Origin of the sequence: Sorangium sp. So ce590, from assembly GCF_051521365.1 — a bacterium.
GTDB lineage: Bacteria > Myxococcota_A > Polyangia > Polyangiales > Polyangiaceae > Sorangium.
In genome coordinates, this window is the sequence record NZ_CP150346.1 from 1,441,789 (window position 1) to 1,557,131 (window position 115,343).

A 115,343-nucleotide genomic window follows, 5' to 3' on the forward strand; every position below is an offset into this window, starting at 1 on the left:
GCAAGGCGGCCGTCGACCCACCGAGTCTCGACATGAGCGGGAACGACTCGGGAACGACGTTGAGTGGAGAACCATGAAAAGAATTTCGATGTTCACAAGGATCATGACGCTCGGCGGGCTCGGACTCGTCGTCGCCGCATGCGCCGTGGATCGCGCCGGGGAAGGCCCCGCCGACTCCAGCGCTGCGGAGGAGAGCTCCGCGATGGTCGCACCTCAAAAGGCCGGCGCAAAGGAGCAGCTCGATATCGCCCTGGAGGAGAGCGGTCTGACAGAAGCAGAGTTGATTGATTACGCGATTCAGGCCGAGGCAGAGCGTTCGTGCGACGACGCGCGCTTGATCGTCGAGGAGATCCACAGCGACGGAACGCAGCGCGTCCGAAAGGCGCTTCCTCTCGAAGAGGCGGCCATCGGGGCGAGCGCCTCGGCCGGCCCCTGTCCGGCGACATGCACCATCTGCGGTGGAGATTGCTTGTTCGGGGGAGTCGTGAAGAAAGCGGGGAAAGTGGCCTGGGACGGAGCGTCGTGCTGGTGCCAGGGCACCATCTATCCCTGGGATTACTGGAACTCGTGCGCGCCGTCGTGCCCCTAGTCTGACCGCCCCCCCCGGCTCACACGTAGTCCGGGCGGTGAACGCTCACGGACCGTGCATCAGGCTCACCAGCGAGAACGCGGAGCTGCTGCCGATTTCCGCGAGGCCGGCCTCTTCCGACTGTGCCAGGCCGGATAGGTGAGCAGCACACCGCTCATCGTGCTGCGCAGCGCCGAGCGCAAGCCTTGTGTCATGCTGCGCGCCGGGCAACGAGCGGAGCGCGCCGGCGCCGAGCAACGCTGGCCGAGGTGAGCAAGACTTGCGTTCGCGCTGCGGCGCGGTGAGCAACGATTGCGTGATCGGCGCTGCGCCCGCGCGCTGCCCCGGCGCCGCGACCTGGCCCGCGAGTTGCCAAATGGATGGCGAGGGTGGCGAGGGCGGCGACGAGGGCGAGGGTGGCGAGGGGTGGCGAGGATGGCGAGGGGTGGCGGCTTGCAGCTCAACATTTCACAGCGAGACAGCGCAATGCAACTTCAACGTGGCTCTTCGATGACAAGGAATATCGGGGACGCGCCGCGCGCGGCCCAGCCGGACGCCGCGGGCGTCCTCTCGGCCCCCGCACAGCGGACGGGGCGATCGCGCCTGCGCCGGGCCACGGTGGCCCTCGCGGCGACGTTCGCGGTGGGCTGCGCGGACACGGCCGAGCCGCTCCAGGCCGAGCCGGTCGCCGCTGAATCGGCGCGTCTCATGGCCTCTCCGCCGTCGCCGGTCGCGCTGTGGCACCTGGATGAGGATTGCTCGAGCACGACCGTGATCGACGATTCGGGCAACGGCGCCCACGGCGTGAGGCACAACGGGGTGGGGTGCGGTGCAGGCCGCGTCGATCGGGCCGCCGCCTTCGACGGCGCCGACGATCGCATCGAGATCCCGGACCGCCCAGCCTTCCACTTCACGACGCAGATGACCGCTGCAGCGTGGGTGAAACCGTCGAGCTCCTCGGGACTCCGGACCATCGTGAACAAGTGGTATTCGATGGATTCGTACGCGCTGTTCCTGCAGGACGGTCAGTTCGGGTTCAGCATCGCTCTCCCCGGCAATGGCTGGGGGACCACGGTCACCGTCGCCGCCCCGGCGAGCCCGGGCGTGTGGTCGCATGTCGCGGGGGTCTACGACGGGACGCGCGTCTCGCTCTACGTGAACGGCGCCCTCGTCGCGTCGACCGCCGTCTCGGCAGAGCCCCGCGCGCTGCAGGACTCCACGCGGCCCATCGTCATCGGCAATCACCCCTCCTGGAACGCGTACGCAGGGACGATCGACGAGGTGCGCCTCTACGATGTCGCGCTGACCGCCGCGCAGGTCAAGGCGCTCACCAGGGACATCTACCATGTCGCGACCACCGGGCTCGACACGAACCCAGGCACGCTGGCCAGGCCCTTCAAGACGCTCGTGAAAGCGGGGCAGATGGCGCAGGCCGGCGACACGGTCTATGTCCGCGGCGGCACCTATACCACGGACAGCACGAGCCCGGTGAAGCTCGACCACCTCGGCACCGAGGAAGAGCACATCGTCTTCCAGCCCTATCCCGGCGAATCGGTCGTGCTCGACGGCAGCCTGGGAGGAGGCAGCAACGAGAACATCCTGCAGATCCGAGGAGCGTATTACGACATCCTCGGATTCGAGATGCGCGACGCGAAAGGCGTCGCGATCAGCCTCTGGAAGTGGGACGGGTCGAGCAGCGGCCGGCATATCCGTATCGCAGGGAACACGATCCACGGCTCGTTCAAGGGCGCCGTCTATCCCGGTCACGAGTCGACCCATATGCGGTTCGAGAACAACGTCGTCTACGACAACGTGAAGATCAACGCAGACAAGCGCCTGTTCTGTCACGAGGGCGGGTGGCCGTCGGCGGTGAACCTGACGCGGGGCGACGACGTGGTCGTGGGCAACACCATCTACGAGAACTTCGGGGAGGGGATCGGCGCCTACGGGACGAACCACCACGTCGCCGACAACGTGCTCCACGACAACTACAGCGTCGATCTCTACCTGAACAACCTCGCCGACTCCACGATCGAGCGCAACTTCATCTACTCGCTGAGCAAGCCGGCGTTCCACCGGCCCTACTGCCCGGACGGCGTGAGCTGCCCCGATCGACCCGCCGGCGACACGGCTTGCTCGTGGGCCGGGGACCTGCGGATCCCTGCCGCGGCGGTGGGGATCGCGCTCGCGAACGAGGACCCGGGCGACGTCCTGCTGGACAACAACCGCGTCCGGAACAACATCGTCGTCGGTCCCGGCCCCTCATCCATCCCCCGCCGCACAGTCCTCCAGCTGAGCGCGTGGGGCGGCACGGGGCCGAGCGATATGGGTCGAACCAGGATCGAGAACAACACGGTGGTTGGCTCGGGAGACGCGGAGCTGTTCGGCATCCGGGGCCCCGCGCCCTCCGCCGAGGGCGGGCGAGCCCAGGTCGTCAACAACATCTTCTACCAGCTGAGCAGCGACAGGCCGCTGACGAGGTTCAGTCACACCGTCAGGATCGACTTCGCCAGCAACAACTGGTTCGGCGGCAACGGGAGCTCCTCGCCGGGAGGTTCTGGGCAGAGCGCGAGCGACGTGGTCGGAGATCCGCTGCTCGTCAACGAGAACGGCATCGATCCCGCCGGCTTCCGGCTGCTGGGCGATTCACCCGACAGGAACCGGGGGACGCTGCTCGTCGATGTCCAGGGGGACTTCTTCGGCACCCCACGCCCTCAGGAGAGCGCCCACGACATCGGCGCCCACGAGGTCGTCGCCGGCTCCCTGGACGAGGAAGAAGCCCTGTCCGGCCGGCCGAGCGCTCGATGAGTGGACCGGATGCCGGCGAGGCGCGCTGGGTGACCGGCGCTCTCAGGACGGACGCTTCGCCGGCCGCGCCGCGAGGCCGTACTGCTTCAGCTTGAACACGAACGTGCGCGTCGGCATCCCGATGAGCTCCGCTGCGCGCGTCTGCACCCCGCCCGTCGCCTCGAGCGCCTCCTGCATCCGCCGGCGCTCCAGCTCCTTCAGCTCCTCGGCGATCGGCCGGAATCGCGGCGGCGCCCCCGGCGGCGAGGAGGGCGTGCCCCCACCGGCCGCCGCGCCCCCGTCCGCCGCCGCGCCCCCGCCCGCCGCCGCGCCCCCACCGGCCGGCGCCGCGGCCCCTCGCCCCACGATGCGGTCCGGCAGATTCCACAGCTCGACGACCTCGCTCTCCGCCGTCGCCGCCGCGAACTCCATCGCATTCTTCAGCTCGCGCACGTTGCCAGGGAACGCATAAGCGGCGAGGGTCGACTGCGCGGCCTCCGAGAGCTCGACCGGCGCCTTGCCGCCCCGGGCGCGCGCCTCGGCCAGGAAGAGGCGCGCCAGGATCGGCACCTCGCGCGGCCGGTGCCGGAGCGGCGGCAGCTCGACCACCGCCGTGCTCAGCCGGAAGAGCAGGTCCTCCCGGAAGCGGCCCGCGCGGCTCTCGGCCTCGAGGTTGCGGTTCGTCGCCGCCACGATGCGGAAGTCGACCTCGCGCTCGCGCACGTCGCCGAGGCGCGTGATCCGCTTCGCCTCGAGCGCGCGCAGCAGCTTGGCCTGCGCGCCGAGCGGCAGCTCGCCGATCTCGTCGAGGAACACCGTGCCGCCGTGCGCGCGCTCGAGCAGGCCCGGCTTCGGCGCCCGCGCGTCCGAGAACGCGCCCCGCTCGTACCCGAACAGCTCGCTCTCGACGAGCGTCTCCGGGAGGGCCGCACAGTTGAGGGGGATCAGCGGCTTGCTCGCCCGCGCCGACCACTGGTGCAGCGCCGCCGCGGCGTTCTCCTTGCCGGTCCCGGTCTCGCCCAGGACGAGCACCGAGAGCTCGCTCGCGGCGAGCCGGCGGACGAGCTCGAATACGCGGATCATCGCCGGATCCGCGAGCACGACCTCGAGCTCGCCGACGCGGTGCCGGACGGCGGTGTCCGCGGCGACGGCCACCGTACCCGGCCCCGCGATCGAGGCCGCGGCGGCGGCGCCGGAGACGAGCGTCTCGGCATCGCCGCCGTCGGCCGGGTACGCAGCGACCCCGCCCCGGGTCCCGGGCGCGAGCGGCGCGAGCACCTCCAGCAGCTCGAGCGTCGCCGCGCGCGCCGCCTCGGCCCCGAGCTCGGGCATCAGGACGACGAGCTGCGCGCCGCCGTCCCAGGCGAGGACGTCGATGAGCCGCAGCGCCGCCGCCGCCGCGGCCCCCGCGACCGCCTTGTCCCGGACGCCGCCGGTCGACACGACGGCCACCGCGAGCGGCCTGCCGTAATCGCCCGCGCGCTCGATCTCTTCCTCGAGGCGCCGGCGCCAGCGGCCCGCATCGACGAGGGCGCGGTCCGGCGCCCGGGGCTCGCGCCGGAGGATCAGCACGGCGTCGCCGATCGTGACGACGTCGCCGGACGAGAGGAGGCGCGATCCCTCCAGGCGCTCGCCGTTGACGAGCGTTCCATTGTGGCTCTTCAGGTCGATGACCTGCACCTCGCCGCCCGTGACGAGGAACTTCGCGTGCCGCCGGGACGCCGCCGCGGCGGTGACGCAGATCGCCGCGTCGGAGGAGCGCCCGACGAACAGCACCCCCTCCCTCGGCAGCGGGCACCGCCGCGACGAGGATCCGTCGATCACCAGGAGATAGGCGTCGGCGTCCAGGTCACCGCCGGAGAGCTCGCTCTGTTGGAGGCTCTCGGTCTTCGCGCTCGAGGTCGACTTCCTCACCGTATCTCCTCATTCACGATGATACCTCGGCCCGGAGAACAGCGCTTCGACGCGGCTCGGCCACGAAGATGCGCGGAGCGAGAGAACGACGCCTACGTCATCGGCCGCAGCCTGCTCGGCATCGGCAGTGGCCGCCGGGTCCTGGGCGTCGTGGGAAAGGCTCGGGTAAAGACGAGCTCCCTCCCCGGGGGCCGGGCGGCTCGGCGACCCCTCTCACGACGTCGACGCGCTACCCTGCGCGGCGCGGCCCGCCGCGAGCGCCATCCCCGGCGCCCCTGTCCTCCCCGCCGCGAGCGCCTCCTTCCCCGCGCGCCCCATCCGCCGGATCGCCGCTTCCCGCCGCAGCGCCTCGCCCTTGCCGGCCGCCGTCTCCACGTGGACCACCGCGAGCGGCCCCCGGCCGCGCGTGTACCGCGCCCCGCGCCCCGCCGCGTGCTGCGCGAAGCGCGCCTCCACGTCGCGGGCGATGCCCGTGTAGAGCGACCCGTCGCCGCAGCGCAGGATGTACACGTGCCAGGCCTCGGTCACTCCTTCGGCCCCTCGTTGTAGCCGCGCGGCCGGTACTTCGGGTCGACGCCGCCGTGCTTCGCGCCGTTGTCGAGCGTGTCGATCGCGAGGTACGCGAGCCACGTCCCGGGGTGCTCCTCGGCGAGCTGCCGGAGCTCCGCCTCGTACGCCGTGAGCCGCTGCTCGTCGTGCAGGCACTGCAGCGCGAGCGCGATCAGGCTCAGCTCGTTCGGGCCGAGCTCCATGCCGCGCCGGTAGTGCGGGAAGGCCTCGTCGGGGCGGTGCATGCGGCAGAGCGTGTCGCCCGTGTACACGTGGGCCATCGGCCAGCTCGGGGCGAGCTCCACCGCGATCTTGCTCTCGGCGAGCCGGGCCGGCAGGTCGCTGCGGGCGCCCTTCATGACCGAGTAGTTGAGGTGCGCCTTGGCGCTGTTCGGGACGGCCTCCTTTGTCGCCGCCCAGAAGTCGAGGTCGTTGCGGTAGTCCATCGCGTGCCGGTAGGCCTGCGCGCACTGGAAGCCGAAGAAGAGCACGAACAGCGCCGGCGTCACCCACGCCCGCCACGACCAGCGGGCGCGCGGCGCGAGCGTCGAGCCCGCGAGGGCCTCGTGGAGCCACGAGAACGCGACGGCGAGGACCAGCGACGAGCCGATGGCCGGGAAGTACCAGAAGCGCTCCGCGCGCACCGTCGGCAGGACGACCGGGATGTTCGAGTGCGGGAAGTAGCTGACCACGATCCAGGTCAGCCCGATCGCCACGAGGCACAGCCCCGCGTAGCCGCGGCGCAGCGGCACCCAGACGCTCCGGTCCGCGGTCGCGGGGCAGGGCAGGGGGCGCGTGCCCTCGACGAGCAGCCCGAGCCCGAGGAGCAGCGCGGGAAGGAACGGCAGCGGCCAGAGCACGAGCGGCAGCGCCCGGAGCAGCGGGACGCGCCCCGCCGGGCGGAGCACCTGCCAGTCGTACACGGCGAGCGCCGCCGCCCCGATCGCGAGCAGCGCCCCCGCGAGGAGCAGCGACCACCGCCGCGACGTCGCCTGGCCGCCGTCGACGAGGAAGGCGGCGCGCACCGAGCGCCGCTCGCGCCGCTCGAGGTGCTCGCGGCGGAGGGCCGCGATCCAGAGCGCGAGCGAGCCGAGCGGGGGCAGCGCCATCATCGCGGCGCCGGCGACGCTGCCGAAGAAGACCAGCCGGTCGGGCGTCGGCTCCTGCGGGTACGAGTAGTCGCCGCTGAGCGTCCACGGGAACACGAGCTGGGTGAGGCCGCGCCAGTAGACGCGCAGGGCGCCGGCGATCCGGTGCGGGGCGTCCGCGGTGCTGAGCGGGTTGTTGAGCGGATCGCGCGGCAGGGGCGCCTGGTGGAACCAGACGAGCAGCTCGTGCAGCGCGCGCTCCACGAGCGGCGTGCCTTCCGCGAGCGGCGTCGTGAGCTCGGCCGGCAGGGGCGACGGGAACCAGCGCCGCCGGAGCTCGACGTACAGCACGAACGCCGCGCCCGCGGCGAGCAGCGCGAGCAGCGACCGGACGAGCCGCGCCGGCCGCGTGGGGTGCGTGAGGGGCGCCGCGATCAGCGCGGCGAACGGGATCAGCGGCACGCAGACGAGCGCGCTCTCCTTGGAGAAGAGGCCGAGGAGCACCGCCGCGAACACGCCGAACGGCATCGCCCACGCGGGCAGCGTCAGGGCGGCGAGGGCGGCGATCGCGCCCAGGCCCCCGAGCACGTCGGCGATGCCCACGATGCCGCTGACCGCCTCGGTGAGCACCGCGCAGCCGACGAAGATGAGCCCGGTGAGGTAGGCGAGCCCGCGCTTGCGCGTGAGCCAGAACGTGACGCACGTGAGCAGCGCGCCGTTCGCTGCGTGGAAGAGGACGTTGTAGAAGTGATGGAAGAACGGCTGCTTCGTGACGGCCCAGACGGTGCGCCAGAGGAGGTTCGGCAGCGGGCGGTAGGAGCCGACGCTCCGGTCGGGCGGCAGCCCCCAGAAATCGCGGTGGATCGCGTCGATGAAGCGGAGCCCGCCCTTCGCGTTCACATACGGGTTGGCGAGGAGCGCCTCCTGCTCGTCGAAGATGTAGTTCGTCGACGGAGCGCGCGTGAAGAGGATGACGGCGATCACCGCGAGCGGCGCGACCGCCGACAGGAAGGTCGGGTCGAGCGCGAGGAAGTAGTCGCGCACCCGCCGGGCGACCCGCCCGAGGAAGGTGGTCGGCTCGGCCGGCGGCTGCGCGGACGACGGCGGCGCGGACGACGGCGGCGGCCCGAACGGCGGCGCCAGCGCGTCGGCGAGCGCGCCGGAGGTGGGCTCCGGCGCGGCCTGCTCGCCGGCGGCGTACGGGGGCGGGTAGGTCACGCCGCGCCCCTTCAGCCCTTGCCGTCCGGCGGAGCGCCGGGCGCGCCCTCCGGCTCGGGGATGGACCAGATGTCGCCCCAGAGCGGCTGGCCGCCGTCGATGCCGTAGACCGCGCCGGTGATGAAGTCGTTCTGGTCGGTCGCGAGGAAGACGATGAGCCGCGAGACCTCCTCCGGGGCGGCGAGGCGCTTGAGCGGGGTGGCGCGCCGCGCGAGCTCGAGGAGCTCGTCGCCGTACTGCGACGTGCCGCTCGACCGGATGTTGCTGCCGGGGGCGACGGCGTTGACGCGGATGCCGAGCGCCGCCCACTCGACGGCGAGCGAGCGCGTCAGGTTCTCGACGCCGGCGCGCGCGGCGCCGGTGTGGGCCATGCCCGGGAAGCCGCGGCTCACCGACGCGGTGACGTTCACGACGCGGCCGCGCTGGGCCGGGATCATCGCCCGCCTGGCGACCTCGCGGGTCATGAAGAAGGTGCCGTTCAGGTTGTTGCGGACGACCGCCTCCCAGCCCTTCGGGGTCATGTCGATGGCCGGGCTCGGGAACTGGCCTCCGGCGTTGTTCACGAGGACGTCGACGCGGCCGAAGCGCTCCAGGACCTGGCCGACGAAGGCGGCGATCTGCTCCGGCTCGCGGATATCGCACGGCGCGGCGAGCACGCCGTCGCCGGGGACGCCGTCGCCTTCGAGCGTCTTCGCCGCTGCGTCGAGCTTGTCGCGCTTGCGGCCGCAGATCGCGACCTTCGCGCCGAGGTGAGCGAGCTCGCGCGCGCACGCGAGGCCGATCCCGCTGCCCCCACCGGTGACGATCGCTACCTGGTTTCCGAAGAGTCCTGGGGCGAAGATCGAGCGCACCTGGGTCACGCCCCGCGTTTACAACGGGTCAGCTGGCGGCGCCACAAGCTGGGCGGTCCCGGGGTGTACCCGGCGTTCCAGGCAGAACGGCCGTCGTTCGGGGGCGCTGGCCCGCCCGGCCCCGGCGGCCGGCGCGGACTTCGCCGTGGCTCAGCGGTCGCCCAGCGCGTCTGCCAGGGTCGTAGCGGTCAGCACGCGGTCGAACCACCGATCCAGCTGCGGGATGTCGGCGCTGTTCACGCGTGCGACGATGTCCTCCGGCAGCGCGCCGAACCGCGCGCCGAGCAGCTTGAGCAGCGTGTGCTGCAGCCCTTCGCGCCGCCCCGCTTGCAGCCCTTCGCGCCGCCCCGCTTGCAGCCCCTCGCGCCGCCCCGCTTGCAGCCCTTCGCGCCGCCCCTCTTGCAGCCCTTCGCGCCGCCCGTGCTCCACCAGCTTGTCGGCCACCGACACGACCTCCTCCTTTCCTTCGTCTCCCACCGCAGCCAGGAGCCGCTGCAGGACCTCCGCCGGCTCATCGCGCTCGTTCGTCGCCAGAATATAGCGCCAGAGCGCACGAAGCGCCTCCGCCCCGTTCGGCGCTCTCCGCGTCTCCCGTACGAGGTCCAGCCATCGACGCAGCTGCTCGAGCAGCAGCTCCGGCTCTCGCGCATGCCGCAGGCACCAGAGCGCGAGCCGTGCGAACGCGCTCATCGCGCGCGCCCGCAGCGCGTCGTCCTCCACGAGGCTGATGTCGTCCAGCACGAACCGTAGCCGCAGCACATGCTCGCCCGCGGCAGTCCGAGCCGCGTCGTCGAGATCGAGCAGATCCTCGAACGCCGTCTTCGCCGTCCACCCGGTTTCACTGTGGTGCAACACCACGGGCACGATCGCCGGCAATCGCCTCGCGGCAGGGTGGGCGGCCAGGTGCTGCTCCCAGATGCGGACCATGTAGCGCAGCAGCCGGAACGCCATCAGCGCTTCCACCGTGCTCTGGTGCTCGAACAGGAGATAGAGAAGCGCGCTGGCCTCGCCCAGCGAGGCCGAGAAGAGCAGGTCGCTCTGCCGCTCCTTCAACGCTTCATCCACGAAGCTCCCCGGCGCGAGCTTCAACGAGTTCCAGTCGATCCGCGCGGCCAGGGCGGGCGGCAGCACCTCCCGCAGCTCACCCGCCGCGTGCTCCACGTTGGAAAAGGCGGTCTTGAACAGCGCGTCGTGGACGTTGGGCTGCATCGGTCGGCCCTCATCCTGCCTCACCATCGGGCCGCCCGCAGCGCCTTTTGCGCGGCGTATTTTCGAACGAATTGGCTTACTTGCGCGCAATCACGACGTCCCTGCCCACCTCGGAGGCGCCCTCGTCCTCCCGGCGCCGAACGTCCGAACGGCGCGGCGCGCTCGACTCGATCAGAGCGCCCTGCGCATCACCTGGCGCATCACCACGTCCTGGAGCAGCTCGGGGAGGGCGCGCTTCAGCCGCCAGACCCAGCGGCCATCGCGGTGAGGCACGGCGTAGAGGCGGCCGGCGTCGACCGCTTCGACCGCGCGCCGCGCCACGTAGTCGGCCTGGAGCCCCTCGCGCCCCATGAGCTTCTCGGCGGTCGCCTTCATGGGCCCGTCGAGGCCGCGCCCGCTCGAGGCGATCTGCGTCCTGAAGAAGGTCGGGCACAGGACGGTGACCCCGACGCCGTGGGGGGCGAGCTCGAGCCTCAGCGTCTCCGACAGGGCGACGACGCCGGCCTTTGTCACGCAGTAGGGTGCGATGCCCGGCACGGAGATGAAGCCGGCGGCGGACGCGACGTTCAGGAAGTGCCCGCTCCGCTGCTCCTTGAAGCGCGGCGCGAACGCGTGGCAACCGTGGATGACGCCCCAGAGATTGACGCCCATGACCCACGCCCAGTCCGCGAGCGGGATCTCGCCGACCTGCCCGCCGGCGCAGACGCCCGCGTTGTTCACCACGAGATCGACGCCGCCGAGCGCGCGATCGGCCTCGCCCACGAGCGCCGCGACGTCCTCGCTGCGGCTCACGTCGCAGCGCACCGCGTGCGCCTCGCCGCCGGCGCCGGCGACGAGGCGCGCCGTTTCCCGGGTGCCTTCCTCGTTGAGGTCGGCGAGGAGCAGCTTCGCCCGACGGCCCGCGAGCTCGAGGGCCAGCGCGCGGCCGAGGCCCGAGGCGGCGCCGGTGATGACGGCGCGGGGGTGCTTGGGGAGGGGCATGACGAAGGCGCATATCATGAAGGCTGTCCCGCGTGGCGTCCGCCCCCCACGCGCGAGCCGCGCCCGTCGCGCTGCGACATGAGGATCATGCGCTCTCAGGGCTCCCCCTCACGCTTTGGACACAAAGCAAGGCGCCAAGCACACCAGAGCAAGACCGTGCTCCCCTGGCGTTCTTGGCGCCTTGTCGATTCGACCCGCGGATCGCGTCAGGCGCTGCCGCGCGCTCCTCCCTGGCCCGCGCGCGCGCCGCCGCTCAGCCGCTGCCCGAGGAGCTGCTTCGCGCGCTCCGCGAGCCGCAGGTGCTCCTGCCGCACCTCGCTGATGAACGAGGCGAGCTCCTGATCTCCCTGCTTCTGCGCGTCCTGAACGTACTCTGAACAGGTCTCCGCGCCCTGGAGAGCATGGTAGAGCACGCTGACCAGGTTGTAGTCCTTGTCAGGGACAACACTGCTCTCGCTGCGGCCTTCCTGTAGCCCGGAGCCCTGCTGTCCCTGCGCGCCCATCCTCTGCTTCTGCTCGTTCGCCATTCCAAACCTCCTCGATTTTTCTCAGCGCGGCCGGGGCAATGCAAGCGGGAGGCCGCCCAGCGGAGAGCCCGCGACGACGAGGACTCCTCGCTGCCGGCGCGGTCGCTCCGCTCCGCGCGTCGCGTCCTGCCGCAGCAGGCGGACGCTCGCGCAAGATTGCACCACCTGAGCGCGTCGCGCCCCTCACGTCCAGGAGCCTGCGGGCGCGCTCGACGCCGCCCGCGCCGACGCGCCGCGACGGGCTCTGCTCAGCTCGCTCGACGCGCGCCTCGAGGTCATCCGGTGAGGGTCGCGTCTGCCCAGATGGCAACGGAGGCTGATCGGATTACATCGGATTCCGTCATGACGGGTGATGTGGTGATCGGCCCCACGCCCGCGAGATGTCGAGCCGATCCAGGCCGGCGCGAGCTGATACGCTGCTGCAGCTCGCGCACGAGCGCCTTCCTGTCCTGTCCAGCCCTCGCCCGATCCTGCCATGCAATCACGGTCCCACGGCGTGTCTCTGTCCATCCGAACCCTCTGTCGTACGCGCGCGGCGCGCGCGGCCCTCGCGACGCTCGCGCTCGCGCTCGCCGCGTGCGGCACCGACGTCCCCGCGCCGAGCCAGCCGCGGGACACCGGCGTCCATCCGCGGCTCCTCGCGCGGCCCGAGCACCGCGACCTGCTGCGCTCGCGCGTCGATCGCGAGCCCTACGCCTCGATCCTCGCCACCCTGAAGCGCCGCGCCGAGCGGCCGTACACGGAGGACCCGGACCCGGAGTCCTGGGACCCCAGGACGAACGGCGACAACGCCTCGACGGCGCAGGCGAACGCCCTCCTCGCCTGGGTCTTCGAGGACCAGGCGGCGGCCGGGAAGGCGCGCGAGTTCCTGCGCCGGCTCGAGCCCGATTGGGACACGAACTCGGTCCTCGATATCAACATCCGGATGGCGAAGACCCTGATGGGGTACACGAACGCGTGGGACCTCCTGAGCGCCACACCGTGGCTCCCAGACGAAGAGTCCGCCGAGGCAGAGCGCAAGATCACCGAGATCACCGGCCAGCTCTTCGCCAAGTACGTCGAGCACGATTTCTATCGGAATCTCCTGCTGCTCCCCGCGCAGAACAACCACCCGATCCGGACCGCCGACGCGATCGGCTACGTGGCGCTCGCGTTCCCCGGGCACCCGTCGGCCGCGACCTGGTGGAACTGGTCGATCTCGGAGCTCGCCTACCTCTGGGGCCCGGACGGCCAGTACGTACAGCCCGACGGCGGCGCCTCCGAAGGCCCGTACTATGCCAGCTTCGCCTGGGGACCCACCGCGGCGTTCTTCATCGCCCTCGACAACGCCCTCGAGGGGCCCGTGGCCTTCGCGCGCGACTGCCGCACCCGCTCCGACGAGGACCCGTGGGCCGGACACGGCTGCGTCGACGGCGAGCAAGCCACGCTCGAGCTCCCGTTGCGCGGCGGGCTCTTCACGAAGTCCGTCGACTGGTCGCTCTCGCTGCGCCTGCCCTGGGGCAGCCGCCCCCCGGCCGACGACGGCGTCTTCACCCCGTTCAACGGGAGCCCGCTGCTCACCTCCTTCGGAGGCAGCGGGGTGTATCGCTGGGACTGGGAGCAGAACCGCGACAGCCCCCAGGATATGGAGTTTGGCAGCGACCTCATCGCCCATCACCTGGTTTACCTCGACGACGCGGCGGCCGCCGAGGAGCCGCCCTTCCTGACGCGCTTCATGCCCGACGCGGGCAATGCGGTGTTCCGCTCGGACTGGGGCGAGGAGGCGCGCTGGCTCCTGCTCCTCGCGGAGCACGGCTCGGCGCGCAAGGCGATCCACGACCACGTGGACGGCACGTCCTTCTCGCTCGCCGCCTACGGAGAGTACCTGTTGATCGACCCCGGCTACTACAAGCCCGATTCGCTCGACAACGCGAAGACAAGCCAGTCGCCGTCGCACAACGTCATCCTCATCGAGGGCCGATCCGCGCCCGACAAGGGGGTCTTCAACAACTTCGGCGACGCGGACGCCTGGATCCGGAACACCCACGACGGCGCCGCCGTCGAGTACGCGGAGGCGCACCAGGACTACCAGGACACGCACGTCGAGCGGTCCGTGGCCTTCATCGACGGCCGCTACTTCGTGGTGGGCGACCGCCTGGCGACGTCGCACCCGGCGGCGCGCGCGCACGCGTGGCGGCTGCACGGCTACGCGGGGCTCACCTCCGGGGGCAGCTTCGAGCGCCTCCCCGACGGCGCGCGCTGGGAGCGGGCGCGGGCGGGCGTCGAGGTGCGCGTGCGGTCGACCGCGCCGGGGCTGGCCGTCGTGGAGCCGCCGTACACGCCGCTCACCGTGCCCCACGTCCACGAGTTCGAGAAGGACCGCAAGGCCGCCGACCACGCCGTCATCGACGCCACGGTCGAGGCCGAGGCGCCGGGGTTCCTGGCGGTGCTCCTGCCCTACAAGGTCGGCGCGGACAGCGGCCCCGACGCGCCCCTCCGGGCGGCGCCGATCGCGCCGGGGCCCGGCATCGTCGCCTGGCAGATCGAGAGCGACGGCGGGACCGACGTCGCGATCCTCCGGGGCGCGGGGGCCCCGGAGGAGCTCACGCTCCCCGGCGGGCAGGTCCTCGAGACCGACGCGGAGCTCGTGGTGCTGCGGATCCAGGGCGAGCGGCCGTTCGCGCTGATGGCCCGGGGCACGCGGGTGCTCCTCGACGGAGCCCCGCGTGTGACCGCGCCCGACGCGACCGGCGTCGCCGTGGAGGAGTGAGGTGCCGATGGCCGCCCTGTCGCGCACGCCCCGCACGCTGCCGCGCCTCCGCGCGCTGCTCGTCGCCGCCGCCGCGAGCGCCGCCGCGGCTGCCGGCTGCTCGAGCGACCCGGGCGATCCGGGCGCGGCGTGCACGCCGACCTCGCCGTCGGCAGAGGACGCGTTCGCGCGCGAGCGCGCCCCCGGCTCCGAGAGCATCGCGCTGGCGCGCGCCGTCGCCGACCGCTGGATCGCCGAGCACCCGGCGGAGTCGCTCCTGTGGGACTGGGGCGAGGGCACCGTCATGCTCTCGCTTGTCGAGCTCTACCGCGTCACGCAGCACGCCCCGTACCGGGACTACTACCGGCGCTACATCGACCGGCACATCGAGTACGGCTACGAGATCACGACCAGCGACCGCTGCCCGCCGGCCACCGCCGCGCTCGCGCTCCACGCGGAGTCGTGCGCTGCGTCCTACGAGAAGATCGTCACCGACGTGCTCCGCTACCTCTACGAGGAAGCGCGCCGGACGGAGCAGGGCGGCATCAGCCACCTCGGCGTGTCGCCGCTGTTCGAGCCCACGCTCTGGGTCGACTCGCTGTTCATGTTCGGCAACGTGCTCATCCGCGCCGGCGACGCGCGGGCGCTCGACGAATTCTCGAATCAATTCGATATTTTCGCATCGCTCCTCCAGGACGGGCCGGGGCTCTTCAGGCACGCGTACAACTGGGCGACGCCGCAGGACCCGGACGTGTACTGGGCGCGCGGCAACGCCTGGGTCACGGCGGCCGGCTACGAGTACCTCCGCGTGCGCGCGGCGCGGGGCGAGCGCGACGAGTCCGTGGCCGCGTCGCTCGATCGGCAGGTCGCGGCGGTCCTCGCCGCGCAGGACCCGGGGACCGGCCTGTGGTGGACGATCCTGGACCGCCCCGGCGAGATCTACCTGGAGACGAGCGCGACGGCCCTCTTCGCCGCCGGGCTCGCCCGCGGGCTCCGCCACGGCTTCCTCGACGACGCGGTGCGCCCCGCGATCGACAGCGCCATGGCGGGCGTGCGCTCGCGCATCCAGGAGGACGCGTCAGGGCGCCCGGTCGTCACCGGGATCTCCGGCCCCACGACGGTCGGCAGGCTCGACGACTACGCGGAGGTCGAGCTCGGCGACGACATCTCGTACGGCGTCGGGGCCGTCGTGCTCGCGCTGGTCGAGACGTCGGGGCTGTAACGCCGCGTTCTGCCGGTCTTCCGGCCACGTCGCTCCCCCGCTGCGTCCGTGCGCTCCGGTTGCTTCGCTGCCGCTCGTCGCCTACGCCTCACCGCACCGACTGGCCTTCACGGCACGATGGTGGGAGCAACAAGCGCGGCGCGCCCTGGGACCTCAGGCCCGCGCCGGGCGAACCCAGGGCGAACCCAGAGATCGCGCGCGCCGCGGCCACCGCCGAGGACGGCGCGCCGATCGCGGCCGAGAACCCTCATGTCTCCACTCGTGAAGCTCGAGGCGATCACCAAGATCTACTGGATGGGCGAGGTGGAGGTGCAAGCGCTCCGCGGCGTCTCCCTGGAGCTCTCCCGGGGCGAGATGATCGCGATCATGGGCGCCTCGGGGTCGGGCAAATCGACGGCCCTGAACGTCATCGGCACGCTCGACCGCCCCACCGCCGGCCGGTACCTCCTCGACGACGAGCCCGTCGGGGAGCTCGACGAGGTCGAGCTCGCGCGGCTCCGCAACCGCAATATCGGGTTCGTCTTCCAGTCGTTCAACCTCCTGCCGCGCGACAGCGCCCTCGCGAACGTCGAGCTGCCCATGGTCTACGCCGGCGTCCGTCCGGCCGAGCGCCGGGCGCGGGCCGAGCGCGCCCTCGCGCGCGTCGCGCTCGAGGATCGGGCGCGCCACCTGCCGAACCAGCTGTCCGGCGGCCAGCAGCAGCGCGTCGCCATCGCCCGCGCCATCGTCAACGAGCCGCCGCTGCTCCTCGCGGACGAACCGACGGGCGCGCTCGACTCCGCCACGAGCCGGCAGGTCATGGAGCTCTTCTGCGCCCTGCACGCCCAGGGCATGACCGTCATCGTCGTCACCCACGACCCCTCGATCGCCGACTACGCCACCCGCGTCGTCACCTTCCGGGACGGCGCCATCGTCGAGGACACCGGCCCGCGCGGCCGGCGCGCGGACGTCCCAGCGCCGCCTCCTGGACGAGCGTCGTCGGTTCCTGGACCAGGGTCGTCGGTTCCTGGACCGTCGTCGCCGCCTCCTGGAGGCGCCTCGTGAGCGCCCGGCGGCGGCGGTGGCGCCTCTGGCCGTGGCTCGCCGGCGCCCTGGCGCTCGCCGGAACGGGCGCCGCCGTCGTCGCGATGACCCGCGGCGGCCCCCCGCACATCGACCCCGCGCTCGTCGTGACCGCCAGGCGCGGCGACCTCGCCGTCGAGATCCTCGAGACAGGGCGCATCGAGGCCCGCGAGAAGGTCGAGGTCAAATCCAAGGTCGCGGGCCAGGTCGCCGAGGTGCTCGCCGACGAGGGCGCCCGGGTCGCCAAGGACCAGCTCCTGCTCGTGCTCGACCCGATCGACAGCGAGCGCGAGGTCGCCCGCGCCGAGGCCGAGCTCGCCCAGGCCCGGGCCGCCGCGGGCTACGCGAAGCGCGTCGTCGCGCGGCGGACCGCCGGCGTCGAGGGCAGCGTCATCGCCTCGGAGGAGCTCGACACGGCCAGGCACGAGCTCGCCGAGAAGACCATCGCCGTCCGGCTCGCCGAGGTCGCGCTGAGCGCCGCGAAGGACCGGCTCCGGTACACGAAGATCTACTCGCCCCTCGACGGCACGGTGATCCAGCGCAACATCGAGCCCGGCGAGGTCGTCACGCCGGGGGTGGAGTCGACCTTCAACGGCAAGGCGCTGCTCACCGTGGCCGACCTCTCGACGCTCGTGGTCAAGGTGGACCTCAACCAGATCGACGTGGCCAAGGTCGCGCTCGGCCAGCCCGCGACCCTGACGCTCGACGCCCTGCCCGGCAAGACGTACGCGGCCAGGGTCACAAAGATCGCGCCCGCCTCGGTGAAGCTCGAGGGGCGCGAGGTCGACGTCTTCCCTGTCGAGGCCGAGCTCTCCCACGTCGACGGCCTCATCAGGCCCGGCATGACCGCCGACGTGCGCATCCGGCTCGACAGCAGGCCGGGCGTGGTCTCCCTGCCGATCGAGGCCGTCTCCGACGAGGGCGGCAAGCAGCTCGTGACGCGCGTCGTCGACGGGCCCGACGGCGAGCAGACCACCGAGCAGGTCGAGGTCGCGCTCGGCGCGCGAAACGACCGCGAGGTCGAGATCGTGAACGGCGTCCCGGAGGGGGCCCGCGTGCTCATCAACCCGCCCTCGGCGGCCGAGAACGAGACAAAGATGTGAGGTGGGCCGTCTACCTCGCGATCGCCGCGAAGGCGCTCTCGGCGCACAAGCTGCGGTCGCTCCTTACCGTTCTCAGCATCACCCTTGGCGCCTTCGCCATCGTCCTCATGACCTCGCTCGCCGAGGGCGGCCTGCTCACGCTGAGCCGCGGCATCGAGCAGCTCGGCGGGGCACGGCTCCTCCTCGTCGCCCCGAAGGAGCCGGCGCGCGCCGAGCGGAAGAAGACGATGTACGTCACCGGCTTCACCCGCAAGGACCGCGACCGGCTCGCGCGCGGCGTCCCCCACGTCGCCGAGCACGCCATGTACGCCATGCTCGGCTCGCGCGACGTGACCTCCGACGAGGGCATCGAGGACCGCACCGATCTCGTCGCGGCCGACAGCGGCTTCCTCGACGCCTTCCGGATGCCGGTCGCCCGCGGCCGCGCGTTCTCCGACGAGGAGGACCGCCGCCGCGCCCCGGTCTGCGTCGCCGGCTCGAAGCTCGCCGCGCGGCTCTGGCGGGGCGACCCGATCGGCCGGTGGGTCACGGTCGGGTCCCTGCGCTGCCGCATCATCGGCGTGCTGGCCGCGAGCGAGCGGGTGGGCGTCAGCTTCGGCTTCAGCTGGGACGACCTGCTCGTCGCGCCGATCGACACCGCGGCGGACGTCGAGAAGGACGTGAGCACCTCGGCGCTCCTCGTCATCAAGACCGATGATGTCCGCAACAACGACCCGGTGAAGCGCATCGTCAACGCGCTCCTCATCGACCGCCACCACGGGGTCGACGACTTCACCCTCCTCGATTTCAGCACCATCATGGAGAAATTCGAGGCGATGTTCGCCACGATGAAGGCGATCGTCGGCCTCATCGCGGGCGTCGCGCTGCTCATCGGCGGCGTGGGCGTGATGAACATGATGCTCGTCAGCGTCTCCGAGCGCGTCCGCGAGATCGGCATCCGCAAGGCGCTCGGGGCGGCGCCGCGCGACATCAGCGCGCAGTTCCTGTGCGAGGCGGCGCTGCTCTCCGGCTGCGGCGGCCTGCTCGGGGTCGCCGGCGGCGCGCTCGCGGCCGAGCTCGCCTCGTCGGTCATCCGCCGCTTCACGCCGGGCTGGGTCGGCGCGGTCTCGACGTCGGCGGTGATCGCGGCGCTGCTCGTCTCCTCCGGGGTGGGCGTGGTCTTCGGGTGGTTGCCGGCGCGGCGCGCGGGCCGGCTCGACCCGGTGGCGGCGATGCGGCGATGAGGCTCGGCGACCTCCTCCACTCGACGCGCGCCGTCGTGGCCGACCGCACCCGCGCCGCGCTCACGCTGCTCGGCATCATCATCGGCACCGGCTCGATCGTGCTGCTCGCCTCGCTCCTCGCGGGCGGCGAGGAGGCGCTCCTCCGGGCGAGCCAGCAGGCCGTGGAGGCCGACCTCATCCAGGTCCACGCCGCCGAGGTGAGCGTCAAGGATCGGCGGCGCACCCGGCGCGATCTCTCGCGGGACGACGCCCGCGCGCTCGCCGCGTCGCGCGCCCTCGGCGGCGCCTCTGCCCTGAGCGAGTCGGTGCGCGCGACCGAGGCCCGCGTCGGCCCCAAGAAGAAGCGCGTCACCCTCGTCAGCGCGGCGCCGGCGGCGCCCGCGCTCTACGACCTCGACCTCGCGGCGGGCCGGTTCCTCGTCGAGGCGGATCTCGCGGCGCGGCGGCGCGTGTGCGTCGTCGGCCACGAGGTCTGGGCCGAGCTCTTCGGCGGCCCTCCCGCGCGGGCGGCGCAGGCGGAGCCGCTCCACATGGCGGCCGACGGCCACCTGTGGACGGTCGTCGGCGTGCTCAAGGACCGGCCGATCCTCGGCTCCACGGACGACACGAACATCTGGAACCGCAAGGTCCTCGTCCCGGAGACGACCTTCGACGCGCTGTACTCGCCGGCGCACCACACAGATCGCATCTACGTGCGGCAAGATCCGCTCGCGGCCGTCCAGTTGCCGCTCGCCGCGCTCCGCGGCGTCATCGACGCGACGCTCCTGCGCCGCCATCACGGGGTCAAGAACTTCAGGATCGAGGACAAGGGCAGCCACGCTCAGGAGCTGCTCGTCCTCGACATCATCAAGATGCTGCTGCTCAGCACCGGCGTCGTCGCCCTGGTGGTCGGGGGCATCAACATCATGAACATCATGCTCGTGACCGTGACCGAGCGGACGCGGGAGATCGGCGTTCGCCGCGCGGTCGGCGCCTCGCCCCGCGCGATCCTGCTGCAGTTCCTGTGCGAGGCGGCGGCCGTCTCGCTGCTCGGGGGCGTGCTCGGCGTGCTCTCGGGCGTGGCGCTGTCGTGGCTCGCCGGCGCGGTGCTCGCGCAGATGGTCGGCCGCTGGGCCTTCCATGTGGAGGTCTGGTCGATCGTCCTCGGCCTCGGCCTCTCGGTCACGATCGGCGTGGTGTTCGGCTTCTACCCGGCCTGGCGCGCCGCGCGGCTCGATCCGATCGAGGCGCTCCGCGCCGAGTAGCGCCCGCTTTCGGCGCCGCCCGCGACGGCGCGCCGCGGGCGGCCCCTTACGTCGCGGCGGCGGTCTCCGGCGTCTCGGTCTTGGCGGGGCTCTCCTCGTGATCTCGCCTCGCGTGCGGGAAGCGGTCCATGCGGCTCAGCACGGGGAAGCCGAGCGCCCACAGCGCCGCGACCACGAGGGTGGCGCTGCCGCCGAGGAGGATGGCGGGGAGCAGGCCGAGCCAGCCGGCGGTGAGGCCGGACTCGAACTCTCCGAGCTCGTTGGAGGCGCCGATGAACACCGCGTTGACCGCGCTCACCCGCCCGCGGATCGCGTCCGGCGTCTCGAACTGCACGAGGATGTGGCGGATATAGACGCTCACCATGTCGCCTGCGCCGACGAGGAACAGGGCGATGAGCGCGACGGTGAGGCTCCGCGTCTGCCCGAGGCCGATCGTGGCGAGCCCGAACACCGCGACGCCGCCGAACATCCAGCGGCCGACGTGTCGCGTGATCGGCCGGAAGGCGAGGACGCCCGCGGTGAGCGCGGCGCCCACGGCCGGCGCCGTGCGGAGCATGCCGAGGCCGGTCGGGCCGGCCTGGAGCACGTCGCGCGCGTACGCTGGCAGGAGCGCGACCGCGCCGCCGAACAGCACCGCGAACAGATCGAGCGATATCGCGCCGAGCACCACCGGCCTCGACCACACGAAGCGCAGCCCCTCCAGCACCGCGCTGAGCGACGCCGGCTCGGACCGCCTGGCCTGCTGGGTCGCCCGCACGAGGCCCATGAGGACGAGAGAGACGAGGAGCAGCGCCGCGACGATCACGTACACGATCGTCGACCCGGCGAGGTAGAGGAGCCCGCCCAGCGTCGGCCCGATGATGACCGCGACGTGGAAGCTCGACGAGCTGAGCGCGACCGCCTTGCTGAAGCTCTCGGCCGGCACCAGGTTCATCAGGATCGCCTGCTGGGCCGGCATCATGAAGGCGCGCGCGCTGCCGAACAGCACGAGCACCGCGAACACGGGCCACACCGCCTTCAGGCCCGACACGGTGAACGCGAGCAGCAGCAGCGAGCAGAGCAGCTCCGCGCCGAGGCCGACCGTGATGATGCGGCGCCGGTCGAACCGGTCCGCCGCCTGCCCGGAGGGGAGGATCAGGGCGAAGAACGGCGCGAACTGGGCGAGGCCGATGAGGCCGAGATCGAAGACGTCGCCGGTCAGCGCGTAGACCTGCCAGCCGATCGCGACGCTCTGCATCTGCACCGCGACCGCGGAGAGCAGCCTCGCCGCGAGGTAGAGCGCGAAGCTCCGGTGGCGCAGCACGCCGAGCCCGGTCATGTGGTTTGAAGACATTCGACGCCGCCGGCGATCCTCGATGGGCAGTGTGGACTCACGCTCACGCTCGATGAGCAACAGCGCATGTCGCGACCGAGCCCGGGAGCCGCGCCACCGACATCAACACGCGCCGCTGAAGCAACGCCCGCGCCACGGGGCCCGTGGAGCTCGCGCGAGCGCGATCAGGCCGCGATCCATGCGAGGACCCGCGGCCGCTGCTGCGTTGGCAGCAGCCGGTGTTGCTCGGCTGCGTCTCCACGAGCAGCACCCCAGGCGAGCGGCGCTCACCCGCGGAGCCGGGCGGGGGCGAGCTCTTCATCCCTGGGCGAGCCGGGCGAGCGCCTCGCCGGTGAGACGGTAGACGGTCCAGTCGTCCATGGGTTTGGCGCCGAGCTTGCGGTAGAAGCCGATGGCGGGCTCGTTCCAGTCGAGCACGGACCACTCGAACCGCCCGCAGCCGCGCTCGACCGCGAGCCTCGCCAGGTGCACGAGGAGGGCCTTGCCGTGGCCTCCTCCGCGGTGCTCGGGGAGCACGAAGAGGTCTTCGAGGTAGATCCCCGGCTTGCCGACGAAGGTGGAGAAGCTCTGGAAGAAGAGGGCGAATCCGACCGCGACCCCCTCCGCCTCGGCCAGGACGACCTCCGCGGCGGGCCTCGGGCCGAAGAGGTGCGCTTCGAGCTCTTTTTCGTCGAAGACGACCTCGTGCGCGAGCCGCTCGACCTCGGCGAGCATCCGGATGAGGCGGGCGATGGTGGGGATATCGGCGGCGGTGGCGGGGCGGATCATGGCGTCTCTTCGGCGCGTCATACCGCATCGACCTGCCGGAGCGGAAGGCGTGCACGCGACCTGCCGCGGATCTGACGCGCCCGCCCGGCGGGGCGAGCGCGAGAGCGGCAGCGCGGCTTGCCGCTCGCCGCGCGCCCGTCCTAGGCTCTCCCGCACCTTGATGACCACGACACCGCCCCCCGCCGCCGGCCCGCGCTGGCTCTACCTGCACGGCTTCGCCTCGGGCCCGGGCTCGACCAAGGGCGTCCGGATCGCCGCGCACTTCGAGCGGCGCGGGGTCGTCGTCGAGCGGCTCGACCTGCGGGTACCGTCGTTCGAGCGCCTGCGCCTCGGCGCGATGATCGACGCCGTGAAGCAGGCGCTCGGCGGAGAGCGCGAGCGGGCCGTGGTGATGGGCTCGAGCCTCGGGGGCCTCACCGCGTGCCGCGTCGCCGAGGAGGACGCGCGGGTGTGCGCGCTTGTGCTGCTCGCGCCGGCGTTCCGGATCATGGAGCGATGGCGGCAGCGGCTCGGCGAGGAGGGCTTTCAGGCGTGGAAGGAGCGGGGGTGGCTCGAGGTCGACGATTACGCCGAGAAGCGGCGAGCCCGGGTGGACTTCGGCTTCGCCCTCGACGCGGCCGAGGTGGATGACCGCTCGGGCGGCTGGCCCGACGTGCGGATACCGACGCTGATCGTCCACGGCCGGAACGACGAGGTGGTGGACATCGAGCTCTCGCGGACCTTCGCGGCAGGGAAGCGGCATGTCCGGCTCATCGAGGTGGACGATGGCCACGAGCTCGTGGCGTCGATTCCGCGCATCATTCGCGAGACCGACGATTTCCTGCGCCACTTTCTCGGCAGCTGACGAGCGCGCCTCGCGCGCTTCGTTCCGGCCGGAGGCTGCCTGGACCGCGTTTCCTGAACACCCGCTCAGTGATGCGCGCCAGCTGGCCGTCCCCTCATCAAGCGAGTCGCATTTTATGCGAGAAGGGCACAGCTATCAAGAGTGAAGCGCTTCGCCTATCGCTCGTGTGCATCCGGCTGTGGATTGGCCGCGGCCGAGCGATCGGAGGAGCGAATGGAGACAGCGCAGGACCTCGGGCGGACCGCGTCCGTCAACGGCATCGACATGTATTACGAGCTTCGCGGCGAGGGGCCGCCGCTCGTGCTGCTTCACGGCTTCACCGGGGCGGGCGGCGACTGGGCGCACGTGTTCGATCTCGTGGAGCTGGGGCGCGATCACCGGGTCATCGTCCCCGACCTGCGGGGGCACGGCCGGTCGACCAACCCGGCTGGAACCATCACCCTTCGCCAGTGTGCCCTCGACGTCTTCGCCCTCCTCGACCACCTGGGGGTGAAGGCGTTCCGGGCCATCGGCCTCAGCTTCGGCGCCAAGTCGCTCCTGCACCTGGCCACGCAGCAGCCGGAGCGCGTCGAGTCGATGGTCCTCGTGTCCGCGACTCCGTACTTCCCCGAGCAGGCCAGGGCGATCATGCGGCAGGTCTCCGACGAGGGCCGATCGGAGGCGGAATGGGAGGAGATGCGGGCCCGCCACAAGCTCGGCGAGGCGCAGATCCGGGCGCTGTGGCGTCAGCCGCGGCGCTTCGCCGACAGCCACGACGACATGAGCTTCACGCCCCCTCACCTGTCGACCATCACCGCGCGGACGATGATCGTGAGCGGCGACCGCGATCCCCTCTATCCGGCCGAGATCGCCCTGGAAATGTACCGCGCCATCCCGCGCTCCTGCCTGTGGCTCGTGCCGAACGGCGGACACGGGCCCATCTTCGGCGAGTGGAAGCAGCCGTTCGCCCGCGCGGCGCTGGCCTTCCTGCGCGGCGAGCAGGCGGCTCTCCACGGCTAGGTGGAGAGGAATTCCTCGCTGCGTTTGCCCGCTTGGCGTGGCCCTGATTCAGCGAAGCGGGTCGGCGAGGCCCACGCCGATGGCGCCGGCGGCCATGCCCAGGCCTGCGCCCGCGGCGATCAGCGCGCCGTCGGGGTGACCCGAGGCCCAGAGGGCGAGGGCGACCAGGCCGGCGAGGGTGCCTCCCAGCGGGAAGTTGGCGCGCCGGTAGCGGGTGGGGCCCAGCGGGGCGTTCCAGAACCGCTTCCGTGGGTTGGCGTGCAGGCCGCGGGTGACGACGACGCCGAGGGCCAGCCCGGCGACCAGCGCGCCCAGCGCGATGAGGTTCGTGATGTCCATGGCCGGCCAGTGTGGCACGGCGAGCTATCGGCGCGGAACGCGCGTCTGCCTCGAGCCTGACGCGCACAGCGCCCTTCACGTGACGCAACGTTCACACTCTGCCCCCAGAGCTGGCTGAGCGGCGAGCGCCGCGCCTGGCGCGGGCTTTGCTGAACCATGGTTTTGATGAACGCGATGAATGATAGATCGGCTGGTGACACGATGGGTCCGCGGTTGCAATGGAGTGCCTCGGTGCTGGGGGCCGCGCTCGGAGCGGCTGCCTTGACGGGCTGCGCGACGTCCGACGAGGACGCGCGGTTGCAAGGGCCGCAGAACGCGCTGGCGGAGCAGAGCTTCGCGAATCTGTGGCTCGTGGATGGTTGTATCGGCGGGGGGAAGGTGAATTTCTGCAGCACGGAGTCGGTAGAGGAGGTGCTGGAGCTGGCGATCGATGAACCGTCGGTGTTGCGCTTTGCAGAGGAAGGAGAAGCGCCGGAGGGCCTGTATTGGGATACGGCGCACCTGGTGGTGCAGGGGTTGGCGGCGGGCACCGCGAACGTGCGCGTGAAGGCCCGCTTCAGCGATGCGGAGCGCGAGACGGAGCTGAAGGTGGAGGTGGTCGCGGTGGATGCGATCGAGGTGCGATCGAGCTGCGCGGAAGCGCAGGCGCCGCTACGGGTGTCGCCGGGCAAGACGCTGAGGTTCGATGCGGTGCCGCAAGGCGGGGGCAAGCCGCTGGATGGTCTGTTGCCGGGCCTGGTGCAGGGCGATGGCGTGACGTGTTCGGTGGGCGGCTCGGGCTCGCGTCTGAATTGCTCGTGGACGGCGCCGCTCGAGGGGGGCGCGGTCGAGCTCGTGTCTGGCGTGCTTCCCGGCTTTCGCGGCCGCATTCAGAGCTACGGCGCGAGCGATGTCACCGCGGTGCACGCGTTCACGCAGCGCATCTGGCCGAGCACGGTGGGCCCTGGCTGGACGGTGCGCCTGCCCACCGCCACGGCCTTGAAGGAGGGGGTGCCCTGTGAGTCGTTGCCGGTGCACGCGGTGACGGCCACGCCTTCCATCTGTACGGGCCCAGAGGGAGAGCTCGCCTGGGACGCGAGCGTCGACCACGAGATCCCGGTCAAGGTTCTCCAGACCGGAACCTGCAAACTGCAGCTCGGCGCGGTCGGCGCCGCGACGCTGCCCAGCACGGCGGAGTTCGCGATGCGCGTCGTGACCCAGGCCACCGTGGACCACCTGGCCCGTCCGGAGACGCCGTGCGCGGTGGAAGGCGCAACCGCATGCAATACCTTCAGCGGTTCCATGCGCTGCGAGGACGGCCGCTGGCATGATCTGACCACGTGCGACCCTGGCGTTTGCGAGTTCGTGCGACAGGGCGAAGCGGGATGCGCGAGCGCGGAAGGCTGCGCGGTTTGTCGGCCGTAGCGACACGAGAACATCAGACCTCCTCGACCATCGTCTTGCTCACCTGCTCGAGCGAATCGCCCATCGCCTCCACCCCGACGAGCGCCGCGTCGTCCAGGCTCGCCTCCGCGGCCTGCGCGGCGCTCACCGCCGTGTAGGCCCGCGTCAGCGCGGCGACGTGATCGGCGATCCGCGCGTCCACCTTGCCGATCACCGCCTCGGCCGGCGTCCCCGCGGCCCCCTCGCCGGCCGGCGGAGGCTCCCCCGGGCTCGCCTCTCGCTCCTTCGCGGCGCGGCCCACCGCGAGCGTGCGCTCGAGCCTCGCCCGCGCCTCGGCGAGGCGCAGCAGCGACGCCCAGGTCGCCCGGGCCTGGCGCGCCGCCCTGCCATCGAGCAGCTCCTCGTCCGCGACCGTCCGGCGGAGCTCCGCGCCCTCGCGGAGCGACGCGCGCGCGGGGCCCGTGATCTCGCCGGCGGCGCCGTCGAGGGCGTGGGCCACCGGGTCGTCGGCGTCGATGAGGAAGGGGAGCGCGACGAGCACCGCGGACACCACGAGCGCGACCCCGCGGAGCGCGAGCGACCCCGCGCCGAAGGCGGCGGTGAGCGAGCCGGCCAGGGCGCCGCCGGAGAGCGCGGTCCCGACGTGCAGCAGGCGGGCGCGCCTGCCCCGCACCCGGACCGAGCGCTCCGCAAAGCAAAGGCCGGCGAGCGCGGCGCCGGCCGCCGCCGGGGACGTCGCGCCGAGGACGCCGAACGCCAGCGCCCCGAGCGCGCCCCCGGCGACGGCGAGCGAGGCGAGCGCCCCGCTCGCCGCGACGGCGAGGAGGACGGCGGCGGCCACGAGCAGCAGCGAGCCCGGGACAGGGCCGAGCCGGAGCGCGAGCGAGGCGAGCCCGAGCGAGAGCGCGGCGGCGGCGACGAAGGCGACCTTGCGGAGCATCGTCAGCGCCTCGACAGGTTGGAGATGTCCTTCTCGACCGCGCGCTTGGCCGCCGCCTTCCCGGCGGTGCTCGCGGGTGGGGCGGAGAGGAACTCCTTCTGCGTTGCCTTGTACTCCATCAGCTGCTTCCGGAGCGGGGCCGCCGCGGCCGCCGGCGCGGCGGCGGCGACGGCGCTGAGCTCGTTCATGCTCTCATCGATGAGGCGCTGGGCCCGCCCGACGTCGCCCTGCTGGTAGGCGTCGGCGGCCTCGAGCTGACGGCGCGAGGCGACGACGCTCATGGCGTCGGCGAGGACCGCGAGGTCCTTGCCCGCCTCGACGGCCTCGGCGGAGGTCGAGCCGGTCAGGGGGAGCCCGGCGATCCGGGCCTGTACGGCGTCGCCGCCGACCCGGCTCCAGCTCACCTGCGCCTCCACGGCCCGGGTCACGTCGCTGTCGAGCGAGGCCGCGAGCTCGAGGATCACGCGACGCTCGTCGCCGGAGAAGAGCGAGCCGAGCGCGAGCTCGACCTCGGCGCCGGAGGCGAGGGGCCTCGCGTCGGCGCCGGAGGCGCGGACGAGGCGGACGCCGGCCGGGAGCTTCACGCGGGCCGACGCGCTCTCGATCGTCGTGGCGGCCGTCTCCTTGAGCTCGCGCTGGAGGAAGGTGGCGAGGGCCGAGGCGTCCTTGACGAAGGCGAAGTTGCCGCGGCCCGCCTGGGCGACCGCGCCCATGTACGCCTCGTCGAAATCGAGGCCGATCCCCATGGACGAGGTGGTGATCCCGCGCCCGGCGCTCTCCCGGGCGACCTGCTCGCTCTGGGCTCGCGTGCCGTCGAGGCCATCGCTCGCCAGGATCACGCGGCGCACGCGGCCCTTGCCGGCGTCGGCGAGGGCGAGCACGCCCTTGGCGAGCGCGGGCGCGATGTTGGTTCCGCCGCTCGACTCGAGCTCCAGGACCCGGGCGATCAGGTCGGCCCGGACGCGGCCGGCGCGGGCGAGCGGCTGGAGGAGCTCGCTGTCGCTCGAGTAGCGGACGAAGGCGATCTCGTCGTCGTCGCGCAGGTCGCGGAGGAGCTGGACGGCCGATCGCTTGGCCTGATCGAGCTTCTCGCCGGCCATGGATCCCGAGGTGTCGAGGACGATCACGATCGAGAGCGGCGCGCGCTCCCTGGCCTGCTCGACGGGGTCGGCCTCGACGATCAGCTCGGCGAACACGCGCTGTTCGCCGCCGCTGAGCACCCTAGTGTGGCTGAGGGCGAAGGTGCCGTGAGCGCCGGGCCCCGAGAAGGAGGCGCTGTTCGATCCGCTCGAGGCGACCGCGGTGAACGCGCTCGAGGGGCCCGGGTCAGAGGCGGCGGATCGGGCGAGGACGAGGCTACCGGCGGCGAGGACGACGGCGCTGGCGGCGAGTCCGTGGCGGACGCGGGCCGTGCGAAACCAGGTGCGAATGGACATGGGCTTTCTCCCGGGGCTCCGGACGGACGAAGTCCACGCGCCCGGGGACGGGTGGGCGCCGCTTCGTCAACGTCGAGTGGACCCGTCGACGTGTCAGGTCGCGGATGGATCTGGAAATGTGACCGAGGTCCTCCGGCGACCTCGCGTCCCGCGCGCTAGCGCGCGGCGCAGCGGGCCGCGACGTGGCGGCCGTTCGGGTCCTGGCCGGGAAACAGGGGGCCCACGTCGGAGAGCTCGAAGGCGACCGACGTCGGCTCGATCGCCGTGATGGTGAGCCTGCCGAAGCCCGCGCCGACGCCCCCGGTGACGCCCCCGGTGCCGCCGCAATGCGCGCTGGATGACGTCTCGAAGATCCTGAAATCGTCGCTCGCCGTATCCACCTCGCCGACGGCGAGCATCGACGCGGGCATGCTGAGCTCCAGAGCCCACCAGTCGCTGCAGGGCGAGAACGCGGGGCGCGCTTCGGGATCGCGGCAGGACAGGGGCAGGCTGGCGATGCGGAAGGTCACGGTCGCGTCGCCATAGACGACCGCGCTCACCTGCGTCGCGGGGCTGCCGGAGGTCGTCGGCGAAGGGGCGGTCGTCGGCGAAGGGGCGGTCGTCGGCGAAGGGGCGGCGGAGGAGGTGGTCGTCGAGCCCGGGCCGCCCGGGCCGCCCGCGCCGCCCGCGCCGCCCGCGCCGCCCCCGCCGCCGTCCATGATCACCGTGCCGCCGCACGCGGCTTGAACGAGCAGGGCGAGCGAGCCCACCGCCCTGGAGATGTGTCGAGGTGAGAGCGTCATCGTCGCATCGTATCGCGCTCCGCCGAGGCTCGTGGACACAGGTCGCTGCGCCACGAGCTCGTGTGCTACCATCGCCCACAGCAGATTCGGGTGGCGGCTGCCCCCGTGCCAGAGCGCGCTGCGCGGAGCTCTCATGAATGCACCCGTCGTCGAAGGAGAGGTGATCGCCGGCAAGTACCGGGTCGATCGCGTCCTGGGCCGCGGCGGCATGGGGATTGTGGTCGCGGCGAGCCACCTGTTCTTGCCGCAGCGGGTCGCGATCAAGCTCCTCCTGAGCGACGAGGACGGGAGCCCGGCGCTCGCGCAGCGGTTTCTCCGCGAGGCGCGCGCGGTGGTTCGCCTCAAGGGCGAGCACGTCGTGCGGGTGCTCGATGTCGGCGAGCTCGACTCGGGTGTCCCGTACATCGTGATGGAGTATCTGGACGGCGAAGATCTCTCCGAGGTGCTCCGCGAGCGCGGGCCGCTCAGCACCCTGGACGCGGCCGACTACGTCCTGCAGGTCTGCGTGGCGATGGCCGAGGCGCACAACGCGGGCATCGTGCACCGCGATCTCAAGCCGGCGAACCTCTTCCTCACGACGACGCCTGGCGGGGCGAAGCTCATCAAGGTGCTCGACTTCGGGATCTCGAAGGAGCTGCCGGGCGGCAGCGAGAGCGGCGGCGCGTCGCTGACGCAGACGCGGGAGATGCTCGGCTCGCCCATCTACATGTCGCCCGAGCAGATGCGCTCGTCGCGCTCGGTCGACGCCCGCTCCGACATCTGGGCGCTCGGCGCGATCCTCTACCGGCTGCTCACGGGGCGGCCGCCGTTCGAGGCCTCGGCGCTCGCCGAGCTCGTCCTGCAGGTCGCGAGCGCGGACCCGGTCCGGCCCACCGAGCTCCGGAGCGACATCCCCCCGGCGCTCGAGGCCGCGATCCTCCGCTGCCTCGAGAAGGATCCCGCGCAGCGGTGGCCCACCGTGGCCGATCTGGCGCACGCGCTCGCTCCCTTCGCGCCCGCGGGCGCGATGGAGCGCGCGGAGTGCGCTGCGCGGATCCTCGGCGCGCCGCCGACGCCTCGGCCCAGCGCGCCCGCGGCGGGCCCCGAGCTGGACACCCTGTCGAGCGCCGAGCCGGGGCCGATGGAGACCTTGCCGCCCACGACGCGGGGGCTCGCGCGGACCTCCGCGATGCCAGCGCGGCGCCGGACCTTGATGGTGGCGCTCGGAGCGGCCGCGATGGCCTCGCTCGCGCTGGCGGCCGCGATCGCGCTGCGCCGCGGAGCGCCGGTGGACGAGGCGCGGCTGTCGAGCGCGGCGATCGCGCAGGACGATGGGGCGCCGCAGCGTGCGCAGCCAGGCGTGGCCGGCGACCCGGCGGGCCCGCTCATCGCGTCGGAGCCGCCGGCGACGGCGCGCGAGCCGGCGCCGGCCGCGCCGCCGCAGCCGTCGGCCGCTCCGGTCGATGCGGAGGAGCGCCCCGCGAAGGCGCCGCCGCGCCGGCGGCCGGCGGCGGTGCCGAGCTCGCCGCCGCCGGCCGCGCCGCCGAGAACGCCGCCGCCCGTCGAGCCCACGAACCCCTTCGCGATTCCTCTCAAATGAGATAGGCATGACCGGTCTTCGACCGGCGGCACCCTCTCCAGACGAGGTATCGATGCGCTTACGCATGCCGGCGATGCGGCCCGCGGCCGCGATCGTCCTCCTGACGCTGACCACGGCCCGCGGAGCGGCAGCGCAGCAGGCCGCGCCCCCTGCTGCGCCCGCCGCGGCGCCGCTCGCCGAGGTGCTGACCGGCGCGGCCAAGGCCGATTACGAGCTGGGGAAGAGCCTCTTCGGCAATGGCGACTTCGCCAACGCGTTCACCAAGTTCGAGCACGCCTACGCGCTCTCGAAGGACGTGCGCCTCCTCTGGAACATGGCCGTCTGCAAGAACAGGATGCACCGGTACAGCCACGTGCTCACGCTCGTCGAGCGGCTGAGGCGGGAGGACCGCGGCGCTTTGACCCCGCAGGACTGGGCGACGATCGACGCCCTCGAGCGGGGCGCCAGAACCCTTGTCGGGCACCTGGACATCGCGGTGAGCGAGGCGGGCGCGGAGGTGACGATCGACGACGCGGCGGCCGGGAAGACGCCGCTCTCGGGCAAGGTGATCGTCGACTCCGGGACACGGCGCATCCGCGTCGACAAGCCGGGCTTCAAGGAGCATGTCCGGGTGGAGCGCGTGGCGCCCGGCGCCGAGGTGGTGGTGCAGATCCAGCTGGAGCCGCGGGTCCACGCCGGCAAGCTCTCCGTGATCGCGCCGCCGGGCGCCCGCATCGCGCTCGACGGCGAGCTCCTGGGGCAGGAGCGGTGGGACGGCACCGTGCCGAGCGGCCGCCATGCGCTGCGGGTCACGGCGCCGGGGATGATACCGTATGAGTCGGAGATCGTGATCCAGGACGACGAGCTGAGCCGGCTCCGCGTCGGCCTGACGCCGGTCGCGAGTGGTCCGCGGACGTGGGTGTGGCTCACGGGCGGCGCCCTCGTCGTCGCGGCGGGCGTCGTCGTCGTCGGCGGCGTCCTCCTGCTCCAGCCCTCGCCGGCCCCGCCGATCGAGGGCACCCTCGGCCCCACGCGCCCCACCGCGTTCGGAGGCCGGTGGTGAGGGCGCCCGGCTGGCCCACGGCGGCCACGGCGGCGCTCGCGGTGACCCAGGCGGCGTGCTCGGCGCCCGTCACGGGGGAGCTCATCGTCGCCATCCAGACCGACATGGCCGTTCCCAAGGACCTCGAACACTTCGAGCTACTGGTCCTGTCCGACGGCAAGCCGGTCCCCCCCCTCTCCAACGCTCGCTTCCTGCTCGGCCCGGAGGGCGTCAGTCTGCCCGCGACACAGGGGCTGACGGTCTCCGAGGATCCCGGCCGGGAGATCAGCATCCGCGTGCGGGCGATCCTGCCCGGTCAGCGCCGCGTGGAGCACGCGGTGATCACGACCGTCCCCGAGCACCGGGTGGCGACGCTCTGGGTGCCGCTCCATTTCCTGTGCAGCGAGGACGAGGCCAGTCCACCCGGCGCTCCGGACAGGTGTCCGGAAGGCCAGACGTGCTTTGCCGGCGAGTGTAGGGACCACCGCGTGAGCTCGGCGCACCTGCCCGACTACGTGGAACAGGATGTCCTGCACCGCGCCTGCTTCGACGCGGCGAGCTGCTTCCGCGACGTGGTCCCGGCCGCGGGCCTCGATCCTGTGGCATGCACCATCGCGGCGAGCGGCGACGTGAACGTCGCGATCGCGACCGAGGGAGACGGCGCCTGCGGCGCTTGGGGGTGCTTCGTGCCGCTCGACGCGGAGAGCGACCTCGGCTGGCGCAGGAGCGGCGATCGGATCGAGCTCCCGAAGGCGCTCTGTTTGCCGGACGAGCCCGGGCGGCTCGCCGGGTTCGGCGTTGTCACGTCTCCCGTCACCGCGGCCTGCCCGCTCAAGCGGATCGGCGACCCGATCTGCAGTGTCGACGAGCGCCGGCCGGTCGTCCTGGCGGCGCGGCAGCGCAGCCCGGGGTCGCTCGCGCTGAGCGACAAGGCCGTGTTCTGGACCGAGCAGGGCTCGCTCGACGGCCCCGCCGACGGCGCCGTGAAGCGGGTCCCGCTCGGGGGCGGCGCGCCGGTGACGCTCGCGCAGCGGCAGGCGGTGCCGCGTCAGGTCGCGCTCGACCCCGCGGGCCGCCGCGTCCTCTGGACGAACCGCGGCGCCGGCGGGGCGATGACGGCGCTGATGGAGCGGAGCCTCGAGGTCGACGACACCGCCCCCCTGCTCGACGCGCAGCGCCTCGAGCCGCTGGGGCCTTCAGGCGCCCTGGAGGGGCTCGCGGCGCGCGGCGCGTACCTGTTCTGGACGCAGCTCCGCGGGGCTGCGGCGCCCGGCCACAAGGCGCTCGGCCGCGTGGGCCGCGCGGCGCTGGATAGGCCGATGGAGGAGATGTGGCACGCCGACGCCGTCTCCGCCTACCACGTCGCGGCGGCGAACAGCGTCGTGTGCTGGACCGACCTCGGTGAGGACGACGGAACGGACGCAAGCGGCTCGGTCTCTTGCCTGAAGACCGGCGCCACGGTGCCCGTGGAGGTGGGCAGCCGGCAGCGGAAGCCCCACAGCATCGCGCTCGACGCCAAGGACCCGACGGAGGTGTTCTGGGTGAGCTTCGGAGGGGAGGTCGTGCGGGGCGCGGTGAATGGCAACAGCCCCGAGGTGATTTTTCAAGACCACGAGAACGAGGGCTTGTACGGCATCGCGCTCGATGAGCGCTGGGTATACTGGACCCACCGGCTCAGGGGCACCGTGAGCCGGCTGCCCCGGGACGCCGCGCCGGTCGGCGCGGGGGGCGGGGAGTCGCCGCTCACGCTCGCCGAGGGGCAGCGCAGCCCGGGGGCGATCGCGGTCGATGCCAGCGCTGTCTACTGGATCAACGAGGGCTCGCCGAAGCAGGCCAACGGCGCCGTCGTGAGGTACGCAAAGCCGCTGCCGCCGCGATGAACAGCGCGGCAGCAGGGCCGCCGCCCGGCGCCGCCGCGCCGGCGGCCGTGCAGCTGCAGCCTCGTTCCTCGTCGGCCACGGGGCCTGAGCCCCCGCTGCCCGCGCTGTCCGTGGGCCCCGCGCCTCCCCCGGACGACGACGACGCCTCCGGCGGGGTGTGGAGGCAGACTCCGGCGAAGCACACGCCATCGCCTTCGCACAGCGCCCCCTTCGCCTTCGCCTCGGGCACGCACGCGCCGGTCGCCTCGTCGCAGACGCCGTCGGTGTGGCACTCGTCCGTGGCCTCGCAGGTGATCGCCTCGACGACGCAGGCTCCCCCCCGGCAGGAGCTGATGGTGCAGAGACCCCGTCCCTCGCAGGCCGCGGTGTCGTCGGGCGTGCTGACGCACTCGCCCCCGCTGCAGGCGTCGCGCGTGCAGTCGTTCCCGTCGTCGCAGGTCGCGGCGTCGTCGGCCTCGCCCGCGCAGGTGCCCGCGTCGCAGGCGTCGTCGCTCGTGCAGTCGTTGCCGTCGTCGCAGGCGCGACCCGTCACGGGCGAGCACGTGCCGTCGGCGCTCGCGCCGGCCGCCTCGGCGCAGGCGTCGCAGGCGCCCTCGCACGCCGTGTCGCAGCAGACACCGTCCACGCAGAACCCGGTCTGGCACTCGCAGCCGGCCCCGCACGCCTCGCCGGCCTGGCCGAGGACGTACCGCTCGGACGTCGCGTGTACCTTCTGTGTATCGCCAGAATCCCGGTATTCCCCGCCCGTGATCAGGACCGAGCCGTCATCGAGGAGCGTCGCCGTGTGGAACGAGCGAGCCGCGATGAGCGGCCGCGCGCCGGTCCATCCCCTCGTGACCGGGTCGTAGAGCCACGTGTCGGCGAAGCTGATCCTGTTCAGCCGCCCGCCTGCGACGAGCACGCAGCCGTTCGGGAGCCGCGTCGCCGAGTGCCGGAATCGCTTGGAGTTCTCGAAGCTCCCGGCCTCGCTGAAGGCCCCCGGGCCCGGCGCTCCCGGCGTGTAGATCTCTGCCCCGGAGGAATGCCCGACCAGGAGGACGTCCCCGTCCTGGAGCAGCGTCGCCGTGTGCTGGTAGCGCTCGCTGCGCATCATCGGCCCCGGTGCCCAGGTGTTGGTCGCCGGATCGTACAGCTCGGTGCTCCGGAGCCCGAGCTGGTTGTTGTGGCCGCCGGTGACAAGGATCTCGCCCGTCGCGAGCCGCGTGGCCGCGTGCATGGTGCGGGCGATCTCGAGGTCAGGACCCCTCGTCATCGTATCGGTGCTCTCGAAGAAGCGGAAGACGTAGGGCAGCGGTGCGTAGTCGTTCAGATTGGACGTGCCCCCGACGATCAGGACATCTCCGGCGGTGATCGCGTGCTCTGCCGGGAGCACGGTCATCGTTTGCTGGTAGAGCGGCGCGAGCACGCCCATGGCGGGCGGGGATTCCGGCCCCCACGTGTTGTCTTCCGGATCGTACAGCTCGTACGTGGAGCCCATGGGACCGCTGTCCCCGCCCACGGCGAGGAGGCGCCCGTCGTGGAGCGCGGCGAGCGCGTGCTCGGCGCGCGGCGTCTTCATCTGGTTGCCCGGCTCCGCGGGGGGCGACCACGTACCGTCGGTCGGATCGTAGATCTCCACCGTGCGGAGCTCGGCGGACTCCTGGTTGAACCCACCCGCCACGAGCAGGCGGGTCCCGAGCTCCGCCATCGCGTGACGGCGGCGGCCGACCCCCATGCTCCCCGCGGGCACCCACACCGGATCGACGAGCACCAGCTCGCCCTCCGCGTCGACGAACAGCTCGATCCGCGCCCCGCGCGCCGCGAGCCGCGCGTCGACCTCGCGCCCGCCGGCCGCGTACGCCGCCGGCGCCGTCACGCGGAGCCGCAGCACCCCCGCCGCGTCGGCGATCTCGATCGCCCCGTCCCGCGCCGCCAGCGCGCCGCCCTCGACCTCCCACGCGGCCACGGGCGCGTCGCGCCGCACCGCCTCCGCGTCGAGCAGCAGCCACTCCTCGACCCCGTCCGGCGTCGCCGTCCAGAACGAGGACCCGCCCGCGCGCCGGTAGACCACCGCGCGCTCCGCGAGCATCGCCTCGCCTCCGGCCCCCACCTCGCGGACCCGGAGCGTCGCGCCCCCCGCGAACTCGAAGACGATCGCCTCGCTCCCTTCACCGGGCAGGCTCACCGCGAGGCCGCCGTGGCGCGCGGCCGCGGCGCGCTCGAGCCCGCCGCCTCTCCGGAGGAACCCCGGACCCACGCTCAGGACGGCCGCGACCTGGTCGGGAAAGGCGCTGCGCAGCACCTCGTCAGGCGGCGGATCGGACGCGGCGCACCCGGCGAGCGTCTGGAGCGCGGCGAAGAGCGCGGAGGCAGCGAGCGGGAAATGTAGGCCAGGGCGAGGGTAGATCATGGCGAATTGGAGGAGAGCGTATGCGAGCGCACTCCCGGCGGCCTAGCTCCTCGTTCGTCGAAGGGCGAATTGGGGCAGGGAAGCGCTCAGGGTCGCTCGGGTTGCTCGCCGCCGGCGCGCTCGATGCCGACGCGCAGCACGACCTCGCCGGCGTTCAGGTCGACGCCGAGCAGCGCGGCGTCGCCCGTGGCGAGCAGGAAGCGGAGCGCGCGCGGGGCGATCCGGAGCGGCGGCGACAGGCGCAGCGCGTCGCTCTCCTCCTCCACCCACGCGATCCGGCAGGCGTCGCCGGCGTCCAGCGCGAGCACGAGGTGAGACGCCGAGAAGGCGTGCAGCACGGCGCGCCCGGGCAGCGGGATCCGCCGGGGGGGCGCGCCCGCCTCGCCGCGGCGGACGATCGCGCGCCCGCCCGCCTCGAGGTGATCGCGCCCCACGGCCCGCGCCGAGGGCGGCGCGCCGAGCCCGAGGTGCGCGAGCGCCTCGAACGCCTCGCGCTCCTCGGGCGTGGGGCCGAGCGGCTCGCCCAGGGCCGGCGCCGCGGCCGGCGCGGACCAGGTCGCGGTGATGGCGCGCGCCGCGGCCGTCTGCTCGGGGGTCGCGGCGGGGTGCACGGCCACGACGTTCCCCCGCGCGTCGAGCTCCTGCACGCCGCCGCCCTTGCCCACGAGCAACCGGCTGCCCCGGACCGCAAGGACGGCGTCGCCAAGGAGCTTGCCGAGGACGGTGCGCGCGCCGCCTTCGAGGCGCACGATGTCCTGGAAATCCATCGCAATCACCGCGTCGCCGGCGGCCACCGGGCGGCGCAGGTGCAGCGTGCTCGAGGCGCCGACCAGCGCGGTGTGCTCCGGCGGGACGAACGGCGCCGGGAAGAGCCGCTCGCGGAGCAGATCCGCGTCCTCGCCGGACGCGAGTCGCCGTACCGCGTCGATGATCGCCTCGCGGAGCTTCCCGTCGAGCGGATCGAGCCGGGCGCGGGCGCCCGGGGGGAGCGGCCCGGCATCCAGGAAATCGCGCCCAGCGCCCGCGAGCGCCTGGTCGCTCGGCTGGGACTGGAGCGCGCGCTGGAGACCCTCGCCGCGGAAGCGGCCGAGCAGGAGCCGTGGGAGGAGCTCGTAATCGGGCCGGCGCGCGAACGGCCCCGACCCAGCCCCGTACCATTCCAGGAGCCCTCTGGCCTTGCGCATGTTCGCGCCGGCCCGATCGATCCACGCCGCCGCCTCCAGGATGTGCCAGGGGTCCAGGAGGCGATCTGCCGAGGCGCACCAGGGGCCCTTGAGGTTCGGCGGGATCGCCTTGCGCCATTCACGCCGCGCGCGCTCGCCCTCCTCGCTGCTCCAGCGCGTCACGTCCTCGAGCGGCTCCGGTACGCCGTGCGCGGCGAGCCACTCGAGCAACGCGCGCGGAACGCTCAGCTCGGCCCAGCCGCACCACTGCTTCCAGTCGAGCCCGCGCCAGTAGATCGAACGGTTCTCCGGGTAGAGGTCCACCCGGCCCACCGGCCCGCCCTCCGCCGCGAGCACGATCCCGAGTTGCGGCAGCCCGCGCGGCGCGCGGCCGAGCTCGTCGAAGTAAGGCTTGTCCTCACAGATCTCGAGCGCCGGTCCAAGGGCCTTCAGCGCCGTCCGGCCGAGCTCGGCGAAGACGCGGTCGCCGCCGTCGACAATCTTGCCCCGGACCGCCGCCGTCAACGCGCTCTGCAGGTCCTCGTTCCGCGGAGGGTGACCGTACGGGTACGGATTGATGAAGCGCACGGCAGATCCAGTAGCACTCGTCAGGCTCTTCGTGTCAGCGTCGGCGACGGCCACCTGCCGGCCTGGGGCGCGCCTGGACCCAGGAACCGCGGTGCACGTACGGTGTCGTCCCGCCGGTCCAGTCCGGCGCCATCATGCCAGGCCCCCACGGGTGGCCGCCTGGACCGGGCTCGGTGATTCCGCGATACGTGTCGTCCGGGATTCGGGAGCGCGCGCCGTGCGTGATGGCGCGGGTCTCCGAGGCGACCTCCCTCGCCACGCTCGACCCCCCGCCCTGCGCCGGGGTCAAGCTGTTGCACGCATAGATATCGACGCGCCGCCTTCGCCCTCGCTTCTGGCCGCGGAATCCCGCCGACGTGAGCTGCTGCCCGAGCTGGCGGCCGTCGATGTATCCATTGCCCCACTCCACCAGGTTGGGCGCGCCGTGCGTCGATACGATGACGTGATCCTCTCGCGCCAGGCTGCCCGGCGTGAGCTGATCGTACCGGAGCACGCGAGCGCCAGGGTTCTGCGCCTGGATCATGGCGACATGCTGCTGGATGGTCGCGTCGTGCGGCGCGCCCACGACGATCGTCGTGAGCCCGGAAGGATCGATGAAGATCGTGACGTTCGGAACGAACCCGATCTCCTGCAGCGAGCCCAGCAGGCCGATCGGGTCGGGGGTCAGGAAGACGTGCGTCGTCGGGTCGTAAAAGCGGTGGCGGTTGTAGTGCAGACCGGTCACCGCGTCGGCGCGCTGCCCGGCGAAGCGGAGCGCGCCCGGATCGCCCGCCGCGCGCGCGACGCGGCCGAAGGCGCCGAGATCGATCTCCGACGCGCGCCCGTCGCGGTGCAGGTAGAGCCAGGGCGTGGAGGCCGCGTCGGTCACGACCATCCGCCAGTCCTTGCCGTCGCGCGCCTCGAGGAGCGGCGTGAAGCCGTCGTCGTCGAAGACGCGCTGGATCGACGGCCCCCTCGTCGGGCGCTCCTCGACGAGGCTCTCGCCGTCCCAGCCGAACCAGGTGCTCTCGCCGTTGCCGTGCGCCTGCGCGACGCAGCGGCCGAGGGGGTCGTACAGGTAACGGACGGCGAGGCCGTCGCCGCGGACCGCCGCGACGAGGCGGTCGCGCTCGTCGTACGTGTAGCGCCAGGTTTGCAGCGGCCCCTGGCCGACGCGGGCCGCGAGGCGGCCGCGGGCGTCCCACTGGATCTCGGCGCTGCCCGCGCGCAGGGGGCGGCCGTCCCCGCCGATCGACCATGTGGGGCCGCGCGACGGGATCGGCGTTCCCTGGGGCGCGTACGTGAACTGCTCGTCGGCGCCGAGGCCGTGGAGGCGGAGCGGCCTGCCCTCGACGTCGAGGTCGTACTGGCGCGCGCCGCGCTCGCTGTCCGTGATCGCCGCGACCGGGCCCACCCGGCTCCACGTCCACGCGCGCGCCCGGACCGGCTCTCCCCGCTCATCCAGGATGGCGACGCTCTCCGGCAGGCCCTGGACGTCGCGCGACCAGACGAGCGCGCGCGTCCCGTCGAGCCGCCTTCGCCGCGACTCGCCGCGCGCGTCCCGCGTGAAGGCGAGCCCGTCCGCCTCGGTGGCGGCGACCTCGAGCGACGCCGGCGCGCCATCTTCCTCGCGCCGGCGCACCTCGACGGACCACCCCGTCGCATAACGACGGTCGAGCACGCGGCCCGCGTCGTCGAAGCGGCGGGAGACGGCGAACGCGAACCCGGCTGCCTCCTGGACCTCCCGGACGACCCGGCCGTCGTCGTCGCGCTCGAACGTGATCATCACCTCCGCGTTCCGCGCGCGCGTGAGGTGGCCGAGCGCGTCGTACTGGAGCTCTTCCACGAGCCCGCCCGAGGTCTCGAGCCGCGTGACGCGCCCGGCCCCGTCGCGCTCGTAGCGCACCCATGCATCGTCGGCATGGGTCGTCCGGGCGAGGTGGTTCGAGCCGTCGTACTCGTAGGTCGTGGTGACGCCGCCGAACGAGGTCTCGCGGGAGAGGTTGCCGCTGCCGTCGTACTCGCGTGCATGGCGCTCGCCCGCGGCGTTCTCGATCCAGCGGAGCCGGAGCAGAGCATCGTAGCCGAGCCGGAATCGCCTGCCGTCCGGGCGCACCACCTCCACGAGCGCGCCGGCGACATAGCGGTACCTCGTGATCCCGCTCGCGTCGGAGCGCGCGGTGACGCGGCGGCTGGCATCGATCTCCAGCTCCAGGACGTTGCCGTTCGGCTCCTCCAGGCGCACCAGCGCGAAGCGCGAGTCGTACGCGAATCGATAGACTCCGCCCTTCGGGGTGCGCGCCTCGACGGGGCACCCGAACAGATCGAAGACGTACTCGTGGACGTCGCCGGCCGGCGTCTCGACCCGCTGCGGGTTGCCGTGCGCGTCGTAGTCGTACGTGAGCTCGGCGCCGTCCGGCCCGGTGGACGCCCGCACGAGGCCGTGCTCGTCCCACTCGAGGGCGTGCTCGCGGCCGCGCCAGTCGACGCTCCCGGTCGGGGTGCCCCTCCGGTACGTGGTGCGGGTCTTCTTCCCGTCGGGCCGCGTGCGGACGATGGCCTGCGCCTCCTCGTCGACCGCGTCTCGCCAGGTCGCGCCGTCGGGCTCGGTGACGCTCGCGAGGTGCCCCGCGGCGCTGTACGACCACCGCGTGGTCCGCCCGCCGCCGTCACGCATCGAGAGCAGCCTGCCGACCGTGTCGTACGTGTACGTGCGCGCGTGGCCGCGCGGATCGACATAGGCGGTCACGAGGCCGAGCGCGTTGCCCGTGTACGTGTGGGTCGCGCCCCCGCCGTCGATCACCACGGTCCTGCCCCGGGCGGAGTCGTACGACAGCCGGGCGTGGTGGATGCCCCGGGCGCCCGGGAGGCGGGGCGCGCCGAGCTCCGCGAGCACGTCGCGGCCGGCGATCTCGCCCCACGTCTCGACGCACCGTTTGACGCCGTCGATCGCCTCGTACCTGAAGTGGAAGGCGAGCCCGTCGGGCAAGATCTCCCGGATCAGGTAGTGCTCCTCGTCGTATTCGTACCGGATCTCGGCGCCGCCCCCGTCGATGACCCGCACGAGATCGCCCGCGCCGTCGAGCTCGTAGGTCACCGCGCGGCGGGTGTGCGGGGTGCCCTGCTCGTCGGTCGCGGTCACCTCCCACCAGGCGAAGAGCCCCTGGCGCTCGAGCCGGGCGCGCCGCCCGACGGCATCGACGATGCCCGTGAGCTCGTCGCCTCGCCATTCCATGGTGGCCTTGTTGCCGAACGCGTCGCGGATCTCGGCGAGCGCGAAGCGCTCCTCCGGGGCGGCGCGGCGCAGCACCCGCACGAGCCCGTCGTCCTCCTCCACGAGGAGATCCTCTCCGATGACGGCGACGCGGACCCCGAACGGCAGGAGCAGGACGTGATCCTGCGCGGGCCAGGAGAGCGCCTGGGTACGACCGCCCGGCGCGGTGAGCTCGAGCTCATCGCCGCGGCGCCGGGCGCTCCAGGCGAGATCGTGCGACCACCCCCACCCCATGCCGCAGCGGTGCCGCACCGCCGCGGTCGAGTAGCTTCGCTCCAGGGTCACGACCAGGGGCCCCGGCAGCTCGAGGTCCGCGACAGGGTTCGTGTACATGGCCCCCGTCACGACGTCGACCGGGTGCCCCGCGGAGGCCTGGCCGTCCGCCGCCGGCGGCGCGGGTGGGCTCGGCGGGCCCGCGCCCTGGCCGCTGCCCCCGCCGCCGCCGCCGCCGTTGCTCGGGCCCTGGGGGCCGCCGCCGCCCGGACCGCCGGCGCTGCCCCCGCCGCCGCCGCCGCCCCCGCCGCCGCCCGCGGCGTTGCTCGCGCTCGCCCCGGCGCCGACGGTGATGCTCTTGTTCATCTGGCCCATGCTGCCCGTGATGCCGGCCATGCCGAGCTCGATGAGGACGTTGGGCGCGCCCAGCCAGGGAAAGCACGGCCCCCCCGTGTTGAGGCTGACGACCTCTCTGAGCGTGCCTGACTCGTTGCCGTGACAGGCCTTCATGCAGCCGCCGACCGTGAGGATCTTCGCCCCTTCGATCTTGGTCCGCATGCACGGATCGATGATCCCCTCGGCCACGGAGCCCACCGTCGGGTACGGGATCGGCAGCGGGCTCGGCGCCGCAGGCGTCAGGCACACGCTGACGGCCATGCCGGTCATCTGGTGACCCGACTTCTCCGTGATCGTGTCCATGTGAAGGGCGGTGACCTTGGCCATGGCGCTCTCGAGCGTCGCACGAGGGGTGCACCGGCCACAACTCGGATGTCGGCGCCACGCGCGCGCGGGCCCGATGCGAGGCGGGTACGCCCGCGGTATCTCTCGCTCCGGCGGTCAGGCGCTCCGGCGCGACATCACACTCGGCTCCTCAGCTGGTCAGCCCCGTCAGGGGCCCGGTGCAATACTTCGGGTCGCCGAACGACTCCGTATCGACGCCCATCGCCTGGAGCAGCGAGACGAGCAGGTTGTTGTGCCCGACCTGCTTCGTCTGCGAGACGAAGCGGCCTGTCTTGAAATGGCCACCTGCGTCTCCGGCGAGCACATAAGGGATGTTCTGGCGCAGGTGATTGCCGTCGGCGTGCTCGTTCGTCCAGAAGATCACCGTGTTGTCGAAGACCGAGCCGTCTCCTTCCGGCATGCTCTTCAGCTTCGCGATCAGGTAAGCGAGCTGATCGGCGTAGAAGCGGCTGATCTTCGTGAGGCGCTGGCGGTTTGCCGGGTCGGCGTAGCCGTTGTGCGCCATCGGGTGGTGGCCCTCGGTGATGTCGGGGCCGAGGAAGCTCAGCACCTTGGTCGTCGCGGAGTTCGTGAACTGGAGGCTCGCGACCCGCGTCAGATCGCAGGCGAGGGCCATGGCCATGAGATCCAGCTGGAGCCTCGTGAGCTCGGGCATGCTGGCGACCTTGTCCGGGTTGATGTCCGGCGTCAGCACCGGCTCCGCGCAGGCCGCGGAGGTCGGCGCCACGCCGCGGTCGAGGCGCGACGCGATGTCCTCCACCGACGCGAGGTGCCCCGCGAGCTTCTCCTGATCCGCGGCGCCGAGTCGCCGCTGCAGCCGCTTGTAGTCGGCCGCCACCTTGTCGAGCACCGCCCTGCGCTGATCGGTCTTCTTCGTCGCCGCCTCGGGCGTGATGGACAGGTCGGAGAAGAGGCGGTCGAACGCGGCATAGGGGCTGTTCTCCGGCGGCAGCGGCTGCGCCGGGCCCCGGTAGGCGATGCGCGCGCCCACGTTCGCCCCGTACACGAGCACGCCGAGCTCCAGCGACAGGAACTTGGTCCTCGTGCCGATGTGGTTCGCGATCTCCTGGTCGACCGAGATGCCGTCGGCCCAGCCGCACGACAGCCCGGCGTCGCCGGGGAAGTCGCCCTCCTGCATCGCGCGCGCGGTCAGGCACTGCCCCGTGCCCTTCTGGTGCGCGTCGCCCGGCCCCACCAGCGCCGACAGCGCGCTCACGTTGCCGAGGACCAGCAGATCCTCGTTGTGGTCCTTGAGCGGCGCCAGGATGGGCGACAGCTCCTCGCCGTTCTGGAGCTGCGTCGACGACGGCCAGAAGTCCGGCGGAACGGTGCCGTTCGGCGTGTAGATGACGACGAAGCGCTTCGGGAACTCGGCCCCGAGCGCGGCCCGCCCGGTCTGCTCCGACGCCGGGGCGAGCCGCTTCGAGCAGCCCATCACCTCGAGGAACGGCAGCGCGAGCGCCGCGCCGCCGAGGCCCCGGAGCGCGGCGCGGCGGCTGAGTCGGAACGGCTTCATCACGGCTCTCCTTCTGCGGCGCCTGCTGTGGCGCCTGCTGCGTCGATCAAGCGCCGGTAGCGGAACGCGTCGGTCTGGGTGAGCGCCACGAGCAGCGCCCGGATGTTGTACCCGGACGCCTCGAACGCCTGCGTCGCCTGCGCGAGGCTGCAGCTGTCCTCGCTCTGCTCGGCGCGGCCGTAGCCGAAGCGGAACCACTGCTTGACCACGCACGCGCGCACCTGCTCGCTCTGCGCGAGCCGGTGCGCGAGCTCGACCGCCCCGTCGAACGGGCCGTCGATGTCGGTCTGCGTGAGCTCGCCGCTCGCGTCGACGGGGATGCCGTTCTCGGCGTCGCGCCAGCGGCCGAGCGCGTCGTAGTGCTCGAAGCCGAACCCGATCGGGTCGAGCAGCGTGTGGCAGCTCCTGCACCCCGGATCCGAGACGTGCTCGGAGAACTGCTCGCGGGTCGTCTTCGTCGGGTCGACCATGGGCGGCTCCGGGACCACGTCCGGCGGCGGCGGCGGGATCTGGCAGAGCAGGCTCTGGCGCACGAACCGGCCGCGGTGGACCGGCGACGACCGGTTCGGCTTCGCGTACAGCGAGAGCAGCCCGGCCTGCGTCACGAAGCCGGCGCGCTGCGACGGATCGAGCTCGACCCGCTCGAACGCGTCGCCCTTCGGGCCGCCTTCGACGCCGTAAAACTCGGCGAGCTCCCGGTTCATCATCGAGTAAGGCGCCGTGAACAGCGCGCTCACGCTCGCGTCCTGCTCGAAGATCGCGTGGTCCAGGAACGCCTCGGTCTCGGCCTGGAAGAGCGGCAGGAGCTCGTCGCGGTACTCGGGGTAGAGCTCCGGGTCCTTCCCGCCCGCGGCGATCTCGTCGATCTTCGCGAGCCCGAGCCACTGGCGATGGAAGCCCTTCACGGCCTCGCGCGCCCGCGGGTCCTCCAGCATGCGCCGCGCCTGCGCCTCGATCTCCGCCGCGGTGCCGAGCGCCCCCCGCTCGGCGGCCGCGAAGAGCGCCTCGTCGGGCATCGTGCCCCAGAGCAGGTACGAGAGCCGCGAGGCGACCTCGTGGGACGTGAGCGGCGCGACGTCGCCCTCCACCGGATCCGGCATGCCGAGCTCGACGCGGTAGAGGAAGTGCGGCGACTGGAGCATCGCCTGGAGGAGGAGCGCGAGGCCGGTCGACGCGTCGTCGGGCGTGTCCCCGAGGGCGATCCCGCGCCGGAAGAGCGCCACGAAATCGGCGATCTCGTCCTCGGCGAGGGGCCGGCGGAACGCCCGCTTGCCGAACGACGCGACGAGCGCCGCGATCTCGCCGCGGCACGCCTCGCCGCCCGCGGCCTCCCGGCACGTGGGCGCCTCGCCGAGCAGCTTGCCCGCCGCGCGCGCCGCGATGCCCTCGGCCGCGGCCATGTACTGCTCGGCGAGCAGCGGGCTCACCACGAGCGCCGCCGCCTGGTTGTTGAAGCCGAGCGACTCCTCTTCAGGCACGAAGCCCCGCGCAGGGCGGCTGTCGTCGCCGAGGAGATCGGAGATCGTGTTGTCGTACTCCACGCGTGTCATCCGGCGGAGCGGGGACTCGCCGGGCTCGATCGCGGTGCACAGCGGGGCCGTCGCCTCGCCGTCCTCGTCGTTCCCGGGCAGATCGCCGAACTGCCCTGTGCAGGAGGCGAGGAGGAGCAGGCCGATGGGCCAGCGGAGACTTCGTGGTTCAGCCATGATGCCTCGTCAGCGAGCGCAAGCAGGGTCCGGGGGCGGGATCGCGCGCCGCCGTGCAGCGCGCGCGGCGCGCGCCCTCTCGCCATCCGCCTGGGAGCGTATTGCAATCGTCTGCTCCGGGATAGGAGCCGCGCGAGGAGAGGGCGAATCAAGTGGGAGCACGGGGCCGATGCGATCCTCCCCTGCGCGCTCGCCTTACCGCGGACGCCGCCTGCCGCGCACACCCCGGATGACCGCGGGGGGCCATCGACTCGGTCTTTCGAAAGCGGCGCTCGACCCGCGACGTGCGGAGCGACTATGCTCGCGCGCAATGCAAAGGCGAACGCTCGCCTGTCCTGTGTTCTCTGTGGTATCGCGGCGCCGCGCGCGCCGCTCCCGGGCGGCCGCGCTGCTCGGCGCGGCGCTCGCCGCGCTCGCCGCGTCCTCTTCCGCGCTCGCCGCCGAGGGCGCGCCGGCGCTCCGCCCCGAGGCCGCGGAGCGCGATGGCGGGGACGACCCACCCGCCGTGGGAACCGAGCTCTTCAGCGCGGGGTTCGATCTCGAGATCGCGGGTCGTACGCTGTCGTATAGCGACCTGCTCTCCGGGAACCTCCGCACCTACGAGGTGCTCGGCGTGCCCATGCCGTCCCTCCGGGCCGAGCTGTACCCGCTCGCGCGCAGCGCCTTGCCGGTGCTCCGCGACCTCGGGATCGCGCTCTCGTACGCCCGCGCCATCGGCCTCGACTCGGAGGGCGCCGCGGGAGCGGGCGTATCGACCTCCTGGAGCCGGCTCCACGCCGGCCTCAGGGGCCGTTACCGCCCGGCTGGGCGCACCGGGCCGGTCCTCTTCGCCGGCGGCGGGCTCTGCTGGACCGACTTTGATGTCGAGTTGACGGGCGACCCGTCGCGCGACGCCGCGTCGGTGTCTTACCTCGCGCTGCGCCTGGGCGTGGACGGGCGCTTTCCTGTCGGCCCTGTCGCGCTGGAGGCGGGCGGAGGCTACCAGGCGCCGCTCTCGATGGGGGCGCTCGCGTCGCATTTCCGCGAGCCGAGCGCCGGCGGCGTCGACCTCCGCGTCGCGGTCGCCGTCCCGTTCGCGCCGGGGCTCGAGGCGCGCGCCGGAGCGTCGTATACGCGCTTCTTCTATGACTTCGACTCCGAGCCTGGGGACCCGTACATCGCCGGTGGAGCGCTCGATCAGCTCTTCGGCGCGCACCTGGGGGTGGCTTACCATGGGTACTGAGGTGCGCGGATCGCGCGCGGCGCGCGGCGTGTCCGGCCTCCGTCGCGGCTTCTGGACGGCGGCCGCGCTCGCCGCGCCGGCCTTGCCGCTGCTCGCGGGGTGTCCCGGGACGATCGACGACAGGCAGCGGTTCAACGGGCCCGACGACCGCCCGCCGTCCGATTGCGCCGACGTGCCGTCGGTGTTCGCCGAGCGCTGCGGCGGCGCGAGCTGCCACGGGCCGGGCGAGCCCGCGGCCGCCCTCGACCTCGTCACGCTCGGCGTCGGCGCCCGCGTCGCCGGGCGCCCGGCCCAGAGCTGCGCGGGGGTGCTCGCCGACCCCGACCGGCCGGAGGAGAGCGTGCTCTACGTGAAGCTCACCGACGCGCCCTCGTGCGGCGCGCGCATGCCGCTCGGCGCCGCCCCGTACTCGTCCGGGGAGCTCGCGTGCGTGGCCGCGTGGATCGCGGAGCTCGCGCCGGCCACGTGCAGCGGCCCCGACTGCGGCTGTCCCGGGTGCGTGTGCGCGCCCGGCGCGCAGGAGGCGTGCTACACGGGCCCCGAGGCGACGCGCGGCGTCGGGCGCTGCGCGGCCGGCACGCGCGCCTGCAACGCCGAGGGCACGTCGTGGGGCCCGTGCACGGGCGAGGTCCTGCCCGCGTTCGACGCGTGCGACACGCCCGACGACGAGGACTGCGACGGCGTCGTGCCCGCCTGCGAGGAGGTGTGGAGCCGCGGCTTCGGCGACGCGAACGGCCAGTACGCCCGCTCCGTCGCCGTCGACGCCGACGGGAACGTGATCGTGGCCGGCCAGCTGGAGGGGACCGTCGACTTCGGCGGCGGCCCGCTCACGGCCACGGGCGCCGACGCCTTCGTGGCGAAGTTCGACAGGTTCGGCACGCACCTCTGGAGCAAGCGCTTCGCGGGCGACGGCAACCAGTTCGCGATGGCGCTCGCGGTCGACCCGGTCGGCGACGTCCTCGTGGCGGGCCGCGCGTTCGGCAGCGTCAATTTCGGCGGCGGCGTGCTCGTGTCGCACGGCCGTGAGGACGTGTTCGTCGCCAAGCTCGACGCTTCCGGCGAGCACGTCTGGAGCAGGCTCTTCGGCGGATCCGGCGCGGATCGCTGCGATCGCATCGCCGTCGACCCGGCGGGCAACGTCCTCGTGGCCGGCGGCTTCCACGACGCCGTCGATTTCGGCGGCGGCGTGCTCACGAGCGCGGGCCTGCGCGACGCCTTCGTGCTGCGGCTCGCCTCGGAGGACGGCCGCACGCTCCTCGCCGTGCGCGCCGGCGACAAGGGCGACGACCTCGCCCACGGGGTCGCGGCCGACGCTGCCGGCAACCTGCTCGTCGCGGGGCATTTCTCCGGATCCATCGACCTCGGCGGCGCGCCGCTCGCGAGCGCGGGGCTCACCGACGTCTTCCTGGCCAAGCTCTCCCCCTCGGGCGACCCCGTCTGGAGCGCCCGGTTCGGCGGCGCCGGGGCCGACGAGGCCCACGACCTCGCGGTGCACGAGGCGACGGGCGACGTGGTGCTCACGGGCACGTTCGCGTCGACCATCGACTTCGGCGCCGGCCCCCTGACGAGCGCCGGCGGGCAGGACCTGTTCGTCGCCCGGCTCTCGGGCGCCGGCGCGCACGTCCTGAGCCGGCGCTTCGGCGACGCGGAGGACCAGCTGTTCACCGACTTCGAGACGGGCGCGCGCGCGAGCGCCGCGGTGGACGCCGCCGGCAACCTCGTGCTCGCGGGGCCGCTCTTCGGCGCGGCGGATTTCGGCGGCGGGCTGCTGACGAGCCGCGGCAAGACCGATGTCTACCTGGTCAAGCTCGGCCCCTCGGGCGATCACCTGTTCAGCGCGTTGTTCGGCGACGCCCAGACGCAGGTCGCCCTGGACGTCACAGCGGGCTCGGGAACGAGCGTGCTGCTCGCCGGCCGCTTCTACGGCGGCATCAACTTCGGCCAAGGGACGCTCTCGGGCGCGGGCCAGGGAGATGCGTTCCTGGCGAAGCTTTCTCTGTAGCTCCCCATTGTAAATGTACAGACGCGCTGTCCACTGAGCTGTTCACCGAGGCGGCCCCATCCGTGTGCCAATTTGCCTCGCCTGGGGCAGGGTGGATGTTCGCTTGTTGCCGGCGCGGGTCCGCTGCTTTCATTCCGGCCTCGTTTCCAGCCTCTCCGTGGCGGCATGTTCTCTGCTCAACGTGGCTCGACCGCGCGGCGAGGCCGCGCACCCCCATTCACCGGAGGACTCCTGTCGCGCCGGTAGGCGAGCCCGAAGGAGCAGAGGTATGCGCATCCTGCTTATCACAAAGATCTTCCCGAACGCGATGAACCCGGGCCAGGCGCCGTTCAACCGGCGGCAGTTCGCCGCGCTGTCGCGCCATTGCGACATCGACGTCTTCGCGACCATCCCCTGGTTTCCGGGGGCCTCGCGGTTCTCCAAGTGGTCAATCGCGGACGAGGCGCCTCGCGAGGAGGTGATCGAGGGATTGCCTGTGCGTCACCCGCGGTTCCTGTATCTGCCCAAGGTCGCGCCGTATCTCAATGGCCCCCTCTATGCCGCCTCGATGCTCCTGGAGCTCGCGCGGAGCCATCCGGCGCCGGACGTCATCGTCGGCTCGTTCGCGTATCCGGACGGCTTCGCCGCGGTGTGCCTGGCGGAGCTGCTCGGCGTCCCGGCGGTCGTCAAGGTGCACGGCTCGGACATCGACGTGCTCTCCCGGCAGCCGGCGGTGAGGCCAGCGCTGGCGTGGGGGCTCCGGCGCGCCACGCGCGTCGTCGCCGTGAGCCAGCAGCTCGCGGAGGGGGTCCACGCCCTCGGCGTGCCGCGCGACCGCATCGATGTCGTCATGAACGGCGTCGATCGCGCCATGTTCCGGCCGCGGGACCGGGGCGAGGCCCGCGCCGCCCTGGGCCGCTCCGCGGAGCGCCGGACGCTGCTCTACGTCGGCCACCTGCTCCGCGACAAGGGGGCGCTCGACGCGATCGCCGCCTTCGAGCGGATCGCCGCGGCGCACCCGGACATCGACCTCGTGATGGTCGGGAGCGGCGCCGACGAGCAGGCTTGCCGCGCGGCGGCGGAGCGGCTCGGCAGCCGCGTCCTCTTGACGGGTCGCCTGCCGCACGACCAGGTGGCGCGCTGGGTCGCCGCCTGCGATGCGCTCGTCCTGCCGAGCCATCATGAGGGCACGCCCAACGTCGTGATCGAGTCGCTCGCGTCCGGCCGCCGCGTCGTCGCGACGCGGGTCGGGGGCATCCCCGACGTGCTGAGCTGCCCCGAGCTCGGCGAGCTCGTCTCGCCCGGTGATCTGCATGCGCTGTCTCAGGCCCTGGTGCGCGCGGCGTACGCGCCGTACGAGCCCGAGCGGATCGTGGCGCTCGCCGGGTGCAAGGGGTGGGACGAGAGCGCCCGCGCCTTTTACAACTCGATCCTGGCGGCGCGGGGCGAGCGGCCGTTGCCGGCGCCGGCGATCGACAAGCGCCCTGTGCTCCAGCTGGATGGGCAGTCCACCTCATCGACGCGATGGCCGCCGCCGGCCTCGTGGCGCTTCCCGGACAGGGCGCAGCTCGAGGCGAGCCGGTCCTGAAGCACCTCGCGGCTCCGTATCTCGCCTCGGGCCGCCGAGGCCGCTCCGCCCTCGTCGGCGCGATCAGGTCGATGGGCAGCTGGGAGCACCCCTTCGTTTTCCTGCCGGGCACCCGATGCACTGGTCCGGTTCTTGGACGCCCTCAGCCGACAGCCGATGCTGGCGATCCGTTGCTCACATGAGCGAGCGGCCTGCGCCGAACCGGGAGCGAGGTAGCGATGAAGAACGAGCTGATCATGCCGACGCGCGTCGTCCGGGACTATCTCTCCAGCTCGCTGGTCTGGGGGGATTTCGTGGCTCAGGGCGGCTTCGTCTCCGGGGACATCGTCGTGGTGGACCCATTCAAGGCGGGCACCACGTGGACACAGCGTATCCTCCAGCAGATCCTCGACAACGGAGAGGAGCGGGAGCAGGGGCTGTCGGACACCTCCCCCTGGCTCGACTCCAGCTTCGGCGATCACGCCGCGATGCTGGCGGTGCTACAGCGGCAGCGCGAGCGCGGGCAGCGGCGGGTGATCAAGTCGCACCTGCCCGCGGACGCCGTGCCCATCGCCCCGCAGGCGCGCTACCTGTTCGTCGGCAGGAACGGCAAGGACCTCGGGATCAGCTTCCACAACTACCTGAAGCAGTTCTCTTCGGCGACCATGGCCACCATCAACCGCATCCACGCGGAGTGGTCCGGCGACCGGACGCCGCTCGTGATCCCCGAGAGCATGCGGGGGTTCTTCGATCGGTGGCTGGACACCGACGGGTACGGCTGTTGTAACCTGTTCGACGTGGTGAGGTCGTGGTGGGCGTTCAGGGGCGAGCCGAACGTGCTCCTCATCCATTACGGCCGGCTGAAGGAGGACCTCCGCGGCCAGATCGCGCGGATGGCGGAGTTCATCGGTGTCGAGCCGGCGCGGCTGCGGATGGATCGGATCGTGGAGCAGTGCTCCTTCGGCTACATGCGCAGCCGGGCCGAGCAGATGGCGCCGTTTGGCGGCGCGCATATGGTCGATCCCAAGGCGTTCTTCCACAAGGGTCCGACCCGCGACCACCGCTCCGAGCTCACCCCGGAGCAGATCGAGCGCTTCGATCGCATGGCCCTGAAGACGCTCGGGAAGGAGTGCGCCCGCTGGCTGGAGACCGGCGACGAGCGGGCCGGGATGGCGGCCGTCGCCTGACCCGGCGAGGTCTGTGGACATGGGCCGCGGGAGCGGCGAGCGCCGGCGGCGCCGGTAATGGACATCAGGGGCGAGGTGCAGCTACATGGCGGCAGCGTACCTGATCGCAACGCTCGGCGTGTGCATCGGCGTCACGGCTGGGCTCCTCGGGGCCGGCCCCTCGATCCTCACCGTGCTGCTCTTGACGCGCGTGGCCGGGCTCGAGCTCGACCGCGCCATCGCGACCTCGCTCCTCGTCGTCGCGCTGATGAGCGCCATCGCCGTCATCCCCTACGCCAGGGCGGGTGCCGTCGCCTGGCGCGCAGCGCTCGGCGTCGGTTTGGCCTCGATGACCGGCGCCTTCCTCGGCGGGCGCATCTCGGCGCTGATCCCGCAGGAGGTCCTGCTGATGATCTTCCTCCTCGCCACGGTGGTGGCGGCGGTGGCGATGCTCGGCAAGCGCCCTCCGCTGCCGCTGGACCCCGGCGGATCGCGCCCGCGCGGGCAGTCGATGGCGGTGCTGGCGACGGGGGGGCTCCTGGTCGGCGGCTTGACCGGCCTGGTCGGCCTCGGCGGCGGGTTCGCGATCGTTCCCCTCCTGGTCGTGGTTGTCCGCACCCCCATGCGCGCCGCGATCGGCACCTCAATCCTGGTGATAGCGATGAATACGCTGGCCGGTCTGGCGGGCCACCTCCCCCACCCGTCGATCGAATGGCGGATCGCCACCTACCTCGCCGTCGCCGAGTGCGCCGGGAGCGTGGCCGGCGCCCGGCTCTCCACGCGCGTCAGCGCGGAGGCGCTGCGCCGCGCGTTCGGCGGCATCATGCTCGCGGCAGCCGCGTTCATGCTCGGCCGGCTCGTGCTCCGCTAGGGCGGCGTGGCGGCGCTAGGGCGGCGTGCCGGCGCGCATGCAGCTCCGTGCCACGCTGGGTGTTCAGTTCCGTGGCAAGGGGCACGCACCGCGCCGGCAGCGTCATCCAGCGCGGGCGAGCGCTTGCCCCTGGGCCGCTTCCAGGAGGATTCGCGCCACCTCGGGGCGGCTGAACTCGGGCGGAGGCAGGTTCCCTGCCCGCAGCATCTCGCGCACCTGGGTCCCGGAGAGGGCGATGCGCGTCGCCGGACCCCCCGGCGCGGTCTTCTCGGTCGCCATCCCGCCGACGGTCGTCGACCAGAAGGCCTCCTCGAACCGGAGCGGCTCGACGCCGAGCTCGCTCGGGAGGAAGTCGTCGAACGCCCGCTGCGCGTCGTACGGGCCGTAAAACCGCCCGACGCCGGCGTGGTCGCGCCCGACGATGAAGTGGGAGCAGCCGTAGTTCTTGCGCACGATCGCGTGAAAGAGGGCCTCGCGCGGGCCTGCGTAGCGCATGGCGGCGGGGTAGAGCGCGAGGACGACCCGGTCCTCGGGGTAGTACCGCTCAAGCAGGACCTCGTAGCAGCGCATCCGGACGTCCGCCGGGACGTCGCCGGCCTTGGTCGCCCCGACGAGCGGGTGGAGCAGGAGCCCGTCCGTGATCTCGAGCGCGCACTTGGTGAGGTACTCGTGCGCCCGGTGGATCGGGTTGCGCGTCTGGAACCCCACCACCCTGCGCCAGCCTCGCGCCTCGAAGGCGGCCCTCGTCGCGGCCGGATCGCGCGGGTACTGCGGGAACAGGGGCACCACGGAACGATCGACCAGCCGGACCTCGCCGCCGAGGTACACGTCGCCCGACGATCTCAGGTACGAGACCCCCGGGTGGCTCGCGTCGGTCGTCCCGTAGACATGGCGCGCCTCGAGATCCTTGTCCGGTGCCCAGCGATCGCCGAGCTCGAGCACGCCGACGACGCGCCCGTCCGGCGACGCGAGCGCCACCTCGGCGCCGACGGAGAGGCCGGCGGCGGCCTCCCTCGACACCGCGAGCGTGATCGGGATCGACCAGACGGCGCCGCTCTCGAGCCGCCGGTCGCGGACCACGCGCAGGTAGTCCCGCTGGGTCATGAAGCCCTTGAGGGGGGAGTAGGCGCCGTTCCCGATGAGCTCCAGATCGCTCGCTCCCCGCGCGTCGAGGGCCACCCGGGGCAGGCCGGCCGCGCGCTCGCGGAGCTGCTGCGCGGCCTCGTCGCGGGCGATCCGATCGACGAGCTCGCCGCCGTGCGGCGGCACGAGGCCGCCGGCACGGGCCGGGGCGCCGCGTTCGCGGGTATCTCCGTCGCGCGTCGGCTCGGCGGGCCAGTCGCGCGGGCGGAGGTACCCGAGCACCTCGAGCCCGGCGATGATCTTGGCGAGGCTCTCGCGGGGCGACTCCCGATCGGTGTGCACGACCACCTCGGGGGACAGCGGCGGCTCGTACGGGTCATCGACGCCGGTGAACCCCTTGATCTCGCCGGCGAGGGCGCGCGCGTAGAGCCCCTTGGCGTCCCGGCGCGCGAGCACGTCGATCGGGCATTCGCAGTACACCTCGCAGAAGCGCCCGATCGCGCGCCGCTGCTCGTCGCGGATCGCGCGATAGGGGCTGATGGCCGCGGTGATCGCGCACCCGCCGGAGCGGGCCACGAGCTTGGCGACGAAGCCGATCCTCCGGATGTTCGTGTCCCGGTCCTCGCGCGAGAACCCGAGCCCCTTCGAGAGGTGCATCCGGACGACGTCGCCGTCGAGCGATTCGACGTGCACGCCCCGCTGCGATAGCTCGGCGGCCAGCATGGAAGCCAGCGTCGACTTGCCGGACCCGGAGAGCCCGGTGAACCACACGATGAATCCCTCGACCGAGGCCATGCGGTGCTTCCCTCCTGGCGCTCGATCCCGGCGCCGATGCCTCTCTGGCTCCAGAGCTCAAGCATGCGGCATGCCGCCCCTTCCGAGCGCGCGGGCCCACCGATGCGGCCGGCGTGCGAGAGGGGGAGTCCCCGTCGACACTCCAGGTCCTCCGCCGGTGCGACCCTCACGATATTTCCGCGAGCGGCGCCGCGGGGCGTGGGCAGGACCGGGGTGCCCGCGGGCGCGTGTGCAGCTCCGTGGCGCGCCTCACGCCACGGGCACGGCCTTCTCCGGCCGCAGGCGCAGGGTGGGGCCGGGATCCGGGGGCGGGGGCTCGCCGCGCGGCATCGCCGCGCGCGCTGCCCAGAAGCTCCTCGCGTCCTCCGGCGTCCAGGGCGGCGCCGGGGCGCATGCGTCGAGCGTGGTGAGCAGCTCGCGCGCGCTCTGGTAACGATCGCTGGGCCGCTTGGCGAGGCACCGCATCACCACCTCTTCCAGCTCCGACGACAGCGGCCACGGCGAGCGGAGCGACGGCGGGATCGGCGGCATCGTCAGGTGGGAGTAGACGAGCTTGCCGAAGCTCCGGCCCTCGAACGGGGCCACCCCCGTCAGCAGGTAATAGAGCGTGACCCCGAGCGAGTAGATGTCGCTGCGAGCGTCGACCGTGCCGGCCGAGATCATCTCCGGTGACATGTAGGTCGGCGTTCCCTTGATCACGCCGACGTCCGTCATGCTCGCGTCCCCTTGCAGGGTCACCTGCTTCGCGATCCCGAAGTCGAGCACCTTGAGCACGTCCTGCTCGTCGCCGACGCGCGTGATGTAGAGGTTGTGAGGCTTGATGTCGCGGTGGATGACGCCCGCGTCGTGCGCCTCCGCCAGCGAGAGGCAGGCCTGCCGCGCGAAGTGCACGACGCGCGAGGCGGGCATCGGGCCGTGATCGCGCACCAGGGTGGCCAGGTCGGCGCCGGCCAGGTGCTCCATCGCGATGTAGAAGATGCCGTCGCTGCTCGCCCCGAAATCGAAGATCCGGATCGTGTGCGGCGACGTGAGCCGGCTCGTCGCGCGCGCCTCGCGCTCGAAGCTGCGCACGTCGCTCTCGGATTTGCTCTCGCTGCGGAGCAGCTTCAGCGCCACGTCGCGGCGGAGCGACTCGTCCCAGGCGAGCCACACCTCGTTCTGCCCGCCCCGGCCGACCGGCGCCACGAGCCGGTAGCGGCCGAGCTTGCGGGCCTCGTAGACCTGCTGGCGCGCCGACCAGAGGCCGTGGCTCGCCGCCGACACGAGGATCGCGGTGGCGAACACGAAGATGTAGTTGCAGGCGAAGATCACGAGCGACCGCGGCGACGTCCACTGCGCCGCGAGCGCCGGGTCGAGGGACGCCCCGGCGCCCATGATGATCGGGAAGCTCAGCGCCACCGGGAGCGTCATCCGGAGCGAGCGCGTGAAGTGCGTGGGCAGGATCGTCGCGTCGACGAGCATCACGATCGAGAGCCCGTGCATGTAGTTCCAGGTGAGATCCCCGAGCTCCAGGGCCATCACCGAGATCAGCCCCGCCGTGCTCCAGACCGCGAACACGTGCGCCGCGTCGAGGAGCTCGGCCGAGGTCTGCTGGCGCCGGGCGAGGAGGTAGAGCCAGAGCAGGATGATCTCGCCGAACAGCCGGTAGAGCAGCAGCCGGGCGATGGAGGCGCTCGGAAACACCGCCAGCACGACGAACACGTCGAGCGCCGCGAACGTGGGCCAGGCCACGAGGGCCGTGGGGAGGCCCCGCGCCATCGCGCGGCGCTCCTCCGTCGAGGTGGCGCCGCGAGACCCCAGGGATCCCATCGGATGAGAGCTGCTCGAGGCGGTCATGGTGCGGCGCGGCCCAGGGTGCTGGCCCCATTGGAGCTCTGCGCTGGCGGGGAGTCAAAGCGCACGTCGCGCGGTCACGCGGGATGGCGCGGGATCTCGTGGGTCCGTGGGATCGCCCGGAGGGAGGGCTGCTACAGTGCCGCGCGATGCCGGAGCGATGCCCTTGGGTGACCGCGGATCCAGAGTACGCCGCCTATCACGACGAGCAGTGGGGCGTGCCGCTGCACGACGACCACGCCCTCTTCGAGATGCTGATCCTCGAGGGCGCGCAGGCGGGGCTCAGCTGGCTCACCGTGCTGCGCAAGCGGGCGGCATACCGCGAGGCGTTCGCGGGCTTCGACCCGGCCCGCGTGGCGCGCTTCACGCCCGCGCGCGTCGAGAAGCTCCTCGCGAACCCCGGCATCGTGCGCAACCGGCTCAAGGTCGCGTCGGCCGTCACCAACGCGCAGCGCTTCCTGGAGGTGCAGCGCGAGCACGGCAGCTTCGACGCGTACCTCTGGGGTTTCGTCGGCGGGGCGCCCGTTGTAAACGCGTTCCGCGCCCTCCCGGAGGTCCCCGCGAAGACGGCGATCTCGGATGCGCTCAGCAAGGATCTCGCGCGCCGCGGTTTCAAGTTCGTCGGCTCGACCATCTGCTATGCGCTCATGCAGGCGACCGGGATGGTCAACGACCACCTCGTGAGCTGCTTTCGGTACGAGCAGGTGAAGGAAATCGCCGGCGCCCGGGGGGCCAGAGGGAAACGGAAATGAAGCAGACGACCGCGCTCGTGATCATCGATGTGCAGAATGGCGTCCTCGACGGGGAGGCGCCCGTGCAGGGGGCGAGCGGGCTGCTCGCGCGCATCGGAGGGCTCCTCTCGCGCGCCCGCGCTCGCGGCGTGCCGGTGATCTTCGTGCAGGACGACGAGGTGGGGGAGGTGGGCTCCGCCGCGTGGGAGATCCACCCGTCGATCGCGCCGGCGGACGGCGAGGCGCGGGTCCGCAAGCTCGCCTGCGACGCGTTCTTCGAGACCGAGCTCGCCGGGCGCCTCGAGCGGCTCGGGGTCGAGCACCTCGTCGTCGCGGGCTGCAAGACGGAGTTCTGCGTGGACACGACCTGCCGGCGCGCGGTGACCCTCGGCTTCGGCGTGACGCTCGCCGCCGACGCGCACGGCACCTCGGACAGCCCGGCGCTCACGGCGGCGGCGATCGTCGCGCACCACAACCGGCTGCTGGACGGCTTCGGCGTCATGATGGACGGGCGCCCGCGCGAGATCCGCGCCGTGCCGAGCGCGCAGATCGAGCTCTGATCGGCCCGTGGCGAGGATCGGCTACTACGTCCACGGCCGCGGGCGCGGGCACGCGAGCCGCGCGCTCGCGATCGCGGGGGCCCTCCGCGAGCGCGGCCACGAGCTCAGGATCTACGGCGGCGGCCAGGCGGCGGATCTGCTCGGCGCCCTGCCGGAGCACCGCCTCGTCCGGCCCATCTACCCCGGCCTCGGGGGCGTGCTCGAGCTCCCGCGCCGCCTCGCCAAGGAGATCGTCGAGCAGGCGGGCTTCCGGCCCGACGCCATCCTGAGCGACGGGGACGTGCCCTCGCTGCTCGCCGCCCGCGCGCTCGGGATCCCCGCCGTCGCGCTCGGCCACGACCTCCTCTTCTCGCGCTGCCGCCTCCCCGAGGAGCTGCCGCGCCTGCGGAGGCTCGCGTGCCGCCGCACGACGTGGGCCGTCACCCGGCGGACCTACGCGGTCGCCGTCCACTTCCTGCCCGCCGAGCCGGCCGCGCCGCGCACGATCGTCGCGCGCCCGGCGCCGCGGCGGCCGCCCGCGGGCTCGGGGCAGGGGATCGCGCCCGGCGCGGTCGTCTGCTACTTCCGCGATCGCAACGCGCGCGCGGCGATCGAGCTCGTCGCGGCGGGCGGGCGGCGCGTCGTCGCGTTCGGCGACCCGGACCTGCGCGTGCCCGGCGTGCAGGCGATGCCGTTCGACAGCCGCGATTTCCTCGCCCACCTCGCCGCCGCCTCCGCCGTCGTGGCCTCGGCCGGGAGCAACCTGCTCGCCGAGTGCGTCCTCGCCGGCAAGCCCGTGCTGGCCCTCCACGCCGAGCACGATCACGAGCAGGCGCTCAACGCGAGCCTGGCCGCGCGCGCCGGGGTCGCCGTCGCGCGCTCGTTCGCGTCGCTCTCGTCGCGCTGCGTGGCGCGCTTCTTCGAGCGCGTCCGCGCAGGCGACTTCGCGCGCGTCGACCTCGCGGGCACGCTCCCGGATGCGCCATCGGCCGTGCTCGCCCTGCTTGATGAGGCGCGCAGAATCGCCTAGGTGCATCGTCGCGTTCGCACTTGCGCGACGACGACAGGTGTGAAATCGGCACAGGGTTTGCTAAACGTCCCCGCCGACCCGGACTTACGAGGGCGAGGAATGGCTGCTGTGGCCAGCATGCTGTGGCCAGCGGCAGGCTGCGCTCGCGGGCGCGGAACGACACGGCTGCCAGAGGCACGACATGAACGTCATATCGATCGTTGCGCCGCGCGCACCGGTCGTTGACGGCGGTCTGCGCCGCTTCTCGAAGGAGCAACGAAGATGACCATGGATGCAATACGGCCGCTCGGTGAGCACCGGATCGATCGCGCACAGCACGAGGCGATCGCGTCGGTGCGCCACACTTCATCGACCGGATCGGCGCGGGGAGGGCATTCCCTCGTCAGGGCGCAGGCGGCGCTTCCCGAAAATCCCTTCGCTGCCCTCTCCGGAGCCAACGGGCGACCGCTCAAGGTCGCCATCCTCAGCGACTTCACGCGCATTCCTTACGCGAACGGGGCCGTCTTCCAGACGCGGGCCCTGTATCGCGCGCTCAACACCTGTGGTCACCAGGCAACACTGATCGGACCGCGGGATCCGGACGCCTCGGCCGACGAGATGCCGCCCGGCACCATCGCCCTGCCCAGCCTGCCGCTGCGCACCTATCCGGGGGTGCACCTGCCGATGCCCCTGGAGTCCTTCGTGTTCGATCCGATGCGGTGGGATTTCGACATCTGCTTCGCCCAGACCACGACGCTCCTCGTCGAGTTCGGCATCTGGCTCCGCAAGATGCGCGGCATCCCGCTGCTCTGCGTGAACACGACGCACCTCGCGGCCGCGTACGACGTCCTCCTGCCGGAGCGCGTGTCCCGGATCGGCGCGGTCCACACCGTGCTCCACAAGACGCTGCGCGCCCCGATGGAGCGGCTCTTCGTGGACCTGTACAACCAGGGCGACGGGCTCGTCGTGCTGAGCGAGGGGCTGCGCGACTACTGGCGCGAACGCGGGGTGACTGTGCCCATCCACGTCATCCCGCGGATGGTCCCGGAGGACGTGTTCGATCGCCCGCTCGGCCCCGACCCGTACGCGCCGATGCTCGAGGAGCGCGGGCTGGACGCGCGCGGCCCGCGCTTCGTCTGCGCCGGGCGCCACACGCGCGAGAAGTCGCAGCACCGGCTGATCCGCATCTTCGCCGAGCACATCGCGCCGCACCACCCGCAGGCGACGCTCACGCTCGTCGGCGACGGGCCCGACAGCGCGGCGTACGCGGCGCTGGCGCGCGAGCTCGGCGTCGCCCGGCGGGTGATCATGACGGGCGAGGTGCCGTACAGCCGCATCTCGGACTATTACCGGCACGCGACGGCGTTCCTTCACGCGTCGCTGAGCGAGACGTTCGGCAACGTGCTCAGCGAGGCCCTCTGGTGCGGCACCCCGACGGTCGCGTTCGCCGACGGCATGGGCGTGAGCTCGCAGATCCAGAGCGGCTACAACGGCCTGCTGCTCGAGCCGGGCCGCGGGACGCTCCCCGAGGACAAGGCGAACGCCGCGTTCGGCAACGCCGCGCTCGCGCTCGCGCGCGACCCGCAGGCCGCCGCGCGGCTCGGGAGCGCGGCCGCGCAGCGCGCGCGCGAGCGCTCCTCGCCGCTCGTGGTCCAGAGGATGATCGCGAACGCCTTCGTCAACGCGCGTGAGCACGCTGCTGGGTCCGGCCTCCGGCCGCTCGTCGACGGGCCGAAGGCGCTCCAGTGGCTGGAGACTTTCCGTCACTTCCGCTCCTGGTTGGGCTTCACCGGCGGTCTGTTCGCCTTCGGTCACCTGCGCCCGGCCGCGGCGCCGCGGCCGAAGGGCATCCAGCCGTCGTTCTGCGCATGAGGTCCGTCTAGCCATTGACCACCATGCGCGCCTGGCGCGCATGGTAGACCTGCCCGGCGTCGCCCTCCGCGCGGCGCCGGCTCGAGGTGTCTTTCGCAATGCTCCTCAGGATGATCGGGGCGCTCGTCGACTTCAGCGGGCGCCGACCCTGGCTCGTGATCGGACTCGCGATCGCCGCCATGGCAGGGCTATGGGGGTACGCTTCGCAGCTCGAGCTGCGCACGGAGCTCCGGGAGCTCTTGCCGAGCGACAGCCCGGCGTTCATGGCGTACGAGCGCCAGGCCAAGCGCGTGGACGGCGGCGCGCAGCTCATCGTGATCGCCGAGTCGCCGGAGCGCGGCGCGAACGAGCGGTTCATCGACGCGCTCTCGGAGCAGCTGGAAGAGCCGCTCCGGCGGCGCGCGGCCTGCCTCGCGGCGTGCGCCGACGACGCGTGCCGCGCGGCGTGCGGGCCCGCGTCGCTCATCCGCTACGTCGAGACCGGCACGAAGGAGGTGCGCCGCTTCTTCGACGAGAACAAGTGGCTCTACGCCGGCGTCCGGGAGCTCGAGCAGGCGGACGAGGCGATCGAGCTCGAGATCGCGCTGCGGAGCGGCCTCATCGACGACCTGGACGCGGGCGAGAGCGGCGGCGCGAGCGGGGGCCAGGCGGCGGGCGCGCCGGCCGAGAAGGGCACGGCGCTCGACGAGACCTGGGCGGAGCTCGAGCGGCGGCTGAAGAAGATCGACGAGTTCCCGAGCGGCTACTTCGCCACGCCCGACGGCCGCATGGTCGGGATCCGCATCGTCTCGCGGAGCGCCGGGATGGGCGATCGCAGCGCGGCCCAGCTCCTCGACGACGTGACCGCGCTCGTCGGGCGCCTCGACCCGGCGAAGTTCCACCCGGCCATGCAGGTCGGGTACGCGGGCGACATCCCGAACGCGATCGCCGAGCAGCGGTCGCTCGTGAGCGAGGCGGTGTGGGCCACCGCGCTCGCGCTCGTGCTGATCCTCGGCGGCGTGGTGATCTACTACCGCTCGCCCTGGTCGCTGCTCGTGATCTTCCTGCCCACGGCGTTCGGCGCCAGCGCCGGGTACGCGTTCGCGACGGCGACCTACGGCTACGTCAACACGGTCGGCGCGTTCCTCGGGGCGATCATCGTCGGCAACGGCGTCAACTACCCGATCGTGCTCCTGTCCAGGTACCGCGATTTCCGCGCGCGCGGCATGGCCGCGGACGAGGCGCGGCGCGAGGCGGTCGTCAACGCGTTCCGGGCCGAGCTCGTCGGGGCGTGCGTGGCGGCGATCGCGTACGGGTCGCTCACGATCACGCACTTCCGCGGGTTCAGCCAGTTCGGCACGATCGGCTTCGTCGGCATGCTCATGGTGTGGGCCTCCATCGTGCCGCTCGTGCCCGCGACGCTGGTCGCCATCGAGCGCATCCAGGCGAGGCTCCCGCGCTGGCTGCGCGATCCGCCGCCGCGCGTCTCGGAGGAGGGCACCGCCGGGCCCGGGGCGCGGGCGCTCGCCCGCGTGACGAAGCGGTGGCCGGTCGTGCTCCTCGCCATGGCGCCGATCACCCTGCTCCTCGCGGCGTGGAAGCTCCCCGAGTACGTGAGGGACCCGTGGGAGTACAACTTCGCGCGCCTCGGCTCGAAGAGCTCGCGCGAGAAGGGCGCGGGGAGCTGGTCGCGCAAGGCGTCCGAGGTCTTCGGCGGCAAGATGAACGTCGCGGGCGCGATGATGCTGGCCGACAGCCCCGAGCAGGTGCCGGCCATCAAGGCGCAGATCCTGGTGAACGACGCGAAGGACCCGCAAGGGAAGCTCGTGGCCGACGTCGCGACCATCGCGGACGCCCTCCCCGGCTCGCCCGAGGAGCAGCGCCGCAAGATCGAGATCCTGGGGCGGATCCGCGACCGGCTGACCCCGCGCGTGCTGAAGGCGCTGACCCCGGAGGAGCGGGAGCGCGCCCTGCTCATGAAGCCGCCGGAGACCTTGCGCGTGATCACGCCCCAGGATCTGCCCGACCTCATCCGGCGCAGGTTCGAGGAGAACAACGGGGTCGTGGGCACGGTGTTCTACGTGAAGTACAAGAACGAGGTCTCGTTCTCGAACGGCAAGAACCTCCTCCGCATGGCGAACACGACCGGCAACGTGGTCCTCCCCGACGGGACGCAGGTCGTGACGGCGAGCAGGCCGACGGTCTTCGCCGAGATGATCCGGTCGATGGAGCGCGACGGCCCGCTGGCGACGGCGGCGTCGTTCCTGGCCGTCACGGTCGTGGTGGTGCTCGCGACAGGCAGCCTGATGGGGGCGTTCTCGGTCCTGTCGTCCCTCGTGCTCGGCGTGCTCGCGACGGCGGTGGCGATGGCCATGCTCGACGTGAAGATCAACTTCCTGAACTTCATCGCCCTCCCGATCACGTTCGGCATCGGCGCCGAGTACCCGTTCAACGTCTTCGACCGCGCGCGGCTGCTCGGCGGCGACGTGGCGCTCGCGGTGAAGCGCTCGGCCGGGCCGGTGGCGCTCTGCAGCTACACGACCGTGCTCGGCTACGGCTCGCTCGTCTTCGCCGACAACCAGGCGCTGAACTCGTTCGGCTGGGTCGCGGTGAGCGGCGAGATCGCGTGCGTGGCGAGCGCGCTCCTGTTCCTGCCGGCGCTGCTCCATGTCATGAACCGCGCGGGGAAGATGCGGGGCGCGTGGCGGGGCGGCCTCCTCTTCCGCGGGAGCCACCACTCATGAAGATCCTCGACGTCGCGGAGTTCTTCTCGTCGCGCGGGGGCGGCGTGCGGTCGTACCTCGAGGAGCTCGTGCGCCAGGGCAGCCGGCGCGGCCACGAGGTCGTCGTCGTGGCGCCCGGGCCGCGCGACGAGGTGGTGCCGCTCGAGCAGGGCCGCATCGTGCGGGTGGCCGGCCCGCCGATGCCGTACGACCCGACCTACCACGCCCTCCTCCGGCTCGGCGCGGTCCGCGCGATCATCCGCCGCGAGGCCCCCGACGTGCTGCAGGCGAGCGCGCCGTACACGGCCGCGCTCGTCGCGGCGACCGAGCGCTCGGTCCCGCTCCGCACGTTCGTGTACCACTCCGACCAGATCAGCACGTACGCCGCGCCGCTGCTCGACCGGGTGCGCCCGCGCGCGGTCGCCCGCGCGCTGGAGGGCGCGCTGTTCGCCTGGCCGCGGGCCCTGTCGCGGCGGTTCGACGCGACGATCGCCCCGGGGACGTTCATCGCCGAGCAGCTCCGCGCGCACGGCTGCGAGCGCGTCCACCGCGTCACCTTCGGCGTGAGGCGCGAGTCGTTCGACCCCTCGCGCGCGGACCCCTCGCTGCGGCGGAGCCTGCTCGGCCGGTTCGCGGACGACCCGTCGGCGACGCTGCTGCTCGTCGCGTGCCGGCTCGCGGTCGAGAAGCGGGTCGCGCTCGTGATCGACGCCGCGCGGGAGCTCGCGGCGCGGCGCCCGGTGGCGCTCGTGGTGCTGGGCGACGGGCCGGAGCGGGCGCGCCTCGAGCGGCGCGCGGCCGGCCTGCCGCAGGTGAGCTTCCTCGGCTTCGCGAAGGACCGCGCCACCTACGCGGCGCTGCTCGCCAGCGCCGACGTGTTCGTCCACGGGGGGGCCGCCGAGACGTTCGGCTTCGTGCTGGGCGAGGCGCTCTGCTCGGGCCTGCCGCTCGTCGTCCCCGCGGCCGGCGCCGCGACGGATTTCGTGAGCCCCGGCGCCGCCGAGGCGTACCCGCCGCGCGCCTCGGCCGCCGAGGTCGCGGCCGCGATCGAGCGCGTGCTGCAGCGCCCCCGGGGCGAGCGCGCCGCGGCGGCCCGGGCCGCGGGCGAGCGGCTGCCCGCGAGCGACGACCACTTCGACGCGCTCTTCGCGCTCTACGCGGACCTGCTCGGCCGCGGCCGCGGGACGAGCGCCGGCGACGGGCCGCCGCGTGACGCCTGAGCGCCCGAGCGCCTGGCACGTTGCGATGGATCCCCCGACCGTGCGCCCGTTCCTGCTGATCTCGCCCTATTTCGCGCCGCAGACGAGCGTGGGCGCGTTCCGCTGGGTGAAGCTGGCGCGGCACCTGCCGCGCCACGGCTTCCGTCCCGTCGTCCTGTCCGCGACCTTCCCCGGAGATGCGCGCGACGACGGGCTCCTCGCGGCGCTGCCGCCCGAGGTGGAGGTCGCCGATGCGTACCTCGACCCGGCCGTCCTCGCCGCCGAGGCGGCGTTCGCCGCCCTGCGCGCGCGCGTCCCGCGCCGGGCGCGACCCGGGGGCCCGCTCGTGGGGCTCCGCCCGTTCCGGGCGCTCACCGATCGCTGCATCCTGCACGCGCCCCACGCCGCGCGCGTCGCCGTCTCGCTCGCCCGTCGCGCCGGCGCGCAGGCCGTCGTGGTGAGCGCCGGCCCGTTCTCGGCCTGCCCGGTGGGCCTCCACGTGAAGCGCGCGCTCGGCGTCCCGCTCGTGCTCGACCTGCGCGACCCGTGGTCGCTGCACGAGAGCGGCCATGGCCCCCCGTCCGGCCTGGCCGAGCGGGCGCGGCGCGCCCTCGTGCCGCGCATCGAGCGCCGCTGGCTCGCGGGCGCCGACCACGTGATCCTCAACACGAGGAGCGCTCTCGAGGCTTATCGCGCGCGGTTCCCCGAGCTCGCGACGAAGTCGTCCTTCGTGCGCAACCACTTCGATCTCGCGCTGTACGCGCCGGCCTCTGCGCCGGAGCCGCCGCGCAGCTTCGTCATCCTCCACCTCGGCACGCTGCGGGAGGAGACCTCGGCCGACGCGATCGGGGCCGCGCTGCGGCGGCTGATCGACCGCGAGCGGCTCGCGCCCGGCGACCTCGTCCTGCGGCAGATCGGCCGCACGTCCGCCTACGATCGCGACCGCTTCGAGCGGCTCGGGCTCACCCCGTACATCGAGATGCTGCCGCCGATCCCGCAGCGCGACGTGATGGGCGAGCTGCGGCGGGCGCACGTGCTGCTCACCGTGGTGGCCCCCCGCGTCGTGCTGCGGATCGCCGCGAAGACCTACGACTACGCCGCGTCGGGCATGCCGATCGTCAGCGCCGCGGCGAGCCCCGAGGTCGACGAGCTGCTCGCGCACCGGGACGACAACGCCCGCGTCTCGCCGGCCGACGTCGAGGGCCTCGCCGCGGCGCTCGCGCGCCACCTCGCGCGCTTCCGGGAGACGGGCGCCCTGCCGGTCCCTGCGCCGCCGCCCCGCGAGCTCTCGTCCGAGGCCGCCGCCGCCCGGATCGCCGCGGTCCTGGACAGCGTCATCGCCGCGTCGCCCGACGTCGCCCGTCGTGCCTGCCGGTCTCCATCCGATCGGTAGGCCCTCGGAGGACCTCCCGCGCAATCGGCGACGGGCCTGGGCCACCGGCACTAGACTGTCGGGTCGCGCCGCCATCGCGGCGCGACCCCCCTTGATCGGAGCCATGCATGCGCTTCCTCCACCCCGAGCGTGACGAGAGCCTGGAGCTTGCCCTCGAAGACGTGTTCCTGACCCCCGGCTACTTCGCCGGCGGCTCCCGCCTCGAGACCGACCTGCGCCCGACGGACTTCCCCGGCGGCTCGCACCCCATCGTCTCGGCGAACATGAACGCCGTCACCGGCAAGCGGATGGCCGAGACGATGGCCCGCTTCGGCGGCCTCGGCGTGCTCCCGCAGGACATGGATCTCGACACGGTCGAGCGCATCGTCCGCCACATCAAGCGCGCCGATCCGCGGTACGACACGCCCCTCTCGGTCTCGCCGCGGGCGACGCTCCGCGACGTGCACGGCATCATCCGGAAGCGGTCGCACGACCTGGTGGTCGTTGTCGACGACGAGCGCCGCCCCATCGGCATCGTCACCCACGCCGACCTGCGCAACCGCGACCAGTACACGCCTGCGTCCGCGCTCATGTCGTCGCGCCTCATCACCATCCAGGCGGGCACGCCGAACCGGACCGCGTTCCTGCTGATGGAGGACGCGCGCGTGAAGGCGGTGCCCGTGCTCGACCAGGAGGGGCGGCTCCACGGCGTGCTGACCCGCGACGACGCCGTGCGCCTCGAGCTGCTCAGGCCGACGCTCGACGACCGCGGCGACCTCATGGTCGCCGCGGCGATCGGCATCTCCGCGCAGGCGGCCCAGGGCGCCGCGCGCCTGATCGAGATCGGCGTCTCCGCGATCGTGCTCGACACGGCGCACGGCCACCAGCGGCGGATGATCGAGGCGGTCCGCGCGGTGCGGCGGGCGACGGGCGACGCCGTCCCGCTCGTGGCCGGCAACGTCTGCACGGCGGAGGGCACGCGCGACCTCATCGACGCGGGCGCCGACATCGTGAAGGTGAACGTCGGCCCCGGCGCCATGTGCACGACGCGCATGCAGACCGGCGCCGGCCGGCCGACGTTCTCCTCGGTGCGCGTGTGCGCCCGCGAGGCCAGCCGCCACGGCAAGCGCGTCTGGGCCGACGGCGGCGTCCGTCACCCGCGCGACGTCGCGCTCTACCTCGCCGCCGGCGCCTCGCGCGTCATGGTCGGGACGACCCTCGCCGGCACCTACGAGAGCCCGGGCGACGTGATGGAGGACCGCGATGGGCTGCTTTACAAGGAGAACTACGGCATGGCGAGCGCCCGCGCGGTCAGCGAGCGCACCGCCGATCTCGACCCGTTCGAGCGCGCCAAGAAGGTCTTCTTCCGCGAGGGCATCTCGACGTCGCGCATCTACATCCACGACGGCCGCGAGAGCGTCGGCGCCATCCTGATCGAGATGATCACCGGCGTGCAGTCGGCGTGCACCTACGCCGGCGCCGCGAACCTCGACGAGCTCCACGACAAGGCCGTCATCGGGGTGCAGACGCTGTCCGGCTACGGCGAGGGCAAGCCGCACGGCCTCGAGCGGCGCTGAGCGCGCAGCGCGGCGCGCGCCGTCATGTCCGTCCGTGCGCGCCGCGCTGCGTCCGTGCGCGCCGCGCTGCGTCCGTGCGCGCCGCGCTGCGTTTCACGCGCGCACGGCCGCGGCGTGGATGACGGAAGCGTGACGTGACATCCGGTCGGGCAACGACGAATCTCCGGCTGCTTACCGTCGAGGTCCTCTATGCCGAGCGCCGCTGCCCCGAGTTTTTCAGCCTCCCGCCGCGCCATTCGCCGGTTTGTCGCCCACACCTGGCTGTCCGTATTCGGCTGGCGTGTGGAGGGCGTGGCGGATCTCCCGCCGAAGGCGGTGCTGATCGCCGCGCCCCACACGTCGAACTGGGATTTCCCGTTCACGCTCGCGGTGAGCTACGCGCTCGGCCTCGAGTTCTCCTGGCTCGGCAAGCACACCCTCTTCGAGGCGCCCTACGGCTTCTTCTTCCGGTGGCTCGGCGGTGTCCCCGTCGACCGCCGCGACCGCAACAACCTCGTCGCGGCCGTGGCCGACGTGCTGAAGCAGAGCGACGAGCTCACGCTGATCATCGCGCCCGAGGGCACGCGCTCGCGCACGAAGCGCTGGAAGACGGGCTTCTATTACGTGGCGCTCGGCGCCGGCGTCCCGATCCTCCTCGGATACCTCGATTTCTCCAAGAAGCGCGGCGGGATCCTCCACGTATTCCACCCGACGGGCGACATCGACGCCGATATGGCGACGATTCGCCGCTACTACGATGGCATTGAAGGCAAGCACCCGAGCCGGATGAGCGAGATCACGCTCGGCTCGAGGAATGTGCCGTCGAACGGGGTCGTGCAGCACCCGTGAGCGCGGGTCGGCGGCGCGCGATCCACCCGCGCGTCGCCGGGGGCGCTCGTCAGCGCGGGGACGGCATGCGCACCGACGAGGCGGGTCCCGCCGTGATCCTCGTCGTCAGCACGCCCGCGAGCGCCCATTCGAACGCCGAGCGATCGGTGTAGATGTTGAAGCGACCGCCCGTGGCGAGGTTGGCGACGGTGACGCCCATGGCGACGAGCCCCGGCTTCACGAGGATATGGACCTCCTTCAGCTTGCCGGGGTTCCGCAGGTGCCACGCCGTGAGCTTGGCCCGGACGTCGCTGTCATAGCCGGTGCCGAGCTCGAAATCGTCGAACACGATCGGATGCAGGCCCGAGTCGATGAGGGCCTCCACGTGCCGGACCGCGGGCTCGATGAGCTCGAGCGTCGCGTACCCCTCGAAGCGCCGCGTCACGACGTCGAACGCGGGCGTGCGGACGTCCAGGATCCCCCTCGAGGTCGCCCAGCGGTCGCCCCGCGCTCCGAGCCGTGTGTGTGCCAAATCCATCTCGATTTCGAGACTTTAGTCTATGGCCGGCGCTTCGCCATGCGATCCGTCCACCTTGCTCGCCGACCCGGGGACACCTTGTCGCGCGTGCCGCGCTCGCCGGCGATGCGCCGCCTGCCTGGCGGCCGGGGGGTGCTGTCATTTGCCCAGAGAGGTTCCCCATGAAGGCGGGAAGGCGGGAAGATCATTCAGGTTTTCTTCCCGCCTTCCCGCCTTCATGTTCAACTGACTGCACCACCCGGCCGGGCCCCGCCGCGGTCCTGCGGGCGCCGCGCTGTTGTCCTGCGGGCGCCGTGCTGTTAACGAGGCGCGCGGGGCGGCGGAGCGGCCGGCTTGCCCAGCGCGTCAGGCCGCCGTCCTGCGTCGGCGAGCGCCGTCGGCGCCGTCGAAAGCGGCTATGATGCCGCGGCAGTTTTGGCCGCCGGCCGGTGCCGGCGGCTCGCGAGGCGTCTTGGCCCGCAGCAGAGGGACGAAGGAGGAGCTACCGAGATGAGAGGACATGTTTCCAAGGTGCTGCGGCTCGCTGTCGTGGCGTTTGCGTGCGCGATGATGGCGGGTTGCGGCGGCCCGCTGCGCTACACGCCGCAGGGCATGGGGAAGGCGCCGGGCGCCGACGCCGTGATCGTGGCCGACGTCAACTTCGACGCGGCGATGACCCGCCTCGACATCACCGCGAAGAACCTCCCGCCGCCCGAGCGCCTCGACTCGAGCAGCTCCGCCTACGTCGTCTGGGCCCGCCCGGACAGCAAAACGCCCTGGCAGCGGGTCGGCGCGCTCAACTTCGACGCCGATGCCCGCACGGGCAAGCTCAAGGACGTGAGCGTGCCGCTCACCCGGTTCGAGCTCGTCATCAGCCTCGAGCAGAACGTCAGTGCCGGGTCGCCGTCCTCGGAGCTCGTCTTCCAGCAGGACGTCGAATACTGACGAGGCTGCCCCGCCGCTGAACGGGCGGGGCTCGGCGGATGCCTGGCGAGGGACCGGCGGGTACCTGGCGAGGGACCGGCGGGTACCTGGCGAGGGACCGGCGGGTACCTGGCGAGGTACCGGCGGGTACCTGGCGAGGGACCGGTGGGTACCTGGCGAGGCACCGGTGGGTACCTGGCGAGGCACCGGTGGGTACCTGGCGAGGTACCGGCGGATGCCTGGCGAGGGACCGGCGGGTACCTGGCGAGGCACCGGTGGGTACCTCGCGAGGCATCGCCGGATACCCCGCGCGGCGGAGCATGAACCTCGGTCTAGGTCGACGGACGGCAGCGCCGGGATCGAAGGTAGGCGGATTCACCAGTCGCTGCGGTGCCAGGTCGGGGCAGCGGGGCTGCCTGGGCGAGCGCGCGCCGCCGTCAGATCGGCTCGGGCGCCGGCGGCTCGGGCCTCGGTGCCTCGGGCTTCTTCCCCTTGCGCGCCTGCTTGGTTATCGCCCGGAAGTCGTCCAGGACCGCGCGGAAGCTCGCGTTCTGGCGGGCGATCGTGCGCGCCAGGTCGGGCGCGACGAGGCCCGGCCCGATGAGGTCTCGGCGGTGGCGAGGGCGTCGTCGTCGAGGTGGCGCGCCAGGTCCTCGAGCGCGTCGGCGACCTTCTGCTCGGCCAGGGCGCGGTTCAGGCGCCGCTCGAGCAGCACCACCTCGAACCGCTCGGAGGCATTCCTGTCTTTCTGCTCGCCGAGCCCGTGGAACGACCTGGCGAGCGCGCTCTCCTTGGTCATCCTCGGGATGCCTGCGGAAGTCCAGGAACGTCTCTAGCCAGCCATGCTTGCCCTCGCCGAAGACGGCAAAGTCGTCCCAGCCCTCCGCCCCGCGGATTATGCCGAGGGTAGCGATGGCGACGATGTCCAGCAGCTCGTGAGTCGACTGTCGACGTCTACTCGGCACGCACTATGTTCACGAGTGCGTGCGGCTGCTTTCAGGGCAAAATCCGGTCATGCGATAGGGGGGATCATGGCGAAGAAGTGCGTTGTCCGACATCCGTGGTACCTTGCGTTGTCGCTTGCGGCGTTGCCTGCAACCGCACATGCAGAAATCCGGGAGGATGAGCCGACGATGGAGATCATGGTCGCCGGGGAGACCATGGACGCTGTTTCGAGCTCGAGCACGACCGCATCTCTTGAGCGAGACAGCGATGCTTGGAAGGTGACAAAGTGCGCAGCGGCCATCACAGTCGTGGTTGTCAGCGTGGCGGTTCCTGCGGCGAAGGTCGTGAAGCTCCGCAAGTTCGTGATCGCCGTCGGTGGGGTGCGCGAGGCAGCCAGATTGCTGGTTGGCGCGACCACCTTCGCAGAGAAGGCACGCGTAATCGGTGGCGCGATCGGTGCCGGGGCAGCAGAAGTCCTGAGCATCGACGCCATCATCACCAACTGTTAGGAGGCGAAGTTGAACGTCGTCATCGTATACGCTGCCACGCTGCTGACAGGTATCGCAGCCGTTGCGGTCGCGGTGTCTCACTACGTTGTCGTGGCGTGGCGCAATCGGAAGGCCGATGGGCGTGCTCTCGCCGGGGCCCTCGAAGCTCGTCGACAAGGTGTCATGGCGCCGCTGCCCGATAGCAGCCGGGGCTTGGATCTCGGGCTGCTGTTGAGCGCATTTGGGTTTGCATTCGCCTGTGACGCACTGGTGTCCGCGACGGGCGGAGTGTTCACCCTGCGAGGCGTCGGGGGTCGCTCCGTGGCTGCTGCGATAGTGGCAGTGGGAGTACACTACGTGCTCGCCCGGATCGGACGCGTACAAAGGCGTCCGGCCTGGTCTCGCTCACAATGGCTGTGCTGGTTCGTTGCCGCAGCCTTGGGACTGCTCGGCGGGGCCGCCGCGATGGCATCGCCTCACGTGATGGCAGCCGAGTAAATCGCTCAGCAAGAAGAGGGGCCGGTTGCGCGGTGCTCGCCCGATGCGGGAAAGGCACCGCCTTGGCTCGCTGGGCATTCCGGCCTTCTCCCAGTGTAGATGACCATCACGAACCGCCGGTTCCGGACGCGATCTCGCCGCCGGCTGACGAGATCGCGCCCGAGCTCCGGCTCGTCACCGCCGCGGGGGCGGCGTGGACGCGCGCCGCTTCCCGGTCACCTGCCGCGCGAGACGCGCGTGGTGACCGCCCCCGAGGCCGAGCGGACCGTGCGTCGTCCCGTGCCCATGCGCGCGGCGGGCCGACGCCGCCCCGCGTCCACCATCGTCGACCGCGGCGAGAGCCGCAAGGGGCATACCCATGGCGATCGGCGGGCGGCTACGGCGGGTCGGAGGCGTTCGCGGGCGAGCCAGCGGCAGCCAAAGTCGTCCGCTGAGCCGGCCGGCGCGGCAGCCAGTCGTTTCGCGCGTCCTTCCCGATGAAACGAGCTGGACCGGTGCCATGATCCCGAGGATCGGGTAAGGTCACGAGCGTGCGCCCTCGATCCCGACGCTCGACGCAGCCGCCTTCCTCGGCACGCCTCGCGAGCGCTCCGTCTCGTGGGAGGATGGCCAACCTTTGCCCCGCCGAGGCCTTCATCTGGTCGAGCAAGGCGACCGACGAGGCCTTCACCAAGGGAGGGGTCGAGATCCGCTGCCGCCCGCGAGTGACGCACCATGGGGGCGCAACGATGACGGCGGTGGGGCCATGACCGACGGATATCTCGCTCCGAGTACAAGGTGCGGCTTCCCGGGCCGTAGGGGCAGTGGGCAATGACGACTACCACGTTCTCGGCAACGGATTCGGCGCTCGGGTACCTCTACCAGGTGCGCGTGGGGCTCCTGTGGTCGCTGCGCCGAGCAAAGGCGGGCGATGGCTTCCTCGTGTCCCTCGAGACGCTCGACGACGTCTCGTTCGAGACGAAGGGCGGCGCGCCACTGGAGCTACTCCAGACGAAGCACCACCTGAATCGCGAAGCGTCCCTGACCAACGCGAGCGCCGACCTCTGGAAGTCGATGCGGGTTTGGTTCGAGGGACACGCATCGGAGCAGATCCCTGCGGGGACCGAACTGCATCTCCTTACCACCGGCACTGCACCGAAGGGCTCGGCCGCGGCCTACCTCCGCGTCGAGGGCCGCGACGTGGGTAAGGCGCTGGCGCTCATGGAGTCCACGGCGCGCTCGTCTGAGAGCAGCTCGAACGCGCCCGCATACAGGGCCTTCCTCGCTGTGACGCCCGCGGAGCGTCGGGGCATCCTGGACCGCGTTATCGTGCTCGATCGGGCACCCGACGTACTCGCCATCGAAGACGATCTCAAGAAGGAGGTTTTCTGGTCGGCCCAGCCCAAGCACCTGGATGTTTTCTTGAAGCGACTGGAAGGCTGGTGGTTTCGACGCGTGGTCAAGCAACTCGCGTCGGCGGGGGACGTCACATGCATTCTCAGCGACGAGATAGAAGCGGAGATGTCGGACCTGCGCGAGCAGTTCAAGCAGGATGCGCTTCCGATCGACGAAGATCTACTGGCGTTCGAACTCGACGAGTACACGTGTGCGTCGCACGCGGGGGCGACCTTCGTTCGTCAGCTCGAGATCGTCGAGGCAGGCAAGAGGCGAATCGCCGCCTCCATTCGGGATTATTATCGAGCATTCGAGCAGCGCTCGCGCTGGCTGCGCGATGACCTTCTGCATATTGGTGACCTGTCTCGCTATGAGCGAAGGCTCGTGGACGAGTGGGAGCTGGTCTTCGAAGCGATGAAGGACGACGTCGACGCCACCGCCGCCGAGAGTGCGAAGTGCAAGGCTGCCCGAGAGGTCTTGAAATGGGCTGAGCGGGCGACGATTGCAATCCGGCCGGGCGTCACGGAGCCGTTTGTTGTTCGCGGTTCGCTCCACATGCTCGCGGACGAGCCCAGGGTTGGATGGCACCCGGACTTCCGAGACCGTCTTGCGTCACTTTTCGCCACCGAGGGAGGTGAGGCAGGATGATGATGTCCTGGAGCGTGAGATCGCCGGAGGAACGCAGCTTGCTCAATCCGAGCTTCTGCGCTGCGCTCCTGTGGCATTCGGCGTCAGGGTATGCGTCCGAGCGCGATTCGGCGCTGCCGATCGATCTCTCGTTCCTCGTGCTTCCGCTCGTGCTCCATCGTGAAACTCGCGAGATGCTCCCTCGCTCCACGACCACATCTCTCGCTGCGTGGCTCACTGAAGCGCCGCTGGTCCGTGTACGAATCGGAGAGCGAGCTGCTTCCCTCGGTCCGTTCACCAAGGAGGCGATGCTCTTCGGCGGCATGCACGGCTTCCTTGCGTTGGGAGTCGACGGGGTCCGCGCGAACAGCACCTTTAAGAAGCACGTCACGACCGCGCTCAAGGCATCGAGCGACGAGGTTCGGACGTGCGCCAAGCGCGCAGAGTTCCTCGGAAAGTGGTTTGAGAAGGCCGGACGATCCGAAACCGTGATGGCTCTTCTGGGAGTGCGTCCATGAGCATCCAGCTGCTCGACATCGTTCTTTACAGCCATGACGGACGCCAACGTGTCCTTCCGCTCAATGCGGGCCGTGTCAACGTCGTAACTGGCGCGTCGAAGACCGGCAAGTCGGCCCTCATCGACATCGTCGACTACTGCTTTGGGAGCAGCGTTTGTCGCGTTCCTCACGGGCCGATCCAGCAGCGTGTTGCGTGGTTCGGGGTTCGCCTCCAGCTTTCTATGGGGCAAGCGTTCATCGCCCGTCGGTGCCCCGCGAAGGGAGCATCGAGCGAGGACTTCTTCGTACAGACGGGAAGTACCGTCGAGCTGCCGGCAAGCGACGAGCTTCGCCAGACGACGAACGCGAAGGGCGCCATCGCCCTACTCACGTCATGGGTCGGCATTCGGGACAATCTGCACGAGACGCCCCCCGGTCAGAAGAGGCCGTCGCTGTCGGCGACGGTTCGCCACGCCCTGGCGCTCTGTTTCCAGCGACAGGACGAGATCATCAGGCGCCAGCAGTTGTTCCACGGAGCCGACGACACGTTCTTCGCTCAGGCGCTCAAGGACACGATTCCGTATCTCTTGGGCGCCGTCGAGGATGACCACGTTCGGAAGCAGGAGGAGCTGCGCCGTCTCCGTGACCAGCTCCGCTTCATCGAACGACGTCTTGCCGAAATCGCAGCGCTGCGCGGCGATGGCGTGAGCAAGGGTGATGGGCTCATCGCACAGGCCAGGGACGCTGGACTCACGAGCGCCGTGCCCACGTCGTGGGAAGGGACCGTGGCGGCGCTCCGTCTGGTCGCTCAGACGCCGCTCGCGAACGTCGACGTAACTGTGCCGGAGGGCTCCGAGCATCGCCGGCTGTCGACCGAGCGGGCCGAGTTGCTTGAAGCACAGCGCCGGATCCGAGCCGAAATCGATGCGGCACGTTCCTTCGCTAAGGACGAGAAGGGATTCTCTCGCGAGGCGGACGAGCAGCGAGCACGCCTGGCGACGATTGGCATCTTCGATGGAGCAACGCCGGGGCACTCGTGTCCGTTGTGCTCGCAGGATCTTCCCGCCGAACGCACGCCTCCTTCGGTTGCGAGCATCCGAGGAGCGCTAGCCGAGGTCTCCGTGAGACTGGAATCAGTGGCGCGCGTGGAACCTCAAATCGAGCACGCCATCGGTGAGCTGGAGAAACGCCTTCAGAGCGTTCAGCAATCGCTCATGAAGAACCGTGCCCAGATGGAGGCGGTTCGCGTCGCCAACGCAGGCGTGTCCGAAGCTCAGACGGACACCGCCCGCAAGGCACATGTCCTCGGTCGGATCAGCCTTTACCTCGAGAGCATGCCGGACGTCCCCGACACGAAGGGACTCGAGGAGCAGGCGGAGACGCTGCGGGCGAAGTGCCAGCTGCTGGAGGAGGAGCTCAGCGATGAGCGCATACGAGAGCGGCTCGCGTCGATAACGTTCCTGCTGGGCGAGCGGATGACCAAGTGGGCTCGCGAGCTCTTCCTCGAGCACTCGTCGTCGCCTCTGAGGCTTGACCTCAAGAAGCTCACCGTGGTCGCAGACACTCTCGACGGTGCTGTTCCCATGGAGCGCATGGGCAGCGGCGAAAACTGGGTTGGGTATCACCTGATCGCCCATCTGGCCCTGCACCAGTGGTTCACCCAGCGCTCCAGGCCTGTGCCGCACTTCCTGTTCCTCGATCAGCCTTCGCAGGTCTACTTTCCTCCGGAGAAGGACGTCGAGGGATCCATGGCGCTCGTCTCCGAAGATGATCGCCTGGCAGTCTCGAGGATGTTCCGGCTGGTGTTCGATGCCGTCGCGGAAGTCGCGCCAGGGCTCCAAGTGATCATCACCGAGCACGCTGACCTTGGAGAAGAGTGGTACCGGAAGGCGGTCGTGCAGCGTTGGCGTGGGGGGGAGAAGCTCGTCCCCGAGGACTGGCCGCGCGCCGAGGAGGTGGGATGACCTCCTTCGTCCCGCGCTTCACGATCACCAACCACATCACGGGCGCCCTCACGACGATCGAGCGCGCCCGCGGTTTCCTCGAGGCGGTCACGCTCTCCGAGGATTGGGTGCGGTGAATGAGCCAGTGCGCGCTCCTGCTCGAGGCGCACCACACGACGCACATCGAGGGCACACAGCTCAGCATCGAGCAGGCCGAGCAGCTCTGGGCGGGAAAGGCCGTCAGCGGCGCAGACGCGGACGACGCGCGGCAGCTGCTGATCGTGCACATCCACCCGTTCGTTGACGGCAACGGGCGCACCTCGCGGCTGCTCTCGACGCTCTGCCTTTACCGTGGGGCTACGACTTCAAGCGACTCTTCACGAACAGCGAGTACTACGACTGCGACCGTGCAGCGTTTTACGCGGCCTTGCAGGGAGTCCGCCAGGCGGACCTGGATCTCACCGGCTGGCTCGAGTATCTCGTGACCGGCCTCTCGACGCAGCTCCAGCAGGTGAAGTCCAAGGGCGAGCAGGCGATCCGCGCCGACGTCGTCGCGACGGCCAAGAAGCTCAACCCTCGCCAAGCGAGCCTCGTCGCGGCCTTTCTCGGGGAGGGGAAGCTCTCCCTGGCGGCCTGCGAGAAGCTACTGCCCGACGTCGCGCGCCGCACCCTCCAGCGAGACCTCAAGGCCCTCATGGAGGCAGGCCTCATTGCCGACGTCGGCCGGGGACCGACCGATCCGACGCGGCACTACAGATGGCTCGGCGGGGAGCTGTGACGAGCTGTGACACGGAGCTCTGACACGGAGCTGCGACGAGCTGTGACATGGATCTGAGCCACGTCGGTAGGTCCGAGGAGACCCTGTTCGTCGTGCGGCGCGGGAGGGCGATGTTTGAGCCCGGTTGCCCTCGCTCCTCCGGCTCTGCTGGAGGAGCGAGGGCGGGGCCACCTGGACGAGTCCGCGGCGCCGTCAGATCGGCTCGGGCGCCGGCGGCTCGGGCCTCGGCGCCTCGGGCTTCTTCCCCTTGCGCGCCTGCTTGGTCATCGCCCGGAAGTCGTCCAGGACCGGCGCCAGGATGGCGCGGAAGCTCGCGTTCTGGCGGGCGATCGTGCGCGCCAGGTCGAGCGCGGCGAGGCCTGGACCGATGACCATCTCGCCGGTGGCGAGGGCGTCGTCGTCGAGGTGGCGCGCCAGGTCCTCGAGCGCGTCGGCGACCTTCTGCTCGGCCACGGCGCGCTTCATGCGCCGCTCGAGCAGCTCCACCTCGAACCGCTCTGGATCATCGCCGTCGTCCTGGTCCCCGAGCACGTGGAACGATCTCGCAAGCGCGCTGTCCTTGCCGTCCTTGGGTCGCAAGAGCGCGAACAGCTTGGCGAGCGGAGGCCCCAGCACGCCGAGGCTACGGCCGACGCTGCGCGTGCGCCGGCCCTCCTCGAGCCGCTCGAGACCAGGCCAGAGCGCCTTGATGGCCTCGATGTGCTGGAGCGTCTTCTCGACGCGTTCCTCGATCTGAACAGCCGAGAGCTGATCGACGTCCGTGGGGTCTTGCACAGGTTGCTTGGGCATGAACCGACCTCCTGGATAACGGCGCGCGCCGGAAGCGGCGCGCGCGGGTCCGGGGAAGTTACGTGGAGGTCGCTGCCGGAGGCAATCCGCTCGACGCGACGAAAATGTGCTCGACGGGCGCCCGGCTCGCGCGGGGGTCTCCGGTATCTACGCGCTCCGCACCTTGGGGATCGTCAAGCAGACCGGATCGGCGTCTTCCTCGAACGCGTCGTACTCGCGCGGATCGCTCTTGTGCTGGAGCTGCATGTGCACCGCGCGCGCCACCTCTTGCACGCGCGCGGGCGGCGCCTCGGCGCCATCCCACGCCTCGCAGAGCGCGCGCAAGGTCTCAAGACGTTGGATCAGCGTAGCAAAATAGGCGCGCCCTTCGGCGTGCTTGCTACGCGCGGTCCGGAACAGAGCCAGCAGGTTGTCGAGGTGACCCAGCGCCGGAAGCCGGAGATCCGCGGGTGAGATCTTCGCGACCATCCTGGGTGACCCGAGATACTGGCACCACCCGCTGGCCACGCCGAAGCTAAACGGGTGCGGTCGCGCCGCCAGCTCCGCTTCGGTCGGCGGCGGGCGGGGGTCTGGGTCCTCGGGCTCGGGCGGCACCTCCGGCGGGGGTTCCAGCTCGTCCCAGCCTTCGGGCGGCTCGGGAAAGCCGAACGCGGCGAGCAGGCTCCGCGTGGCTTGCTGGATCGCGACCGGGACCTCGGGCGACGGCGTCCAGGTCTCGCACAGGGCGCGGAGCGTCCGCGCGTGGCGCGGCGAGCGCCACACCTTCGTGCATGTCGGCACCGGACGGCATACGACCGCTTCAGCGTATCCTGCTGGACGACGGTGCGGTGGACTCAACGCACGCTCGCCGCCCTGGCCGCGCGCCGGGGTGTGAATGTCCGCACGGTCTCACAGGCATGTCGCGAGCTCGGTGGCTGGCGTCTTCTCGATTCCATATCAGTCTAGTGCGCTGAGGATCGAGCCCGCGCGCGTGTCCGTCAGGCCTGGATCGATCCTTGAGTGACATCGCCGCTCCCGCGAACCGCGGAGGAGATCGAGGTGCCAGTGCCAGAGGACCTCTTCAGAAGCGCTCCGTTCATGAGGTTCCTGTCGTCGCTCGTCCTCGCCGCTGCCATGACCGCGGCCGGCTGCGATCGTCCCCGGGATCCGTCGGGTCCGGAGGCCGGCGGCGGCGGGAACGGCGAGGGCGGCGGGGACAGCGGGAACGGCGGGAACGGCGGGAACGGCGGGAACGGCGGGAACGGCGGGGACAGCGGGAACGGTGGCAACGGCGGGAACGGCGAGGGCGGAGGGGCCGGGGCGCCGTGCAGCGTGGCCGCGGAATGTCCCGGGACCGACAGCGCGTGTCAGCGACGCACCTGCGAGGGCGGCCTGTGCGGCCTCGACCCCGCGCCGCAGGGGAAGCCCGTGGCCGAGCAGGTCCCGGGCGACTGCAAGAAGCGCGTTTGCGACGGGCGAGGCGCCGTGATCGAGCTCGAGGACGAGCAGGACGCCTTCTCCGATGGAGACCCGTGCTCGGCCGACGTCTGCATCGGCGGCGCGCCGGAGAACCCGCCGGCGCCGGCCACCACGGTGTGCGGAGGGCTCGATCCGTCCGGAGGGCGCTATTGCGACGGAAACGGCGCGTGCGTCGAGTGCCTCGCCGCGGGCGATTGCCTGAGCAACCTCTGTGTCGGGAACAGGTGCGTGGCGCCCGATTGCGGCGATGGCGTGATGAACGGGGCGGAGACCGACGTCGATTGCGGGGGCTCCGCCTGCACGCCGTGCGCCGACGTGGCGGCGTGCCTCGCCGACGCGGACTGCCGGAGCGGGATCTGCAGGGACGGGAGGTGCGGCGCGTCCTCGTGCACCGACGGCGCGACGAACGGGGCGGAGACGGACGTCGACTGCGGCGGGCCGGCGTGCTCGCCGTGCGCCACCGGCAAGGCGTGCGCGGCGGACGGCGATTGCCTGGGCGGCCGGTGCTCGGGGACGACGTGCCTGCCGTCGTGCACCGACGTCGCCCGGAACGGCGACGAGACGGACATCGATTGCGGCGGGCCGTCGTGCGTCGGGTGCGCCGCCGGCATGCGCTGCGCGGCCGGGCGCGATTGCCTGAGCCATGTCTGCGGCGCGGAGGGGACGTGCGCGGCGCCCGCGTGCGGCGACGGGGTCGTCAACGCGGCCAGCGAGGGCTGCGACGACGGCAACGCGAGCAACACCGACGCGTGCCTCGCGACGTGCGAGGCGGCCGCATGCGGCGACGGGTTTTTGCAGGCCGGGGTCGAGGCGTGCGACGACGGCAATGCGAGCAACACCGACGCGTGCACGACCCGCTGCGCGCGGGCCGCGTGCGGCGACGGGTTCGTGCGCACCGGCGTCGAGGCGTGCGACGACGGCAACCAGAACGCCGGAGACGGGTGCAGCCCCGGGTGCCTCATCGAGGGCTGCGGCGACGGCGTGATCCGGTCCGGCGAGGAGTGCGACGACGGCGACGCCGACAGCGCCGACGGCTGCCCCATCACGTGCCGCGCCGCGCGGTGCGGCGATGGGTTCGTGCGGGCCGGCGTCGAGGGGTGCGACGACGCCAACAGGGCGAGCGGCGACGGCTGCAGCGCGGCCTGCGTCGTGGAGGCGAGGTACACGTGCCGGGGCACGCCGAGCGTGTGCACCTATGCCACGGAGCGCGACTGCGGCGACGCGGAGGACGACGACCTCGACGGCGAGACGGACTGCGCCGACCCGGACTGCGCGCTCGGCTGCGACGCGGCCGTGGGCGGCTGCTCGCCGGGGCAGGTGCTGTGGGTGCAGTCGTCCACGGACGTGCCCAAGCCCATCAACGATCGCGCGGTCGCCGCCAGCGTCCTCTCGGTCGGCGCGAGCGGCGCGATCCGGCGTGTGACGCTCGAGGTCGACATCACGCATTCGTTCGACGGAGACGTCGATATTTCGCTCACCTCTCCGGCGGGCACGACGGTCGATGTCTCGAGCGACAACGGGGGTTCCGGCGACAACTACCGCGGGACCGTGTTCGACATGGGCTGCGCGATCCCGGTCGCGGCGGGCAGTGCGCCCTTCCGCGGGTGCTTCCGCCCGGAGGCGTCGTTCGCGGCGTTCCTGTCCGGATCGGCGAACGGCACGTGGACGCTCCGGGTCGGGGACGACGCCGGGACCGACTCGGGCACGCTGAGCGCGTGGTCCCTCGCCCTCTGCATCGACAGGTGACCGCGCGGCGGCGCCCGCATCGACCGGTGACCGTGCCGCGGCGTGCGCCTGGTCGCGCCCGTCCGGTCAGGTCCGGCGCGCTCGGGGGGTCGGGTCTCCCGTACCGCCGGCTCCCGATCCATGCCAGGGTGCGCGCGTGCCCTGGGTTCGCGCATCGCTTCGAGGTCAATCCGTCTATGCCCGCGCTGATGCCGCGGGGGCTCTCCTCGCGGAGGAGGGGGGCGGTGTCGAGATCCGCTACAAGCCGCACGACGGCCGCAAGTACAAGGCGCGCCCGGAGAACCTGACCATCGCCGACCCGAAGGTGCTGCCTGACGACACCTGCGGCCCGGCCGAGCCGGTCGTGAAGGCGCGTGCCGGCGAGCAGCCCGAGGGGGGCGCGGGCGCTCCGGCGCCGGCCGCCGGGGCGGCGCGCGGGCAGCGCAAGGCCTCGGCGCGGGGGGCGACCGCCGCGGCGCCTGTCCCGGAAGGGGCCGTCATCGCCTACGCCGACGGCGCGTGCTCGGGGAACCCGGGGCCCGCGGGGCTCGGCGTGGTGATCATCGACGGCGGCCGGCGGATCGAGCGCAGCGAGTTCCTCGGCACCGCGACAAACAACATCGCGGAGCTGACGGCCATCCTCCGGTCGCTCGAGGAGGTGGACGAGCCGGAGCGGCCCATCGTCATCCACACCGACAGCCAGTACTCGATCGGCGTGCTCCAGAAGGGGTGGAAGGCGAAGGCGAACGCCGAGCTCATCGCCTCGCTGCGCGGCGTGCTCGCGCAGCGGCCGCGCGCGCGCCTCGTGTACGTGCCCGGGCACGCGGGCGTGCTGCTCAACGAGCGCGCCGACGCGCTCGCGCGCGAAGCCGTCCGCGAGCGCGCGTCCCGGAGGACCGTGTATCCCGGCTCCAGCTGATCCCGCAGGTTGAATCAAGCATCAGGGTAGGCTCGCGGAGAGCCTCCTCTCCGCGAGCCGCGCGGCTCAGGAGAAGCCGTCGATGGCCGCGTTCAGCGTGGCGCTGGGCCGCAGCACGGCGGACGTCTTCTGATCGTCGAAGTGGTAGTAGCCGCCGAGGTCGACGGGTTTACCCTGCGCGCCGATCAGCTCGCCGTCGATCTTGGACTCGTTGTCCTTCAGGGTCTTGGCGAGCTCGCCGAACCTGGCCGCCAGCTCCTTGTCCTCGGTCTGCTTGGCGATGGACTGCGCCCAGTAGAGCGCGAGGTAGAAGTGGCTGCCGCGGTTGTCGATCTCGCCGACCTTGCGCGCCGGGCTCTTGTTGTTCTCGAGGAACAGGCCGATCGCCGTGTCCAGCGCCTTGGCGAGCACCTTGGCCCTGGCGTTGTCGGTCTTGTTGGCGAGGTCCTCGATCGAGACCTGCAGCGCCAGGAACTCACCGAGCGAGTCCCAGCGCAGGTAGTTCTCTTTCTGCAGCTGCTGGACGTGCTTCGGCGCCGAGCCGCCGGCGCCGGTCTCGTAGAGGCCGCCACCGGCCAGCAGCGGCACGATGGAGAGCATCTTGGCGCTGGTGCCCAGCTCCAGGATCGGGAACAGGTCCGTCAGGTAGTCGCGCAGCACGTTGCCGGTGACGCTGATGGTGTCCTTGCCCTCCTTCATGCGGCCGAGCGTGAGCTTCATCGCCTCCACCGGGCTCTTGATCGGGAGCTCCAGGCCCCTGGTGTCGTGCTCGGGTAGGTAGGCCTTGACCTTGGCGATCAGGTTCTTGTCGTGGGCGCGGTTCTCGTCGAGCCAGAACACCGCCGGGGCGCCCGTGGCGCGCGCGCGGGAGACGGCCAGCTTGACCCAATCCTTGATCGCGATGTCCTTCGTCTGGCAAGCGCGGAAGAGGTCGCCAGCTTCGACCTTCTGCTCCAGCAGGGCATTGCCGGAGGCGTCGACGACGCGCACCGTGCCGCTCTCGGCGATCTTGAAGGTCTTGTCGTGTGAGCCGTACTCCTCCGCCGCCTGCGCCATGAGCCCCACGTTCGGCGAGCTGCCCATCGTGCGCGGGTCGAACGCCCCGTGCTGCTTGTGGAACTCGATCGTGGCCTGGTAGATGCCGGCGTAGGAGCGATCGGGGATCGTGAACTTCGTGTCGTAGAGCTTGCCATCCGTGCCGTACATCTTGCCGCTGGAGCGGATGGCCGCCGGCATCGAGGCGTCGACGATCACGTCCGAGGGCACGTGCAGGTTGGTGATGCCGCGGTCGGAATCGACCATGGCCAGCGTCGGGCGTTGCTCGTAGACGGCCTTGATGTCCGCCTCGATCTTCGCCCTCTCGTCGGCCGGCAAGCTCTGGATCTTGTTGTACAGGTCGCCGATGCCGTTGTTCGGGTCGAAGCCGACCTTGGCCAGCGTGGCCGCGTGCTTGTCGAGCGCCTCGGCATAAAACACGCTGACGGCGTGCCCGAAGAGGATCGGGTCGCTGATCTTCATCATCGTGGCCTTGAGATGCAGGGAGAACAGCACACCCTGCTTCTTCGCGTCCGCCACCTGCTCGGCGTAGAACGCGCGCAGGGCCTTGGCGCTCATCACGCTGGCGTCGACGACCTCACCCGCCTGCACCTTGACGCTCGGCTTGAGCACGGTCGTCTTGCCGCCGGCGACGAGCTCGATCTTGAGCTCCTGCGCCTTGTCCACCACGACCGACTTTTCGCTGCCGTAGAAGTCGCCGCCCGACATGTGCGCGACGTGGCTCTTCGAGTCACGGCTCCACGCGCCCATCGAGTGCGGGTGCTTCCTCGCGTAGTCCTTGACGGCGGGCGAGGCGCGGCGATCGCTGTTGCCCTCGCGCAGGACGGGGTTCACGGCGCTGCCGAGCACCTTGGCGTAACGTGCCTTGAGCGCCTTCTCCTCCTCCGTCTTCGGCTCGGAGGGATAGTCCGGCACGGCGTAGCCCTGCTGCTGCAGCTCCTTGATGGCGGCCACGAGTTGCGGGATGGAGGCGCTGATGTTGGGTAGCTTGATGATGTTGGCGTTCGGCGTCTTGGCCAGCTCGCCGAGCTCTGCCAGGTGGTCGCCGACCTTCTGGCTGTCCGTCAGGCGCTCCGGGAAGTTGGCGAGGATGCGGCCCGCCAGGGAGATGTCGCGCGTCTCGACTCGGACCCCGGCGGCTTTCGTGAACGCCTCGACGATCGGGAGGAGAGAATAGGTGGCCAAGGCCGGCGCCTCGTCCGTCTTCGTATAAATGATGGTAGAATTTTGCGTTTCCACTGTTTCCTCGAGGGTTGAAAGGGCCGGGACTGTCGGGAAGGTTTTGTCCGGCGCCAAGGGCCCATCGCACCGGCAGAATGCCTGGCATCGAAATTTGCGCAAGCCCCTGGCTCCGGGCCGGAATCTTCGGGTCCGACGGGTTCAACAGGCTCATGTCAGAGCACTATCCGATAGACCTCCACGGTCCCGTCCGGGAGCCAGCTGCCGAGCTGGTTGAACGCCTCCTCGCCCGCGTACGCCTCGTACCAGGCGATCTCGCGCTTGCCGCCGTACGCCTTCTCGACCGCGGCGTCGAAGACGCGCTGGCTCGCGCGCCAGATGTCCGGCCCGGTCCCGTCTCCCTGCGATGAACGGGACGACGGGGTTGTCCGGCACGACCCGGCGGGACAGCGGCGGCGCGGCGCAGGGGGCGGCGAGACGCGTCGCGTCATTCCGGGCCGCGCTGGCCAGGAAACGCGTGGAACCGGCTGGGGCCCAATGGTAGAGGCGCTCGATGCGCGCACCGCTTCGCCTCGCCCTCGCCGGGCTCATCGCCGCCGCCGCCCTCGCCTCGCCGCTCGCCCACGCGGTCGTGAGCGAGCGGATCGTCGCGGTCATCGGCGATCGCGCGATCCTGCTCTCGGACCTGCGGCAGCGGGCTCGCCCCTTCCTCCTGCAGATCCAGGCACGGGTCCAGCCGGGCGCGCAGCAGGCGGCGGCCGAGTCGCAGGTCTTTCGCGAGCTCATCCAGAAGATGGTGGAAGAGGAGCTCGAGAGCCAGGCCGCCGAGAAGGCCAATATCCGCGTGACCTCCGAGGAGATCGAGAACGCCTTCCGGAACATCGCCGCCGCGGAGGAGACGACGGTCGAGGAGCTGTTCCGGATGGCGCGGGCGAGCTCCGGGCTCACCGAGCAGGAGTACCGCGACGAGATCCGCCGGCAGATCCTCGAGGGGAAGATGCTGCAGCTCCGGGTGAAGGGCCGGGTGCGCCTCACCGAGCAGGACGTGCAGTCCGCCTACGATCGGCTCGTGCGCGAGGAGCGCCGGCGGCGCGAGTACCACCCGGCGTGGATCGTCCTGCGCGTCCTGCCCGGCTCGAGCGCCGAGGCGCTCGAGGAGCGCCGCGCGCTCGCCACGGCGCTCGCGGAGCGCGCGCGGCGGGGCGAGGACTTCGCGGCGCTCGCGCGGCAGTTCTCGGACGACAGCGCGACCCGCGAGGAGGGCGGCGACCTCGGGGTCCGCGCGCCGCAGGGGACGCAGGCCGCGACGACCGGCCAGCGCCAGGTGATGGCCCCGGAGCTCGAGACCGCGCTGATGGCGATCGAGCCGGACGGCGTGACCGGGCCGATGCGCGCGGGCGACGCGTTCGTGATCATGAAGCTCCTGAGCCGCCAGCCGTCGCGCTTCACGACGCTCGAGGCCGCCCGCCCGGAGATCCTCCAGCGGCTGCAGGCGGAGGTCCTGCAGAAGGCCAAGGTGAAGTGGATCGAGGAGCTGAAGCGCGGGACGCACGTGGAGGTCCGGCTCTGACGCGCAAGGGGGCAGGGGGCGCGGGCCGCCGCGGCGACGTGGTCGTCCCCGAGTGCACCGCGTGCGGCACCTGCTGCTTCTCGAGCCTGCCCGAGTACATCCGGGTGTTCGGCTGCGACCACGACCGCATGGACGATCGCGCGCGGGGGCTCACGCACTTCATCGGCAACCGCTGCTACATGCGCGTCGAGGACGGCCACTGCGCCGCGCTCAGGCTCGACGCGGAGCTCGGGCGGTTCTTGTGCTCGATCTACGAGATGCGGCCCGACTGCTGCCGCGCGCTCGAGCGCGGCAGCGGCGCGTGCCTCGGCGAGCTGCACGAGAAGCGGGAGCGGCCGCTGATCGCGCTCGACGCGCTCCGCCGCCGGGTCGTCGGCGAGGGCGGCGCGGGGCAGGGTGGCGGCGCCGCGTAGGCGCGGTCGGCCTCGTCGTCAGGGCGAGGCGTCCCTGTCCTCCACCGGCGGCGCGCCCGCGTCGAGCTCGCGGCGGTCGATCCGCATGCTCACGTCGAGCGTGACCGTCTGCCGGGCGGAGACGGTGATCGTGCGCTTCTCCTCGGGCGCGTTCGGGTGCCGGAACGTGACGTAGTGCCGCCCCGCCGCGAGCGGGATCGGCCGCGCCATCGGCGTCACGTCGACGAGCTCGCCGTCGATGACGATCTCCGCCCACGGCCTGGCGAGCACCTTCAGGTAGCCGCGTTCCTCCGAGCTCGCGCCGGACTGCCTGGCCTCGGCGCTGGGCGGACCGACCGCGGCGTGCTCGCGGAAGCCGAGCTCGATGAGCGCGCCGCCCGCGACGACAAGCGCGAAGATGCCGCAAAGCCGGGCCACGTCGGGCGCGAGCGACGGCGCGCGGCGCCGCTCGGCCGCCGGGCGGACGGACGACGCGGGCGTCGGCGGCAGCTCGTCCCCGCCGAGCTTCGCCGCCGCGAGCGCCCTCGCGATGGGCGCGCGCGGCTGCGGGTGACCGCGCTCGGCGAGCTCCTCGGCCAGCGCGTCCGCGACGGCGCGGCCGTTCTCGTAGCGCTGCTCCGGCTCCTTCTCGAGGCACCGGAGCACCACCCGCTCCAGGCCGCGCGACACGTCGGGCACGAGCCCTCGCAGCGGCTGCGGCGGCGCGCTGCGGATTCGGTGCGCGACGGCCCGGCCCTCGGCCCACCGGTCGTCCTCGCGCGGCGCGTGCGACGCGCGGGGCGCTCCGGGCGCGCCCGGCGCCTGATTCGCGTCCGCCGGCTCGGCCTTCGGCGCGTCGAACGGGCGCACGCCGGCGAGCATCTCGAACAGCACCACGCCGAGCGTGAACACGTCGGCCTGCGGCCCGGTCTCCGCCCCGAGGATCTGCTCCGGCGCCATGTAGTCGGGCCGCGCGAACGTGTCGCTGCCCTCGAACGGCTCGGGCAGCGACGGCAGCCGGCCGTCGTGGGCCGCGGCGAACTCCAGGATCTTCACGCCGCCCGACGGCGAGATGATGACGCGCTCGGGGCGCAGCTCGCGGTGCACCACGCCCCGCTCGTGCGCGTGCCCGAGGCCGCGCGCGATCTCCAGCGCGATGGCCGCCGCGGCGCCCTCGTCGAGGCGGCCGGCGCGCGCGCACAGCGCGGCGAGCGTCGGCCCCGAGAGCGGCTCGAGCACGAGCCAGATCCGGTCCTCGTCGCGGTGGAAGTCGTGGATGTCGATGATGTTCGGGTGCCGGATGCGCGCGAGGATCTTCGCCTCGCGCTCGAGGCCGGCCGCGAACGCGCTCGCGGCAGACACCGTGGGCTTCAGCGTCTTGATGAGCGCCGCCCGGCCGAGCTCCGCGTGCTCGGCCCGGTACGTGACCGTGAGCGCTCGCGCCGAGACGGCCTCGCGCAGGATGTACGGGCCGAGCTGCCTCTCCGACGTGACCACTTACCGCTGTCGGACGCGGAGCGTGCGCCCCGTCATCGCCGCGGGCTGCGGGAGGCCGAGGATCTCGAGCATCGTCGGCGCCACGTCGCAGATCCGACCGCCCGACCGGAGCACGACGCCGGGATCGTTCTTGTTCAGGTAGTAGAGCGGCACCGGGTTCAGCGTGTGGGCGGTGTGGGGGTTGCCGTGCTCGTCCTTCATCTGCTCGCAGTTGCCGTGGTCCGCGGTGATCATCAGCGCGCCGCCGGCCTCGCGCACGGCGTCCGCGATGTCCCCGAGCCCCTTGTCGACCGCCTCGACGGCGTGGATGGCGGCCTCGAGGATGCCCGTGTGCCCGACCATGTCCGGGTTCGCGAAGTTCACCAGGATGAAGTCGTACTTCCCGCTCTTGATCGCGGCCACGACCTCGCTCGCGACGCCCGCCGCGCTCATCTCGGGCTTCTGGTCGTAGGTGGCGACGTCGCGCGGCGAGGGCACGAGCTTCCTGTCCTCGCCCGGGAACGTCGCCTCGCGCCCGCCGTTGAAGAAGTACGTGACGTGCGCGTACTTCTCGGTCTCCGCGCACCGCAGCTGCGTGAGCCCGGCGCGGGAGATCACCTCGGGGAACGACTCGGTCACCTCGTCCTTGCGGAACGCGACCGGCAGGTTCAGCGTCGCGTCGTACTCGGTCATGCAGCTGTAGCAGTGCTCCTGGAAGGCGTAGACCGGCTTGCCGCGGTCGGTGAGGAGCTCCTCGACCTCGGGCGGCAGGTTCCGCCGCGTGAGCATCGCCGAGAGCTCGCGCATGCGGTCGGGCCTGAAGTTGACGGAGAAGCCGACCTCCTCGCCCCACCACTCCCAGCGCGGCTCCTTCGAGGCGAAGTCGGCCATGAAGTCCCCCTTGATGCCGCTATAGTCGCCGATGCGGACGGGCTCGACGAACTCGTCAGTCTTCCCGAGCGCGTACGACTGCTGGATCGCGTCGAACGCGGAGTCGGCCCGCGGCGCCTCGCCGCGCACGATCGCCGTGTAGGCCTTCATCACGCGGTCCCAGCGCTTGTCGCGGTCCATGGCGTAGTACCGGCCCGACACGGTGCCGATGACGCCGACGCCCTCGAGCGCCTCCTGGATCTTCTCGACGTAGCCCCACGCGCTCTTCGGCGGCGTGTCGCGCCCGTCGAGGAAGGCGTGCAGGACGACGGGCACCTCGTGGAACTTCGCGAGCTTGAACAGCGCGAAGAAGTGATCGAGCGACGAGTGCACGCCGCCGTCCGAGACGAGGCCGAACAGGTGCAGCCGGCACTTGCGGTCCTGCGCGATGCGGAACGTCCGGTCGATGACCTCGTTCGAGCCGAGCTTGTCCTCGGCGATCGCGACGTCGATGCGCGAGATGTCCATCAGCGCGATCCTCCCCGCGCCGAAGTTCAGGTGGCCGACCTCGCTGTTGCCCATCTGCCCCACCGGCAGGCCGACGTCGGGGCCGCTCGTCCCGATCAGCGTCTTCTGCGCGTCGCGCTGGATTGCGTCGAGGTGCGGCATCTTCGCGAGTGCGATCGCGTTCTGGTCCTGCTCTTCGCGCTCGCCGAATCCGTCGAGGATGCAGAGGACGAGCGGGCGGGGGCGTTGACTGGGAGAAGGTGCGGCTTCGCTCATGGCGGCGGAATCTACAACGAAGCCGCGGCGATCGGGGGGGGCTGCTCGGGGAATTTCGACCCGCCCCGGGCGCCTCCCGGCCGAGGCCCCGGGCGCGCCGGCGGCGGGCGGGGCAGGGGGGGCGGCCGGATGTGGCGGGGGCCGCAGGTGGCGGCAGCGCAGGCAGCCCAGGCGGCCGGCGGAGGCGGCGGGCGGCCCAGGTGGCGGCAGCGCAGGCGGCCCAGGCGCCGGGCGGCACAGGTGGCGGCAGCGCAGGCGGCCAGCCGCTGCGCGCGGCGTGCGTGCTAAGTTCCGACCATGTCTGACTCCGGTCGTCGCGCCACGTACCAGGACGTCCTCGACACCCCGCCGAACCAGGTGGCGGAGATCCTGAACGGCGTGCTCCACGCGACGCCGCGGCCGTCGCTGTCCTGCCGCAACGTCACGTCGGTCCTGGCAGGCGAGCTCTACCTTCCCTTTCGCCGGGGCATCAAGGGGCCTGGCCGGTGGGCGTTGCTTGTCGAGCCCGAGCTGCACCTCGGCGCCGATCCGGACATCGTGAACCCCGACATCGCCGCGTGGCGCCGCGACCGGATGCCGCAGATCCCGATGCGGAACGCGGCCATCTTCCTCGCGCCCGACTGGGTGTGCGAGGTGATCTCGCCGTCCACCGAGGCGCTCGATCGCGGCGACAAGATGGAGATCTACGCGCGCGAGCTCGTGACGCACTACTGGCTCATCGACCCGCGGCTCCGGCGCCTCGAGGCCTATCGCATCGACGGCGGGCGGTTCGCGCGCGCGGGCGCGTGGGAGGGCGACGTCACCGTGCGCGTGGCGCCGTTCGACGCGGTGGAGATCGAGCTCGGCGTCCTCTGGCAGGAGTAGCGCCCGGAACGGCGCCGCAGCAGCGCCGGGCGCGTCGCGTGCCGCAACCGGCAGCCCGGGATCGATAAGCTGCCTCCGGGCCAACGTTGGCCCCGAGAACGGCAACGCCGCGCCCGGAGCCGGGCCAACGTTGGCCCCGAGAACGGCAACGTCGCGCCCGGAGCCGGGTCAACGTTGGCCTGTGCCGCGGAGCTCCTGCGCTGCGTCGCCTCGGCGCGGGCCTCGCGCCGGCGCCGCGGCCGGAGCGCGGCCTCGCGGGGCAGAGCGCGCCGTCCGGAGAGGTGGAGCGCCTTCCGGGGGACGGCGAGCCCGGCGAGCGGAGCACGAGCGCGGCAACCCGCGGGGAGCGCCGCGCGGGATCTCGCGCGCGGCGCTCCGGAGGGCGATGGCCGAGCCCGCGCGGCTGCCCTGGGATCGGCCGGTGCGCGCCGTCGGGATCGGGGAGCTGCCGGAGAGCCTCGTGAAGGGCGTGCCGCCGGTGGACGGACCGCCGTTAGAGCGGGCGATGGTCGAGTTCCAGATCGGCTCGGGCTCGCTGCTGGTGCGGGACGCGGAGGGGGCGTTCTCGTTCGTCCACCGGTCGGTGCTGGAGTGGCTCGTGGCCGAAGCCGCGGATGACAAGAAGGTAAGAGTGTGGGAGGTCGAGAGTGGATGGTCCCTTTGCGTCCTCGAGGGCCATGGTAATGCAGTGATGAGCGTTGCGTTCAACCCTGGTGGCCAGACGCTGGCCTCCGGATCGGGTGACAGCACCGTGAGGTTGTGGGAAGTCCGAAGCGGTCGAGCTACCGGTTCGGCGGCGACATCGCCGGCTCCTTCTGGCACGTGATCGGCCTCTGCCGCTTCGAGCCCGGCGAGCTCGATCCCTACCTGCCGAGCCCCCTCCGCCTCCCCGACGGCGAGCCCCTCATCGCGCTCCCGCTCGCCGGTGCGCCGCCCGCGAACGGAGCGGCACCGGCGGAAGACACCTGAGCCGCGCCGATCGGCCGACTTGGGAGCCGCCGTGTTCCGTCGCACGCGCCGCAGACCGCGCGCATGTCCGGGTCGTGCGCATGCTCTCTGGAAGCAACGTCGCTCCTCGTGAGCGGCGCAGGCACCTACTCCTGCGGCTCGCCGCGGCGCAGCTTCTTCGCGATCAACTCCCGCACTTCGGGCGGAATCGCGCGCAGGATCTCCTCGGGCGTGAGCCCCTCGAAGCGCTGCTCGGGCGTGAGCCCCTCGATGCGCTGCTCGGGCGTCAGCTTCGCGAGCAGCTTCTCTGGCGGCAGCTGCGCGACCATCTGCTCCAGCACCTCTTCGTAGCTCTGACGAGCCAGCTCGTAGTCCTTCATGGCCATGGTGCCCCGCTGCCTCCGGAACTGTTCGACCTGCTGGTACAGGGCATTATACACCTGGGTTTCCTCCGGATCCAGCGGCATGATCTGCCCCGCTCCCTTCAGGTACGCCCGGGAAAATGTGTAAAGCAGATGCTCCGTGGGGCTTTGCCGGCAGGCCTCGCGTGTCTCCACGCCGTGGAGCAGCAAGCCGTTGAGCTCGCCCCGCCAGAGACCCCTTCCCACCGGCGCGAAGGTTCCGCGGTGGCGCTCGACCTGCCTGGCGAAACCCGCGGGAATGCGGTCGGCGATGACCATGAGGCACAGCTCGTCCGGGTCGAGCAGCTTGTTGTGCCGCATGTACAGGGCGCCGTAGGCGAGCAGGGTCAGCACGTCCTCGGGCTCCAGGTCGTCTGTGGGGCCTTTGTGCTCGATGAGCGTGTGATGCCGCAGGTGACCGAAGATGCTGTGGAGCTTGCGCGCGTTCCCGGCAGGTTGGTCGACCAGACGCAGGACAACGATGTCCACCCGGAGGGGCATGCGGTTCAGCAAGAGCTCGGGAGAGAGCCGCCAGCCGCTGGGCAGGTAAAACTCGAGCAGGGCGACCAGCATGGGGTGCCAGGCAGTGACGCTCTCGAGCGGAGGTGCTTCGGGCTCGTCCATGACGCAATGTGCCTGTAGTTCGTAGCAGCGTCCGAGGCCAGGAGAAATCATGATGATCCTGCTCAAGGTGCATGAAAAATAGTGTATCGATTTGCGCACGACGGCGAGATGTAGAACGTAATGAGTGTGCTGGTGCGGGGGATACGCATCCCGCGCGACAGGTGATTGCGCGTCAGTGCGCAGCCGCCAGCGGCACGCTCAGCGCGAAGCCACGCTCGGCGCCCTGCGCGAGCACCTGAAGCGCGACCGCCGCCGGCCTTGAGCGGAGGACCGAGCAGAGGCGTCGGGCTCGCCTTCGTGGTCGCCCGGCCAGCCGAAGGCGCCGCGCTCCATCGTCGGTGGCCGTCGTGATGTGTGTCGACCGGCGTTGGCATCCGAGAACGGCAACGTGGGCCTCGCGTCGGGCCAACGTGAACCGATCCGCTTTGCTGGAATGTGCGGAGGCACCGATCCGAGCCGCCGCTCTCTCCACTCTCCCGTCACACATCGCCTATCCCATCCTCGGGACATCCGACCTGAATGGGCCCCTTGTCGGATTTGTCGCCCAGGCAGCAGCAGGAACGACCGTCCGCCGAGCACAGGCGGGGCGTGCGGCTTGCATCAACGTCGATGACGTACGGACATGTCCGGCGCTCATGGTGGGCAGCCATCACACGGGGGATCTGACATGAAGCGAATCAATATCGTCGGCATCGTTGCCGCGCCGCTCGCGTGCATCGCGATCGCGCCGCTCGCCTCGGCTGAAACCACGACGCCTATGGAGGAGCTCGTCCTCGTCGAGGAGACACGAGCTCCCGTCGCCGCGGATACATCCAACGATCGTGCCTCGCGCCAGTGGCACTGGTACGGCGGGTGGCATGGTCGCTGGCACGGCGGCTGGCATGGTGGCTGGCACGGCGGGTGGCACGGCGGCTGGCACGGTGGCTGGCACGGCGGGTGGCACGGCGGGTGGCACGGCGGCTGGCACGGCGGCTGGCATGGTGGCTGGCACGGCGGGTGGCATGGTGGTTGGCACGGCGGCTGGCATGGTGGCTGGCACGGTGGTTGGCGCCGCTGACGTTGCCGGCGGCGGTCCGATGTGGCGCCTCGCACCCTGGATGCGGGAGCCCGCGGTGAGCAGGGCGGAGCGCTGAGGGCACCGGCGTCCAGGCGCCGGCGCCACGGGCAGGGAAGCTGGCCTCAGGCCTGCTTCCCCGCTCGTTTTGTCTCTCAGGCTCGCAAGAGCTCGTCCACGGGCACGAACGGAGGAAACTGCATGGGAGGGAAACCGAACCGCCGCGGCCGCGCCGCAGCCCTGGTCGCCGCCGCGGGCCACCTCGGACTCGTCACGATGGGGGCCCTCCAGATCCACCCGCAGGGCGACGGCTGGCCCTCCCGGGCGATCGCCTATTACGGCGCGCTCTCCGGGGCCGAGAGCGGATATGCCTTCTTTGCTCCCAGCGTCACCCCGCTGCCCAGGGCCAATTTCCACGTCTCGGATGCCACCGGCGCGACAACCACCGATGCGCTCGAATCCGGAGCCAACCGCGAGACGGAAATTCGAATCCTGAACATCATCACGCCTTTTTTGAGAAATGAGGATCCGGCAATCCAGCGCTCGATCGCCGCGTCCTGGGCAGGCAAGGTGCTCGCGAGGCACCCCGGTGCCCAGAGCGTCGCCGTCCGGCTGGAAACCTGCGACCTGCCGTCGATGTGGGAGTACCGAGAGGGGAAGGCGCCCCGCTGGAACCTGCACTACGAGGCGAAGTTCATGCCCCGGTCCAGGCCGCGAACCCCTCGGGATGCGAACGGAGGTGTGCTGTGAACGGCCACGCGATCGGCCTCCACGCGTCGGCGACAGGCCGGGGCCTCGCGCGCGTCCTCGGCTCGATCGAGCGCTTCGCGTTCGCTCCCGCCTCGGCGGCGCCCCTCGCGGCCCTCCGCGTCGGGCTCGCGGCCGTGCTCCTGCTCCAGGCGGCGCTCGTCGCGCCTGCGCTCTTCGAGCTCCTCGGTCGGTCCGGGATCCTTCAGGAGCCTCTGCGCGACCTGTTCGCGAGGACCGAGCTGCCCAGCATCGGCTGGCCCGTGGCGCTCCTCGCCCCGCTCGGGATCGGAGAAGACACCGTCATCCTGGGCACAGGTTTGATTTACGTGCTCGCCCTCGCCGCGCTCCTCGTCGGGTGGTGGACCAGGACAGCAGCGGTGGTCGCGTGGCTCACCCACCTGATGCTGATGATGACGGCGAACTCCACCGTCTACGGCGCAGACAGCTTTGCCAACATCTTTCTCTTCTATCTCGTCTGGATGCCCTCGGCGGCCGCCTTTTCCCTGGATCGCCGGTACGGGCGCGTCGAGGGGGCGCCCACGCCAGGGGCCCGGCTCGGGCTGCGCGTGGTGCAGCTGCACCTCTGCATCGCCTACCTCACCGGCGGGCTGGGAAAGGCGGCAGGTGAGCAGTGGTGGAACGGAGAGGCGATCTGGCGATCTGTCATGCTGCCGGAGTACCGCCAGCTCGACTTCTCCTGGCTGGCCAGCCATCCCTGGCTCGCGGCGGCCATGGGGTGGACGGTGCTGCTCGTGGAGATCGGCTATGCATTCCTGATCTGGCCGCGCCGCACGCGGCGGGCATGGGTCGTCGCCACCGTGGCGATGCACGTCGGGATCGCCCTGTTCATGGGCCTCCTCGTGTTCGGGGCGATCATGATCGTGTTCACCATCGCCGCGTTCGCCGTGCCGTGCGAGCCTCCCGGAGCGACGGCTGCGGCAGGCGCGGCGCCGGGTCAGGACGCTGACGCCGCCGCGGGCCGGGTCGGCTGAGCGCCGCCGCGGGCCGGGTCGGCGCTCCCTTTTTGTGCGACGCCTGAGCGACGGCCATCGCTACCGCGGTCCTCCCGAGGCCGGGCTTGCAGGCCGGAGCCTCGCCGTCGAGAATCCCGCCATGATCAAGCAGGCAGCGCCGGCAAGCGCAGCGGCCCGCCCAGGGCGCCCGCAGCTCGACGCGCTCACCGGGCTCCGCTTCCTCGCGGCGCTGCACGTGGTCACGTTCCACTTCGGCGTGTCGGCTGCCGCCTCCTCCGGCTCCGCGGTGGTCGAGAGCGTCGCGCGCATGGGCTTCATCGGCGTGGGCCTCTTCTTCGTCCTCTCCGGCTTCGTGCTCGCATACAACTACGCTGGCGAGGACGGCGGCCTCCGCGGCGATCGCCGCAGCTTCGTGGTCGCACGGTTCTCGCGCATCTACCCGCTCTTCGCGTTCGCGCTGCTGCTGACGGCGCCGATCTACCTCGCGCAGCTCGTCGAGCTCTACGGTCCGCGGGTCGGCCTGGTGCGGGCGGCGCTGACGGGCGTGCCCGCGCTGCTCATGCTGCAAGCGTGGACGCCCTTCACGCTCTCGTCGTGGAACGGGCCAGGCTGGTCCCTCTCGGCCGAGGCCTTCTTCTATCTCACCTTTCCCTGGATCGTCGCTCGCCTGCGCTGCACGACGTGGCGACAGCTCGCCGGCATCGGCGCGGCCCTCTTCGTCGCCGCGATCGCGGCGCCTCTGGCGCTCTTCATCACCGGGCGCTTCCTGCCGCTCGAGGCGACGACGGTCCGCCTCCTCGGCGGCGCGCTCACCCTCCAGGATCTCGGCGAGCGCATCGTCGGCTTCAACCCGCTTCTGCGGCTCCCGGAGTTCGTCTTCGGCATCTGCCTCGGCAAGTACTTCCTGGCGCGGCGGGCCCGCGGCGCGACGCTCGGCGGCGGCACGGGCGCGTGGCTCGCGGCGGGCTCGTCCGCCGCGCTCCTCGCGATCTTCAGCGTCGTCGGCCACTTCCCCGACGTGCGCTACGTGCTGCAAAACGGCATGTTTCCGCTCTTTGGCCTGCTCATCCTCGGCCTCGCCGAGGGCGGCGGCGCCCTCGGCCGCGTCCTCTCCACGCGGGCCATGATCCGGCTCGGCGAGGCGAGCTACGCCGTCTACATTCTGCAGACGCCGCTCTGGCACCTCTTCGCCAAGGCGGTGCTCTCTCCGGAGGTGCGGGCCGAGCGCAACGCGAGCGCGCCCGCCTACCTCGCGTTCCTCGCCTCCCTGATCGTCGCCTCGCTCCTCGCCTACGGCCTCATCGAGGCGCCGGCGCGCGAGTGGCTCAAGCAGCGCCTCCGCGTCGGTCGCGCCCGCCCCGTCCCCTCCGCGCTCGGCACCTGATCCGCGCCGGGGAGCTGCCGAGGGCAGCTGCCCGACATCGCCCATCAGCACAGCTGCCAGATCTTCACGGTGCGCGTGACCGGCGCGGAGCGGTTTCCTCCGGAGTCGATCGCCTGGAGCGTGATCCTGTGCGTATCGCCGACGCACTCACCCGAGTACAGCCGCGCGATCACGCTGTTGCCAATCCCGAGCTCCGCCGGCTGCTCGGTGATCCGGTCCGTGGTCCAGACCAGGCCCTCGCCGCTCAAGGGGCCGTCCTCGGTGTCCGTCGTCGAGCCGACCAGCGTCACGTCCTTGAACCACCTGGATCGCTCCCTGTCGTAGCCGTCCCACGAATCGAGCTCCAGATCCCCTGCGGGCGTGACGATGCTCGCGACGGGAGCGTCGTCCGTGCAGGTCCTCGCGGAGATGAGCACGCTGTCGAGCGGCGCCGGGTCGTCGTAAGCGAGGAGCTCCACGTGAAAGCTCCCCGCCGCGAACGACGTCGTGAGGGATCTGCCCGTTCCATGGCTCGCGCCGTTCGCGACCCACCGGATCCGGGCATCCGGCACGACAACGGGGTCGAACCCCGGGAACAGGACCTCGGCCATCAAGGTCATCTCCTCGTTCGCGCAGACCTCCACGGCGCTCGCCGGACGGGTGATGACCCCGAGCGGCCGCGCCTGGACGGGCGCGGAGGCCGTGACCTTGTAGACGTTGTCTTCGCCCATCGCCGCCCCCACGGAGAACACGACGCGCGCTCCCGCCTCGGCGACGACGCGGTAGGTGCGCCGCGTGGACGAGGCGCTGACCGCCATCAGGCGACCCCGGCCGATCGTCACGTGCCCGTAGGTCGTCGCGTCGGGCATCTCGAGCGTCACCGTGACCTCCTGCGGCCTGGCCGGGGAGGCCGGCAGCTGCAGCCGGTAGAAGTCGACGTCGGGGGCCGCGGTCATCGGTTGAGCGGCCGGCAAGGTCAGGATGGTCCCGCTGATCGATCGCCCGAAGGGCAGCGGCGTCGCCGTCTCGGCGGTGTCGTTCCGCGCGACGATCTCGCTGTAGTTCAGCGACGTATCGGCGAAGCCCATGGCCACCACGTCCGGCACGTCGGCCGCGGCCATGACCGCCGCGAGCGGGTTCACCAGCTTGCGGCGCCGCTCAGGCTGATCGGCGTAGCCGAGCGCCGCGAGCTCGGCGTTGCTGAACGTGTTGTCCGGGGACAGCAAGATCTCCTTGATGCGCGCGACGATCCGGGAGCGCTCCGCCGCGCTCATGCCCTCGGAGCGCGGGTTCAGGCGGGGATTCGCCGCCTGCATGTTCGCGATGACGCCGGTGATGAACGGGGCGGCGGCGCTCGTGCCGCCGAGCGGCCTTTGAGGCACCCGCGGAGAGTCGATGTCATCGACGCTCTGGGGCGCGAGGTACGCCGTGGGGACGGGGGCCCAGACGTCGACGCGGTCTCCGTAGAACTCCAGGTTATCGAGCCCCTCGCCGACGGCGCCGGCCACGATCGTCTCCGGGATCATGGCCGGGACGATGCCCCAGCGCTCCGTCCTCGGGTCGCTCAGGTCGACGAGGGCGCGCACCACCGCAGGGAGCGACCCGCGGGACAGCGTGTTGCCGGCGATCGTCACGACCGGGACGCCGGCGCGGGCCGCGCCGCGGACGCCGGTGCTGATCGGGCCCTTCAGGTCGCCGAACGAGAGCGTCGCGACGCAGGCCCCGGTGGCGGCGGCGGCCGATCCCGCGACGACGGCGCACACGATCGGGCCGAGGATCGGGATCGCGCCGGCTGCCGCGCACGTGAGCGCGGCGGCGGCGTGCGCTCCCGCCGTGACGACGCTGCAGAGACCGAGGCGGCCTTCCGGCGAGCAGATGTCGACGTCGGGGCCGATGTTCGTGAGGATCCGGCACGGGTACCCGCCGCTGATGTTCACGACCGAGGCGCCGTGGGACACGGCGAGCTGAACGCCGCGCCCCATCTCGAACGCATACGCGGCCGTGTCGTACTTGTAGAGCATCGGGACGGCGACCTGGCCCGCCACGCCCGCCGAGCCGATGCCGTTGTTCACCTTCGCTCCGATCGTCGCGACCACGCCGGTCCCGTGCCACGACCTGGCGCCGAAGAGGCTGTTGCCGACCGTCGGAGGCCCCCACGCGGCACCGGGCCCGCAGCGATGGCCGCCGAACAGGCCCCCGGTCATGTCGCACGCGACGAGGTCGCCGCGCTCCGGCCAGCGGACATCGTCGGTCGGCGCGAACCCCATATCGAGGACGGCGACGTTGATCCGCTCCTCGTCCTTCTCCCACAGCGCGTTGAACGCCCACACCGCCGGGACGTTCTCCACGCAAGGTCGGCTCGCGTCCCCCGGCACGCAGGGGACCTGGCCGCCTCTCGCCGGGGCCATCTTCATCGCGTGCGTGAGGTGGCGCTCCTCCGTCGCCGAGATGGCGGGCGCTCCCTGCAGCTGCAGGCGCGGGTTCACCGCGACGAGGTAGCCGTCGAGCTGCAGCTTCATCGCGAGCGAGGCGATCTGCGTCGCGCCGGCGTTGCTGGCGTGCAGCGGACCGTCTTCCCCGAGCAGCGCCCGCAGCGCGGTCACGTCGGAGGCCCGCTCGCCGCCCGGGTCGACGTCGACGAGCACCGCGTCGCGGCCCCCCGCGTCCTCGCTCTCGAGCGTCGCCTTGACGCTCCCGCCGGTATCCCTCAGGAACGCCTCGAGCTCGTCGTCGTCGGCAGGGTAGACGATGAGCTCCCGCGTCGCGATCTGCACGGGCAGCCCTCCCCTGGGGAGCAGGGTGCCGTTCGGCTTCGCGCCGGCGCGGCCCTCGTCGTCGCCCATCGCGACGCCGGCGTCGACGATCGGCGCTTCCGCCGCAGGGTCCGCGAGCAGGGCGAAGTCGAAGACCACGTCCTCCTCGATCGCGCCCGGCGGCGTTTGCGTCTTGTCGACGAAGTACTGCGCATAGAACAGCTTTCCGGGCTGTGCGCTGAGCACGCCGTCGTCGAACGCGCGGCTCCCGTTTGCCTGGACGTGGAGGGGGGCCGTCGAGGCGAAGCCGGCGCGCGAGGCGACGAGCTCGATGAGCTCCACGTCGCCCGTCTCCGGAGCGGCGAGGGCGACCGTCAGCGGCCCGGGGCCGAGGTCGACGCCCCCCGGATCGAGCGTCACCGACAGCGCGTCGCCGGCATCGTACACGACGCGGTCGAGCCGCAGCGCGAGCCTCGGTGGCCTCTCGACCGGGGAGAACGTCGAACCCCTCGGCGGGCTCGGCGCATCGCCATGGCGATCGCCGTCTCCGGAGCTGCAGGCCGCGATGGCCACGCACGCCAGCGAGATCCACCGGAAACACGGGAGCTTGAGCATGGACTCCTCCTCCTGGGGTGGGCTCGGCATTCGCGGAGAGCCCGCAGAGGCGCTGGGGGGTCAGCGAGAGCGACGGGCGGCGACGCGGGCCAGCGCCGCCGACATGGTGGTTGCCGCGATGCGCTGGCCTGCGCTGCGCTGCGCTTCGCGCACAGCGTCGAGCCGTGCGCCGATCTCTCCGTCACAGGCGGTAGGAGCAAACGCGGTGCCGCCCTCCCGTGCCGCGATTTCACGGCCACCGTCCTGCCGTCGAGTGGCCACCTTATGGTGAGCGGCGTTTCCGGATAAGCTGTCGACCGGAACGATCATGCCCCGCACAGCCATCCCGACCTGGTGCTTCGCCGTGGTGCTGGTGAAGCGCGGGCAGCGCTTCCTCCTGGTGCACGAGCGCAAGCACGACCAGCTCTGGTATCTGCCGGCGGGCCGCGTCGAGCTCGGGGAGACGTTCGCCGAGGCGGCGCGGCGCGAGGCGCTGGAGGAGACGGGCGTCCCGGTGGAGCTGGAGGGCATCCTGCGCATCGAGCACAGTCCGACCCGCTTCGGGTCGCGCTTCCGGGTCATCTTCCTCGCGCGCCCTGCGGACGGCACCCCGCCGAAGAGCCAGCCGGACGAGCACTCGCTCGAGGCGCGCTGGGTCACGCTGACGGAGCTCAGGGCCTTGCCGCTGCGCGGCCCCGACGTGGCGTCGCTCTGCGGCGACGTGCTGGCCGGGGCGCAGGTGTTCCCTCTCTCGCTGCTCGGGGCCGAGGGGGAGCCTCTCCTCGTGAGCGGGCGCGCGCCGGCCGACCGCTGACCCGGCGCCCTCGGTGCCGTCGCGTCTCCGCTGCGGTGCGGGGGCGCGCCCTCGCGGCGGCGCGCCGCTGCCCCTGCCCCTGCCCGCCCCGCGCCGAAGGAAAGCCACGCCCGTGATCGGACACCGCCGCGGCGCGCCCGACCACCGCGCGCGAGCGCTCGAGCAGCGAAGAGGGAGCATCGTTGAATTAAATTCGGACTCTCTTCTTTCTCTGGGTCTTTTGGATTCGCATCATGCCCGCGTGCGATCTGGACACAGGCGATCAAGCCGTGCAGAGTCACGGCATCTCGAAGTCGACCGGAGGACGGTGCAGATGCGCGTAGTTAACACAGGCAGCATCCCCGCGAACGAGTCCCTCAAAGCGGATGAGCGCACCCTGCTGGGGCTGTTCAAGGATATCCGGAAACACGCGGAGCTCTCGGCATTCTTACCGGAGGCATGTCGCCTGTCCCTGAGATGGGTGCGACTCGCCTCCGGTCAGCCGCTCAGGCCTCGTCAGCTCCCCGGCAAAGGCATGATCGTCATCACCGACGGCTCCGGCGAGGTCATCGGGGCCTCGGCCCGGAGGGTCCAGGCGGGAGACGTCGTGCTGGTCCCTCCCGGCGGGCTGCGCGGGCTCGTAGGCGGGGCGCCTGACGGGCTCTCCGCGATATCGATCCACTTCGAGGGAGAGGGCGCCCGCTGGGACACGCCGTGCCTGTGCGCGACGCTCGCCCCGGGCGGCGCGGGCGATGGCCCCGCGGAGGGGACGGCCACTCCGCTGGATCGCCTCATCGAGGAGAACGAGGCCCACGCGCGAGAGTTCGCCGTCAGCCCCCTGATGCAGCTCATCCGATCCGAGCGCGCCCTCGCGGACGACGTGAAGCGACGGATGCTCGGCGCGCTCCAGATCTGGTCGAACGCGTTCCAGAAGGTCCTGTGTGCCAGGGTCGTGTTCGAGTCGCACCCGGCCGCGATCAAGATCGCCGAGCGTCACCTGGCCGACGAGGTCGGACACAACCGGAGGCTCGCCCGGATGCACGGCCCGTCGCGCTTGCCGTCCTGGGACCGCGGCATCGCCGCGGCGTCGTCCTGGTTCATCGAGCGGATGGGCTCGGCGTCCAGCGAGGAGCGGACCGTCCTCATCCACTTCGTCATCGAGCGCTGCGCCGACATCCTCCTCAGCGCGGCCCAGCAAATTTTCCCCGACTCGGACTACTTCGCCACGCACGCCGAGGTGGACGCCGAGCACTTCAAGCTCGGGTACGACCTCCTGAAGAGCTTCCCCGGCTTGGACGTCGCCCCGCTCCAGGGCGCGCTGACCGAGGGCTGGCAGATGATGAACCTGATCTGCCAGCGCATCAGCGACATCGCCGAACGCGGCTGCGACGCGACGGCGGATCTCCCGGCGGCCTGGGCCGGCCCCGGCGAGCTCGCCGGCGCCTCAGCGCGCGAGCTCGCGGCGCTCGCGATGGCTCCTGCCGCGGAGTGAGCTGCGGACGTCTCGGATGGCGTGAGGGGAAGAGAGGAATCACAGAGAGGCACAGAGAGCACAGAGGAAAGAGATGAGATCCTCCTCTCTTCTGTGGTCTCCGTGCCCTCTCCGTGGCTCCTTCTCTTTCATGAGCCCGGAATCGATCCGGGCAGGGCGTCAGCTCGCGGCTTTCACCACGTCGGTGATGCCCTGGACGCTCTTCGCGCTCTTCGCGAGCATCTCTTTCTCTTCCGCGGTCAGCGACAGCTCGACGATCTTCTCGATGCCCTTGCCCCCGAGGATGACCGGAACGCCCATGTAGATGTCCTTGTAGCCGTACTCGCCGTCGAGGTACGCCGCGACGGGGAGCAGCCGCTTCTGGTCGAGCAGGAAGCTCTCGGCCATCGCGACGGCGCTCGAGGCGGGCGCGTAGTAGGCGCTCGTCCCCATGAGCTGGACGATCTCGCCGCCGCCCTTGCGGGTCCTCGCGATGAGGGCGTCGAGCTTCTCCTTGCTGATGAGCTCGGTCGCGCGCACGCCGTTGATCGTGCACGCCGAGGGGATGGGCACCATGTCGTCGCCGTGGCCGCCGAGGACCATCGAGCGCACGTCCTTCACGGACACGTTCGCCTCGCGCGCCAGGAACAGCTGGAAGCGCGCGCTGTCGAGCACGCCCGCCATGCCGAGCACGCGCTCGCGCGGGAAGCCGGTGCGGCGCTTGAACTCGTACACCATCGCGTCGATCGGGTTCGAGATGACGATCACCAGCGCGTTCGGGCAGTGCTCCTTGGCGCCGTCCGCCACGCTGCGGATGATCGGCAGGTTCGTCGCGACAAGGTCGTCGCGGCTCTGGCCCGGCTTGCGCGGGATGCCGGCCGTGATGATGAGGACGTCGGCACCGGCACAGTCGGCCCAGCTCGAGGTCCCCTTGATCGACGCGTCGTAGCCGAGGACGGCGCCGTTCTGCTCGAGGTCGAGCGCCTTGCCTTTCGCGAAGTCGGCCTTCTGGGGGATGTCGAAGAGCACGACGTCCCCGAGCTCCTTGCGCGCGATCAGGGCCGCGAGCTCCCCGCCGATGTTCCCGGCGCCGATGAGTGCGATCTTCTTTCGGTTTGCCATGGGCGGCCCTTTACCACCCCCCCGGCCGGAGACCAACGGGGGTCCCGGGCGGGCCGCGGAGGGGGAGGAACTCGGCCGGCGTCTACGGAAACCTGTCGACTCGCCCCGCGAGGCCGGGTAAGCCGCGCCCCATGGTCACCGAGGACGATCTGCGCACCGCGCTCGGCAGGGTGCTCGAACGCACCTCGCTCGCGGGCCCCTTCGCCCGCTACGAGGGCAAGGTGCGGGACTGTTACACGACGCCGGACGGCCGGCGCCTGCTCGTCGTCACCGACCGCATCAGCGCCTTCGACCGCGTGCTCGGCACGCTGCCGCTGAAGGGGCAGGTGCTGAACCGGCTCTCCTCCTTCTGGTTCGAGCGCACGCGGGACGTCGCGCCGAACCACATGATCTCCCAGCCCGACCCGAACGTCCTCGAGGCGATCGAGTGCACGCCGCTGCCGGTCGAGATGGTGGTGCGCGCCTACGTGACGGGCGTGACCTCGACAAGCATCTGGACGCACTACACGCGCGGCGAGCGCGTCTTCTGCGGCCACCGGCTCCCCGACGGCCTCCGCAAGAACGAGCGCCTGCCGCGGCCCATCCTGACCCCGAGCACCAAGGCGCCGAAGGGCGGGCACGACCTCTCCGCCTCGCGCGAGGAGATCCTCGCCCTCGGGACGATCGCGCCGGGCGACTTCGACGCCGCCGCCGGGATGGCCCTCGCGCTCTTCGAGCACGGAGCCCGCTTCTGCGCGGATCGGGGGCTCATCCTTGTCGACACAAAGTACGAGTTCGGCAAGGACCGGAACGGGAACATCGTCGTCATCGACGAGATCCACACCCCCGACTCGTCCCGCTTTTGGTTCGCCTCCACCTACGACGAGCGCTTCGCGGCCGGCCAGGACCCGGAGTCCTTCGACAAGGAGTACGTGCGCCGCTGGCTCGCCGCGCGCGGCTTCCAGGGCGACGGGCCGATCCCGCCGATCCCCGACGAGGTCCGGATCGAGGCGTCCCGCCGCTACATCGAGGCGTTCGAGCGGATCACCGGCGCGGTGTTCGTCCCCGACCTCGAGGACCCGGCCGTGCGCATTCCGCGCAACCTTGGAGTGTAGGTGGGCGCGCCCGCGCCCGTGCTAGCGTCGCGAAAAGAGCGCTTGGAGCAAAGCCAGTGAAAGCCGTCGTCACCGTCCGACTGAAGAAAGAGGTCCTCGATCCCCAGGGCGACGCCGTGAAGCGCGCCCTCACCTCGCTCGGGTTCCCCGGCGTGAAGGGGGTGCGCGTGGGCAAGATCATCGAGATCGAGCTCGACCCCTCGCTCGGCAGCGCGCCCGACCTCGAGCAGCGGCTGAAGAAGATGGCGGACGAGATGCTGGCCAACACCGTCATCGAGGACTACGAGGTCACGCTCACGCCGTAGCCTCGCCGCCGCGCGGCGGTTCAGGCCTCGGGCGCGACGAGCTTCTTCGCCCAGAGGATGGCGTCCTTGCGGGTGCGGCCGACGACGAGGTGGCGCGCCAGCACGGCCGAGCGGCGGAAGCCGTTGGCGAGGAGGGCGGCGCACAGCTCCTGGTCGTCCGCGGGGGCGAAGGTGAACGTGCTCACCGCCTTCTCCTCGACGAGGCGATCGCACAGGGCGCCGATGGCCGCCGTCGTGGCGAGCCGCTCCGCCTCGTGGCGCGGCGAGGAGAGGATCTCGAGGAACGAGTTCCCGAAGCACGACTGCATCTCCCACGCCGCGTGGAGGGTGAAGCCGCCCCGCGCGGAGAGCACATAGCCCGTCCGCACGGCGTCGCGCCCGAACGGCTCGAAGCCCGTGAGCGCCCGCCCGGTCCGCTGCGCGACCGCGACGGCCCGCCGCAGCTCGACGGCGCTCGCCGGCGCGATCTTGATCGCGGGCAGCGGCCGCCCCTCGCCCTCCCGGAGCAGCCGCCTCGCGCGGGCGATCGTGCGCTCCGCGAGCAGGACCGCCGGCGAGCCCGCCCTGTCGTCGCCCTCGTCGTCGCCGCCCTCCTCGCTCCGCGAAGGCGACGTCTCGGACACGACCGCCCCGAGGATCCAGGCGTCGCTGCGCTTGTAGAACCCGGGGATCGAGCCTTCCCGGACGAACCCGAGGCGGGTCCAGGTCGGCACCTCGTCGCGCTCGACCAGGGTGTAGATCTTCTCGACCCCCTCGCGCTTGGCGGCCGACAGGACGAAGTTTCGCTTCGACGGGGTCGGCCCCGCCCGGAAGTCGATGATGCGGAGCGTCCGGTGCCGTCGGTTGACCAGGAGACAGAGCGAAACAGCGTCGTTCCGGAACAGGAGCTCGTCGACACCGCTGCTCGACGTCGAAGACAAGTTTCTCGCTGCCATACCCCTCGTGCTCGGCGAAGGCGTGAAGCCTCAGGTCACGCGATCATTGCAGAATTGCAATTTGCAAATCTGCAATGCCCGTAGCAGCCGGGGCCCACAGCGTCAACGATGTCGGTGAAGCCGGGGAATGGGAAGCGGGGGAGGGTCAGGGGGGAGCGGCGAGCCGGCCTGCGTCGGTCGGCTTGACCCCGAGCGCCACGAGCGACTCCTTGAGCTTGGAGCGCTGGAGGGAGATGCGGGTCGGCATCCCTCCGGAGATCTTGAACGTCTCGAGGAAGTTCACCCCGCTGTCGAAGCGGGCGGCGAAGGTGACGCTGTCGTTGTCGACGACGACGGAGATCGGCGCGCGCTCCTGCCCGATGAGGAGGAGCAGGGTCTTGTCGTAGGGCCCGCCTCGCTGGGAGGCGTCGACGAGGACCAGGCCTGGCTCGACGCGCTCGTAGCGGAGGGCGATCCGGCGGGTCTCGGCTTCCATGGTGGCGAGCTCGGAGCCGGCCTGGTCGATGGGGGTCCAGAGCGACGGGTCGGAGAGGCCTGACGCGAGGTGCCGGACGATGAGGCCGAAGAGGGCCTGGTCGCGGGGGCGGGCGCGGAGGGCGCGGTCCATGCGGGTGGCGGCGGGGCCCGGGACGCCGATGCGGGTATCGATGGCGCGGGCGTCCTCGTCGCAGCCGGGGTAGGGCTCGACGCCGCCGCGCATCCACTTGGCGCCGCTGGCGAGGCCGTCGAAGTCGACGTGGCAGACGAGGGTGTCGACGCGCCCGGCGCGGGCGACGACCTCCGGGGTGATCATCTCGGGGCAGGCGCCGTGCTCGGCCTTGGTCGACAGGACGAAGCGGGGGTCGCCCGCGAAGCGCGCGTGGTGGGCGCTGTCGTGGTGGTCGACCCAGGCGCCGAGCCGCGGCCCGAGCTCCTGGATGAAGGGGAGCGTGACGGTCTCGAAGCTCTTGCCCCCCGCCTCCGAGGCGAAGGCGATGTCGAGCACGGCGACGTTGCCGCGCAGATCGCGGGCGCGCGGGAGCTTGCGGGGGGAGGCGAAGGCGAGATCGAATGCGTGCATGGCGTAGCTCCGGGGGAGGCGGGCAGCGTCCAGCCGGGCTACCCGGCGCGTGCCGCGTCGGGCGCCTTGCTCCATACACCCGAAATGACGGAAGCGCTGCGACGGAGACCTTTCTCGGGCGAGGCCTGAATGATCCGCTAGGATGATCCGACCAACGGCAAGGACGGCCCGGGGCGCCCGGGCGGTCTTGCCGTACGCCGCCGCGCAGGAGGCCGACGGCACCAGAGAGACTCGACAGGAGGGGACCGCGCCCGGGATCGCCTCGAGCGGGACTGCCCGTCTACGTCGGAGGAAGTGGATGAGAAGCGACGTTCTGGGACTTGGTCTTCTGGCTCTTGGGGCGGTGCTCTGCGGTGGAGGGCTCCCGGGAACGCCGGCCATCTCCGAGGCGAGGGCAGAGCCCGCTCAGGTGGCGGTGTCGGCCGCGCAGGTGACGGGGGCAGCCGCGCAGGCGGCGGTGTCGGGACCGACGTGCAAGCTGAAGGGGACGGCGCCGGTGAACAAGGGCGCCCGGCTCCACGACGCGCCGAGCGGCGGCCGGGCGATCGCGAACTTCACCGGCGCGCTGGTCCCGATGACGCTGAGCGCGATCCCGGCGGACCCGTCGGCAGGCCGGGCGAGGCTGAGCACGTCGGAGGGCTCGCCGGCGCTCCGGCTCGACGGCTACATCGCGCCCTCGGACGTCGCGGTGTACACGACGCGCGACATCCCGGTCATCCAGGGGCACATCTGGATCTCGAGCGCGCAGAAGGTGAAGCTCGTCGCGGCCACGGGCGACTCGCTCCGCGCCGAGCTCTCGATCTCCGGGTCCGAGCGGCAGACGGCGAAGGGCTCGGCCGCGTGCGACGCCTTCTCGCTGCAGCGCAGCTCCCCCGTGAAGATGGAGGTCCCCGGCAGCGCCCGCGGCTACCTGATGAAGACGTCGACGATCGAGCTGCTCGATCGCCCGGACGGCGACGTGATCTTCACGCTGAGGATGCTGGAGGGGACGGCCCAGCTCTTCTGGAGCACCGAGGCCAAGTCCGGGTTCGTCCACCTGATGTCGCGGGGCGACCTCACGATCGACGCCTGGGCGCGCCTCAAGGATCTGGAGCCGCTGAAGAAGGGCGAGATCATGGATCAGTACATCCCGCCGACGACCGCGGTGGCCGGCGCGCAGCTCGCGCTCGACAAGGCGCCGCCGATCGTGAAGGCGATGCGGGCGATCCCGGTCCGCGCGCGGCGCGACGTGAAGGAGAAGGCGGTCGGCGAGATCGAGGCCGGCGCGGAGATCTACCTGCTCGAGACGGTGGCGGGCTGGACGAACGTGCTCCCGAAGGCGCTCGGGATGACGCCGCCGGACGAGGGCGGCTTCTGGATCCCCGCCGCCGAGACGCCGAAGTAGCGAGGGCGCGGGCCCGCCGCGGCGCGCGGTGGGCCCGACCGGACGACGCGGCGCAGCGCGGTCGGGCGCACCGTGGCGCCCTGGACGAGGGGCTCAACTCTCGAGAGCCCGGCTGCCCGACGCGACTAGTTCCGCCCGCCAGAAGTCCGGCCAGGGTCGGCCGGACTTCTGCGCCGCTTCGCGGCGGCTTCGCGCGGGCGGCCCTAGTTTTGTTTCCTCGGGGCTCTGCCCCGAACCCCGGCGCCCGCTTCGCGGCCGCCCTAGTTCCGCGCGTCAGCAATCCCTGGCTGGATTTCTGACACGCGGAACTAGGATGGCGCGCATGAGCAGATCGCCGTTTCGTTCCCGGCGGCCTCGCATCGGCGCCGCCGTCGGGGTGATCGCAGCCTCGTCGACCCTCCTCGGCAACGCCGCCGCGCAGGTCGCGCCCGTGGTCCTCCCGCACGCGGCGGGCCAGCAAGCGCTCGCCGTCCGCATCGATCCGGGCGGGATCACCGCCCGCGCCTGTCCTGCGGCTGCCGCGTGCGCGCCCGACGGCGGCAAGGTCCTCGCCGTGCCCTCCGAGGTCGCGCCGCTGCTCGGCAGCGCGCGCGTCGTGCCGATCACGCTGCCCGGCGGCAAGCGCCTCGCGAAGATCGAGGCGCCCGCCGCGGGCAAACCCGCTTCCGCGAGCGCGCCGGGCGCCGGTAGCGGCAGCTGGACGATGCTGCTCGCGGCGCCGCTCGCAGGGAAGGGGACGGAGCCGATCGTGCTCTGGAGCGGCTGGACGGGCGTCGCGATCGGCGAGCACGGCGAGGCGCGGAGCGACGCCGTGGTCGTGGAGCCGCTCGGCAGCGGCAGCCGCGTGCTCGTCGGGCAGCTGCGCGAGGACGTGACGATCTGCGGGCGACCGGCGCTGGTCGGGGCGAGCGAGGTCGATCCCCGGACGATGACGCTCGTGAAGGGGGCGAGCTTCCAGAACCTCCCGGCCGAGGAGCGCCGCGCCGCGGGCAAGCTGGCCGCGGAGCGCCGCGAGGCCGACGCGGCGGCGCCCGCCTTCCGGCTGCTGCGCCCGACCGCGGCCTCGAGCGCGGTCGGCAAGCGCTTCGCGGAGATCGCCGACGGCGACCCGAAGACCGCGTGGTCCGAGGGCAAGGTGGGCGCGGGCCGGGGCGAGTTCGTGTCGTTCTCGTCGGCGGACGAGGTCGGGATCACGGGCCTCGGCCTGCGCATCAAGCCGCCCGACGGCGTCGAGGGCGGCGCCGCGCCGCGCACGCTCTTCGTGGCGACGCCCGATCGGCTCTTCCAGGTGAGCCTGCCCGAGGACGCGTGGCTCAAGGATTCCGCCGGCTACGAGGTGAAGCTCCCCGAGGAGATCAGGGCCTCGTGCCTCGCCGTCGTCCTCGACGAGGCGTACGCGCCGCGAGGCGCGGAGGACCGCGGCGCGCCGTCCGCTCCGGAGGTGCGCGTCACGATCGCCGAGGTCACGGCGCGCACGGCGTTCGACGGCCAGGGCCCGGGGACGCTCGTGGGCGCGCTCGCGGGCGGCGGCGAGCGATCCAGGGCGGCGGCGGCGCTGCTCGCGCGCAGCGGACCGGAGGGGATCGATGCGGCGATCGTCGGCTACGACAAGCTCGACGCGGCGGGCAGGCAGCTCGCCCGCGGCGTGATCGACGCGGCGCCGTGCGCGGCGCAGATCCCGTTCTTCACCGCGCGGCTCGCGTCCGGCGCGGCGGCGGCCGCGCGGCCCACGTCCGGCGCGGCGGGGGCCGCGCCTGCGCGCGCCCCCCGCGCCGCGGCGCCCGAGCCGGATCCCGAGCTCCACCACGCGCGCGATCGCATCCGCCGCTGCGGGCGCGCGGCCGCGCCTGCGCTGGCGGAGATCGTGAAGGAGGGCGGGGCCGCGGCCAAGGTGGCGGCGGCGGGGGAGCTCGCGCTCGTGGCGCCGGCGGAGGCGATCCCGGCGCTGCTCGACGCCCTCCCCGGGGCGCGCGGCGCGACGCGGCGCGATCTCAGGGCCGCGCTCGCGCTGGCGTCGCGGAACGGGCGGGCCGCTCCCGTCGTCGAGGAGGAGGTGCAGATGGAAAGGCTCCGCGCCCGTCCGGAGGACACGCAGCTCGATCTGCTGCGCGCGCTCGGGCCGGCGCTCGGGCGGGTGCGAGGCGGCAGCGCGGCGTTCCAGGCGCTCGCGTCCGCGGCTTCCGCGCCCTTCGCGCGGCGTTACCTGCTCCAGGCGCCGGCCGCGGCGCTCGCCCGCGCCGGCGAGGCGTCGGCCGAGGCGTACCTCCGCGCGTCGCTCCGGAAGGACGCGGACCCGCACGTGCGCCTCCGCGCCGCCGAGGTCGCGGCGGAGGTGCCGGCCCTCGCGCCGGACCTGCTCGCGGCGGCCTCCGATCCGGACGTGCGCGTGCGCGAGGCGGCGATCGTGGCGCTCTCGCGCGCGGCCTCCGCCGGCGCGAAGCTGCCCGCGGGCGCGGCCGAGGCGCTCGCGGCGCGGCTCGCCTCGGACCCGTGGACGTTCGTCCGCGGCGGCGCCGCGCTCGCGATCGGCGCGATGCCGGCGACGCCGGCGGGCGACCGGGCGCTCGTCGGGGCGCTCGCCGACCGATCGCCCGAGGTGCGCCGGCACGCGCTCGACGGCCTCGGCGCGCACAGGGCGACCGCGCACATCGAGGCCGTGCGCGACCGGGCGGAGGACAAGGCGGAGGACGTCGAGGTGCGCGCGCGCGCGATCCTCGCGCTCGGGGCGATGTGCGACGCGAGCTCGGTCGACCTGTGGACGCGGCTCGCGCTGCGGGCGAAGGCGCCGATCGGCGAGGGCGATCAGCGGCTCGGCTCGGCGGCCCTCGCGGCGCTCGGGGCGGTGCACCCGGCGGATCTGCCCGCGCGCCTCAAGCCGCTGCTCGACAAGGACACGCCGCACGGCCTGCGCGAGGCGGCGAGGGCCGCGCTCTCCGCGGCGCCGCAGTGCCGCCGGTGAGCCGCGCCGCGCGGCCGGGCTTCCCCCGCGCGGTCGTCGAGCGCACCGGCTGAGCGGCTCACCTCACGCCGCGGCCGGTCCGCCGCGGCAGCACGGCGCGGGCGCGCGCGAGCCACTCCGCGAGCGAGGCGGCGTCCTGGGGCACGGCGTCGAGGTCGGCGTCCTCCGCGACGCGCACCATCGCGGCGCCGTCGCCGGGCATCATGCCCTTCGCCGCGAGCATCGCATGCGCCCGGAGCGGCGACAGCTCCTCGGTCGCCTTCTCGCCGAGGAGCGCCAGGATCCAGCCCTCGAGCGCCGGCACGGCCACGCCGCCGATCACCTCGGGCGGCGAGGACAGGCTCGACGAGACGCGCCGGATGCCCTCCGCGATCGCCTCGCGGCGCGCCGGATCGCGGTCGATGTCGCGAGAGAACGCGAGGACGTCGCACCCTGCCTCCTTCGCGTCGATGGCCGCCCCGAGCACGTGGCGCGTGTCCTCGTGGGCCGCGCCGCGCGCCTGGTACTTCCGGATGCTCTTCCACTCGCGGGCGCCGCCGACGACCCACCCGCTCGGCTGCACGCGCGAGAGCAGCGTGAAGAGCACGCCGGGGTGCTTGTCGGACTGGTAGGCCGGGGCCCCGGCCCGGCTGCCGAGCTCGTTCTCGCCCTCGCCGACGAGGAAGACCCGGGTCCTCTCGAGCGGCTTCATCACGGCCGCGGGCCTCCTCCGAGGAGCGGCGCCTCGTCCGCGCCGTTGGCGTAGCTGAGCCAGAGCTCGCCGAGCGCGTACACCCTCGCCCGGTCCTCGAAGCCCGGCGTGTCCAGGATGCGCGTGGCCCTCATCCCCTGCTCGCCCGCGCGCGTGACGACCGTGACCTCCTCGGGCTGGAGCTCGTTCACGACGAGCGGGCTGTGCGTCGCGAGGAGGACCTGCGTCTTCTCGGAGACGATGCGCAGCGCGCGCATGACGTCGGCGATGCGCGCGGGGTGGAGCCCGTGCTCGGGCTCCTCGACGAGGAGCAGGGGCATCGGATCGAGGTGCGGCAGCGCCGCGAAGGCGAGGTAGTAGAGCATCCCCTCGCTCATCAGCGCCGCCGGCACGACGGCGCCGCCTTCGAGCTTCACCCCGATGGCCTTCGTGGTGGAGCTCGGGTTGGCGAGGTGGAGGCTCCTCACGCTGGGAAAGAGGCGGGTGAGCTCCTCGTTCAGCTCGATGTAGGCCGACAGGTCGCGGCTGATGACGGCATCGTAGAGGGCCGGCAGGCCGGTGCCGCGCTCGTCGGCGAAGCAGAGCGGCCGCCCGTCGGGGATCAGCGGGTGCGGGGCCCTCAGCGCGTCCGGGTCGAGGCGGAGCATCTGCGTGCCGCGCAGCGCCTGGACGATGTCCGGGGCGGGGCGTTCAGGGCTCGGCCCGCCGTTCGCGTCATCGTCCTCGTCGGCGTCGTCGAGCAAGGAAGGGGGCTCCAGGTCTCTGGGGAACGACGTCGAGCGGACCCGCCCTGCGGCGTCGAGCTCCACGCGCCACGTCGTGCTCGCCGCCGACACCTCGAACACGGCGCCGCCGTGGGCCTTGCTCGCCGGGGCGCCGCGCCCGAGCGGGTCCGGCGCCGGCGCCCCGAGCGCCCGCTCGAGGACGGAGGAGAGGGTCCGGAGCGCGCGCAGCACGGTGCTCTTGCCGCTGTCGTTGGGCCCGATGAGCGCGTGCAGCGGCGTGAGCTCCAGGGTCGCATCCTGGACGCAGCCGTAGCCCTGGATGCGGAGCTGCTCGACGTAGGGTCGGTCCATCGACGTCGACGCCAGCATACCCGCGCGCGCGCTGGCAAGGAACTTGGCCCGTCGCCGCCGACCCCTCTACGCCGCGATCATGCGCCGCCTCCCGTCGATCGCGCTCCTCCTCGTCGCGCTGGCCGTCCCCCTGGCCAGCGGCCTCGGCGCGAGGCCCGCCAGCGCCAGCGTCGCCCATGAGTCGCCTTACACTTTCGAGCAGACCTTCGGTACGGCGCTGCGCCTCGTGCGCGTCGATCTCGGCTTCAAGATCGTCGAGAAGGACGTCTCCAGCGGCTACTTGCTCTTCGAGTACAGGAGCCCGGAGAGCGGCGGCAGGGTGACGCAGGGCGCGATCGAGGTCGTGAACGGCCGCGCCGGCGTGCACGTCGCCGTGCAGCTCCCCGCGATGCCGCAGTACCACGAGCAGGTGCTCCTCGACGCCCTCGTGAAGAAGCTCGCCTCCGAGCACGGCGATCCGCCGAAGAAGGCGCCGCCGCCGCCCGTGGACGCGGGCGCCCCCCCGCCCGTGGACGCGGGCGCTCCTTCGGGGTGAGCGCAGCTCGCCGGCGCGCCGCCCCGGCCGAGCAGCGCTCGCCGCGCGCCTAGCCGCTGCGCCGCACGTACTCGAAGTCGACGGGCTTGCCCTTGAGCCCCTTCGCCGGCGCCGCGATCCAGTTCGCCATCTGCTTCGGATCGAACACGGGCTTCTCCATCAGGCTCCTCACGTACGCCTCGTCGCTCGCGGTCGGCAGCCACGCGTCGCGCCGGCGCTCCCACGCCTCCTTCGAGAGCGGGTCGCCGTCGACGTCGAAGTGGAGCCCCGCGTAGATCCCCGAGCTCCGGTGGAAGCGTCGGCTCGGCAGCCGCAGCCTGAACGGCACGCCCGCCTCCTCGATCACCCGGTTCATCTTGTCGATCCCGCGCTGCGAGTCGCTCACGTACTCGTCGCGCAGCACCTCGTTCATCGCGTTCCGGAGCGGCACCTCCTCGCGCCGCCACCCGGACACCGCGCCGCCCGCCGCCGCCACGGGCACGTCGAGCGCGTAGGCGCCGTCGATCGCCCGGTGATCCTCGTACGACTCCTCCTTCGCCCGGCCCTTCACGCTCGAGGCGAAGAACGACGCGGCGTTCGAGGAGATCTCCCCGCCGAAGAGATCGAGCGACACCGAGTACCAGAGGTTCAGGTACTTCTGCATCGTCGGCAGATCGACGCCGCCCTCGGCGCGCGCGTCCTCGTTCTTGTTGCGCTTCATCAGCTCGCACGTCCGCTGGACGATGCGGAGCAGGCCCGTCTCGCCGACGAACATGTGGTGCGCCTCCTCGGTCAGCATGAACCGCGTCGTGCGCGACAGCGGATCGAAGCCGCTCTCCGCGAGCGCGAGCAGCTGGTACTTGCCGTCGCGATCCGTGAAGTAGGTGAACATGAAGAACGAGAGCCAGTTCGTGCACGGCTCGTTGAAGGCGCCCAGGATCCGCGGCTTGTCCGGGTCGCCGCTCCGCCGCTCCAGGAGCGCCTCCGCCTCTTCCCGGCCGTCGCGGCCGAAGTGGCTTTGCAGGAGGTACACCATCGCCCAGAGATGCCGCCCCTCCTCGACGTTCACCTGGAACAGGTTCCGCAGGTCGTAGACGCTCGGGCAGCTCTGGCCGAGCAGCCGCTGCTGCTCCACGCTCGCCGGCTCCGTGTCCCCCTGCGTCACCACCAGCCGGCGCAGCATGTTCCGGAGCTCCCCGGGCACCTCCTGCCACACCGGCTCGCCCAGGTGATCGCCGAAGCCGATCTTCCGATCGGGCACCCGATCCGCGAGGAAGATGCCCCAGCGGTACTCGGGCATCTTCACGTAGTCGAAGTGCGCCCACCCCTCGTGATCGACGCTGATCGCCGTGCGCAGGTAGATGTCGTCCGCCTGGAAGCCCACGGGCCCCGTCTCCCGCCACCAGTCGATGAACTTCGGCTGCCACGCCTCGAGGGCGCGCTGGAGCTTCTTGTCCGACGCGAGGTCGACGTTGTTCGGGATCCTGTCCGAGTTGATGACTGCGCTCACGTCCGCCTCCAGTCGAATTCGGGGCGCTCCGGGCGCCCGTACATGGTCAGCGCGCCCCGCTGGCCCACCGCGTTGGGGCGCTGGAAGATCCAGTTCTGCCAGGCCGACAGCCGCGAGAAGATCTTCGTCTCCATCGTCTCCGGCCCGCAGAAGCGCAGGCTCGCCTCCATCCCGGTCAGCGCGTCGGGCGACAGGCTCACGCGCTCCTCGATCGCGAGCCGCACCTCGTCATCCCAGTCCATCGCGTCCGGCGCGAAGGTGCAGAGGCCCTCCTCCAGCGCCTCCTCGGCGGACAGGAGGCCCGTCCTCTCCTTCAGCGCGGCCGCGCGCTCCGGCGCGCCCAGGAAGCGCGACGCGAGCCGCGTCAGGCCGTTCGACATCGTCAGCGGACCGAAGCTGAGCGAGCTCAGCGCGATCGTCGCGGCCGATGTGGGCGACGCGTCCTCTCCGCCGTCCAGCATGTAGGACCGGTCTGCCGCGAGGGCGAGCTCGAACAGGCTCCCCGCGAAGCACGAGCCCGGCTCGATCAGCGCGAACACGCTGCGCGCCGTGAGGTCGAGCCGCTTGAGCACGCGCCGCATGTGGAGCAGGACCTCCTTCACGAACCAGTCGTCCCGGCTCGCCCACAGCGCCTCGTCCGCGGCCCGCACCGCGTCCGGAGAGCCGGTCGTCCTCAGGAGGACGAGGCCCACCATCGGGTGGTTGAAGCGGAGATCGAGGAGCGCGTCGTCGAGCTCGCGGAACGCGCGGAGCGCCCACAGGTCCGCGCCGGCCCGGCGCATCCCGGCGGCGTCCGCCGGCCCGTCGCCGTCCGGCCCGAGCACGCGGATCTCCGCCGTCCGCGCGGCGCGGTCGACCTTCAGCGAGACGTGGCGGTAGTCGCAGGTGGACGCGTCGCCGTCCTCGGCGCGCCGCGCCTCGAGCGGCGCGAGCTTCACCCCCGGCCCCGGCCTGTCCGGCGTCGCCGCCGCGAGCTCGGCGGCGCGCTGGGCCACCGCCTGATCGAAGCGGCTCCTCGGGATCGAGCGATCGACGAGGCCCCACTCCTGCGCGCGCTTGCCGCGCACCCCTTCGGCCAGCGTCGAGAACACGTCCGCGAGGTCGCGCCGCACCTTGCGCTTGTCCACGAGCCGCGTGAGCCCCCCCGTGCCCGGCAGCACGGCGAGCAGCGGCGTCTCCGGGAACGAGACGGCGCTGCTCCCGTCGTCGCACAGCAAGATCTCCTCGCACGCGAGGGCGAGCTCGTAGCCGCCGCCCGACGCGACGCCGTTCAGCGCCGCGAGGTAGCGCTGCCCGCTCTCGGAGCACGCCTCCTCGAGCGCGAGCCGCGTCTCGTTCGTGAACTTGCAGAAGTTGACCTTGAACGTGTGCGACGACGACCCGAGCATGTAGATGTTCGCGCCCGCGCAGAAGATCCGCGGCTGAGCGCTCGTCACGACCACCGCCTTCACCTCGGGGTGCTCGAAGCGCAGCCGCTGCACGATGTCGGCGAGCTCGATGTCGACCGCGAGGTCGTAGCTGTTCAGCTTCAGCTGGTAGCCGGGCCGCATCGGCGCGTCCTCGTCGACGTCCATCGCCACGCGCGCGATCGCCCCCTCGAACGAGAGCTTCCAGTGCCGGTAACGGCCCGGCTCGGTCTCGAAGCGGAGGGGCGCGCCCTCGCCGGATGAGCCCTCTTCCCGGGCTCGGGTCTGCGGCTCCGACGCCGCCGAAGGAGCAGAGGTGGTCGCTTCCATACCCGACGAGCCCACCACCGCGACGGGTCTCAGTCAAGCAGTATAGTTCTTGATGACGCGGTTCTCATGAAATATAGTGCATCAAAG

The 115,343-nt window shown here is 72.0% G+C and carries 90 protein-coding genes and 2 pseudogenes; 53 read left to right on the forward strand and 39 right to left on the reverse strand.

Annotated elements, in window-relative coordinates; genetic code table 11:
• Positions 1-103: 103 nt before the first annotated feature.
• Positions 104-589 (forward strand): hypothetical protein, encoded by a 486-nt coding sequence (locus WMF28_RS05285; RefSeq protein WP_437600962.1) that lies wholly within the window; start codon positions 104-106, stop codon positions 587-589.
• Between the two features lie 489 nt (positions 590-1,078).
• A complete protein-coding gene (locus WMF28_RS05290; protein WP_437600964.1) occupies positions 1,079-3,376 on the forward strand; it encodes a LamG-like jellyroll fold domain-containing protein in 2,298 nt (765 codons plus the stop codon).
• A gap of 42 nt (positions 3,377-3,418) precedes the next feature.
• Here WMF28_RS05290 and WMF28_RS05295 read toward each other — a convergent pair whose 3' ends face one another.
• The 7 genes from WMF28_RS05295 to WMF28_RS05325 all read right to left on the reverse strand — a co-directional run bounded on the left by WMF28_RS05295 (position 3,419) and on the right by WMF28_RS05325 (position 11,692).
• The gene (locus WMF28_RS05295) at positions 3,419-5,269 is read right to left on the reverse strand and encodes a sigma 54-interacting transcriptional regulator (protein ID WP_437600965.1); all 1,851 of its coding nucleotides are present in this window, start codon (positions 5,267-5,269) and stop codon (positions 3,419-3,421) included.
• 213 nt (positions 5,270-5,482) lie between these two features.
• Positions 5,483-5,797, reverse strand: coding sequence for a GIY-YIG nuclease family protein (locus tag WMF28_RS05300; protein ID WP_437600966.1), 315 nt, complete (start codon positions 5,795-5,797; stop codon positions 5,483-5,485).
• Positions 5,794-8,124: a tetratricopeptide repeat protein gene (locus WMF28_RS05305; RefSeq protein ID WP_437600967.1), complete on the reverse strand. Its 2,331-nt coding sequence runs from the start codon at positions 8,122-8,124 to the stop codon at positions 5,794-5,796. The genes WMF28_RS05300 and WMF28_RS05305 overlap by 4 nt, the downstream gene beginning before the upstream one ends.
• A gap of 11 nt (positions 8,125-8,135) precedes the next feature.
• Positions 8,136-8,984 (reverse strand): SDR family oxidoreductase, encoded by an 849-nt coding sequence (locus WMF28_RS05310; protein WP_437600968.1) that lies wholly within the window; start codon positions 8,982-8,984, stop codon positions 8,136-8,138.
• Between the two features lie 141 nt (positions 8,985-9,125).
• Complete coding sequence (locus tag WMF28_RS05315; RefSeq protein ID WP_437600969.1) at positions 9,126-10,274, reverse strand: Rpn family recombination-promoting nuclease/putative transposase; 1,149 nt, start codon at positions 10,272-10,274, stop codon at positions 9,126-9,128.
• 81 nt (positions 10,275-10,355) lie between these two features.
• Positions 10,356-11,165, reverse strand: coding sequence for an SDR family NAD(P)-dependent oxidoreductase (locus WMF28_RS05320; protein ID WP_437600971.1), 810 nt, complete (start codon positions 11,163-11,165; stop codon positions 10,356-10,358).
• 206 nt (positions 11,166-11,371) lie between these two features.
• Positions 11,372-11,692: a hypothetical protein gene (locus WMF28_RS05325; RefSeq protein WP_437600972.1), complete on the reverse strand. Its 321-nt coding sequence runs from the start codon at positions 11,690-11,692 to the stop codon at positions 11,372-11,374.
• A gap of 475 nt (positions 11,693-12,167) precedes the next feature.
• Between WMF28_RS05325 and WMF28_RS05330 the strand changes: the two genes are divergently transcribed.
• The 6 genes from WMF28_RS05330 (at position 12,168) to WMF28_RS05355 (ending at position 20,274) form a co-directional block, all read left to right on the forward strand.
• Positions 12,168-14,441, forward strand: coding sequence for a heparinase II/III domain-containing protein (locus WMF28_RS05330; RefSeq protein WP_437600974.1), 2,274 nt, complete (start codon positions 12,168-12,170; stop codon positions 14,439-14,441).
• 7 nt (positions 14,442-14,448) lie between these two features.
• A complete protein-coding gene (locus WMF28_RS05335) occupies positions 14,449-15,642 on the forward strand; it encodes a glycoside hydrolase family 88 protein (protein WP_437600975.1) in 1,194 nt (397 codons plus the stop codon).
• 249 nt (positions 15,643-15,891) lie between these two features.
• Positions 15,892-16,686, forward strand: coding sequence for an ABC transporter ATP-binding protein (locus tag WMF28_RS05340; protein ID WP_437600977.1), 795 nt, complete (start codon positions 15,892-15,894; stop codon positions 16,684-16,686).
• A complete protein-coding gene (locus WMF28_RS05345) occupies positions 16,683-17,807 on the forward strand; it encodes an efflux RND transporter periplasmic adaptor subunit (protein WP_437600979.1) in 1,125 nt (374 codons plus the stop codon). Before WMF28_RS05340 ends, WMF28_RS05345 begins: the two co-directional genes overlap by 4 nt.
• Positions 17,804-19,030, forward strand: coding sequence for an ABC transporter permease (locus tag WMF28_RS05350; RefSeq protein WP_437600980.1), 1,227 nt, complete (start codon positions 17,804-17,806; stop codon positions 19,028-19,030). The genes WMF28_RS05345 and WMF28_RS05350 overlap by 4 nt, the downstream gene beginning before the upstream one ends.
• Entirely contained in the window at positions 19,027-20,274 is a 1,248-nt protein-coding gene (locus tag WMF28_RS05355) for an ABC transporter permease (protein ID WP_437600981.1), read from the forward strand. The genes WMF28_RS05350 and WMF28_RS05355 overlap by 4 nt, the downstream gene beginning before the upstream one ends.
• A 46-nt stretch (positions 20,275-20,320) precedes the next feature.
• On the opposite strand, the gene WMF28_RS05360 is transcribed toward WMF28_RS05355, so the two are convergent.
• Together WMF28_RS05360 and WMF28_RS05365 are read right to left on the reverse strand one after the other, a co-directional pair.
• Complete coding sequence (locus tag WMF28_RS05360; protein WP_437600982.1) at positions 20,321-21,607, reverse strand: MFS transporter; 1,287 nt, start codon at positions 21,605-21,607, stop codon at positions 20,321-20,323.
• Positions 21,608-21,904: 297 nt separating this feature from the next.
• On the reverse strand, positions 21,905-22,375 hold the full coding sequence (locus WMF28_RS05365) for an N-acetyltransferase family protein (RefSeq protein ID WP_437600983.1): 471 nt from the start codon (positions 22,373-22,375) through the stop codon (positions 21,905-21,907).
• A gap of 160 nt (positions 22,376-22,535) precedes the next feature.
• Here WMF28_RS05365 and WMF28_RS05370 point away from each other — a divergent pair, with 160 nt between their 5' ends.
• Complete coding sequence (locus WMF28_RS05370) at positions 22,536-23,219, forward strand: YqiA/YcfP family alpha/beta fold hydrolase (RefSeq protein WP_437600984.1); 684 nt, start codon at positions 22,536-22,538, stop codon at positions 23,217-23,219.
• A gap of 213 nt (positions 23,220-23,432) precedes the next feature.
• Positions 23,433-24,218 carry an alpha/beta fold hydrolase gene (locus WMF28_RS05375; RefSeq protein WP_437600985.1) on the forward strand — a complete coding sequence of 262 codons (786 nt, stop codon included), beginning with the start codon at positions 23,433-23,435 and terminating at the stop codon, positions 24,216-24,218.
• 48 nt (positions 24,219-24,266) lie between these two features.
• On the opposite strand, the gene WMF28_RS05380 is transcribed toward WMF28_RS05375, so the two are convergent.
• On the reverse strand, positions 24,267-24,557 hold the full coding sequence (locus WMF28_RS05380) for a hypothetical protein (RefSeq protein ID WP_437600986.1): 291 nt from the start codon (positions 24,555-24,557) through the stop codon (positions 24,267-24,269).
• Positions 24,558-24,713: 156 nt separating this feature from the next.
• Here WMF28_RS05380 and WMF28_RS05385 point away from each other — a divergent pair, with 156 nt between their 5' ends.
• Positions 24,714-25,961 (forward strand): hypothetical protein, encoded by a 1,248-nt coding sequence (locus WMF28_RS05385; protein ID WP_437600987.1) that lies wholly within the window; start codon positions 24,714-24,716, stop codon positions 25,959-25,961.
• A gap of 13 nt (positions 25,962-25,974) precedes the next feature.
• Here the strand turns inward: WMF28_RS05385 and WMF28_RS05390 are convergent, their stop codons facing one another.
• From WMF28_RS05390 to WMF28_RS05400, 3 genes are all read right to left on the reverse strand, one after another.
• The gene (locus tag WMF28_RS05390; protein ID WP_437600988.1) at positions 25,975-26,880 is read right to left on the reverse strand and encodes a hypothetical protein; all 906 of its coding nucleotides are present in this window, start codon (positions 26,878-26,880) and stop codon (positions 25,975-25,977) included.
• 2 nt (positions 26,881-26,882) lie between these two features.
• The gene (locus WMF28_RS05395) at positions 26,883-28,076 is read right to left on the reverse strand and encodes a vWA domain-containing protein (RefSeq protein ID WP_437600990.1); all 1,194 of its coding nucleotides are present in this window, start codon (positions 28,074-28,076) and stop codon (positions 26,883-26,885) included.
• A gap of 395 nt (positions 28,077-28,471) precedes the next feature.
• Positions 28,472-29,098 (reverse strand): hypothetical protein, encoded by a 627-nt coding sequence (locus WMF28_RS05400; RefSeq protein WP_437600991.1) that lies wholly within the window; start codon positions 29,096-29,098, stop codon positions 28,472-28,474.
• A gap of 133 nt (positions 29,099-29,231) precedes the next feature.
• Here WMF28_RS05400 and WMF28_RS05405 point away from each other — a divergent pair, with 133 nt between their 5' ends.
• From WMF28_RS05405 to WMF28_RS05415, 3 genes are read left to right on the forward strand one after another with little or no spacing between them, the layout of a single operon-like run.
• Positions 29,232-30,677: a serine/threonine-protein kinase gene (locus tag WMF28_RS05405; RefSeq protein ID WP_437600992.1), complete on the forward strand. Its 1,446-nt coding sequence runs from the start codon at positions 29,232-29,234 to the stop codon at positions 30,675-30,677.
• Positions 30,678-30,729: 52 nt separating this feature from the next.
• Positions 30,730-31,719, forward strand: a complete 990-nt coding sequence (locus WMF28_RS05410) for a PEGA domain-containing protein (RefSeq protein WP_437600993.1) — start codon at positions 30,730-30,732, stop codon at positions 31,717-31,719.
• Positions 31,716-33,578 (forward strand): hypothetical protein, encoded by a 1,863-nt coding sequence (locus tag WMF28_RS05415; protein ID WP_437600994.1) that lies wholly within the window; start codon positions 31,716-31,718, stop codon positions 33,576-33,578. The genes WMF28_RS05410 and WMF28_RS05415 overlap by 4 nt, the downstream gene beginning before the upstream one ends.
• On the opposite strand, the gene WMF28_RS05420 is transcribed toward WMF28_RS05415, so the two are convergent.
• The 5 genes from WMF28_RS05420 to WMF28_RS05440 form a co-directional block, all read right to left on the reverse strand.
• Positions 33,508-35,967: a kelch repeat-containing protein gene (locus tag WMF28_RS05420; protein ID WP_437600995.1), complete on the reverse strand. Its 2,460-nt coding sequence runs from the start codon at positions 35,965-35,967 to the stop codon at positions 33,508-33,510. The genes WMF28_RS05415 and WMF28_RS05420 overlap by 71 nt on opposite strands.
• Before the next feature lie 86 nt (positions 35,968-36,053).
• Positions 36,054-37,718 (reverse strand): hypothetical protein, encoded by a 1,665-nt coding sequence (locus tag WMF28_RS05425; protein WP_437600996.1) that lies wholly within the window; start codon positions 37,716-37,718, stop codon positions 36,054-36,056.
• A 34-nt stretch (positions 37,719-37,752) separates the two neighbouring features.
• Positions 37,753-41,907, reverse strand: coding sequence for a PAAR-like domain-containing protein (locus WMF28_RS05430; protein ID WP_437600997.1), 4,155 nt, complete (start codon positions 41,905-41,907; stop codon positions 37,753-37,755).
• A 148-nt stretch (positions 41,908-42,055) separates the two neighbouring features.
• Positions 42,056-43,441 carry a DUF1552 domain-containing protein gene (locus WMF28_RS05435; RefSeq protein ID WP_437600998.1) on the reverse strand — a complete coding sequence of 462 codons (1,386 nt, stop codon included), beginning with the start codon at positions 43,439-43,441 and terminating at the stop codon, positions 42,056-42,058.
• Positions 43,441-45,147 carry a DUF1592 domain-containing protein gene (locus WMF28_RS05440; RefSeq protein ID WP_437600999.1) on the reverse strand — a complete coding sequence of 569 codons (1,707 nt, stop codon included), beginning with the start codon at positions 45,145-45,147 and terminating at the stop codon, positions 43,441-43,443. The genes WMF28_RS05435 and WMF28_RS05440 overlap by 1 nt, the downstream gene beginning before the upstream one ends.
• Positions 45,148-45,457: 310 nt before the next feature.
• On the opposite strand from WMF28_RS05440, the gene WMF28_RS05445 reads away from it, so the two are divergent.
• From WMF28_RS05445 to WMF28_RS05465, 5 genes are all read left to right on the forward strand, one after another.
• Positions 45,458-46,369, forward strand: coding sequence for a hypothetical protein (locus WMF28_RS05445; protein WP_437601000.1), 912 nt, complete (start codon positions 45,458-45,460; stop codon positions 46,367-46,369).
• 1 nt (position 46,370) lies between these two features.
• Positions 46,371-48,371 (forward strand): SBBP repeat-containing protein, encoded by a 2,001-nt coding sequence (locus WMF28_RS05450; protein WP_437601002.1) that lies wholly within the window; start codon positions 46,371-46,373, stop codon positions 48,369-48,371.
• 268 nt (positions 48,372-48,639) lie between these two features.
• A complete protein-coding gene (locus tag WMF28_RS05455) occupies positions 48,640-49,938 on the forward strand; it encodes a glycosyltransferase family 4 protein (RefSeq protein WP_437601003.1) in 1,299 nt (432 codons plus the stop codon).
• 218 nt (positions 49,939-50,156) lie between these two features.
• Positions 50,157-51,104: a sulfotransferase domain-containing protein gene (locus tag WMF28_RS05460; RefSeq protein ID WP_437601004.1), complete on the forward strand. Its 948-nt coding sequence runs from the start codon at positions 50,157-50,159 to the stop codon at positions 51,102-51,104.
• Positions 51,105-51,189: 85 nt separating this feature from the next.
• Positions 51,190-51,954: a sulfite exporter TauE/SafE family protein gene (locus tag WMF28_RS05465; RefSeq protein WP_437601005.1), complete on the forward strand. Its 765-nt coding sequence runs from the start codon at positions 51,190-51,192 to the stop codon at positions 51,952-51,954.
• A 102-nt stretch (positions 51,955-52,056) separates the two neighbouring features.
• Here WMF28_RS05465 and sat read toward each other — a convergent pair whose 3' ends face one another.
• Both sat and WMF28_RS05475 read right to left on the reverse strand, forming a co-directional pair.
• Positions 52,057-53,832, reverse strand: a complete 1,776-nt coding sequence (gene sat / locus WMF28_RS05470; protein WP_437601006.1) for a sulfate adenylyltransferase — start codon at positions 53,830-53,832, stop codon at positions 52,057-52,059.
• 249 nt (positions 53,833-54,081) lie between these two features.
• Complete coding sequence (locus WMF28_RS05475) at positions 54,082-55,590, reverse strand: serine/threonine-protein kinase (RefSeq protein ID WP_437601007.1); 1,509 nt, start codon at positions 55,588-55,590, stop codon at positions 54,082-54,084.
• 224 nt (positions 55,591-55,814) lie between these two features.
• Here WMF28_RS05475 and WMF28_RS05480 point away from each other — a divergent pair, with 224 nt between their 5' ends.
• The 9 genes from WMF28_RS05480 (at position 55,815) to WMF28_RS05520 (ending at position 67,494) form a co-directional block, all read left to right on the forward strand.
• Positions 55,815-56,417 carry a DNA-3-methyladenine glycosylase I gene (locus WMF28_RS05480; protein ID WP_437601008.1) on the forward strand — a complete coding sequence of 201 codons (603 nt, stop codon included), beginning with the start codon at positions 55,815-55,817 and terminating at the stop codon, positions 56,415-56,417.
• Positions 56,414-56,956, forward strand: a complete 543-nt coding sequence (locus WMF28_RS05485) for a cysteine hydrolase family protein (RefSeq protein WP_437601009.1) — start codon at positions 56,414-56,416, stop codon at positions 56,954-56,956. The genes WMF28_RS05480 and WMF28_RS05485 overlap by 4 nt, the downstream gene beginning before the upstream one ends.
• Positions 56,957-56,963: 7 nt before the next feature.
• The gene (locus WMF28_RS05490; RefSeq protein WP_437601010.1) at positions 56,964-57,965 is read left to right on the forward strand and encodes a glycosyltransferase family protein; all 1,002 of its coding nucleotides are present in this window, start codon (positions 56,964-56,966) and stop codon (positions 57,963-57,965) included.
• A gap of 261 nt (positions 57,966-58,226) precedes the next feature.
• Positions 58,227-59,816: a glycosyltransferase gene (locus tag WMF28_RS05495; protein ID WP_437601011.1), complete on the forward strand. Its 1,590-nt coding sequence runs from the start codon at positions 58,227-58,229 to the stop codon at positions 59,814-59,816.
• 98 nt (positions 59,817-59,914) lie between these two features.
• Positions 59,915-62,539, forward strand: a complete 2,625-nt coding sequence (locus tag WMF28_RS05500; protein WP_437601012.1) for an efflux RND transporter permease subunit — start codon at positions 59,915-59,917, stop codon at positions 62,537-62,539.
• Positions 62,536-63,738, forward strand: a complete 1,203-nt coding sequence (locus WMF28_RS05505) for a glycosyltransferase family 4 protein (protein ID WP_437601013.1) — start codon at positions 62,536-62,538, stop codon at positions 63,736-63,738. The genes WMF28_RS05500 and WMF28_RS05505 overlap by 4 nt, the downstream gene beginning before the upstream one ends.
• 25 nt (positions 63,739-63,763) lie before the next feature.
• Positions 63,764-65,110, forward strand: coding sequence for a glycosyltransferase (locus WMF28_RS05510; RefSeq protein ID WP_437601014.1), 1,347 nt, complete (start codon positions 63,764-63,766; stop codon positions 65,108-65,110).
• 107 nt (positions 65,111-65,217) lie between these two features.
• Entirely contained in the window at positions 65,218-66,666 is a 1,449-nt protein-coding gene (locus WMF28_RS05515; protein ID WP_437601015.1) for a GuaB1 family IMP dehydrogenase-related protein, read from the forward strand.
• Between the two features lie 291 nt (positions 66,667-66,957).
• Positions 66,958-67,494: a lysophospholipid acyltransferase family protein gene (locus WMF28_RS05520; RefSeq protein ID WP_437601016.1), complete on the forward strand. Its 537-nt coding sequence runs from the start codon at positions 66,958-66,960 to the stop codon at positions 67,492-67,494.
• A gap of 49 nt (positions 67,495-67,543) precedes the next feature.
• Here the strand turns inward: WMF28_RS05520 and WMF28_RS05525 are convergent, their stop codons facing one another.
• Positions 67,544-68,011 carry a hypothetical protein gene (locus WMF28_RS05525; protein ID WP_437601017.1) on the reverse strand — a complete coding sequence of 156 codons (468 nt, stop codon included), beginning with the start codon at positions 68,009-68,011 and terminating at the stop codon, positions 67,544-67,546.
• Positions 68,012-68,500: 489 nt separating this feature from the next.
• Here WMF28_RS05525 and WMF28_RS05530 point away from each other — a divergent pair, with 489 nt between their 5' ends.
• Entirely contained in the window at positions 68,501-68,935 is a 435-nt protein-coding gene (locus tag WMF28_RS05530; protein ID WP_437601018.1) for a hypothetical protein, read from the forward strand.
• Positions 68,936-69,422: 487 nt separating this feature from the next.
• Here the strand turns inward: WMF28_RS05530 and WMF28_RS05535 are convergent, their stop codons facing one another.
• The gene (locus WMF28_RS05535) at positions 69,423-69,713 is read right to left on the reverse strand and encodes a hypothetical protein (protein ID WP_437604395.1); all 291 of its coding nucleotides are present in this window, start codon (positions 69,711-69,713) and stop codon (positions 69,423-69,425) included.
• Positions 69,714-69,765: 52 nt separating this feature from the next.
• Positions 69,766-69,879, reverse strand: a pseudogene (locus WMF28_RS05540) (hypothetical protein); the annotation flags it as partial.
• 66 nt (positions 69,880-69,945) lie between these two features.
• Between WMF28_RS05540 and WMF28_RS05545 the strand changes: the two are divergent.
• From WMF28_RS05545 to WMF28_RS05570, 6 genes are all read left to right on the forward strand, one after another.
• The gene (locus WMF28_RS05545; protein ID WP_437601019.1) at positions 69,946-70,368 is read left to right on the forward strand and encodes a hypothetical protein; all 423 of its coding nucleotides are present in this window, start codon (positions 69,946-69,948) and stop codon (positions 70,366-70,368) included.
• A 1,287-nt stretch (positions 70,369-71,655) separates the two neighbouring features.
• Positions 71,656-72,867, forward strand: coding sequence for an ABC-three component system protein (locus tag WMF28_RS05550; RefSeq protein ID WP_437601020.1), 1,212 nt, complete (start codon positions 71,656-71,658; stop codon positions 72,865-72,867).
• On the forward strand, positions 72,864-73,364 hold the full coding sequence (locus tag WMF28_RS05555) for a three component ABC system middle component (RefSeq protein WP_437601021.1): 501 nt from the start codon (positions 72,864-72,866) through the stop codon (positions 73,362-73,364). Before WMF28_RS05550 ends, WMF28_RS05555 begins: the two co-directional genes overlap by 4 nt.
• Entirely contained in the window at positions 73,361-75,307 is a 1,947-nt protein-coding gene (locus WMF28_RS05560; protein WP_437601022.1) for a DUF3732 domain-containing protein, read from the forward strand. The genes WMF28_RS05555 and WMF28_RS05560 overlap by 4 nt, the downstream gene beginning before the upstream one ends.
• 116 nt (positions 75,308-75,423) lie before the next feature.
• The gene (locus WMF28_RS05565) at positions 75,424-75,771 is read left to right on the forward strand and encodes a Fic family protein (RefSeq protein WP_437601023.1); all 348 of its coding nucleotides are present in this window, start codon (positions 75,424-75,426) and stop codon (positions 75,769-75,771) included.
• The gene (locus tag WMF28_RS05570) at positions 75,714-76,064 is read left to right on the forward strand and encodes a hypothetical protein (protein ID WP_437601024.1); all 351 of its coding nucleotides are present in this window, start codon (positions 75,714-75,716) and stop codon (positions 76,062-76,064) included. The genes WMF28_RS05565 and WMF28_RS05570 overlap by 58 nt, the downstream gene beginning before the upstream one ends.
• Positions 76,065-76,256: 192 nt before the next feature.
• Here WMF28_RS05570 and WMF28_RS05575 read toward each other — a convergent pair whose 3' ends face one another.
• Positions 76,257-76,853, reverse strand: coding sequence for a hypothetical protein (locus tag WMF28_RS05575; protein WP_437601025.1), 597 nt, complete (start codon positions 76,851-76,853; stop codon positions 76,257-76,259).
• 147 nt (positions 76,854-77,000) lie between these two features.
• The gene (locus WMF28_RS05580) at positions 77,001-77,633 is read right to left on the reverse strand and encodes a hypothetical protein (protein ID WP_437601026.1); all 633 of its coding nucleotides are present in this window, start codon (positions 77,631-77,633) and stop codon (positions 77,001-77,003) included.
• 297 nt (positions 77,634-77,930) lie between these two features.
• Here WMF28_RS05580 and WMF28_RS05585 point away from each other — a divergent pair, with 297 nt between their 5' ends.
• Positions 77,931-80,057: a DUF4215 domain-containing protein gene (locus tag WMF28_RS05585; protein ID WP_437601027.1), complete on the forward strand. Its 2,127-nt coding sequence runs from the start codon at positions 77,931-77,933 to the stop codon at positions 80,055-80,057.
• Positions 80,058-80,193: 136 nt separating this feature from the next.
• Positions 80,194-80,955 carry a ribonuclease HI gene (locus tag WMF28_RS05590; RefSeq protein ID WP_437601028.1) on the forward strand — a complete coding sequence of 254 codons (762 nt, stop codon included), beginning with the start codon at positions 80,194-80,196 and terminating at the stop codon, positions 80,953-80,955.
• Positions 80,956-81,021: 66 nt separating this feature from the next.
• Here WMF28_RS05590 and WMF28_RS05595 read toward each other — a convergent pair whose 3' ends face one another.
• Both WMF28_RS05595 and WMF28_RS05600 read right to left on the reverse strand, forming a co-directional pair.
• Positions 81,022-83,250 (reverse strand): NADP-dependent isocitrate dehydrogenase, encoded by a 2,229-nt coding sequence (locus tag WMF28_RS05595; protein ID WP_437604216.1) that lies wholly within the window; start codon positions 83,248-83,250, stop codon positions 81,022-81,024.
• Between the two features lie 176 nt (positions 83,251-83,426).
• Positions 83,427-83,640, reverse strand: a pseudogene (locus WMF28_RS05600) (isocitrate/isopropylmalate family dehydrogenase); the annotation flags it as partial.
• A 103-nt stretch (positions 83,641-83,743) separates the two neighbouring features.
• Here WMF28_RS05600 and WMF28_RS05605 point away from each other — a divergent pair.
• Both WMF28_RS05605 and WMF28_RS05610 read left to right on the forward strand, forming a co-directional pair.
• Positions 83,744-84,760, forward strand: a complete 1,017-nt coding sequence (locus WMF28_RS05605) for a peptidylprolyl isomerase (protein WP_437601029.1) — start codon at positions 83,744-83,746, stop codon at positions 84,758-84,760.
• Between the two features lie 38 nt (positions 84,761-84,798).
• Entirely contained in the window at positions 84,799-85,173 is a 375-nt protein-coding gene (locus tag WMF28_RS05610) for a YkgJ family cysteine cluster protein (protein ID WP_437601030.1), read from the forward strand.
• Positions 85,174-85,191: 18 nt separating this feature from the next.
• Here WMF28_RS05610 and WMF28_RS05615 read toward each other — a convergent pair whose 3' ends face one another.
• Both WMF28_RS05615 and gpmI read right to left on the reverse strand, forming a co-directional pair.
• On the reverse strand, positions 85,192-86,649 hold the full coding sequence (locus WMF28_RS05615; protein ID WP_437601031.1) for a protein kinase domain-containing protein: 1,458 nt from the start codon (positions 86,647-86,649) through the stop codon (positions 85,192-85,194).
• Positions 86,650-88,281 carry a 2,3-bisphosphoglycerate-independent phosphoglycerate mutase gene (gpmI, locus tag WMF28_RS05620; RefSeq protein ID WP_437601032.1) on the reverse strand — a complete coding sequence of 544 codons (1,632 nt, stop codon included), beginning with the start codon at positions 88,279-88,281 and terminating at the stop codon, positions 86,650-86,652.
• 297 nt (positions 88,282-88,578) lie between these two features.
• Here gpmI and WMF28_RS05625 point away from each other — a divergent pair, with 297 nt between their 5' ends.
• The 3 genes from WMF28_RS05625 (at position 88,579) to WMF28_RS05635 (ending at position 90,114) form a co-directional block, all read left to right on the forward strand.
• Complete coding sequence (locus WMF28_RS05625) at positions 88,579-89,145, forward strand: Uma2 family endonuclease (protein WP_437601033.1); 567 nt, start codon at positions 88,579-88,581, stop codon at positions 89,143-89,145.
• Between the two features lie 385 nt (positions 89,146-89,530).
• Positions 89,531-89,971 (forward strand): hypothetical protein, encoded by a 441-nt coding sequence (locus tag WMF28_RS05630; protein ID WP_437601034.1) that lies wholly within the window; start codon positions 89,531-89,533, stop codon positions 89,969-89,971.
• Positions 89,968-90,114 (forward strand): hypothetical protein, encoded by a 147-nt coding sequence (locus WMF28_RS05635; RefSeq protein WP_437601035.1) that lies wholly within the window; start codon positions 89,968-89,970, stop codon positions 90,112-90,114. The genes WMF28_RS05630 and WMF28_RS05635 overlap by 4 nt, the downstream gene beginning before the upstream one ends.
• A 125-nt stretch (positions 90,115-90,239) precedes the next feature.
• Here the strand turns inward: WMF28_RS05635 and WMF28_RS05640 are convergent, their stop codons facing one another.
• A complete protein-coding gene (locus tag WMF28_RS05640; protein ID WP_437601036.1) occupies positions 90,240-91,184 on the reverse strand; it encodes a hypothetical protein in 945 nt (314 codons plus the stop codon).
• Positions 91,185-91,785: 601 nt separating this feature from the next.
• On the opposite strand from WMF28_RS05640, the gene WMF28_RS05645 reads away from it, so the two are divergent.
• The 4 genes from WMF28_RS05645 to WMF28_RS05660 all read left to right on the forward strand — a co-directional run bounded on the left by WMF28_RS05645 (position 91,786) and on the right by WMF28_RS05660 (position 95,280).
• Positions 91,786-92,175, forward strand: coding sequence for a hypothetical protein (locus tag WMF28_RS05645; RefSeq protein WP_437601037.1), 390 nt, complete (start codon positions 91,786-91,788; stop codon positions 92,173-92,175).
• 198 nt (positions 92,176-92,373) lie between these two features.
• Entirely contained in the window at positions 92,374-92,922 is a 549-nt protein-coding gene (locus WMF28_RS05650) for a hypothetical protein (protein ID WP_437601038.1), read from the forward strand.
• Complete coding sequence (locus WMF28_RS05655; RefSeq protein ID WP_437601039.1) at positions 92,919-93,914, forward strand: HTTM domain-containing protein; 996 nt, start codon at positions 92,919-92,921, stop codon at positions 93,912-93,914. The genes WMF28_RS05650 and WMF28_RS05655 overlap by 4 nt, the downstream gene beginning before the upstream one ends.
• Positions 93,915-94,035: 121 nt before the next feature.
• A complete protein-coding gene (locus tag WMF28_RS05660; RefSeq protein ID WP_437601040.1) occupies positions 94,036-95,280 on the forward strand; it encodes an acyltransferase family protein in 1,245 nt (414 codons plus the stop codon).
• 44 nt (positions 95,281-95,324) lie between these two features.
• On the opposite strand, the gene WMF28_RS05665 is transcribed toward WMF28_RS05660, so the two are convergent.
• Together WMF28_RS05665 and WMF28_RS05670 are read right to left on the reverse strand one after the other, a co-directional pair.
• Positions 95,325-98,627, reverse strand: a complete 3,303-nt coding sequence (locus WMF28_RS05665) for a S8 family serine peptidase (RefSeq protein ID WP_437601041.1) — start codon at positions 98,625-98,627, stop codon at positions 95,325-95,327.
• A gap of 60 nt (positions 98,628-98,687) precedes the next feature.
• On the reverse strand, positions 98,688-98,936 hold the full coding sequence (locus tag WMF28_RS05670) for a hypothetical protein (RefSeq protein ID WP_437601042.1): 249 nt from the start codon (positions 98,934-98,936) through the stop codon (positions 98,688-98,690).
• Here WMF28_RS05670 and WMF28_RS05675 point away from each other — a divergent pair.
• Complete coding sequence (locus WMF28_RS05675; RefSeq protein WP_437601044.1) at positions 98,935-99,420, forward strand: NUDIX domain-containing protein; 486 nt, start codon at positions 98,935-98,937, stop codon at positions 99,418-99,420. The genes WMF28_RS05670 and WMF28_RS05675 overlap by 2 nt on opposite strands.
• Positions 99,421-99,934: 514 nt before the next feature.
• Positions 99,935-100,891, forward strand: coding sequence for a hypothetical protein (locus WMF28_RS05680; protein ID WP_437601045.1), 957 nt, complete (start codon positions 99,935-99,937; stop codon positions 100,889-100,891).
• A gap of 159 nt (positions 100,892-101,050) precedes the next feature.
• Here the strand turns inward: WMF28_RS05680 and mdh are convergent, their stop codons facing one another.
• Positions 101,051-101,992, reverse strand: coding sequence for a malate dehydrogenase (gene mdh, locus WMF28_RS05685; RefSeq protein WP_437578648.1), 942 nt, complete (start codon positions 101,990-101,992; stop codon positions 101,051-101,053).
• A 131-nt stretch (positions 101,993-102,123) separates the two neighbouring features.
• Between mdh and WMF28_RS05690 the strand changes: the two genes are divergently transcribed.
• Both WMF28_RS05690 and purS read left to right on the forward strand, forming a co-directional pair.
• Positions 102,124-103,086 carry a phosphoribosylaminoimidazolesuccinocarboxamide synthase gene (locus WMF28_RS05690; protein ID WP_437601046.1) on the forward strand — a complete coding sequence of 321 codons (963 nt, stop codon included), beginning with the start codon at positions 102,124-102,126 and terminating at the stop codon, positions 103,084-103,086.
• Positions 103,087-103,142: 56 nt separating this feature from the next.
• Positions 103,143-103,391 carry a phosphoribosylformylglycinamidine synthase subunit PurS gene (gene purS, locus WMF28_RS05695; protein ID WP_437487201.1) on the forward strand — a complete coding sequence of 83 codons (249 nt, stop codon included), beginning with the start codon at positions 103,143-103,145 and terminating at the stop codon, positions 103,389-103,391.
• A 20-nt stretch (positions 103,392-103,411) separates the two neighbouring features.
• Here the strand turns inward: purS and WMF28_RS05700 are convergent, their stop codons facing one another.
• Together WMF28_RS05700 and WMF28_RS05705 are read right to left on the reverse strand one after the other, a co-directional pair.
• Positions 103,412-104,326, reverse strand: a complete 915-nt coding sequence (locus WMF28_RS05700) for a hypothetical protein (protein ID WP_437601047.1) — start codon at positions 104,324-104,326, stop codon at positions 103,412-103,414.
• A 145-nt stretch (positions 104,327-104,471) separates the two neighbouring features.
• Positions 104,472-105,386 (reverse strand): hypothetical protein, encoded by a 915-nt coding sequence (locus WMF28_RS05705; protein WP_437601048.1) that lies wholly within the window; start codon positions 105,384-105,386, stop codon positions 104,472-104,474.
• A gap of 298 nt (positions 105,387-105,684) precedes the next feature.
• On the opposite strand from WMF28_RS05705, the gene WMF28_RS05710 reads away from it, so the two are divergent.
• The gene (locus tag WMF28_RS05710; protein ID WP_437601050.1) at positions 105,685-106,770 is read left to right on the forward strand and encodes a hypothetical protein; all 1,086 of its coding nucleotides are present in this window, start codon (positions 105,685-105,687) and stop codon (positions 106,768-106,770) included.
• 322 nt (positions 106,771-107,092) lie between these two features.
• A complete protein-coding gene (locus tag WMF28_RS05715; RefSeq protein WP_437601051.1) occupies positions 107,093-109,729 on the forward strand; it encodes a HEAT repeat domain-containing protein in 2,637 nt (878 codons plus the stop codon).
• Positions 109,730-109,787: 58 nt separating this feature from the next.
• Here the strand turns inward: WMF28_RS05715 and WMF28_RS05720 are convergent, their stop codons facing one another.
• The gene (locus WMF28_RS05720) at positions 109,788-110,420 is read right to left on the reverse strand and encodes a hypothetical protein (RefSeq protein ID WP_437604217.1); all 633 of its coding nucleotides are present in this window, start codon (positions 110,418-110,420) and stop codon (positions 109,788-109,790) included.
• Complete coding sequence (locus WMF28_RS05725; protein WP_437601052.1) at positions 110,420-111,496, reverse strand: AAA family ATPase; 1,077 nt, start codon at positions 111,494-111,496, stop codon at positions 110,420-110,422. Before WMF28_RS05725 ends, WMF28_RS05720 begins: the two co-directional genes overlap by 1 nt.
• A gap of 79 nt (positions 111,497-111,575) precedes the next feature.
• Between WMF28_RS05725 and WMF28_RS05730 the strand changes: the two genes are divergently transcribed.
• Complete coding sequence (locus WMF28_RS05730; RefSeq protein ID WP_437601053.1) at positions 111,576-112,031, forward strand: hypothetical protein; 456 nt, start codon at positions 111,576-111,578, stop codon at positions 112,029-112,031.
• A gap of 49 nt (positions 112,032-112,080) precedes the next feature.
• Here WMF28_RS05730 and boxB read toward each other — a convergent pair whose 3' ends face one another.
• Together boxB and boxC are read right to left on the reverse strand one after the other, a co-directional pair.
• Complete coding sequence (gene boxB / locus WMF28_RS05735; protein WP_437601054.1) at positions 112,081-113,520, reverse strand: benzoyl-CoA 2,3-epoxidase subunit BoxB; 1,440 nt, start codon at positions 113,518-113,520, stop codon at positions 112,081-112,083.
• Complete coding sequence (gene boxC / locus WMF28_RS05740; protein WP_437601055.1) at positions 113,517-115,256, reverse strand: 2,3-epoxybenzoyl-CoA dihydrolase; 1,740 nt, start codon at positions 115,254-115,256, stop codon at positions 113,517-113,519. Before boxC ends, boxB begins: the two co-directional genes overlap by 4 nt.
• Between the last annotated feature and the right edge of the window lie 87 nt (positions 115,257-115,343).

Coding starts and splice junctions, on each gene's coding strand:
- WMF28_RS05375 (WP_437600985.1), top strand. CDS start 23,433: ATGGAGACAGCGCAGGACCTCGGGCGGACCGCGTCCGTCAACGGCATC.
- WMF28_RS05420 (WP_437600995.1), bottom strand. CDS start 35,967: ATGATCTACCCTCGCCCTGGCCTACATTTCCCGCTCGCTGCCTCCGCG.
- WMF28_RS05495 (WP_437601011.1), top strand. CDS start 58,227: ATGACCATGGATGCAATACGGCCGCTCGGTGAGCACCGGATCGATCGC.
- sat (WP_437601006.1), bottom strand. CDS start 53,832: ATGGCCTCGGTCGAGGGATTCATCGTGTGGTTCACCGGGCTCTCCGGG.
- WMF28_RS05320 (WP_437600971.1), bottom strand. CDS start 11,165: ATGCCCCTCCCCAAGCACCCCCGCGCCGTCATCACCGGCGCCGCCTCG.
- WMF28_RS05550 (WP_437601020.1), top strand. CDS start 71,656: ATGACGACTACCACGTTCTCGGCAACGGATTCGGCGCTCGGGTACCTC.
- WMF28_RS05715 (WP_437601051.1), top strand. CDS start 107,093: ATGAGCAGATCGCCGTTTCGTTCCCGGCGGCCTCGCATCGGCGCCGCC.
- WMF28_RS05430 (WP_437600997.1), bottom strand. CDS start 41,907: ATGGCCAAGGTCACCGCCCTTCACATGGACACGATCACGGAGAAGTCG.
- WMF28_RS05445 (WP_437601000.1), top strand. CDS start 45,458: ATGCAAAGGCGAACGCTCGCCTGTCCTGTGTTCTCTGTGGTATCGCGG.
- WMF28_RS05675 (WP_437601044.1), top strand. CDS start 98,935: ATGCCCCGCACAGCCATCCCGACCTGGTGCTTCGCCGTGGTGCTGGTG.
- WMF28_RS05360 (WP_437600982.1), bottom strand. CDS start 21,607: ATGTCTTCAAACCACATGACCGGGCTCGGCGTGCTGCGCCACCGGAGC.
- WMF28_RS05465 (WP_437601005.1), top strand. CDS start 51,190: ATGGCGGCAGCGTACCTGATCGCAACGCTCGGCGTGTGCATCGGCGTC.
- WMF28_RS05460 (WP_437601004.1), top strand. CDS start 50,157: ATGAAGAACGAGCTGATCATGCCGACGCGCGTCGTCCGGGACTATCTC.
- WMF28_RS05455 (WP_437601003.1), top strand. CDS start 48,640: ATGCGCATCCTGCTTATCACAAAGATCTTCCCGAACGCGATGAACCCG.
- WMF28_RS05340 (WP_437600977.1), top strand. CDS start 15,892: ATGTCTCCACTCGTGAAGCTCGAGGCGATCACCAAGATCTACTGGATG.
- WMF28_RS05605 (WP_437601029.1), top strand. CDS start 83,744: ATGCGCGCACCGCTTCGCCTCGCCCTCGCCGGGCTCATCGCCGCCGCC.
- WMF28_RS05690 (WP_437601046.1), top strand. CDS start 102,124: ATGGTCACCGAGGACGATCTGCGCACCGCGCTCGGCAGGGTGCTCGAA.
- WMF28_RS05285 (WP_437600962.1), top strand. CDS start 104: ATGACGCTCGGCGGGCTCGGACTCGTCGTCGCCGCATGCGCCGTGGAT.
- WMF28_RS05515 (WP_437601015.1), top strand. CDS start 65,218: ATGCGCTTCCTCCACCCCGAGCGTGACGAGAGCCTGGAGCTTGCCCTC.
- WMF28_RS05680 (WP_437601045.1), top strand. CDS start 99,935: ATGATCGTCATCACCGACGGCTCCGGCGAGGTCATCGGGGCCTCGGCC.
- WMF28_RS05665 (WP_437601041.1), bottom strand. CDS start 98,627: ATGCTCAAGCTCCCGTGTTTCCGGTGGATCTCGCTGGCGTGCGTGGCC.
- WMF28_RS05410 (WP_437600993.1), top strand. CDS start 30,730: ATGCGCTTACGCATGCCGGCGATGCGGCCCGCGGCCGCGATCGTCCTC.
- WMF28_RS05560 (WP_437601022.1), top strand. CDS start 73,361: ATGAGCATCCAGCTGCTCGACATCGTTCTTTACAGCCATGACGGACGC.
- WMF28_RS05330 (WP_437600974.1), top strand. CDS start 12,168: ATGCAATCACGGTCCCACGGCGTGTCTCTGTCCATCCGAACCCTCTGT.
- WMF28_RS05710 (WP_437601050.1), top strand. CDS start 105,685: ATGAGAAGCGACGTTCTGGGACTTGGTCTTCTGGCTCTTGGGGCGGTG.
- WMF28_RS05480 (WP_437601008.1), top strand. CDS start 55,815: ATGCCGGAGCGATGCCCTTGGGTGACCGCGGATCCAGAGTACGCCGCC.
- WMF28_RS05485 (WP_437601009.1), top strand. CDS start 56,414: ATGAAGCAGACGACCGCGCTCGTGATCATCGATGTGCAGAATGGCGTC.
- WMF28_RS05400 (WP_437600991.1), bottom strand. CDS start 29,098: ATGACGCTCTCACCTCGACACATCTCCAGGGCGGTGGGCTCGCTCGCC.
- WMF28_RS05625 (WP_437601033.1), top strand. CDS start 88,579: ATGTCTGACTCCGGTCGTCGCGCCACGTACCAGGACGTCCTCGACACC.
- WMF28_RS05390 (WP_437600988.1), bottom strand. CDS start 26,880: ATGCTCCGCAAGGTCGCCTTCGTCGCCGCCGCCGCGCTCTCGCTCGGG.
- WMF28_RS05500 (WP_437601012.1), top strand. CDS start 59,915: ATGCTCCTCAGGATGATCGGGGCGCTCGTCGACTTCAGCGGGCGCCGA.
- WMF28_RS05440 (WP_437600999.1), bottom strand. CDS start 45,147: ATGGCTGAACCACGAAGTCTCCGCTGGCCCATCGGCCTGCTCCTCCTC.
- WMF28_RS05335 (WP_437600975.1), top strand. CDS start 14,449: ATGGCCGCCCTGTCGCGCACGCCCCGCACGCTGCCGCGCCTCCGCGCG.
- WMF28_RS05535 (WP_437604395.1), bottom strand. CDS start 69,713: ATGACCAAGGAGAGCGCGCTCGCCAGGTCGTTCCACGGGCTCGGCGAG.
- boxC (WP_437601055.1), bottom strand. CDS start 115,256: ATGGAAGCGACCACCTCTGCTCCTTCGGCGGCGTCGGAGCCGCAGACC.
- WMF28_RS05705 (WP_437601048.1), bottom strand. CDS start 105,386: ATGCACGCATTCGATCTCGCCTTCGCCTCCCCCCGCAAGCTCCCGCGC.
- WMF28_RS05670 (WP_437601042.1), bottom strand. CDS start 98,936: ATGATCGTTCCGGTCGACAGCTTATCCGGAAACGCCGCTCACCATAAG.
- WMF28_RS05525 (WP_437601017.1), bottom strand. CDS start 68,011: ATGGATTTGGCACACACACGGCTCGGAGCGCGGGGCGACCGCTGGGCG.
- mdh (WP_437578648.1), bottom strand. CDS start 101,992: ATGGCAAACCGAAAGAAGATCGCACTCATCGGCGCCGGGAACATCGGC.
- WMF28_RS05700 (WP_437601047.1), bottom strand. CDS start 104,326: ATGGCAGCGAGAAACTTGTCTTCGACGTCGAGCAGCGGTGTCGACGAG.
- WMF28_RS05555 (WP_437601021.1), top strand. CDS start 72,864: ATGATGATGTCCTGGAGCGTGAGATCGCCGGAGGAACGCAGCTTGCTC.
- WMF28_RS05585 (WP_437601027.1), top strand. CDS start 77,931: ATGAGGTTCCTGTCGTCGCTCGTCCTCGCCGCTGCCATGACCGCGGCC.
- WMF28_RS05530 (WP_437601018.1), top strand. CDS start 68,501: ATGAGAGGACATGTTTCCAAGGTGCTGCGGCTCGCTGTCGTGGCGTTT.
- WMF28_RS05475 (WP_437601007.1), bottom strand. CDS start 55,590: ATGGCGCGGGGCCTCCCCACGGCCCTCGTGGCCTGGCCCACGTTCGCG.
- WMF28_RS05365 (WP_437600983.1), bottom strand. CDS start 22,375: ATGATCCGCCCCGCCACCGCCGCCGATATCCCCACCATCGCCCGCCTC.
- WMF28_RS05575 (WP_437601025.1), bottom strand. CDS start 76,853: ATGCCCAAGCAACCTGTGCAAGACCCCACGGACGTCGATCAGCTCTCG.
- WMF28_RS05650 (WP_437601038.1), top strand. CDS start 92,374: ATGGGAGGGAAACCGAACCGCCGCGGCCGCGCCGCAGCCCTGGTCGCC.
- WMF28_RS05290 (WP_437600964.1), top strand. CDS start 1,079: ATGACAAGGAATATCGGGGACGCGCCGCGCGCGGCCCAGCCGGACGCC.
- WMF28_RS05505 (WP_437601013.1), top strand. CDS start 62,536: ATGAAGATCCTCGACGTCGCGGAGTTCTTCTCGTCGCGCGGGGGCGGC.
- WMF28_RS05435 (WP_437600998.1), bottom strand. CDS start 43,441: ATGAAGCCGTTCCGACTCAGCCGCCGCGCCGCGCTCCGGGGCCTCGGC.
- gpmI (WP_437601032.1), bottom strand. CDS start 88,281: ATGAGCGAAGCCGCACCTTCTCCCAGTCAACGCCCCCGCCCGCTCGTC.
- WMF28_RS05730 (WP_437601053.1), top strand. CDS start 111,576: ATGCGCCGCCTCCCGTCGATCGCGCTCCTCCTCGTCGCGCTGGCCGTC.
- WMF28_RS05725 (WP_437601052.1), bottom strand. CDS start 111,496: ATGGACCGACCCTACGTCGAGCAGCTCCGCATCCAGGGCTACGGCTGC.
- WMF28_RS05565 (WP_437601023.1), top strand. CDS start 75,424: ATGAGCCAGTGCGCGCTCCTGCTCGAGGCGCACCACACGACGCACATC.
- WMF28_RS05630 (WP_437601034.1), top strand. CDS start 89,531: ATGGCCGAGCCCGCGCGGCTGCCCTGGGATCGGCCGGTGCGCGCCGTC.
- WMF28_RS05380 (WP_437600986.1), bottom strand. CDS start 24,557: ATGGACATCACGAACCTCATCGCGCTGGGCGCGCTGGTCGCCGGGCTG.
- WMF28_RS05660 (WP_437601040.1), top strand. CDS start 94,036: ATGATCAAGCAGGCAGCGCCGGCAAGCGCAGCGGCCCGCCCAGGGCGC.
- WMF28_RS05385 (WP_437600987.1), top strand. CDS start 24,714: ATGGTTTTGATGAACGCGATGAATGATAGATCGGCTGGTGACACGATG.
- WMF28_RS05405 (WP_437600992.1), top strand. CDS start 29,232: ATGAATGCACCCGTCGTCGAAGGAGAGGTGATCGCCGGCAAGTACCGG.
- WMF28_RS05370 (WP_437600984.1), top strand. CDS start 22,536: ATGACCACGACACCGCCCCCCGCCGCCGGCCCGCGCTGGCTCTACCTG.
- WMF28_RS05355 (WP_437600981.1), top strand. CDS start 19,027: ATGAGGCTCGGCGACCTCCTCCACTCGACGCGCGCCGTCGTGGCCGAC.
- WMF28_RS05720 (WP_437604217.1), bottom strand. CDS start 110,420: ATGAAGCCGCTCGAGAGGACCCGGGTCTTCCTCGTCGGCGAGGGCGAG.
- WMF28_RS05545 (WP_437601019.1), top strand. CDS start 69,946: ATGGCGAAGAAGTGCGTTGTCCGACATCCGTGGTACCTTGCGTTGTCG.
- WMF28_RS05645 (WP_437601037.1), top strand. CDS start 91,786: ATGAAGCGAATCAATATCGTCGGCATCGTTGCCGCGCCGCTCGCGTGC.
- WMF28_RS05325 (WP_437600972.1), bottom strand. CDS start 11,692: ATGGCGAACGAGCAGAAGCAGAGGATGGGCGCGCAGGGACAGCAGGGC.
- WMF28_RS05510 (WP_437601014.1), top strand. CDS start 63,764: ATGGATCCCCCGACCGTGCGCCCGTTCCTGCTGATCTCGCCCTATTTC.